The 85,020-nt window shown below is 44.8% G+C and carries 75 protein-coding genes, 1 pseudogene and 1 riboswitch; of the genes and pseudogenes, 22 read left to right on the forward strand and 54 right to left on the reverse strand.

All coding sequences use genetic code 11. The features are described 5' to 3' along the window. Positions 1-71: 71 nt before the first annotated feature. Positions 72-1,472 carry an ISLre2 family transposase gene (locus BMX84_RS04145; protein WP_091487483.1) on the reverse strand — a complete coding sequence of 467 codons (1,401 nt, stop codon included), beginning with the start codon at positions 1,470-1,472 and terminating at the stop codon, positions 72-74. 607 nt (positions 1,473-2,079) lie between these two features. On the opposite strand from BMX84_RS04145, the gene arcA reads away from it, so the two are divergent. From arcA to BMX84_RS04195, 10 genes and pseudogenes are all read left to right on the forward strand, one after another. Beyond that, positions 2,080-3,324: an arginine deiminase gene (arcA, locus tag BMX84_RS04150; protein WP_091487600.1), complete on the forward strand. Its 1,245-nt coding sequence runs from the start codon at positions 2,080-2,082 to the stop codon at positions 3,322-3,324. A gap of 31 nt (positions 3,325-3,355) precedes the next feature. Beyond that, on the forward strand, positions 3,356-4,369 hold the full coding sequence (gene argF / locus BMX84_RS04155) for an ornithine carbamoyltransferase (RefSeq protein ID WP_091487485.1): 1,014 nt from the start codon (positions 3,356-3,358) through the stop codon (positions 4,367-4,369). A gap of 75 nt (positions 4,370-4,444) precedes the next feature. Next, a complete protein-coding gene (gene arcC / locus BMX84_RS04160) occupies positions 4,445-5,386 on the forward strand; it encodes a carbamate kinase (RefSeq protein ID WP_091487487.1) in 942 nt (313 codons plus the stop codon). A 31-nt stretch (positions 5,387-5,417) separates the two neighbouring features. Beyond that, positions 5,418-6,926 carry a YfcC family protein gene (locus BMX84_RS04165; protein ID WP_091487489.1) on the forward strand — a complete coding sequence of 503 codons (1,509 nt, stop codon included), beginning with the start codon at positions 5,418-5,420 and terminating at the stop codon, positions 6,924-6,926. A 248-nt stretch (positions 6,927-7,174) separates the two neighbouring features. Continuing rightward, a complete protein-coding gene (locus BMX84_RS04170; protein ID WP_091487491.1) occupies positions 7,175-7,918 on the forward strand; it encodes a DeoR/GlpR family DNA-binding transcription regulator in 744 nt (247 codons plus the stop codon). Between the two features lie 2 nt (positions 7,919-7,920). Next, positions 7,921-8,844 (forward strand): 1-phosphofructokinase, encoded by a 924-nt coding sequence (gene pfkB / locus BMX84_RS04175; RefSeq protein ID WP_091487493.1) that lies wholly within the window; start codon positions 7,921-7,923, stop codon positions 8,842-8,844. Then, positions 8,845-10,743 (forward strand): PTS fructose transporter subunit IIABC, encoded by a 1,899-nt coding sequence (locus tag BMX84_RS04180; RefSeq protein ID WP_091487494.1) that lies wholly within the window; start codon positions 8,845-8,847, stop codon positions 10,741-10,743. A gap of 359 nt (positions 10,744-11,102) precedes the next feature. Beyond that, positions 11,103-11,579, forward strand: a complete 477-nt coding sequence (locus BMX84_RS04185; RefSeq protein ID WP_091487496.1) for a hypothetical protein — start codon at positions 11,103-11,105, stop codon at positions 11,577-11,579. A 183-nt stretch (positions 11,580-11,762) separates the two neighbouring features. Beyond that, positions 11,763-11,879, forward strand: a pseudogene (locus BMX84_RS04190) (DUF2200 family protein); the annotation flags it as partial. 581 nt (positions 11,880-12,460) lie between these two features. Next, on the forward strand, positions 12,461-12,811 hold the full coding sequence (locus tag BMX84_RS04195) for a DUF2200 domain-containing protein (protein ID WP_091487497.1): 351 nt from the start codon (positions 12,461-12,463) through the stop codon (positions 12,809-12,811). Between the two features lie 1,234 nt (positions 12,812-14,045). On the opposite strand, the gene BMX84_RS04200 is transcribed toward BMX84_RS04195, so the two are convergent. From BMX84_RS04200 to BMX84_RS04235, 8 genes are all read right to left on the reverse strand, one after another. Further along, entirely contained in the window at positions 14,046-14,285 is a 240-nt protein-coding gene (locus BMX84_RS04200; protein WP_091487499.1) for a hypothetical protein, read from the reverse strand. A 74-nt stretch (positions 14,286-14,359) separates the two neighbouring features. Beyond that, positions 14,360-14,464, reverse strand: a riboswitch (SAM riboswitch). Between the two features lie 181 nt (positions 14,465-14,645). Next, complete coding sequence (locus BMX84_RS04205) at positions 14,646-15,506, reverse strand: pyridoxamine kinase (protein ID WP_091487501.1); 861 nt, start codon at positions 15,504-15,506, stop codon at positions 14,646-14,648. A 37-nt stretch (positions 15,507-15,543) separates the two neighbouring features. Further along, positions 15,544-15,924 (reverse strand): Rid family detoxifying hydrolase, encoded by a 381-nt coding sequence (locus BMX84_RS04210; RefSeq protein WP_177165458.1) that lies wholly within the window; start codon positions 15,922-15,924, stop codon positions 15,544-15,546. A gap of 15 nt (positions 15,925-15,939) precedes the next feature. Next, positions 15,940-17,157 carry an acetate/propionate family kinase gene (locus BMX84_RS04215; RefSeq protein WP_091487504.1) on the reverse strand — a complete coding sequence of 406 codons (1,218 nt, stop codon included), beginning with the start codon at positions 17,155-17,157 and terminating at the stop codon, positions 15,940-15,942. A gap of 111 nt (positions 17,158-17,268) precedes the next feature. Next, the gene (locus BMX84_RS04220; protein WP_091487506.1) at positions 17,269-18,405 is read right to left on the reverse strand and encodes a hypothetical protein; all 1,137 of its coding nucleotides are present in this window, start codon (positions 18,403-18,405) and stop codon (positions 17,269-17,271) included. Between the two features lie 220 nt (positions 18,406-18,625). After that, positions 18,626-19,798, reverse strand: coding sequence for a M24 family metallopeptidase (locus tag BMX84_RS04225; RefSeq protein ID WP_091487507.1), 1,173 nt, complete (start codon positions 19,796-19,798; stop codon positions 18,626-18,628). A gap of 51 nt (positions 19,799-19,849) precedes the next feature. Next, the gene (locus BMX84_RS04230) at positions 19,850-21,052 is read right to left on the reverse strand and encodes a M20 metallopeptidase family protein (RefSeq protein WP_091487509.1); all 1,203 of its coding nucleotides are present in this window, start codon (positions 21,050-21,052) and stop codon (positions 19,850-19,852) included. A 105-nt stretch (positions 21,053-21,157) separates the two neighbouring features. Beyond that, positions 21,158-22,354: a trans-sulfuration enzyme family protein gene (locus BMX84_RS04235; RefSeq protein WP_177165459.1), complete on the reverse strand. Its 1,197-nt coding sequence runs from the start codon at positions 22,352-22,354 to the stop codon at positions 21,158-21,160. Positions 22,355-22,602: 248 nt separating this feature from the next. Here BMX84_RS04235 and BMX84_RS04240 point away from each other — a divergent pair, with 248 nt between their 5' ends. After that, positions 22,603-24,117, forward strand: coding sequence for a PucR family transcriptional regulator (locus BMX84_RS04240; protein ID WP_091487510.1), 1,515 nt, complete (start codon positions 22,603-22,605; stop codon positions 24,115-24,117). 183 nt (positions 24,118-24,300) lie between these two features. Here BMX84_RS04240 and BMX84_RS04245 read toward each other — a convergent pair whose 3' ends face one another. Continuing rightward, positions 24,301-24,525 (reverse strand): DUF6718 family protein, encoded by a 225-nt coding sequence (locus BMX84_RS04245; RefSeq protein WP_091487512.1) that lies wholly within the window; start codon positions 24,523-24,525, stop codon positions 24,301-24,303. Positions 24,526-25,296: 771 nt separating this feature from the next. Between BMX84_RS04245 and BMX84_RS04250 the strand changes: the two genes are divergently transcribed. Beyond that, positions 25,297-26,553, forward strand: a complete 1,257-nt coding sequence (locus BMX84_RS04250) for a class 1 isoprenoid biosynthesis enzyme (RefSeq protein WP_091487514.1) — start codon at positions 25,297-25,299, stop codon at positions 26,551-26,553. 61 nt (positions 26,554-26,614) lie between these two features. Here BMX84_RS04250 and BMX84_RS04255 read toward each other — a convergent pair whose 3' ends face one another. The 16 genes from BMX84_RS04255 to BMX84_RS04330 all read right to left on the reverse strand — a co-directional run bounded on the left by BMX84_RS04255 (position 26,615) and on the right by BMX84_RS04330 (position 43,327). Next, positions 26,615-28,054 carry a phospholipase D-like domain-containing protein gene (locus BMX84_RS04255; protein ID WP_091487515.1) on the reverse strand — a complete coding sequence of 480 codons (1,440 nt, stop codon included), beginning with the start codon at positions 28,052-28,054 and terminating at the stop codon, positions 26,615-26,617. A 168-nt stretch (positions 28,055-28,222) separates the two neighbouring features. After that, positions 28,223-28,558: an ArsR/SmtB family transcription factor gene (locus tag BMX84_RS04260; RefSeq protein WP_091487517.1), complete on the reverse strand. Its 336-nt coding sequence runs from the start codon at positions 28,556-28,558 to the stop codon at positions 28,223-28,225. Between the two features lie 100 nt (positions 28,559-28,658). Then, positions 28,659-28,967, reverse strand: a complete 309-nt coding sequence (locus BMX84_RS04265; RefSeq protein WP_091487519.1) for a DUF3784 domain-containing protein — start codon at positions 28,965-28,967, stop codon at positions 28,659-28,661. A gap of 200 nt (positions 28,968-29,167) precedes the next feature. Further along, positions 29,168-29,722 carry a hypothetical protein gene (locus BMX84_RS04270; RefSeq protein WP_091487521.1) on the reverse strand — a complete coding sequence of 185 codons (555 nt, stop codon included), beginning with the start codon at positions 29,720-29,722 and terminating at the stop codon, positions 29,168-29,170. Between the two features lie 28 nt (positions 29,723-29,750). Continuing rightward, the gene (locus BMX84_RS04275; RefSeq protein ID WP_091487522.1) at positions 29,751-30,599 is read right to left on the reverse strand and encodes a patatin-like phospholipase family protein; all 849 of its coding nucleotides are present in this window, start codon (positions 30,597-30,599) and stop codon (positions 29,751-29,753) included. Positions 30,600-30,768: 169 nt separating this feature from the next. Further along, positions 30,769-31,437, reverse strand: a complete 669-nt coding sequence (locus BMX84_RS04280) for a hypothetical protein (protein WP_091487524.1) — start codon at positions 31,435-31,437, stop codon at positions 30,769-30,771. Positions 31,438-31,696: 259 nt separating this feature from the next. Beyond that, entirely contained in the window at positions 31,697-33,286 is a 1,590-nt protein-coding gene (locus BMX84_RS04285; protein WP_091487526.1) for a hypothetical protein, read from the reverse strand. Between the two features lie 64 nt (positions 33,287-33,350). After that, the gene (locus tag BMX84_RS04290) at positions 33,351-33,788 is read right to left on the reverse strand and encodes a hypothetical protein (protein WP_091487528.1); all 438 of its coding nucleotides are present in this window, start codon (positions 33,786-33,788) and stop codon (positions 33,351-33,353) included. A 212-nt stretch (positions 33,789-34,000) separates the two neighbouring features. Continuing rightward, positions 34,001-34,558, reverse strand: a complete 558-nt coding sequence (locus BMX84_RS04295) for a hypothetical protein (RefSeq protein ID WP_091487529.1) — start codon at positions 34,556-34,558, stop codon at positions 34,001-34,003. Positions 34,559-34,710: 152 nt separating this feature from the next. Beyond that, positions 34,711-35,610 carry an alpha/beta hydrolase gene (locus BMX84_RS04300; RefSeq protein ID WP_091487531.1) on the reverse strand — a complete coding sequence of 300 codons (900 nt, stop codon included), beginning with the start codon at positions 35,608-35,610 and terminating at the stop codon, positions 34,711-34,713. 123 nt (positions 35,611-35,733) lie between these two features. Beyond that, positions 35,734-36,069, reverse strand: a complete 336-nt coding sequence (locus tag BMX84_RS04305; RefSeq protein WP_091487532.1) for a hypothetical protein — start codon at positions 36,067-36,069, stop codon at positions 35,734-35,736. Positions 36,070-36,255: 186 nt separating this feature from the next. Continuing rightward, on the reverse strand, positions 36,256-36,555 hold the full coding sequence (locus BMX84_RS04310) for an MTH1187 family thiamine-binding protein (protein ID WP_091487534.1): 300 nt from the start codon (positions 36,553-36,555) through the stop codon (positions 36,256-36,258). Positions 36,556-36,756: 201 nt separating this feature from the next. Continuing rightward, positions 36,757-39,648 (reverse strand): insulinase family protein, encoded by a 2,892-nt coding sequence (locus tag BMX84_RS04315; RefSeq protein WP_091487535.1) that lies wholly within the window; start codon positions 39,646-39,648, stop codon positions 36,757-36,759. A gap of 701 nt (positions 39,649-40,349) precedes the next feature. Further along, entirely contained in the window at positions 40,350-41,537 is a 1,188-nt protein-coding gene (locus tag BMX84_RS04320) for a helix-hairpin-helix domain-containing protein (protein WP_091487537.1), read from the reverse strand. 75 nt (positions 41,538-41,612) lie between these two features. Further along, positions 41,613-42,617 (reverse strand): hypothetical protein, encoded by a 1,005-nt coding sequence (locus tag BMX84_RS04325; protein WP_091487538.1) that lies wholly within the window; start codon positions 42,615-42,617, stop codon positions 41,613-41,615. Beyond that, positions 42,614-43,327: a SatD family protein gene (locus BMX84_RS04330; RefSeq protein WP_143058668.1), complete on the reverse strand. Its 714-nt coding sequence runs from the start codon at positions 43,325-43,327 to the stop codon at positions 42,614-42,616. The genes BMX84_RS04325 and BMX84_RS04330 overlap by 4 nt, the downstream gene beginning before the upstream one ends. A 758-nt stretch (positions 43,328-44,085) precedes the next feature. Here BMX84_RS04330 and BMX84_RS04335 point away from each other — a divergent pair. Further along, positions 44,086-44,979, forward strand: a complete 894-nt coding sequence (locus tag BMX84_RS04335) for an SDR family oxidoreductase (protein ID WP_091487541.1) — start codon at positions 44,086-44,088, stop codon at positions 44,977-44,979. Positions 44,980-45,516: 537 nt separating this feature from the next. Here the strand turns inward: BMX84_RS04335 and BMX84_RS04345 are convergent. The 7 genes from BMX84_RS04345 to rpsP form a co-directional block, all read right to left on the reverse strand. Next, complete coding sequence (locus tag BMX84_RS04345; RefSeq protein ID WP_177165460.1) at positions 45,517-45,939, reverse strand: OsmC family protein; 423 nt, start codon at positions 45,937-45,939, stop codon at positions 45,517-45,519. An 18-nt stretch (positions 45,940-45,957) separates the two neighbouring features. Further along, positions 45,958-46,443 carry a hypothetical protein gene (locus tag BMX84_RS04350; protein ID WP_091487546.1) on the reverse strand — a complete coding sequence of 162 codons (486 nt, stop codon included), beginning with the start codon at positions 46,441-46,443 and terminating at the stop codon, positions 45,958-45,960. Between the two features lie 625 nt (positions 46,444-47,068). Continuing rightward, positions 47,069-47,425 carry a 50S ribosomal protein L19 gene (gene rplS, locus BMX84_RS04355; RefSeq protein WP_091487548.1) on the reverse strand — a complete coding sequence of 119 codons (357 nt, stop codon included), beginning with the start codon at positions 47,423-47,425 and terminating at the stop codon, positions 47,069-47,071. A gap of 160 nt (positions 47,426-47,585) precedes the next feature. Next, a complete protein-coding gene (trmD, locus tag BMX84_RS04360; protein WP_091487550.1) occupies positions 47,586-48,335 on the reverse strand; it encodes a tRNA (guanosine(37)-N1)-methyltransferase TrmD in 750 nt (249 codons plus the stop codon). Next, a complete protein-coding gene (gene rimM, locus BMX84_RS04365) occupies positions 48,335-48,847 on the reverse strand; it encodes a ribosome maturation factor RimM (RefSeq protein ID WP_091487552.1) in 513 nt (170 codons plus the stop codon). The genes trmD and rimM overlap by 1 nt, the downstream gene beginning before the upstream one ends. An 80-nt stretch (positions 48,848-48,927) precedes the next feature. Beyond that, positions 48,928-49,173 (reverse strand): KH domain-containing protein, encoded by a 246-nt coding sequence (locus BMX84_RS04370; protein ID WP_091487554.1) that lies wholly within the window; start codon positions 49,171-49,173, stop codon positions 48,928-48,930. Between the two features lie 116 nt (positions 49,174-49,289). Then, positions 49,290-49,562: a 30S ribosomal protein S16 gene (gene rpsP, locus BMX84_RS04375; RefSeq protein ID WP_091487555.1), complete on the reverse strand. Its 273-nt coding sequence runs from the start codon at positions 49,560-49,562 to the stop codon at positions 49,290-49,292. A 294-nt stretch (positions 49,563-49,856) separates the two neighbouring features. On the opposite strand from rpsP, the gene BMX84_RS04380 reads away from it, so the two are divergent. The 3 genes from BMX84_RS04380 to BMX84_RS04390 all read left to right on the forward strand — a co-directional run bounded on the left by BMX84_RS04380 (position 49,857) and on the right by BMX84_RS04390 (position 52,117). Beyond that, positions 49,857-50,099 (forward strand): SHOCT domain-containing protein, encoded by a 243-nt coding sequence (locus BMX84_RS04380; protein WP_091487557.1) that lies wholly within the window; start codon positions 49,857-49,859, stop codon positions 50,097-50,099. Between the two features lie 116 nt (positions 50,100-50,215). Continuing rightward, positions 50,216-50,569: a hypothetical protein gene (locus BMX84_RS04385; RefSeq protein WP_091487558.1), complete on the forward strand. Its 354-nt coding sequence runs from the start codon at positions 50,216-50,218 to the stop codon at positions 50,567-50,569. 192 nt (positions 50,570-50,761) lie between these two features. Further along, positions 50,762-52,117, forward strand: coding sequence for an FAD-dependent oxidoreductase (locus tag BMX84_RS04390; RefSeq protein WP_091487560.1), 1,356 nt, complete (start codon positions 50,762-50,764; stop codon positions 52,115-52,117). A gap of 1,122 nt (positions 52,118-53,239) precedes the next feature. Here BMX84_RS04390 and ffh read toward each other — a convergent pair. From ffh to rnc, 6 genes are read right to left on the reverse strand one after another with little or no spacing between them, the layout of a single operon-like run. Next, positions 53,240-54,727: a signal recognition particle protein gene (gene ffh / locus BMX84_RS04395; RefSeq protein ID WP_091487561.1), complete on the reverse strand. Its 1,488-nt coding sequence runs from the start codon at positions 54,725-54,727 to the stop codon at positions 53,240-53,242. 7 nt (positions 54,728-54,734) lie between these two features. After that, positions 54,735-55,082 carry a putative DNA-binding protein gene (locus BMX84_RS04400; protein ID WP_091487563.1) on the reverse strand — a complete coding sequence of 116 codons (348 nt, stop codon included), beginning with the start codon at positions 55,080-55,082 and terminating at the stop codon, positions 54,735-54,737. A 46-nt stretch (positions 55,083-55,128) separates the two neighbouring features. After that, the gene (gene ftsY / locus BMX84_RS04405; protein ID WP_091487565.1) at positions 55,129-56,256 is read right to left on the reverse strand and encodes a signal recognition particle-docking protein FtsY; all 1,128 of its coding nucleotides are present in this window, start codon (positions 56,254-56,256) and stop codon (positions 55,129-55,131) included. Between the two features lie 55 nt (positions 56,257-56,311). Then, positions 56,312-57,124, reverse strand: coding sequence for a Cof-type HAD-IIB family hydrolase (locus BMX84_RS04410; protein ID WP_091487566.1), 813 nt, complete (start codon positions 57,122-57,124; stop codon positions 56,312-56,314). A gap of 18 nt (positions 57,125-57,142) precedes the next feature. Next, positions 57,143-60,703 carry a chromosome segregation protein SMC gene (gene smc, locus BMX84_RS04415; RefSeq protein ID WP_091487568.1) on the reverse strand — a complete coding sequence of 1,187 codons (3,561 nt, stop codon included), beginning with the start codon at positions 60,701-60,703 and terminating at the stop codon, positions 57,143-57,145. Positions 60,704-60,756: 53 nt separating this feature from the next. Then, a complete protein-coding gene (gene rnc / locus BMX84_RS04420; RefSeq protein WP_091487569.1) occupies positions 60,757-61,461 on the reverse strand; it encodes a ribonuclease III in 705 nt (234 codons plus the stop codon). Positions 61,462-61,851: 390 nt separating this feature from the next. On the opposite strand from rnc, the gene BMX84_RS04425 reads away from it, so the two are divergent. Further along, positions 61,852-63,774 carry a right-handed parallel beta-helix repeat-containing protein gene (locus BMX84_RS04425; protein WP_143058669.1) on the forward strand — a complete coding sequence of 641 codons (1,923 nt, stop codon included), beginning with the start codon at positions 61,852-61,854 and terminating at the stop codon, positions 63,772-63,774. A gap of 63 nt (positions 63,775-63,837) precedes the next feature. On the opposite strand, the gene BMX84_RS04430 is transcribed toward BMX84_RS04425, so the two are convergent. From BMX84_RS04430 to BMX84_RS04480, 11 genes are all read right to left on the reverse strand, one after another. Then, on the reverse strand, positions 63,838-64,257 hold the full coding sequence (locus tag BMX84_RS04430; RefSeq protein WP_091487571.1) for a hypothetical protein: 420 nt from the start codon (positions 64,255-64,257) through the stop codon (positions 63,838-63,840). Then, positions 64,254-64,628, reverse strand: a complete 375-nt coding sequence (locus BMX84_RS04435; RefSeq protein ID WP_091487572.1) for a hypothetical protein — start codon at positions 64,626-64,628, stop codon at positions 64,254-64,256. The genes BMX84_RS04430 and BMX84_RS04435 overlap by 4 nt, the downstream gene beginning before the upstream one ends. A gap of 509 nt (positions 64,629-65,137) precedes the next feature. Then, a complete protein-coding gene (locus BMX84_RS04440; protein ID WP_091487574.1) occupies positions 65,138-65,452 on the reverse strand; it encodes a hypothetical protein in 315 nt (104 codons plus the stop codon). Then, positions 65,452-65,772, reverse strand: a complete 321-nt coding sequence (locus BMX84_RS04445; RefSeq protein ID WP_177165461.1) for a type II toxin-antitoxin system Phd/YefM family antitoxin — start codon at positions 65,770-65,772, stop codon at positions 65,452-65,454. Before BMX84_RS04445 ends, BMX84_RS04440 begins: the two co-directional genes overlap by 1 nt. A 178-nt stretch (positions 65,773-65,950) precedes the next feature. Next, positions 65,951-67,897: a BglG family transcription antiterminator gene (locus BMX84_RS04450; protein WP_091487578.1), complete on the reverse strand. Its 1,947-nt coding sequence runs from the start codon at positions 67,895-67,897 to the stop codon at positions 65,951-65,953. A gap of 100 nt (positions 67,898-67,997) precedes the next feature. Then, on the reverse strand, positions 67,998-69,383 hold the full coding sequence (locus BMX84_RS04455) for a glycoside hydrolase family 1 protein (RefSeq protein ID WP_091487579.1): 1,386 nt from the start codon (positions 69,381-69,383) through the stop codon (positions 67,998-68,000). Further along, positions 69,383-69,703 (reverse strand): PTS sugar transporter subunit IIA, encoded by a 321-nt coding sequence (locus BMX84_RS04460; RefSeq protein ID WP_218142331.1) that lies wholly within the window; start codon positions 69,701-69,703, stop codon positions 69,383-69,385. The genes BMX84_RS04455 and BMX84_RS04460 overlap by 1 nt, the downstream gene beginning before the upstream one ends. A gap of 71 nt (positions 69,704-69,774) precedes the next feature. After that, complete coding sequence (gene celB, locus BMX84_RS04465; RefSeq protein WP_091487581.1) at positions 69,775-71,064, reverse strand: PTS cellobiose transporter subunit IIC; 1,290 nt, start codon at positions 71,062-71,064, stop codon at positions 69,775-69,777. Between the two features lie 11 nt (positions 71,065-71,075). Next, entirely contained in the window at positions 71,076-71,432 is a 357-nt protein-coding gene (locus BMX84_RS04470; protein WP_091487583.1) for a PTS sugar transporter subunit IIB, read from the reverse strand. A gap of 279 nt (positions 71,433-71,711) precedes the next feature. After that, positions 71,712-73,025 carry a CHAD domain-containing protein gene (locus BMX84_RS04475; RefSeq protein WP_091487585.1) on the reverse strand — a complete coding sequence of 438 codons (1,314 nt, stop codon included), beginning with the start codon at positions 73,023-73,025 and terminating at the stop codon, positions 71,712-71,714. Positions 73,026-73,184: 159 nt separating this feature from the next. After that, the gene (locus BMX84_RS04480) at positions 73,185-73,463 is read right to left on the reverse strand and encodes a DUF427 domain-containing protein (protein ID WP_091487586.1); all 279 of its coding nucleotides are present in this window, start codon (positions 73,461-73,463) and stop codon (positions 73,185-73,187) included. Positions 73,464-73,641: 178 nt separating this feature from the next. Here BMX84_RS04480 and BMX84_RS04485 point away from each other — a divergent pair, with 178 nt between their 5' ends. Beyond that, complete coding sequence (locus BMX84_RS04485; RefSeq protein ID WP_091487588.1) at positions 73,642-75,276, forward strand: alpha/beta hydrolase; 1,635 nt, start codon at positions 73,642-73,644, stop codon at positions 75,274-75,276. 117 nt (positions 75,277-75,393) lie between these two features. On the opposite strand, the gene BMX84_RS04490 is transcribed toward BMX84_RS04485, so the two are convergent. The 4 genes from BMX84_RS04490 to BMX84_RS12690 form a co-directional block, all read right to left on the reverse strand. Then, complete coding sequence (locus BMX84_RS04490; protein WP_091487589.1) at positions 75,394-75,822, reverse strand: YidH family protein; 429 nt, start codon at positions 75,820-75,822, stop codon at positions 75,394-75,396. A gap of 15 nt (positions 75,823-75,837) precedes the next feature. Then, positions 75,838-76,137, reverse strand: a complete 300-nt coding sequence (locus tag BMX84_RS04495; RefSeq protein ID WP_091487591.1) for a sulfatase-like hydrolase/transferase — start codon at positions 76,135-76,137, stop codon at positions 75,838-75,840. A 218-nt stretch (positions 76,138-76,355) separates the two neighbouring features. Continuing rightward, on the reverse strand, positions 76,356-76,865 hold the full coding sequence (locus BMX84_RS04500; RefSeq protein WP_091487592.1) for an SOUL family heme-binding protein: 510 nt from the start codon (positions 76,863-76,865) through the stop codon (positions 76,356-76,358). Between the two features lie 1,231 nt (positions 76,866-78,096). Then, the gene (locus BMX84_RS12690; protein ID WP_177165462.1) at positions 78,097-78,828 is read right to left on the reverse strand and encodes a YecA family protein; all 732 of its coding nucleotides are present in this window, start codon (positions 78,826-78,828) and stop codon (positions 78,097-78,099) included. A 363-nt stretch (positions 78,829-79,191) separates the two neighbouring features. Between BMX84_RS12690 and cas9 the strand changes: the two genes are divergently transcribed. From cas9 to BMX84_RS04525, 4 genes are all read left to right on the forward strand, one after another. Continuing rightward, positions 79,192-82,434 carry a type II CRISPR RNA-guided endonuclease Cas9 gene (gene cas9 / locus BMX84_RS04510; protein WP_177165463.1) on the forward strand — a complete coding sequence of 1,081 codons (3,243 nt, stop codon included), beginning with the start codon at positions 79,192-79,194 and terminating at the stop codon, positions 82,432-82,434. A 177-nt stretch (positions 82,435-82,611) separates the two neighbouring features. Then, positions 82,612-83,514, forward strand: a complete 903-nt coding sequence (cas1, locus tag BMX84_RS04515) for a type II CRISPR-associated endonuclease Cas1 (protein ID WP_091487597.1) — start codon at positions 82,612-82,614, stop codon at positions 83,512-83,514. A 13-nt stretch (positions 83,515-83,527) separates the two neighbouring features. Next, positions 83,528-83,827, forward strand: a complete 300-nt coding sequence (cas2, locus tag BMX84_RS04520; RefSeq protein ID WP_272980659.1) for a CRISPR-associated endonuclease Cas2 — start codon at positions 83,528-83,530, stop codon at positions 83,825-83,827. Beyond that, positions 83,824-84,759, forward strand: coding sequence for a hypothetical protein (locus BMX84_RS04525; RefSeq protein ID WP_091487599.1), 936 nt, complete (start codon positions 83,824-83,826; stop codon positions 84,757-84,759). Before cas2 ends, BMX84_RS04525 begins: the two co-directional genes overlap by 4 nt. Positions 84,760-85,020: the final 261 nt, after the last annotated feature.

The following is an 85,020-nucleotide window of genomic DNA, read 5'->3' on the forward strand; positions in this document are numbered from 1 at the left end:
GTATGCGTCAAGTTTTTCTCGGTAACCTTTAACTAGTAGAATTAAACAGAAAGTATGTTATATTAACTTTTTTAGGAAAATGCCCGGCCTAATTTTCCAATGAAGCTACTCACAGGGCCATAGTTGGATATCTTCCCAGTTTGAACAGTGCGTGTAGTTGAACGAGGCTTTTTCAAAGCCTGACGTACTGCTCCTTTAAGATCTTCACCTAACGGTTCAACGATAGAATCAACTTCTGTGGACAAAGCTTTTTTCAGAAGACTGTTTTGTTCTGCTGTTAGTAATGCTACGACATTAGCTACACCTGACTTTGTCCAACTACGTCCCTGCCTTTTCGTCCGGTAACTATACACACGATGTCCAGTTTCACAAACGCCTGTCCCATCGGACAGGGGGAGATCACGTTGTTTAAAGCTTTTGATGTATTCCCAATTTCTATACAAATATTTTTTCAGTTTTTCAATTTGATCTTTACGTATTGCTTTGCTTTCTTCTGGTATGTCTATCAATCTGCTTTCAGCTGTTGCACAAACGGATTCCACTAATGACCAGTCATGTTTTTTTACAGCCTTTATCATTAATCCTTCCATTTTTTTATCGAAAGATAAACGTTCTTTTAATTTTCGATAGACGTGGTAGGTATCTCTAAAATGTTCATGCCGATGACAATAGCCAACGATAGTGTCAAATTTATCTTTTTCATATCCACTTCCTCCATCACTGTTTGTGATGACAAGTGTCTCTTTCAAGTCATAGACTTGATTTAAGTAATGAGCAGCTTGCTTAAAAGCATCTTTACTAGAATCTAAACTTGAAAATGCCATTTTGTTTATAAGCGTATGTCTCTGCTTCTTTTTATCAATACCTTCATGTACGATGACGCGATGAATGGTCGGGGAGTCGCCTTGCCTTCCTTTGACAAGCAAACCATCACCTTCAATATATAATGCTTTTACCTTCTTTCGCTTAGTCTTAGGAAGATTTGATTTATAGTTATATTTAGACAGATAGTGTTGAACCTTTTCTCCAACCTCTTGCGTTACACGGTGAATGGTAGAATGGCTAGCTGTCACAGAACTACTTATCAGAAGAGACTTTTTGGCTTGTCTATAAGGCATATTAGCCCCCAATTGAGCCATAACCTTTTGAGTGTTGGGAGAGTAGCGCTTATACTTTTGTAAGCCTAAGGCTTCATCCAAAGCAATAAAAGATGGTTTCCCTTCTTTTCTTAGTCGTCTCCGATAGTAAGTGATCTTACCAAATACAAATTGAACAGTTCGAGGTTCAATATTGTCTACATGCCAGCCTTTATGTTTATACTGCTGGTAAAGTTCTTTATCTATTCTCTCTATGGCATGCTGCATTAACCATTCATTCCAACCTTGAAACCAAAGGTTTAAATTATTTTCTATATCAATAACAGATTCTTCGTTCTTCCAGAGTTCAACTATTTGTGATATTATATGATTCATAACGAGGCCTCTTTTCTACTGGTGTGGTAACTACTAGATTAAAGGTCTCGTTTCTTTTTGTCTAGAAAACGAAATGATATCACTAACCGAGAACTATTTTACACTAACTCATTGAAAGTTAAAAAACGCGTTTACCTGCTGAAAAGAATGTGATATATCCCTGTATCGTATTAATTGAGGTTTATAGTTATGCACGGTATGATAAAAGGAGGAGTTGAGCTATCATAAAAAGGAGGATCAAAATAATCGAGCAAATCAGTATGGTTATTTTAACGTCGATCGCGATAATTTGATAATAATGAACAAAATAAAACCATGGTTAAAATTGTGAATTTTTTAATAAATTTATTAGTATAAATTTAAAATTAATATTTTTTGTATATTATATAGAAGTATACATGAGTATTCCTGTTATGTACCATTAAATATTCATTATTTAAATTATTATGCAAAAACAGCCTTTCAGAAGAGCTGGGAAGCGTTACCATTAGGTTAACAAAGCCCTTTGTAAGTGTTATCATATGTGTATCAAAGCAAATAAGGAGGAACGAGAGTGAAGTCAACGACTGAAACAGAAAGTATATCTAACGAGACAGGAGAGAATACAATGGAAACGAACAAGAAGTCAATTCACGTCTTTTCAGAAATCGGTGAACTGCAGACTGTCCTTTTGAAACGTCCGGGCAGAGAAATTGAAAATTTGACCCCTGATATTATGGAACGCCTGCTTTTCGATGACATTCCACATTTGCCCGTCATTCAAAAAGAACATGACAAGTTCGCAGAAACATTAAGAGTAAACGGTGTAGAAGTTTTATACCTTGAAAAATTATCGGCGGAAGCCATCGATGCATCCGACACGAAAGAATCCTTTGTGGAAACGATGCTGGATGAATCCGGTATTTCTTCCAAGAATGTATATAAAGTGCTCAAGGATTATCTGCTGTCTATGGACACTCTGGAAATGGTCGAAAAAATCATGGCTGGGGTACGTAAGAACGAAGTAGAAGTAGACTCCAACCACCTGGCAGATATCAGTGACCGTCATCAGTATCCGTTTTACATGGATCCAATGCCTAACCTTTACTTTACTCGTGATCCGGGTGCCTCAATGGGCAACGGCATGACTATCAATAACATGACCTATCAGGCACGTAAGCGTGAGACCTTATTCCTTGAAACGATCATGAAACATCACCCAAGGTTCAAAGACGGCGGCACCGATATCTGGCGGGACCGCAATGTGACGACTCATATGGAAGGCGGAGATGAACTCGTCTTAAATGATAAAGTCCTGGCTATCGGTATTTCTCAGCGAACAGAAGCAAAAGCTGTTGAAGACCTGGCTATTGAATTATTTGAGAAGGGTGCTTCATTCGAAAAAGTCCTGGCTATCAAGATCCCGAATGTGCGGGCCATGATGCATCTGGACACAGTATTCACAATGATCGATCATAATAAATTTACGATTCATCCGGGCATCCTGGAATTTGACGGTTCGATCGACACCTATATCCTGGAAAAATCAGATGAAGCCGGGAAGGTCAAGATCACGCATGAAACGGATCTGGGTAAAGTGCTGAAAGATGCACTAGGCGTGGATGACATCGAACTGATTCAGTGTGGCGGCGGCGACGCGATCGCAGCACCTAGAGAACAGTGGAACGACGGATCCAATACTTTGGCAATCGCACCGGGCGTCGTAGTGACTTATGACCGCAACTATGTTTCAAATGAACTGCTGAGAGAAAAAGGGGTCAAAGTCATTGAAGTGGAGTCAAGTGAATTATCCAGAGGTCGTGGGGGTCCCCGATGCATGAGCATGCCACTGATCAGAAAAGATATAAACTAAAAAATCAGAAAAACTATTAGGAGGAAACACTATGCAAAACGTATTTCAAGGACGCAGCTTATTAAAGGAAAAAGATTTCACTAAAGAAGAATTGATGTATTTCATCGATTTTTCAGCTCATTTAAAAGATATGAAGAAAAAAGGCATCCCTCACCGTTACCTGGAAGGGAAAAACATTGCTCTTTTATTTGAAAAAGCTTCTACACGTACCCGTTCATCCTTTACCGTGGCAGCCATCGACTTGGGTGCACATCCTGAATATTTAGGCAAGAACGACATTCAAATCGGTAAAAAAGAATCGGTCGAAGATACAGCTAAGGTACTTGGCGGTATGTTTGACGGCATCGAGTTCCGTGGATTCAAACAGGAAAGCGTGGAACTTCTGGCTGAACACTCTGGCGTACCAGTCTGGAACGGTCTGACGGATGAATGGCACCCAACACAGATGATCGCGGACTATCTGACGCTGAAGGAAAACTTCGGCAAACTGGAAGGCCTGACATTAGCCTATACTGGTGACGGCCGTAACAACGTTGCCAACAGTCTATTGATCACTGGAGCCATCCTGGGTGTAAATGTGCACATCGTTTCACCTGAATCTCTCTTCCCAGATGAAGAACTCGTCGATCTGGCCAAAGAATATGCTGAGAAATCCGGCAGCCGAGTCCTGATCACTGACGATGTGAACGAAGGCGTGAAAGGTGCCGATGCTTTATACGCCGATGTTTGGGTATCCATGGGTGAAGAAGATAAATTCGAAGAACGCGTCAACCTGCTTAAACCATATCAGATCAATATGGATATGATCAACGCCACCGGCAAAGAGGATACTATCCTCCTGCACTGCCTGCCAGCTTTCCATGATACAGAAACAGAATACGGGAAAATGGTTGAAAAAGAATTTGGCGAAGTCGAAATGGAAGTCACAGACGAAGCCTTCCGAAGCAAGCATGCCCGTCAGTTCGACCAGGCTGAAAACCGCATGCATTCCATCAAAGCCATCATGGCCGCAACTTTGGGCAACTTATTTATTCCACGCGTGTAAAAAAACGAATAAACTGGCTGGTCAGTCCGGTCAGTTTATTTGACTATAATTAATCGATGAAAGAGAGTGATCATTTTGTCAAAACGAAAAATCGTTGTCGCTTTGGGCGGCAATGCTATCTTAACGAATGATTCATCCGCAAAGGCTCAGCAGAAAGCACTGGAACATACCGCTGAGTATCTCGTTCAGTTTGTTGAAAATGGGGATGCCATCGCTGTTTCACACGGAAACGGTCCTCAAGTGGGCAATCTCCTCCTGCAGCAGGAAGCCGCACACAGCGAAAAGAATCCGGCGATGCCTCTGGATACCTGTGTTGCCATGACACAGGGAAGCATCGGCTACTGGCTTCAGTCTGCCATGGCTAAAGCGCTGAAAGCCAAAGGCATAGACAAAGAAGTGGCTTCGATCGTGACGCAGGTCGTAGTATCTGAAGAGGACCCTGCTTTTAAGAGCCCTTCAAAACCTGTAGGCCCTTTCCTTTCTAAAGAGGAAGCTGAAAAACAGATGGAAGAAACCGGAGCTAAATTCATTGAAGATGCAGGCCGTGGATGGAGAAAAGTCGTTCCTTCGCCTAAACCCATCGATATAAAAGAAGTCAAAGTGATCAAGACGCTGATCGAGAACGATATCATCCCTATCACTGTTGGTGGCGGCGGTGTGCCGGTCATCAAACAGAATGATGACTATATCGGTGTAGAAGCTGTGATCGACAAAGATTTCGCCTCAGAAACCTTGGCAGTCAGCATAGAAGCTGATCTGCTGGTCATTTTGACCGGGGTCGATAATGTGATGATCAATTATCACACACCGGATGAAAAAGTATTGAACGAGGTGACCGTGGATGAAATGAAAAAATATGTCGATGAGAAGCAGTTCGCTGCCGGCAGCATGCTCCCTAAAGTGGAAGCAGCCATCAAGTTCGTTGAAGGGAATCCAAAAGGGAAAGCGATCATCACGTCGCTGGAAAACATAGAGGCAGCAATATCAGAAAGTGGTGGTACGATAATCACGCGTTAAAGAATAAAAATAATGAGTTGGAGGGTTTAACATGTCAGAGAATAAGATCAAAGATAGATTGATGTCCTTGCCATCATCGTTTACCATACTATTTATTATTATTGTTATCATGGCTATCCTTACCTGGTTCGTCCCGGCAGGCAGCTATGAAGTGAATGAAGCCGGAGAGATCATTGCCGGCACATTCGCTTATACTGAACATCAGCCTCAGGGCCTGTGGGATATCTTCATGGCTCCCGTCAAAGGGATGCTTGGGACAGACACCACACCGGGAGCGATCGAAGTGTCGCTGTTCATTCTAGTCGTCGGTGGATTTTTGGGCGTCGTTGATAAAACGGGTGCCCTAGATTCAGCTATCGCACAAGTCGTCGGTGCAAACCGCGGACGTGAAAAAATGCTCATTCCTATTTTGATGTTCATCTTCGCCTTAGGTGGAACCACATACGGGATGGCAGAAGAAACACTGGCCTTTTATCCATTGATCATTCCCGTCATGATCGCTGTCGGGTTCGATATGCTCGTTGCTGTGTCCGTGATACTCCTGGGTGCCGGTGTCGGTGTGCTTGCGTCGACAGTCAACCCGTTCGCCACTGGGGTAGCGTCGCAGGCTTTGGGTATCAGTCCGGGTAACGGGATCGTTCTCCGTCTAGTCTTCTTCGTGGTGATGTATGCCATAGCGACAGCGTATGTCTATCGTTATGCCACAAAAGTTCAGAAAGACAGAGAAAAATCGATGGTATCAGAAGACTACGAAGAAAACAAGAAGAAATTCAAGCCAAAAGATACCAATGAAAAAATGAATACCAGACAGAAAATCGTTATTTTCCTGTTTGCCTTGACCTTCATTCTGATGGTCCTTGGACTTATTCCATGGACACTGCTTAATGAAAACTGGACGATGTTTGAAAACTTCAATGCCTGGCTGATGGGTCTTCCGGTGATCGGAACAGTCCTTGGCCAGCAGATGGTGCCTCTGGGAGACTGGTATTTCGTTGAAATCACGATGCTTTTCCTTGCCATGGCCATCATCATCGGTATCGTTTATCGCGTGCCTGAAGAAGATATCGTTTCAGGCTTTGTCAATGGTGCAAAAGACCTCTTGAGTGTTGCCCTGATCGTGGCGCTTGCCCGCGGGATCCAGGTCATCATGAATGAAGGCATGATCACAGCCACCATTCTGCACTTTGGTGAAGAAACCTTATCTGGCTTGTCGCCAGTCGTCTTCTCCGTGCTGACGTATATCTTCTATATCCCATTGTCATTCCTCATCCCTTCAACGTCCGGTTTAGCTTCTGCGACGATGGGGATCATGGGACCTTTGGGGACATTCGTTGGTGTTGCCGAACATATCGTTGTCACTGCCTTCCAGTCAGCCAGTGGTATTGTCAACCTGATCACTCCGACCTCAGGTGTCGTCATGGGAGCCTTGGCGATCGCCGGTGTCGAACTGACCACCTGGTGGAAGTTCACTGCTAAACTGATCGGCATCATCTTCGTCGTGACCTGTATCCTCATGGCACTGGGTGTCCTGATTTTTTAAAACCTGGTTCATGAGTGCATCAGTAATACTGCTCAAGGTAGATTAGGGTAGTACGATGAATCACTAATTCATAAGTAATCGAATAGAACGAAAAGATCTCTGATGCGGCAGCCATGTCGTGTCGGGGGTCTTTTTTGTGGTTGAAAATAAGATGATAAATAAAAATGAACGTTTTTGAATGTTTAAGAACGATAATGATTGATTTCTAAGAGTGATTATGATAAGATTCAGTGGAAGAGGTGAAGAAAGTGCTTACAGACGAGAGGCATTCATTTATTCTCGAGCAGCTTGAACAGAAAAATACGCTGACGGTCCAGGAACTGGTCGAAAAGCTGGGGCATTCAGAATCAACGATCCGGCGTGATCTGACGACGCTGGAGGATCAGGACAAGCTCGTTCGCATACACGGCGGCGCCAGGAAAAAACGCAAACCGGTGGATGAACCGACGATGGATGAAAAAACGGTCAAATTCATGCAGGAAAAAGAAAAAGTTAGTCAGCTGGCTGCTTATCTGGTCAATGACTTTGATGTGATCTACCTGGATGCCGGAACCACGACCTATGCCATGATCCCATATCTTGAAGGAAAAAATATTACGGTCGTGACCAACGGTGTCCCGCATGCGGCTTTATTAACGGACTATAATATCGAGACTATTCTAGTGGGAGGGAAAATCAAACAGCGGACAAAAGCAGTCATCGGTTCGATTGCAGAACGGCAACTGGATGAAGTGAACTTTACCAAAGCCTTTATGGGCATGAATGGGGTCGACATCACTCAAGGCTTCACTACCCCTGATACGGAAGAGGCAGCCATCAAGAGAAAAGCGATCAGACAGTCCAATCAGTCGTATGTCCTGGTGGATGTATCAAAACTGGATGAAGTCAGCTTCTCGAAAGTGGCAGATATCGATGAATGCACGGTCATCACCAATCACCTGTCGGACAAACAGCAGCGTTTGAAAGACTATACTCGAATAATGGAGGCATAAAAATGATTTATACAGTAACATTGAATCCCTCGATCGATTACGTTATTTACCCCAACAGCCCGATCAAACTGGGTCAATTGAACCGGATCGAGAAGGATCAGAAAACTCCCGGAGGTAAGGGCATCAACGTATCCCGAATCCTTACACAACTGAATACAACGAATGTGGCGCTTGGCTTTGTTGGCGGACACATCGGCCAACTGCTGATCGAACAGCTGCATGACGAGAGTGTAAAGACAGACTTTACTCACATCGATGCCGATACACGCATCAATGTGAAAATCAAAGGCGGACAGGAAACAGAGATCAACGATGACGGGCCACTCGTGACCGAAGCGGACAGTCAGCATTTCTACACCAAGCTGGACAAACTCTCTGAAGATGATCTCGTCGTTATCGCCGGAAGTAAACCCAAAGGTCTGTCAGAGGACTACTACCAGCGTCTGATCGATCATGTGAAAAGCAAAAAAGCCGATTTCATCATCGATACGACCGGTGAAGAACTGCAGATGGCATTGGCTCAGAACCCGCTCTTAGTCAAGCCGAATATCCATGAACTGGAAGACTTGTATGGCGTGACATTGGATGGTTTAAGAGATATCGTCCCTTACGGCAAGAAAATGCTGGAAGCGGGCGCCCAATATGCCATCATCTCTCTTGGCGGAGACGGTGCGTTGTTCTTTATGGGCGATGACGTGTATTACAGTGCCCCTCCAAAAGGACAGCTAGTCAATTCGGTCGGTTCCGGAGATTCCATGATCGGCGGATTCATTGGTGAATACCAGAAAAATGGCGATCCATTGGCTGCCTTCAAGATGAGCCTGGCCTGCGGCAGTGCGACAGCGTTCAAGGAAGATCTGGCTAAAAAGGAAGACATAGATAAACTCTTACCACAAATCACAATTGAAAAATGGGAGGAAAAATAAATGAAGATAAATGATGTCCTGAAAAAAGACTTGATGATCATGGATCTGAAGGCACGAACAAAAGAATCCGCAATCGACGAGATGGTGAAACGCCTCGTGGATGAAGGAGCTGTGAGTGACTTTGATACCTTTAAAGAAGGGATCATGGCCCGTGAAGCGCAGACGTCAACAGGCTTAGGCGACGGTATCGCCATGCCTCACTCGAAAAACAAAGCGGTCAAAGAACCGGCCGTCTTGTTTGCAAAATCATCCAGCGGAGTGAATTATAACGCCTTGGACGGACAGCCGGTCGAGATCTTCTTCATGATCGCTGCACCAGAAGGCGGGAACGATTTGCATCTGGAAGTGCTGGCTTCACTATCAAGACGTCTCGTGGATGCAGATGTCGTCCAGGCTTTGAAAACAACTCAGACGCCGGAAGACGTGCAAATGATCTTTGACGAAAGCCAAGAAGAAGAAACGGTGACTGAAGCGCAGGCCCATGAAGAAGGCAAGAAATTCGTCGTCGCTGTCACCGCGTGTCCAACGGGTATCGCCCATACCTATATGGCGGAAGATTCATTGAAGAAAAAAGCAGCTGAGATGGGCGTCGAGATCCGTGTGGAAACAAACGGAACAGACGGGGCCAAGAACAAACTGACAGAAGATGAAATCAGACGAGCGGACGGTGTCATCGTCGCCGCAGACAAGAAGGTAGACATGGCTCGCTTCAACGGCAAACCTTTAGTTCAGCGTCCAGTCTCTGACGGGATCAAAAAAGCGGAAGAGCTGATCACAAAAGCCAGTACAGGCAATGCCCCTGTGTTTGATTCTGGAGAGAGCTACAGTGCAGAACGTTCATCTGAAACGGATGAAGGTGGATCTGTCTGGCAATCAGTTTATAAAGACTTGATGAACGGGATTTCTCACATGCTGCCTTTCGTCGTCGGTGGGGGTATCTTACTCGCCATATCATTCTTATTTGAATCATTATTAGGATCTGACAGTGTATTCTTTACCTCACTGAACTCTATCGGAGGGTCGGCTTTCCAGTTCCTCATTCCGATTTTAGCTGGATATATTGCCTACAGTATTGCTGACCGTCCCGGATTACTTCCTGGTATGGCAGGCGGTTTACTAGCCGTTAACAGTAATGCCGGCTTCCTGGGTGGACTGGTCGCCGGTTTCGTTGCCGGTTATGTCATGAACTGGATCAAAAAGATGCTCAGAAATGTACCGAAAACATTTGAAGGTCTTAAAGCGATCTTACTTTATCCAGTATTGGGTCTATTAGTTGTCGGTTTACTGATGTTCTTCCTGATCGGTCCATTCTTCGCTGTTATCAATAATGCGATGCTGGACTTCCTGAACAACCTGGGAACAGGGAATGCAGTCGTTTTAGGCGCAGTCCTGGGCGGTATGATGGCTGTAGACATGGGCGGTCCTGTGAACAAGGCAGCCTACGCTTTCTCGATCGGTATCTTCACAGATACAGGCGAGGGCGCACTGATGGCAGCCGTCATGGTCGGTGGTATGATCCCACCACTTGCAATCGCGATTTCTACAGTATTATTCAAGTCTAAATTTACTGACCTTGAAAGACAGTCTGGACTATCCAACTTTGTCTTAGGCGCTTCGTTCATCACTGAAGGAGCGATTCCATTCGCTGCTGCCGATCCACTGCGGGTCATCGGCTCATCTATCTTAGGTGCGGCCATCGGTGGCGGACTGACTCAATTATGGAACGTTTCTATCCCGGCACCACACGGCGGTTTGTTCGTTGTCGGTATCGGAGAGAATCCACTGCTGTTCATTGTGGCGTTACTCATCGGTTCCGTTATTACAGCAGTCGTTATGGGCTTATGGAAACCTCGCGTTGAAGATACAAAGAAAAACGTTACAGCAAGTGATATGAACTAAGGATTGTAGTGGAAAAGGGCTTCTCTTTGGAGAAGTCCTTTTTTATTTATAGAATATGAACAAATGTTCGTGACGGCGATTTTGGGCACTGAGTCAGCACGAAGGTTAGGGAAGAGGCGTAAACAAACGTTGTTAGAAGTGGATGTATGGTAAAATGAAGGAGTATTATGAGTAAGGATCAGTAGTTTTATATAAGGAAATTGACTGAAATGTATTAAAAGCATATAATAAATATATGTTTAATCTGTTGGAGGTATTGGGGAATAGTCATAGACGTTCTGTTAGCCAACCATATATAGGAGGCAAAAATCATTAAAAACTTAGGAAGATATCTAATCATATCTGCATTAGCTGCAACATTGACTGCCTGTTCTTTGAATGATCCGGATTTTGAAACCTATACAGAAGGATCCCTTAGAATTGCCGTGATTGGGGAAGAACCGGATGTCGTTGAAGAACACGTCAAGTTCGAGGAGATCACATTTGACGATCTTGCTGAAGATGAAATCGACTCCTACAATGCCGTTTTTATCATGGAAGATAAACTGATAGAGGCTTCAAGTGAACAGCATGCGGAAACATATTTAAATAGTGAGATCCCAGTTTTCTTTACATCTGCGCAAAGCACGATTCCCTTCACAGAAAAAGATTTAGAGTACAGCAGGGAATCATGGGGGTGGGAAGAAGGAGTTAGTTACATATCGGGACTTTATCGGACAGAGGATAAAAATCTGTTAACGAGAATAGGGTTCGGCTTATATAACGAAGAAATGTCTGAAGAAACGCTCCAGGCAACTTTCTCACTCGTCTTCACTAAAATCTCCGAACTGCAATAACCTGACTGTGAAGGCCTAACTTCAGAAGTGTTTAAATTATCGGATTGGAGTAGGCTTTCAGTCATCCCTTTAATATTATGACTTTTTCTGTGATCAGATAAAGTGGGTGAAGGAGACTGATTTGAAATTATTACACTACGGTGCTATCCCTAAATACAATCTTTTTCGAAAAGAGACTAAAGAGTCATCTGTGGTATTCGTGTCGAAGAATTTCAAGAGCCGATCATACTGGCGAGCCGGCAACTGGACAAACTGATCGATGAACTGGCTAAAGAAAAAGCTATAGAGAAAATACTATGAGGGTAATAAGAAGGTTAAAGCAAGCAAAACAAACTGTAATTGTTAAGCTTTGTGCTGCTTGCTTTATTATCTTGTTCAAGCGACGTATTTGGCTTATGGTGAATGAAATGTCTGCTGCAATAAGAATAGCAGCAAACAGGAGATCATGCAGCATACGGACATTGCTGTTTTTCTAATAAGAAAAGTGTCCACTCGTGGTCAAGGTGCACAGCGAGCACGACATTCTAGGGATAAAAGTGTTCACTCGTGGTTATGAGGCTCAGTAAGTACGACATTTTCGGGATAAAAGTGTCCACTGGTGGTTATGAGGCACAGTGAGCGCGACATTCCAGAGATAAAAGTGTTCACTGGGGAGGAATGAACCATCTGAGTGAGACATCTGGACTCTGTAATAGAGAGACAGACGTATACCTTAGCTATCAGTGACTTGGTCATTTTGGCTCAATAGTGACACAGTGACGACTGTTCAGGCTGAGTATAAGTCATACATACCAGTTTAAAAAATAGCGACGGTCCAAAAGTACAATCAAGTCCAGGATCACTAAAACAGCAATGATTTAAGAGGAAAGGAGATAAAATTAATGGCTAAACACAGAATATTCACCATGAGTTTTGCGAAAGTCTATCCAAACTATGTTCAAAAAGCTGAGAAAAAAGATAAAACAAAGGCTCAAGTGGATGAACTCATTCGCTGGTTGACAGGATATTCACAAGATGGTTTGGAAGAACAGCTGGAAAAAGAGAATGATTTTGAGACATTTTTTGCTGAAGCGCCGCACATGAATCCTGCACGCAAGTCAATAAAAGGTGTTATTTGCGGTATTCGTGTAGAAGAGATAGAAGATCCGCTGATGCAGGAAATTCGTTATTTAGACAAATTGATCGACGAACTGGCAAGAGGTAAAAAGTTCGAAAATATTAAACGAGACTAGAAGTATGATTTGTTAAGGGCTAGATAAGGAAGATCATCCGCGGATGATCTTTTTCTAATTATAGTTTTTAAGGTTTAATTTATTAATAGGTTGATCAGAGAGAATAAAGTGCAAATCGTAATTATTACGATTTAAAGGTGAAAAAATATAAACAGAAGAATCGTGGCTGTAATGTGATTAAATGACAGTAAGGTTTACTAATAAGCTTTAAAATGAATAATAAAGAACGTGTGGTTGATCAGTCGAGGAAAAGTTTAAGACGTGTATATAAGGTGAAATCAAAAAAATACAGCTAATCCCAGCGAGCAGCAAATAACTGATCATTTAGAAAAATACGGATCAGCGCAGATATTCAGGACGATTCTAAGAAACGATGATGGCTAATCATACGTGGATCGAACTGAAATCAGCTTGTAAAGCTTGCTGAAATGATGGAATTGAATCCGAAGTCATGCAAAGCGAGACAAACGCGACAGATGGAAATTATTACGATAGAAAATTATAAAAATAAAATTAGCAGTTTGAAATGATACGATAGACAGAAAAAACTAAAGCATACATAATTTTTAAATAAAACAGCTGTAAATCAGGTTGAATTGAAATCAATTCAGAACGGAATCAAGAGAGACTTGAATTTGATCTATATTGATCCTGAGAGAGGCTTGTCTCATATAATCTACTTGGTATAATATATATTATGTAAACCAAAACAAAGAAAATGAAACCAGCGATCAAGATACGTTATTTCTTGATTAAATCCCCTATTTTTTGCTTTATTTCCCTTAAACTTTCTTCACTTGGAATTGATCGCGTATTTATTACTGATTTATCTGTTTTTATCGTGATCAAGTCTGTCCGGCAGAGATTTAATTTTCCAGACGGTCTTGAATCTTAGACGACTTGAAAACATTTTGAGCTGTGCTGCTCGCTCATCTTATCAACTGATTCAACGTAGTCTTTAGTTGTCGTGGTTTCTAACTTTTTTTCCAGATAATTCGCTATACTATATTTTTCTCGAACATCACCGTAAACTGATTATTCTTCAAGCATTGATCTTTTTGACCACAATTAAATAATCTGAGCAATCGCGACTAATTATATCAGTCGATCAATCATCAGCTAAGAAAAAACCGTCTCAGCGACGATCAGCTATAAACTGAGTCGTTGAGACGGTTTGACGTGCATTCTAAGCCGTTTTCAGCCAGACTGGCTGACACCTAGACCTTAACAGCCATTACAGCACGCCGTATAATGCTTCTTCGATGTTTTCCAGACGTTTCAGTGCGTCACTGTAGTCATCTAAGGAACACTGCATGATTTCACTGAGTTCGTCCCGCAATTTTTCAACTTTAGAGACGCGTCTGTAAACAGCAAAAACGGATACCGGAAATCGACGGTCGATTTTTGACTTTAAAAGCGTCTCGCGTCGGTCTAAAGCATAGCGTACATGATTGATGCGTTCATCTAAACACATGATACCAACTCCTTTTCTGAATGTTAACCACAAAAAAAGCACCACTTGAAATAAAGTCGTGCCGAAAGGCGTTGGACTTATCTTCCAAGATTTCTCTTGTTGGATTTAGCACAGTGCCGCATGCGGTCTGCTGCTGAAGCTTCACAGGGCCAATTCCCTCCGCTTACTCTAGATAAGGTGTTTATGTGATTAGCTTAAAGATACTCTAAAAACATTGATTTGTCAACGTTTATGACTTGTGAGCCGCTCCGAGATAAAGAAAAAAAGAGAGTCTCCTCTTCTCCCCCCTCCTCCCTCTCCTCTTCCAGCTCAAGAGACGCTTTTGAACGGAAGACTGCAGGGTAAAGCTGTCTGCATGATTTAAAGGCTTTTGCGTATCTCATCGATCTCGTTCGCAAATTCTGGAATGACCAGCTCGAAATAAATGCCGAGATTTTGATCGCGCTCGACGGTCGTGCTGTGACGCAGTGATTTTTCAATGTAGTCAGAACTTTTTATCACTGCTTCTTTGACTGAATAACCCAATAAGTAATACGCCGTGATGAAGCTGACTGAAATGTCACCGACCCCTTTGAACCACACGTCTTCTTTCCCGTGCATGTGGTAGACGGGCTTGCTGTTTTCTGTATAAATGTAGTAGCCGGTCTCTTCCTCGCGTTTGTCTTTGTTTTGATAGACACTCGTCAAGACGACGTTCTTAGCTCCCAGGTCACAAAGTTTTTGAGCGATTTTCGGGTAATCTTCTGGCCCAAGGTCTTCTGAATACGGGTAATCGGTGATCAGGCAGGCTTCGGTCAAATTCGGGACGATGATGTCCGCGTACTTGACGAGTTTGCGGAATTTCTCTGGAAAATCTTCGCTGAAACCAGCGTACAGCTTGCCGAAATCAGCCATGATCGGGTCGATGATGACCGGCATGTCACGCTCCAGTGAATCGAGGTAATCGATCACGGTCGTTATCTGTCTGCTGTCGGCAAAGTAACCGGTGAGCGCCCCTTTGAACTGGATATCCAGATCTTTCCAGTGAGCCAGGATCGCGTCAAACGACTCATTTAAATAGTGCTTGACGATGCCTGGATAGCCTAAGGTATGGGTCGACAGCAGCAAAGTCGGCAGCAGCGCGACTTCAAACTGTGCCGCTTCCAGTATAGGCAGATTGGACATGCCGGCCACTTTAGCGACGCCCGGCAGATCGTTGATCACTAACACTTGTTCACTCATTTTTTCATCTCCTGTTCCTCGAATATTTCGTTTGTAGCTAGTTGGTTAAGGCAATGACTTCGATTTCTATTTTGGCACCGATCGGAAGCGCTCCGACTTCGAAGGCTGTTCTTGACGGATACTGGCCTTCTTCAAAAAATCCAGCATAGACAGCGTTGAAGGCTTTGAAATCACTGATATCATCGAGAAGTACTGTGGTCTTGATGATGTTGTTCATGCCGCTGTTGTTTTCTTCCAAAATGGCTTTGATGTTTTTAAGCGCCTGCTCAGTCTGGCTTTCGATCGTTTCGTCAACAAGTGACCCAGTACTTGGATCCATTCCGAGCTGGCCGGAGGTATAGATCATGTCTTTCACGCGAGTAGCGATCGAGTAAGCACCGATCGCTTTTGGTCCCTTTTCAGCAGATAATCTTTTCATGATAAAAAACTCCTTTTAGTTAGATATTTTTGTACGTGCGCCCAGGCGTTCGACCTGGCGGGCAATTTCGATTTCTTCATTTGTCGGTACATTCAGTACGGTAATACGTGAATCTTCAGTGGAAATGACGGCTTCTTTTCGCGTATCGTTTTGAACCGTGTCGATCGTCATGCCGAACCAGGACAGGCCGCTGATGATCATGTCGCGGATGTTCGGTGCATTCTCACCGATGCCTGCGGTAAAGACGATGGCGTCTGCCCCGTTCATCTCAGCAATGTAGCTGCCGATATACTTTTGAACACGGTTGACGAAGATCTCCAGAGCCAGTTTGGCCCGGACGTTCCCGGAAGCGGCAGCTGTTTCAACGTCGCGCATGTCGCTGGAGATGCCTGACAGGCCTAAGAGACCGGATTTATTGTTCAGGATCTTGATCATGTCATCGACCTCAGTGAGATCCAGTTTCTCCATCAAGTACGGCAGGATCGACGGATCGACGTCTCCCGAACGCGTTCCCATGGTCAGGCCGGCAAGCGGTGTGAAGCCCATTGATGTATCGACCGAACGTCCGCCGTCGACTGCAGCGATGGATGCCCCGTTCCCCAAGTGACAGGTGACGATCTTCAAGTCTTCGATCGGTCTGTCAAGGAGCTCTGCTGCGCGTTTCGCAACAAAACTGTGACTCGTTCCGTGGAAACCGTATTTGCGCACGCCGTACTTTTCATAGTACTCGTAAGGAATGCTGTAAAGGTAGTTCTCTGAAGGCAGCGTGGCATGGAAGGACGTATCGAAGACGGCGACCATGAGTGTGTCCGGCAGCATGTCCTTGAAGCTTTTGATCACTTTAGCCTGCGGCGGGTTATGCAAAGGTGCTAGATAGCCGAGTGAATCGATCTGATGAACGACGTCGTCCGTGATCACGACGGAATCCGGGAACAGTTCGCCGCCTGAAGCGACTCGATGCCCTACCCCCTTGATCTCGCTGCTGTCTTTAACGACTGACAGGATGTAAAACAGCTTGAACAAGAGATCGACAGCTTCTTCATGATTAGCGATGTCTTTCGTCTGCTTGAAGGTCTTCTCTTCCCCGTCAGACAGGTAGTCGATGGAAATGATCGACTCGCTCAGACCGATCCGTTCGATCAGACCCTTGGCGATGACTTTTTCTTCTGGCATAAGAAACAGCTGAAATTTCAGGCTGGAACTGCCTGCATTGACCGATAGTATTTTTTTCATTTTTATGATCTCCTTATGGACTGATCTTTGAATAAGAATAAGCCAGAGAGAAAAGATAAACGTTCATTCCTCTTCTGGCTTAAACCTATTTATCTGATCTATGTGTTTGCCTTAGGCTTTCTTAACGACTTTGACGGCTTTCGCTGATTTTTTTTTGGAAGTGACCAACACATACAGTCTGTAGACGATAGCGACGGCATAAACGCCTAAGCCGATGCGTCCTGAGACAGACATCAGTACGTTGATGATTTGAGCGTAAGATCCGAGGAAGCTGATCCCGAAAGCAAGCAGGATGATGGCGATCCCGATCATTTTGTACCTTGTTGTTCCGCGTTCCGCGAAGTAATCAGCTGCGATCAAAGCGATCGGTGCAGTCGTCGTATAAGATGCTGCGACGATCATTGCGACTAAAGCGACAGCCAGTCGTGGTGTATGTGCCATAGCGACACTCACGTTTGGAGCAGCTGCGCCGATGACTAAGCTGATGTTGGCGACTTGAGACGTGATCATCAAACCTGTAAGCAGTGCGAGGATGATGAATGCAGCGGCCAGCCAGGTCACTGTCTCTTTGTTAGAGGCATCTGGGTCGACGGTGTAGGTGCTGACAAAATAAGGAACAAGGAATAAGATCAGATACGAGTGATGCAGAACGGTCGATACGAGCCATGAATCACTGGTTCTAAAGACCTCATCGTTTGCCAGGATGAATTCTGACCCGCCCGCGATACCGTCTGCTGGATCGATCAGGCTGATAACGAATACCAGAACCATAGCGATCAGAATGAATGGTGCGATCTTACTAATGATATCGATCATTTTCTTGAAGCCGACCAATACCGACATGATCAAAAGCAGGACAAGTCCAACGGAGCCGACAATATAAGGCAGACCATAGAACTGATTCACGATCGATCCGGTCCCCGATATGAGCTGGAGCAAAGTGAAAAAGACGAAGGCTGCGGTGTAATAGTAAACGGCTGTCCCGACATACTTCCCTAAGAACCAGATGAAGACATCTTTAGGTTCTGACAGTTTGTGTTTTTTAGCAACGAAGATGACGGCAAAGGCCAGCGCTGCGATCGAGATCTGGTTAAGTATCACGCCCAAGATCCCCATGACACCGTGTGTGCCGTATGACTGGAAGAACTCCTGTCCTGTCCCTGTTGAAGCACCGATATAATAGGCGATCATTGCACCCGTCATGCCGAAAACGAAGGACGGTCGTACACTTCTTTTTTTGTTTTCCATAGCTTGATTCCCCTTAACTTTCGTTTGGTTTGACGTTCTCTTAACAAACAAGCACGATCATCGACACCTCTCGCAGGATCTGCCTCCAAAGTATTCAAGGATTAAAAGCACGCCCACCGCAGGATGATGTGACCGCTATGGGCGTTTTTGCTTTTAATGTCAGGCAGCTGCTGAGAACGGTCTTAACAGCTGATTTAAAACGTTAGGTGTGTGTCAAGGATCAAACAGTGAACAGTTTACGTGGGAAGTTGGCCAGTGTTTCGTAGCCGTCTTCAGTGATAACGACCGACTCACTGATCGATACGCCGAAGTTGTCCAAGTACATGCCTGGGATACAGTGGAAGGTCATACCAGGTTCAAAGACCGTTTTGTCTCCCGGACGCAGGCTAGCAGTATGCTCGCCCCAGTCAGGCGGGAAGTTGAGTCCCATAGAATAGCCGATACGTGATTCTTTGTGGAAGCCGTGTTTCTTCAGCACTTTGTTCCAGGCTGCTTCGACCATTTCAGCTGTATTGCCAGGCTTGAACTGCTCCAAGGCAGCGTTCAGTCCTTCGATCGTGATTTCAGCAATACGCTTCACTTCTTCACTTGGTTCGCCGATCGCGATCGTACGGGCAAGTGGTGAGTGATAACGCTGGTGTGCGCCTGCGATCTCGACCGCTACGACAGTGTTTTCTGGATATTTCTTGTCCGACCAGGTCAAGTGCGGTGCGCCGGCTGTTTCGCCTTCTGGAAGCATCGGCACGATCGCTGTATAGTCGCCGCCGAACTCTTCTGTACCTTTGATCTGTGCGTTGTAGATAGCCGCAACGACGTCGTTTTCACGCACACCGGCAGCCATGGTGTCGATCGTTGCCTGCATGGCTTTTTCTACGATCTTGCCGGCACGTTTCATCAGCTTGATTTCTGCTGGTGATTTGACGATGCGGACCCAGTTGACGATCAGGTCGCCGTTTTTGAAGTTGGCATCCGGCAGGCCTTTTTGCAGCTGAGCGTAAGCTTTGGCTGTGAAGTAGTAGTTATCCATTTCAACGCCGATGTTTTTCTTGTCCAAGCCCAGTTCTTTCACGACTTTAGCGACATAGTCCATTGGGTGTTTCGTCAGACTCTGGACATGATCGTCACTGTAAGCACGGACATGCGCTTCGTCTAAGTAAGTGGTTTTCACAACGCCGCTGAAAGCATCCATGTATCGTCCGATGAAGTAAGGCATTTCTTCGTTCACATCGACCAGAACCATCTGATGGACGTAGAATGACCAGGCATTGTGGCCGGTCAGGTAACACATGTTTGCCGGATCTGAAACGAGCAGGACGTCGATATCTTTCTCTTTCATGCTCTTTTTCACTTTGTCTAAACGGGTCATGAATTCTTCTCTTGGAAACATTGTCATTGTATTGCACTCCTTTTAAATCGTATTTTTTTTATAGTTTAAGGCTGTAGATTATTTCAGGAACTCCAGGGCTGAATGGACATGGAATTTCACGCCGGTGATCAGCGTATCTTCATCGATGTCAAAGTTTGGTGCATGATGCGGATATGTGGTCCCTTTGCTTTCGTCACCCGTACCGATAAAGACGAAGGCTCCAGGCACGTTGTTGCGGTTGATGAATTCAGAGAAGTCTTCCCCGGCCAGACAGAAGTAAGGCTGGATCTGATCCGCTGTCGTGAAGTTCGGCAGCACACGCTCTTTCAAGAAGGCGACACTTTCTTCATCGTTGATGACTGAATAGCTGCTTGGCACGATCTCGATGTCGTAGTCGATATCATGAGCGGCGCAGATCCCGTCGATCAGACGTCTGAATCGTTTGCGTGGATGTTGAGGTGTATCATCGTCACCGTCGTACAGGTAACGCAGCGTGCCTTCCATCGTGACCGTATTGGCTAAGGCGTTGTAAGAACCATCAGAAACAACTTTGCCGAATGCGATGACCGTTGGATCAAGAACCGAGATCTCACGTGTCTGCAGGGTCTGTGCCGACGTGATGATGTTTGCTGCACACGGTACCGGATCTTTGGCTTCGTGAGGAGCTGACGTGTGTCCGCCGCGACCTTTCAAGATCAGCTTGAAGATGAACATTTCTGCCATGACGGGTCCTGACTGGATACCGATCTTGCCACTCTCGACTTGAGACCAGAGATGGACACCGAAGGCAGCGTCGACTTTAGGGTTTTCCAAGACTCCCTCTTCGACCATGAACTTGGCCCCTTCTTCTTCTTCATTTGGCTGGAAGACGAGCTTGACGTTGCCTGTCAGTTCACTTTGGTGATTCTTCAAGACTTTGGCTGCGATCATCAGCATAGACGTATGGCCGTCGTGACCACAGGCATGCATCACACCGGGGTTTTCAGATTTGAAGGGTAAGTTTGTCTCTTCAGTTACTGGAAGCGCATCCATATCGCCGCGCAGTAAAATCGTTTTGCCGGGTTTTGGTCCTTCGATCAAGCCGACGACACCGGTATTGAACATGCGCTGAGTCGGGATGCCTAAATCGTTCAGGTATTTCTCGACGATTTCAGAGGTGCGGAACTCTTTCGTCCCCAGTTCTGGATGACGGTGAAAGTCACGACGCAATTCGATCAGTTCATCATGGTGAGACTGGATCTCTTCTTCTAAAACAGTTAAATCCAAGACATTTTGAGCCATTGATAAATTCCTCCTGTCATATCCTTTAACTGGCGCCTGCCTGCATGACGTAAGTCTTTGCGTCACACAGGATCCAGGCAGCAGCTTTTATTTTTTTAGATTGTATTAGATAAGGGCTAGTGACTGTTCCAGGTCTTCGATCAAGTCTTCCACATCTTCGATACCGACTGAGATTCTGATCTGTCCGTCGTAGATGCTTGATGCTTCTCTTTCTTCAGGTGACATGTCGAAGTGACTCATAGATGGTGAGTGCTGGATCAGTGAGTCAACGTTGCCTAGACTTGTTGCCAAGCTGAAGACTTTCATGTTGTTCATGACAGTACGGACAGAATCCATGCCGCCGTCCAGGTCGAAACTCATCAAGCCGCCGAAGCCGCCGTGCATTTGCTTCTTGGCGATCTCGTGTGTCGGGTGGCTTTCAAGGCCTGGGTAGTAAACGTTCGTAATTTTTGGATGTTTCTCAAGATATTCGGCGACCTTCATGGCATTCTGACACGTGCGTTCCATGCGGATACCCAGCGTCTTCATGCCTTGAGTGACCTGCCATGCACCGAATGGGTCGATGACGGAGCCTAGTGTCTGAAGATATGGCATGCGGCAGCGGTCGATGCGTTTCTTGTCGCCAACAATCACACCGGCAGTAACAGAACCGTGACCAGCCAGGAATTTCGTAGCTGAGTGAACCACCAGGTGGGCACCAAGTGTAAGCGGGTTCTGCAGATAAGGTGAAGCGAAGGTTGAGTCAACGATCAGTGTCATGCCTTCATGTTCTTCTACGATGTCAGCGACATCTCTAATGTCTGTGATCTTAAGCGTTGGGTTCGCAGGTGTTTCCACGTAAACGACTTTCGTGTTTTCCTTGATCGCGTCTTTGATGTTCTGCGGATCTGTTGTATCGACACGTGTGATCTCGATCCCGTAGTTGTTCAAGACCTGTGCGAACAAGGTGTAGCTGCAGCCGTAGATAACGTCGCCGATAACTGCGTGGTCGCCGGCTTTAAGTGAGCTCATGACTGCGATGGAGATCGCGCCCATGCCTGAAGCGACCGCAAGTCCAGCTTCGCCTTTTTCAAGGACAGCCATTCTCTTTTCCAGTTCGTCAGCGTTCGGTCCGCCAAAGCGTGTGTAGACATACCCTTCGTCAACGTTCTGGTTCAAGTGGACGGCGCTATCAAAATCCTTCAGTATGTATGTGGATGTTTGATAGATCGGGCTCACGTGAGTCATGGCTGATGGCTTGTAGCTTCCTTCTACCACCGCGTGTTTTTGTGCTGAATGTAACAAGTCTGTATTCATTCCCATTTTCTATTCCTCCATTTTCGTATTTTTTAATTTGTAGTGATGGTTTATCAATTTGTCGAAATCGATAGGTCAGTATTGTTTCCGCTTACATCTTTTGATGAAAAAATTTGATTCGTTCATTATCATCTGCTTTCTTTTCTCTTTGTTTCTTTGATTAACCTTATGATATACTAACGGTAACGCTTCATCAACGTACAATAGTGAAGGAATTATCAATCGGTTTGTACTACACATTGTAGGAGGAAAAAATGTTAACTCTTAAAGATATCATGGATATGGACATCCTGAAAGACGCCACGGTAATCAATGAACCAGAAGATTTTTCAGAAGTAAAGGTTGATTATATCTCTGTCCAGGAACCTCCTGTAGAAGGCTTTGTACGTGAGAACGAGATCGTTATCTCGACAGCGGCCGCCCTGGACGATACGGCTGAACTGACCCGATTCATACAAGATGTCTATCAGGCAAAGGCTGCTGCCCTCATCTTCTCTTTCAAACCCGGTTCACAGAAAGAACTCAACCAGGACGTCATCGACTTGGCGAACGCGCACCAGCTTCCGCTTATAGAGATTCCCTGGAACGTGCGTTTTTCGGATGTCATCGAGGCTGTGACAAAGGAACTGAAAGCAAAGGACTTACATAACGAATCCACATGCATCAAGCTGCAGGAAAAACTGCTTCAGCTCTATTTTATGGATGAATCGCTGGAACATGTGGCCGAACGTGTTGCCGTCACGACCGGTCATTCCATCAAAATTACGGATAAGCACAAAAATGAAAAAGGCCGCTACATCTTTGACGATGCAGAAGCCTTTCATGAAATAGAAATAAAAGTAAACAACACATTGTATGGTTATTTATATATTGCTGAATCTCCCCATACGGATGAAGAACCAGTCGACATCGATCTTCTGAATCATTATATCAATGTGCCCCTGTCCCTCTGGTTCGAAAAAGAGGAAGTCATCAATATAACAGGCTTGAAACTTAAAAATGATTATGTCTGGAAACTGGCTATCGAAAAAGACACGACACCGGAGATAGTGAATCAAGGTGTTCAACTTGGTTTCAATATGGATGCCCTCTACTTCTGTGTGCTTCTGAAGATCCATTCGCATAGGCATGCGGCTGACCATTACCATTCCACGATGATCACGAAGATCGAGAAAAAAATAATCGTTCTATTGCAGAAGAAAAACATTCAAGCCATGATCAGTTTCAAGAACGACAGATTTATTCTGTTCCTGGAAAATCAGCCGGAGCTGGATACAACGGCTCTACTTGATGAGATCGAACAAGTCCTTTCAGAAATGGACCCCTCATTCAGATATCACTGGGGCATTGCGGAACGCACGTCAGAAAAAAATGCATTCCCGGAACAATACAGGAAAGCGAAAATCGCACTGGAACAAGCATTGGACTTGAATATTTCACGTCTGGACTTCAGGCAAAGCCGTATCACCAGCCTGATCAACCAGATGACACCACGCCATAAAGTGCGCGAACAAGCCTATGCCCTTTTGGATGTGATCATACAGAATGACCGCTATAACGAAAATGGCATGGACCTCATCCAGACAGTGATCGTGTATATCAAAACGAATTTGAATACCAGTGAATCGTCACGTGAATTAAGTATCCACAGGCAGTCCCTGCTTTACCGGTTAGCTAAATTTGAAGAACTGACTACCTTGTCTCTGAATAACGCTGATGATTTATTCCTGCTTCAGTATTATCTGAGGCTCCTGGGCAAGTTTCAGTGAACGCCGATTTTTAAAGAGTCACTCGTATATAGTTAAATAAACGAGTGCACAGGTATATAAAGAAAAACACGATGATCCTATACTCCTGTGTGGCGGAATAGGATCATCGTGTTTTAACTGACAAGGATCAGCTTTTGCTTTTTCTACAGAAGTGCTTACATATACTGGCGCGTCAGTATTCGTTTACTTCAGGACTTTTTTGATCGATTCGATAAACAATTCAAAATGTCCCACATTGAATACGGGCAAAAATTCTTTTTTATTGCATATCTCGGAAGTGATGAAGATATCAATATCGCGATTCAAGTATTCCTGTTCCAGGTCGCTGATCAGTTGTATGTCAGCTGAATCATATGTATAAGCAACGGACCCGTTTCTTCCGTGTTTTTTGGCTATAACATAGGCCATAATTCAGTTTCCTTTCTCTATGTAGATAATGATATATACTATTTCTTTAGTTAGTTAAGGTCTATACATGTTAACAACGTACAAAAGATGTCAACATTTGTATTTTACGCTATTCTGTTTGGTTAATCCATACACTTATAAACAAAATGATGAATAAAATCAGTTTGAAGCACGTTTATGGATCTCTACCCTTCTCGATATGAAAACTATCTGAGGAAAAAGTTCTGTATTTCAAAGACTCAGTGTTCAGTTGGCTTTTTAGTTAAGGAAATAGACGTCTATTTCCGGAAGTCACTGGCTTGTTGTCCGATGAGTATGGGCTATACGCTTGTATAACAGGAACTCGAGTGTGAGTGTATTGGTGAGATGCGGTTATAGAGGCGTATAACTGGAACTGACGCTTGATCTTCTTGCTGAGTATCGGTTATAACGATGTATATCATTAACTGACGCGTGGGCGTCTTACTGAGTTGCGGCTATAGGGGTATATAATAGGAACTGGCGCATGACAGTCTTGCCGAGTTCCGATAATAGAGACGTATAACCTGAACTGGAGCGCGATTGCCCCACCGAGATACGGATATGAAGACACATAACGGTAATTCAAAACGTATTCCTCTTCTGAGTTCCGGTTTCATGGACCATAAAGATATTAGAGTGCTAGTTCTCGTGTCGAGATCCGTTAACTTCTATGCTACAGTCGCTTTCTATACTATTTATCCAAACTTAGCGTTATAATTAGACTAAACCTGGCACAAGGAGGTCCTTATCTTGATCGATGCACTCCATCTACATACAAACAATACCATTCCCATAGACGAACTGATGGCTTCGGCTGTGGGTGAATACACTAAAGAAAGACCCTTCCCTGCCGACAGATTCAAAACGGTTCCTTTATGGAAAAAGCTCTGGAATGAGCGGCGTCTTAAGAAGCTGATCAATAAGCTTTTGGATGACATCGAACCGTATCTTCCTGAAATAAAGGAGCATAGGGATGCTCCTTCAGAATTGTCTGCTTCAACATTGAATGCATTGAAGGTTCTCGTTACAGGGACCATGCACGCGATCGATGCGGAACATCTTTTGTTCGAGCGTCCCTTCCTGACTCACTTTATCGATCAGGGTTATCTGGATGTCGCTGAAGCCTTTATCTTTAAAGCCAGCAAAGAAGATGGCCAGTTAAGTCACGAGGAAGTGTTTCAGGCTCTTCGTAATGTCTGGATCATGAACAGCCTTCAGTTATGCTGGAATCTTCCTCTTGAACTGACGCCGCCGATATATGCCTACAGCATGCTTTATCCTTATACCGATAATTTACTGGATAATCCCATGATCAGTCCCGAGACTAAAGACGACTTCAACCAGCGTCTGGGCAAAGCACTGGCCGGTGAGCGTCTTTCATCTAACGATAAAGCGGAACAAAGGATCTTCACGTTAGTCGAACACATCAGCACACATTTTCCGCCGACCCGCTTTCCCCTCGTGACTGAAAGTATCCAGCTTATTCATGAAGGACAAGTTAAAAGTCTACTTCAAAGCAATGGGATGTCTTTAGACCAAGAGGAAATAAGGACGATCAGTTTTTTTAAAGGAGGTACCTCAGTTCTGGCTGATGCCTATTTGGTCAAAGGAACACTCACGAGCGATGAGATGGCTTTTGCCTTTCACTATGGGGCTTTCCTCCAGCTGCTGGATGACCTGCAGGATAAAGAAACGGATGAAGAAGTGGGAAGTCAGACTCTCTTCAGTTCGAAAAAGGATAAGGCAGCAGTTGATCAGGAAATCCGACGGTTGATCACGTATATCTTTACTGTAAATAAGAGAGAGCCAGAGGAGTCTGTTCCTTTCTCTCGTATGAAAGATGTGATCAGTCAGTGTACTCTTTTGATGGTGATGGAAGCGGTCGGAAAAAGTCCGGGGAGCGTGACACAGTCCCTCTATAAAGAACTGGAGACTTTTTCACATGTCCGTTTGACGTTTTATAAAGAACTGGAAAATAGACTGAGTGAAATTTTTAAGAATGAATAGACAAAAACGGACAGGAAGAGAAGCTCTTCCTGTCCGTTTTAAAGTTTTTCAGATCATCAGATTACAGTAGACTCTCCAGTGGGTGGAAAATAATATAAGCCAATCCCAAAATGAATTTTTTATACCAGGGTGTCGGAACGTTCTCTGCCGTATCCTCAACAAGTTGTTCGGCGTAGTCGTTGTACGGGACACTGTTTCGGGCGATATCTTTAAGACTCTCTTCCAGTGCCGTTGACAGTTCCGGGCTGTCTATAACAACCAGATTTTCCTGACTTAAGAACGAACTGCGCGGGTCAAAGTTAAAGGACCCCACTAAACTCAAACGGCGGTCGAACATATAGGCTTTCGCGTGAATGTAGCCTTTCCCCTGAAAATGATAAAATTGCGTGGTGTCATTACTCAATTCTCTTAAATACTTACGCTGACCGGCGATGGCTGGGAAGTTAGTCGACACAGCCATCGAGTTAGTGATGAAGAAAATCTTGGCACTCGTATGCTCCAAGGAGATGTATTCTCTCATCTCTTCACTTGGCACGACATACGGGCTTTGGAAGATTACACTGTTTTCAGCTTCATCAAACAGTCTTCCAAGTGTTGCCAAGATATGCGGATCTTTTTTCCAGCGCTGGATTCCATTTGTGACCAGACTCACCTTGCGAGTCGGGTACATGTGCTCTTCCCACTCGATCGTTCTCCCGGCACCGTACTGATTGTTTTCCTCTGCTTCTTTAACGGTGGATACCAGTTTTTCATAGGTCTCATTTGCGAGCTGCTTATATCTCTCCATGATATGACTCGGCCTAACACTTGTATAGGGATGGAACCACATGGATTCAAAGTATTCAGTATATTGCTTCACGACGCTTTCGTCGTAGCGATCGGGGTCTTTATTGATGATCACCACATCGCGGTCATAAACCGCTTCTTCATTATCTTTGACAAAGAACGCATCTTCCAGATTGACGCCCCCGGTCAAGACATAACATTCATCGATGATCATATACTTGTCATGCATCCGGTTTTGCCATGTCCAGGGACGCAGCCAGTCAAACTCTTCATAAAACGCCAGATTGACATTCGGATGAGCCATCAGTGCCCAGTATTTGCCATTACTGATCCCAAACAGGTTATGCCCTTTGCCATCAAACAGGATATAGACTTCAACCCCTCTGTCTGCGGCTTTCAACAGTTTACCGTAGAACAAATCACTGGCGGCACCGTCTTCGATGGAAAAGTTGGCAAATTTTATTGTTTTCTTTGCGGACTCAATCAGGTTCAGGTGCAGTGTCAGCAGGATATCCTGGGTATCAAAAAATGCGGCCTTGTCTGGACCCTCGTCTTCATTCTCACCATAATAATCCGGCAAACCCTTTTCTTCCAGTTCTTCTCTGCTTTTCGGTTTCTTATAGTGAAGCAGGACATTAGAAGTGAAAAAAGCATACCCTAAATAAGCACCGAGACCGATCAACCCACCTTTAGCTATCTTTTTTAACATGTTCATCAACCCTCTCCGGTCCTTTCAAAGTGTTCATTAGTAACTTTAGTATAACATTTATTATTGTAACGATAAAAAATAGTGATTCTACTTGAGAGATGAAAAAACAGGAGCTGTACGCCCTCTATGTTAGAGTGATCGTCCAGCTCCTGTTTCTTTAAAGTGATTAGATATTTACCCAGCACATGACTTACACGTTTTGTCGTCAGTCGTCGTGTCCCTGCATACACAGTCCTCTGTATGTGTGAGATAATGCTCTGTCTGTTTAAGAAACTGGCTGGCTGTGTCCTGGCTGATCGAATAGTGGTTCCATGTCCCCTCTTTTCGGACAGTGACCAGACCAGCTTGCGTCAAAGCTTTGATATGATGCGAGAGTGTCGGCTGAGTAAAGTCGAAGTGCTCCAGTATATCGCAGGCACACATCGAACCGCAGGACAGCATATCAAGGATTTTGACACGTTTCGGATCGGATAAGGCCTTGGCTATTTGTGCGTAATTTTCATAAGTCATTCGTCTCGTCTCCATTCAAAGTTTACTTCATCGCTGATAGGCTTTAAGAGTCCAAATCAGCTGATTTTTTCATAACTTCTTTTTCACCCGTATCGGTGATTTACTTTTCATCCTCATCGTCTTTTTGTGCATAATACATAACGATCATCGTCCATACGATGAAAACGGCAGTGACCGGAGTTGGAGGGACGCTAATGCCCTGAAATTCCAGGAACGCCAGTAAAAAGAAAATACCTCCCGTGATATATCCATAATACCCCAAAATCTTTCGATAGCTTTCAGTATTTTTATTGTTCTTTTTCTCTTTAGGTTTCGTATTATAATAAGCGATCAGTATGTTCCATTTCAGAACATGGACAGCAAAGCCGATCGCCAGTAACGCGATACCCATGAATAAGTATGTCAGCATGGTTTTTCCTTCTTTCTCTTGAAAATAAGTTGTAGTCAGATTTATTAGATTTCTTCTATTCGAGTTTGCTTGATATATTAGACCATTCAATAAGATTTACTGAAGACTCATAAAAGGAACAGTGTATTTAAAATTACTCGTCCAAACTTACTTGGTAATCAAAGGGTTCAGTTGTTAAAGGATGACCTAAAAAAATTGGTTTACTCCGAAAAATCCATCTGCGGACGCCATTTTCCGTCAGAGGCCTTCTTCAGAAAATCATAGGTCTGGAAGGCACTCTTATTTGCTCCAAAGACGTCGGGGCCTTTTTCTTTGCTGATGGCTCCTAATTCAAATAATATCCAGGTCATGTACTTCTCAGCCCATTCTGGGTCACTGACCTGATACAGGCGTGCCAGAGCGATGGCATCTTTGTCTTCAAAGATGTCTTCAAGCGTTCTGCCTCTGTCTGTTTCACTTTTAATGTGGGCACTCAGCATATCAAAGAATAGTTCCTGATGCTCGAGTGTCGCCGGTCCTCTCCGTGTGGTTACTTTGAAGACAGCTAAAAGTTCGATGACATCTTTATAGTCCGGGAGTTTGTACCGTGTCAGGAGCTCCTTGCTGTTCGTGCGCACTTCTTCCATGGCATCAAGGAAAATTTCGAATTTCTCTAAGTTGGCTGGATACACGACCCCGGTTTCATTCAAATCTGGATCAAAATAGAGGTATTCTCGAGCCCAGGGTCTTTCATCTAATATTTCTATTAATGTCATCCCGCTTCCTTTTCCTCTCATAAAGTTTCTAGTGGTCATTCTCTAAGTAGCATTTTAGCTCTTGTATGCGTGTTGTGGCATCTTTGACTCCCAGGTCATACATGGACTGCAGTTTATCCGGATCGCGCTCCAGCCGCTTGATCGGGACAGTCATAGACGGTCGGATGACGAACGTTTTTCCTTGTTTCTCATCTTCAATGATTTTTTCGATCGTCGCGTTGTAATTTTTATATCTGTTTTTCAGTGCTTCTTTGAAAGCCGGATACTTTTTGTACCAGCGGTCGATGATAAAGTCATTGGGCTTCGTCTTTCTGTAATCGAGTGGCCGTGTCAAAATGACAATGTTTTTCTCATAACCCAAAGCCTCTGCTTTTTCCAGCGGGATACTGTCACTGACACCGCCGTCCAGATACTTCGTTCCTTTGTGCTCGATGGGTCTGGAGACAAAGGGCATGGATCCGGATGCACGTAAAGCCTCCATCTGTTTGAAGGGTTCCGTTATATGGATATATTCAGGGTGACCCGTTTCCATATTGGTAACTGTGGCATAGAAAGCGATCCCCGATCGTTTGAAAGCAGCTTCATCAAAGACATCCAGTGAAAATGGGACCGTATAGTAAGCAAACTCTTTATTCACCATATCGCCTGTTTTCAGCCAGCTTCTCATGCTGATGTAGCGCTTGTCTCTTATGTACGTTTTATTGTAGCGTAGGGCTCGGCCTTTCTGTCTGGACGCAAAGTTGATGCCAAAGAGCGCGCCTGCAGATACCGTCAGCATCCCGTCGATGTGGATCTCTTCATCCAATAACGTGTCCAGCACACCTGCCGTATAGAGACCACGCATCCCTCCGCCTTCTAAAACCATTCCTGTACTCATGTTCTCACCTTTTCGTTGATCATTTTATTAACTTATAATTTACTATACTATTTAACGATACGTACCTCTAACTATATCATTTTCAGGCATTTTATTGAAGGGACCGAATATATAATTAAAATTTATTTGAAAATAGAAAACGGAGAGCCACAAGGACTCTCCGTTAACTTTATTCACTTAGAGAAAAGAATATCCCTGTACCAAACACATCATCTAGTACTAAAAGACTCTCGTCTTCTACAGGCATATACATCGTTATTCGTCCTTCTGTCTCGCCGCCAGGAAAGAGATCGACATATCCGTATTCATTACCATTAAGTGAAGCATAATCATCCTGTGTGACTTCACTACCAGAAGAATCTATTATGGAAAACCATGGGGATACGGAATATGGAACATCCTCGTCTCCCTCATGAAGCATACCTTTAATTGTGATAATTGCCCATTCCATCCCCTCTGGTGCAGGTTCGTTGAACTGGTTTTCCTCCTGCAGAATCGTGAATGCCTCCTCGCCTCTGATCACATCGGTAATCGTCATTTCATATACAGCTTCGTATTCGGTTTCAAAATCATCGCCATAATATGTTTCTGTATATACCACCGATTGACCTAAAGGGATTGGGTTGGATCTTTTTCCGACATTATCGGCTGACTCGGTATCTTCTTCTTCAACGACTTCTTCGGCATCAACTTCCTCAGTATCAATAGCAGATTCTGTATCTTCTGCAACGTCTTCGACCACTTCATCAACAGGGGAACTATCTTGTGTTTCTCTGCTTGAACAAGCACCCATCAGTAGAGAAACGCTAGACAACATCAACACTTTTTTCCAATTCATTTTTTTCCTCCTCTAAATCATTTGTATATATATTAACACTTTACAAGCAATAAAACTAGAGTTTTTGTAAGGGTTTTCGAGTTATTTTAATCGTTATGTCTTCAACTTAAGGCCTAAATGGTTTGTTTTAATGATTGAGCCACTACCATAGTATTTCCAGGCATTCAAAGAACGCTCTTTTCCTGTCGTTTCAAAACGTTCTAAAGAAAAACCCCTCATACGACTTCTTTTTCAAGGAGTCATACAAAGGGTCAGACGTTTAATCTAATATGATCATTTTAAATTCGTTGTCTGCGTTGGCTTCTCCTTCGATGACTTGACCTTCTTCTACGAAAGGCAAGGCATCGTGTAAGGTGATGTCGGCTTTATAGATACTGCCGTCGATCATGAAGTAGTAGATGGTGTTGCCGGAAACGACAGCTTGGGAGATGTTCTCCACTTGGCCGCTGACTTCGCTTAGGTTTTCATCGACTACCTCGACGATATCTTCTTCAGCATCCTCTGAATCAGTGAGTGTTTCGCCGTTCAGCTGAGTGATCAAACCGTCCACGGTTTCGCTGGTGATGACTTTCTGATAATCCTGTGCATCGACCAGGGCATATGAACGAACTAGTCCGGAATCATCTTTCAGTGATGAAATGTAATACGGGCGTTCGTTTAGGCTGATCAGCAGCGGGAAGGTCGATTCAAAACGCATCTGCTGAAGTGACCCCTCGGCAGAATCCATGGCTGAAAATTCATCCGCCGATGTGACGGGATAAAACTCGGCTGCTTTGGTACGCATATTGACCAGATAGAAACCGATATTCGAAGCATCGTTATTAACTGAGGTCACACCTGTGTAAAGATAGACATCATCATTCATCGGGATATAGTTATACCCTTCTGTTGTTTGCGTGACGCCGCGCTTGCCAAAGAGTGCATTAAAGAAGCCGCCGCTGTACTGACCTCTATAGTTCAGCTGCTGTAGGATCAGATTGGATGAATATACACGGTCGACCCAGGTCGGCATCGTATCCAGGGTATACTCTTCTGTTTCGCCTGTCACGGCATCCAAGACGATCAGACCGGTCGGTTCGAGCTGCTTGAACCAGAAAATATTCTCATATGTCGTTGCGATGTAATGCGGGTGTCCTTCATTATCGACTTCGAAAGACGGATCTTCAAAGAGTTTGGTCGGGTGTTTGAAGCGCAAGTGACGTTTCACATTGCGGTTCAAATATTCTGAATCCGAATACTTGATGTTCTCTTCCAGGTCTTCCACTTCGACTTCTCCCGTCACCATATCGACTTTCAGGTAATTTGGGATCCCTTCACTTCGGTTATTGAGCCAGCGGATGAAACTTGCGTACTGCAGCGGTGTTACCCGGTAAGGATCGTTATCGATATTGATTTGTGTGTAGGTATCAGCCGGAACAAATTGGGAAACCAGTTCACTGATCGAACCGATGCGTCGGTCGCCCAGGCGCTGAGCCGTGTCTTTATCCATCAAGGGGATAGATGATTCGTCCATGGCCGGGAAATCGTCCTGGAAGCTCTTCTCTTCCACTTCGATCAGGTTCGCATAGTCCGTGGCACGGAACATGACGCCGTTCACCAAGTTACCGACCGCAATGACGATAACAGCCAGGATCGGTAAGGCCAACGCGCCATACTTCATCTTTTTCTGATAGAAAAACTGACCGTCTATGGACAACTCGATTCCGATGACTGCCACAGTAAACAGCAGGATGTAAAATCTAAACTCCTGCGAGTGGATATTGAGCGCTGGTGTATATATGTAAAATACAACTAACGTAAGGATAAATAGAGTGAGATATAAAGCTAAACGTTTCTTGGTTGTTTTCATAAAACCTTCCTTTTTCTGTATCGTTCATCCACTAATGGATAAACAAGTGATTTCTGGGTAGCGTTCAGTTGCTGGCAAAGCGTTTCAAGGTGAGGACGAGCTGGATGATGTAGAGATATAACGGGATGACGGCTGCATAGATACCGATGTTGAACAGTTTTACCGGTGTCCACTCCATCCATTCAAGTGCGATGCGCCCCGCTACTCCCAGCAGATGCAGCAGAGTGACGATCTTCAGTACTTTTAGTGGCTGATTCTTGTAGAGTCCATACAGGATGACGCCGAAAATAAAATAAAAGACGGCATATCTCAAGATCATCGAAAAATCGATAAAGTCGAAGGGCACCATGAACATCCCAAAGAGCCCAACATAGATAAATGTGGCGAGTCTAAACTGTTTTCTATACGTATCGATAGCAGTGAATAATTTATCCACTTCTTCTTTATCACTTAAAAACAAAGTGACGCCACCCGCGACCAGGGCGAAATAAAACAGTCCCATTTTGTCCTCTTCCTTGCCATGCAGAACGAAACACTACCTTACCTAAGTATAAACGTCTTTTGACATTAATCAATATGTGATTTAAATATAAAAAACGCCCTCCAGATCCGGCTGAGATGATCAGCCGTGATCAGAAAGACGTTCTGTCACTAGCGATATGAAAATAATTTTCGCTGCATTCCTTTTATATGTTATCACTAATCAAAGGATACTTAAGCTTTCTCGATCTCGCCCACGCCGATTGGAAGGGTCGTATGCGGACCATACTCTTTTACGGTGCCTTCAACTGTATCTGGGAGGTCCAGAGACTCTGGTACGCCATGAATGATAATCGTTCGGGAATCTAACTGCAGATCTTCTGAGCCGAATTTCTCTATAAATTTGGCTTTCAATGGAACTATAGGCACCTCAAACTCATAATTCCAGTTCCCGTCTGCATCAGAATTTGGATAATTATCATGTGGCACATTGATATCTTGAGGGGCGTTGTCAAACGGGACCATGGTCTGGCCCGCTACTTTATAGACTTCGGGCAAGTCAATAAACCCGTCACCATTTAAATCAGCCTCTTTTCCAGGCACGCGCCCCTTCTTCCCATCTAAGAACCCATGGAAGTGGCTCCAATGCATCATGTTTGGTGGCGTCCCCTTAGCTTCGATTTTGATTTTCAAGGTATCGTCTTCTTCAATAAGTTCTGCCTTGCCCGTAACGGACGTACCGATCGCCTCTGCGTTCACCGGTTTAATGTCTGCAACGTATCTTTTTGCCATACTGAACATCCTCCTTATATGATTGATCCCTTTTAAAACCTTACTAGATTCAGTTTAACACGCTTCTTTAGTAAGTTCAGGCTTTAACACTTGTGATAGCTATAGGTGTCTCGAGGATGATTTGTTTGTCAATAAGCTAACATCGATGCCGCCTATTTAATATGCTTGATCAGAAAATCTCTGATGATTCCAACGACTTCATCGGTATAAAAGATGCTTCCGCCGTGATCGGCTTCGTCCACGCAGAAAAACTCTGCTTTTAAGTCATATTCAAGGCAGACTTCATAGAGCAGGACGCTTTGCTCGAAAGGAACCACGGTGTCTTTATTGCCGTGGAGGATCAAAAGCGGAATAGTCGGTTTGTTTTTCTCCAAGTAATACTGGACGGACGCCTGCTTGACGTGTGCGTCATCGTTCCCTCTGATGAATTCTGTGAGCAGCAGGTTCGGCGGGCTCGTCGGCTTGGCGTGATCCGTCGCGGATGGCTGATTCACAATGGCCTCAAAATCAGTGACGCCGTATATATCGATACAGGCCTTGATATCTGGAAGCGGTTCGGTCGAGTTGTCCAGCATGTCTGTCTGCCAGGTCGCCCATGTCATTACGGCGGTGTGTCCGCCGCTCGAGTCGCCGGATAGGAAGAGATTTTCCATATCGAGCTGAAGTTCATCGGCGTGCGCATTCAGATAACGGACAGCCGTTTTAGCGTCATGGATATGACTCGGGAAACTGGCATCAGGTATTGGCAGATACTCCACCACCGCCAACACGAACCCGCGCTTAACGATCGGCATGAGGTCTGTGATAATGTTATTCAGATCCTGCTGGAACCAGCCAGACCCTTGGATATGTACTAGGATTGGATAAGGCCCCTCGAGTTCGTAGCCTTCCGGATAGACCAGTCGGATACGCAGGTTCCGGCCGTTTTTGCGCTGGTAAATATGGTCTTCGGGTAATATGCGCGCCCGGATATTTTGCTTGTCGCCTTGGACTGTCTGCATTCCTTCTGGGTGAGCGTTCGATTTTGGCATATTTTCGTAACTGTCGATCATGTGTAACCGTCTCCATTCTGTTAGTTAGTTTATGTACGTTTTTATAAAAGCCTCAGTGAATCAGGCTCTTATAAAAACGAGTATGTAATTAGTCCAGTTATTGCTTCTATTCGATCGGGTTAATCAGTTCAGCCAGTCCCATAAGAATCCGTCTTCCATCTGTATAAGCTGGCCGGCAATACCAAAGACTCGGATGGTGAACGACTCGCTGTTTTCATCATAAAAAACTTTTTCCTCGCTCGCAAAGAGACCCGTATTCCTGTAGTGACTGAACATCTCCTGGATCTGTTTCCCGTCTTTTTTGAATAAGCCAAAGACGATCGCTTCGTTCGAGTCATCTTTTTGCGTGATGCCCTGTTCACTGGCCAGCCAGTCATAGATATCGTCCTTATCCGGCTGGGTCAGGAACAAGATAGAACAGAGAAGCAGCAGGACAATCACCGCGCGTTTTTTTTTCATGTCATCCCTCCTGAATGGCTATATTCTTTAGTATATCTTTATTCATTATATGGATTAATGAAGGCATTTTCAATGCGTACTCGACTAAATGAGAAAAATGGCGAATGGCGAACAGATGTTTCTGTGCAAAAAATGGTGTCCGCTCCTATAGTCTGGAGCGGACACCTTTTTGAGTTCTCTATTGGTTTATTGACCAAGCATATCTTCGATCTCCTGGACTTTTTCTTCCATGGCGTTCTCACGTCCAGGACGAATATCGCCTTTCAGAACGACTTCCGTGCGGATCCCTTCATCAGCCAGGACCATCACAGCGTCTTTGACCACTTTCATTACCTCATCCCAGGGGCCTTCTATTTCTGTAAACATCGAGGTCGTTTTATTGGGCAGGCCGGAGTCTCTGATGATCTTGATCGACTTCGACACATGCGGGGCAAGAGCTTCCTCTGTTCCAATGGGCACGATAGAAACTGCAACAAGTGTATTCATGTTTTATCCCTCCTCCTTAGTTATAGTCATAGTGATAAACTATTTCTTCCTCAGTGATCTATATGCTCAGTATACAGCGTGGCTTTTTGTAGATGCAAAGGATAGCTATTGAGAGTAAAAACCAGACCAGTAGCGTGTGATGGCTGCTAGTCTGATCCTGATTTTATTCTGATTTGGTCCTGATCGATCGGATCGATCGGATCAGTAAAGGTCGTACACTTTGTCGAACAGCTCTTTTTCGTTTTCGATCTGCGCCTTGTTGCCGATGACCACCACAGAGCCTGAGTCGATAACTGTTCTGAAGTCGTCATGCAGGGCTGACAGTTTGTCTGAATCGGTCGCCAATATCTCTTCTTTCAGCTGAACGATATCCTCTTTTTTGATGTTGCGCTGCAGTCGGTTGAAAGCAGTGAGTCCTTTGCTGTGGGCAGATTTTGGCTGCTCCAGTGGACTGAGCGATCCGATGATATATTTCAGCAGCTCGGATTCAGGAAGCTCGAGACCTTTGACAAAGTCCGGGATGCCTTTATAGACGTCCAGTGTCTTACCGATATTTGGATCGCGGTAAGACCCCAGCGCCACACTGCCGTTACGGGTATGACGGTAAAGGGAGCCGTATGCCCCGCCTTTGACACGGATGGCATTCCACAAGTAATCGAAGCGGAATGCGGTCGACAGGACTTGTGATGTACCAGAATAGTCAAGCGTCCCTTTGGCGTCACTTCCGAGACCCACGTAGTTCACATCCTGTGCGGTCACGTAAGCTTCGTTTTGCTTGGGACCAGGCTGATACATGACTTTGTCTCCCAGTGGTTCATTCGGCAAGGAAGAAAAGGCTGTTTTCAGCGCTTCTTTGACTGTGTTTTTGCGTTCCGCTTCGCCGGTATATAAGACATTCAAGCGGCGCTTGTTCATCAGCTTAGTCAGTAACTGAGTCAGGCTGTCTGTCAGTTCAGTGGCATCTGTTTTCAATTCGTCGCGCACGGCTTTGAGATAATTGAACTGGTCGATACCGCTGATCAGTTCGCTCAGTTTGGCCGTCGGTTTCACTTGGCTCAAGGCCCGGTTCGCAACGATCCCGTGTGAACTGAAGTTGATCTTGTTTTCAAAGTTAGAGATCAGACGCTGGGTGATTTTTAAAAGTTCGGCTTTGTTGTCGAACTGGGTATGCAGTGATATCTCTTTCATCAGACCGATAAGATCATCTAATGAAGCTGCCAGGGCTTTTCCGCTGACTTTGAAGAACGGCTTGATGTTGCCTTCGATATCTTCATAAACAGATACACTGCCATAAATGCCACCTGTGTGCGTATCTATTTCCGTCTGCAGGGCTGCTTCGTCATAGTTGTCCGTCGCCAGTTTGCCTAGGAGATTGCTGAAGTAGCCTAAGAGTGCATACTCATTCGCTTCGAAGTCTTCGATGTTGAAGTACAGGTCGATATAATCGATGCCTGACGTGAACTGATCCGCGTGATAAAAACTGGTGTCTTCGCCGAACACTTCGTCATCAATAGGGTAGTCCTGCTCGTCTGTGGTCAAGTCTTCACGTTTCAGCGTCGGGATCTTCGCCAGATCTTCCGCTTTATCCGGTGTTTCCTGACGTTCGATCAGGGCCAGTGTCTCTTTGATGATCGTCTGACGTTCGTCTTCAGTGATGTTTGCCTTGTATTCTTGCAGCTGTTTCAAAGTTTCGGCTTCCTGCTTGTCACTCTTGCCGGGTTCGGCTTTCAATATGACTTGCGTGAAGACGGCGTTATCGATCAATTTGCGCTGGATCAGCTCTTCAAAGTAACCCTCGTCCGCTTTTTTAGCCAGTTGTTCAAGGAAATGGTTGAACTGCAGGTTCACGAACGGATCCTTGTCGTACAGCCAGGTGTTCAGTGTCTGGATGGCGTAGATGACCCCGCGCGGGTTGTCTTCTGATATCGCCGCTTCGCGTGTCTGGAAGGTGATCTTGTTCAGTGCCGCCTGGATCAGGTCTTTACTGATGCCGTTCTTAACTAAAGCCGTCAGTGTTTCTTGAACGACTTCTTTGAACTTAGGCATCTTGTCGGCGCTGGAATACTTCGCCATGATCAGGAAAGCGGTCGGATAACCGATGTCAGAAACGTCACTGTTGATATCTCCGCCGATCTCTGCGTCAAGGAGGGCCTTTTTAAGCGGTGACTGGTTGTTGCCGAACAGGATCTCGTCCAGGACTTCCAGACCAAAGATATCCAGCGTTTCATCCGGTAAAGCGCCATGCCAGCCGAGCGCCAGGTAGTCTTTCCCGGTAGGATCGTCGCCTGCTGTGATGGAATACGTATCCGTATAGACCGCTTCTTTCGGCTCTGACGGTTCGATGGACAAGTCCACCGCTTCGTCCTGTCTGCCCATGCCAGTAAAGTACTCTTCCAGTCGGTCGAATACGTCTGTGATGTTCATGTCACCATAGACGATCGTCAGAGAGTTGCTTGGGTGATAGTACATCTGGTGGAAGGCAATGAATTCTTCCTGAGTCAGTGTCGGGATCGCTTTAGGATCGCCGCCTGAGTTCTTGCTGTAAGTGGTGTTGGGATACAGCTGACTCGACACGTGGTCATAGACCTGACGTTCCGGTGAAGCCGCAGCCCCTTTCATCTCATTGTAAACGACGCCTTTATAAATCAGGTCATCTTCTTCATTTTCCAGATGATAGTGCCAGCCTTCCTGGGCAAGGATCTGCTTATCTTGATAAAGTTTTGGCTGGAAGACCGCATCTAAATAAACCCCGACCAGATGACCGAAGTCTTTTTCATTAGTGGATGCGACCGGGTAAATGGTCTTGTCCGAGAAGGTCATCGCGTTGACAAAGGTGTTGAGTGACCCTTTGATCAGTTCCACGAACGGTTCTTTGGAAGGGTATTTTTTTGAGCCGTTCAGGACGGAATGCTCGAGGATATGGGCAATACCGTTATCGTTGTACGGCGGAGTTCTGAAGCCAATCGTAAAGGATTTATTGGTATCATCGTTGGCCAGATATAAAACCTGTGCCCCCGTTTCTTCATGTTCATATAAATGACCCTCAGAATGGATATCTGGAAGGGTTTGTGATTCTATTTTTTTAAAGACCATAAGTATCTCCTTCATGTTCTCATTATTTTTTCATATACGACCATTGTACATGATTTCAGCCCTCTTTGACTAGAGGAAGAGATTGAAAGCTTTCAATCTCTCTCCTTTTCAGCTTTTGATAAGGAAAGAAACGAGGCCTGCGCCTCGTTTCAGCATCATCGCATAGGGATTTTGTTCGTTTAATCTCGTTGTTTGTGTTTCTGAGAAAAGATTTGGTGGAGAAGTGTCGGCTCAGTCTTCGGGTTATGCGTGGGTGAACACTTTTATTGGCGTAATGTCTTAGTCGCCTGACGTATGACGCATGAGTGAACAGTTTTTCCATGTAAACTGTTCACCCATGTAGCTGAGAAATCATGAGCGAGCACTTTTGTTGGCAAAATGTATCACCCACGTCATGACTGTTCATGAGTGAACATTTTCTCGCCCTAAATGTCGCGCTCATCAAAGCACTCGGCCGCGACTGAACACTTTCGTACTTAAAATGTATCACCCACGCTTTTAATTCTTCATGAGTGAACATTTATCCTTCCAAAATGTCGCACTCACTGAATCGCTGATCCACAAGTGAACACTTTCGAGTTTTAAATGTCGTACTCATGACAACTAACCCTTACGACTGAACACTTCTCTACAAAATTGTTCAACCCGCTCCACACTAGAGGCGCGGGTTGTTCCTTCTTGGCTTTTTAAAATGCAGTAACCTATTTTCTGAACGCCACACCATTGGCTTTCAGTTCTTTGATGGTTACTGGTCCGATGCCTTGAAGTCCAAGCACTTGTTTTTCAGTCTTATCTGCAAAGTCTTCAAACGTGCGAAGTCCAGCATGATGCAGGATACGAACGCGGTCGATTCTCATCCCCCTCAACGGATTGGATGGCTCGTCTCTTAGCGAATGAAAGAATTCTTGAAGCTTTAGATTTGCAGAGGGATCGATTTCTCCGTAAAAAGGCTGATGATCAGTTTTGACGATCTGATCTTTTGGAAGCAGCTTAAACGTCTCCTTCTTCAGCCATTCAAAAAGATACTCATTTTCAATAATGACATAGAGCACATCTCTTAAGGCGATGAGCAGGCTTTGATAGGAAAACGGCTGATATGAAGGGGCTTGAGTGATCTCGTCGTCATATAAGTCTTCGATCGGCCACATGTCATCTGCCAGTACCATCCCGATACTTGGATTGACTTTGACTAGTTTTTCCAAAAGAATCTTGGCTACGTCCCGTCGATCTGTCAGGACGGCAAGGATAAGGATGTGAAGCAGCAACTGATCGTCTTCATCCGCCCCTTCTGCTTTTTGATAGAACCGCCAGGCACTTTTCCAGTCGAATTTGCGGACGTAAAGGGCCATGATTTTATAGCGTGTCCCGAGTGCATCCGACTCATCTATTTTATAAAGCTCTAGAAGATGTTCGAGTGCATGATCGATCATCCCCATTTCCATAAGAAGAAAGGCCAGCTTACCTTTCAACCGTAAATAAGGGCGTTCTTCCACGTTTCTATAGCCGATTCTGTCAGTCGTTTTATGCCAGTTTTTGCGGGCTCTTTTTTCTAGAAATTTATACTGTTCGATAAGAGAGATAAGATCTGTATCCATATCCGTATCGATCAGCATACTTTGAGCATCCCAGTTTTCTGGCCAGATGCTGGTGGCTTCTTTGAGTAGCTTCCTCTTTTTACTGAAAGAAGTGGCAGACTGTGCTTCATCCAGCTTATCCATCGAGCGTGTCACATCTGTTTCTGACTGAGCGAAATCTCCCCCAGTCTCTATTTCTTCGTTATACATACGAGTAAAGAAATCAATAGCTTCCATAGGTGAATCGAACTCATCACCGTGTTCGTTCAGGAATTGCTGGACCATTCTTTGAAAGTGTTCCATACCGTTTGCCATTTGTTCAGCTCCTTAAGTTTATTAGGTTTATTATAGTAGAAAAGTTTCAGATCTTTCAAATTTTTCATGACTTAATCAGACAAGCATCAAGACGAGCAAGGCGTAACACGCAAAGGTGATCAAAACGCTCAGCATGGTCCCGATGACGAAGTATTCTGAAAAGTACGGGTCTTCGGCGATCAGTTTGTAGCGGGCAAAGGCTTTGATGGACAGGATCGCGACCACTGACAAGAGACTGCCGAAGAAAAACGACAGCAGAATCAGCAGGCGTTCAAGGTTCCCGATCATCGCACCGGCTCCTTTGAAACCTGAATCCTGTTCCGTCTGTGAAGCCAGCACCGCGTCTTTTTTCGGGTCATACTTGGAACTGACCGCCCGAATCACTAAGTTCGTCGGCTTCATCAAAAGCAAAAGGACCAGGCTTAATGAAATCAGCACCCGGTACGGCTCTTGTGTGATCAGCAGGCTGACCGGCAGCGGTGCGTACTGAAGCAGGGTCAGTCCTCGCAGCAGGATCTGCAGCAGGATCAGTGTCACAGCACTCAACACGATGTATGTACTCGCATGCTTGAGCAGTCTGTTCCAGGGGTAGTGGCTGCCGGATTCTTTCCTGTTCAGTGCATAAAGACTGACCATAAAAATAAGGAGGAAGACTATCCCGATCCCCACTAGAATCCATGGATCATCACTCACAGTCACTAATTCATTCAATATGAAAATCCAGAGCAGGTAGAGCATCTGCTGGATAACGAACTGGACGATGGACCTGTTTTTTACATAAAATAGGTGCAGCGCGTGTTCACTGCTCAAGTTACTCGTGAAAAAGAAGTTCAGCGGGTTTTTGATTTTATTTTCGAATAAGATATACCCAAAAAGTAAACCCGAAACGATCACGAGCCACTTCAAAGTGAAACCGTCGCTGCCGTCATGCAGACCGTAAAGGATCACACTGGTAAAAAGCAGGCCCCAGACGAAGTGAAGCGATTGAGACACGGCGTATTTTTCTTTTGGATCCCCCGTACGTGTGGGCTGAAAGTAAAAGTAACTCACGACATGGGCGATCAGCGTTTCAATGATCATTTAGCCGCTCTCCCCTCTTCGATCTTTTCGGCCAGCAGCTGGCGTGACTGGATGTACTGTTTGATCTGGGTCGAGATGATGCGCTTGCTGACGGTCTGGGCACTGAAGGATTTCCCAAGGCCTTGTTTCAATGCATCGGTGACCTGCTGATTGCTGACATTCCCGTAGCCCCCGGCCTTCAACACATAATAGACCGTCTCTTTCTGCGTGGCGGTCCACTGGTTACGGATGACACTCTGAAGCCTTACGATACTGTTATAGAAGAGGTCATCCGGGTGTTCTGTCCTGATTTTTTCATTGAGCAGACCGTAGTCGTTATCTTCATGGACGGATTCGATGGCTTCCCTCGCATGCCAGTATGCCGGACCGTCTGCGCCGATACTCACTTCTTTATCCTTGATCGGAGTGATGAGCTCCCCTATCCCGATCCCCCATCGGAGCGATATCTCTTCATCCAGCTGCGCTATAGTCATGAGCTGGAGTTCCAGTGTGATGCGGTCAATAAGTAAAAAGGCCGTTTCCATCTCGCTGACGATGCACTGGAATTCATCTCCTAAAGTGATGGTCAGTTTCGACTCGATCTGTTCTGAAAATTCCTCGTTCATTTTATCGAGTATATCTGACAGGATCTGCTGGGTCTGTGCCCGTTCTTTCATCTTCTTTGACGCAATGATGTCGGCGATCAAAGCGATTTTTGACTGATTTTCCACTGTGTTCTCCCCTTCCACTATTCACTTCTTAAATATAAACCATATATAGTTGATTTTCAAGTTTCAACCATTTTTAGTTTATTGAGTAGTTGAAAACTGAGCTAGCGACTATATATCAAGCGCTTATTTGGATAACAACTTTCCCGCCTCCTAGAATAGGACGTACCCACGTAGAGTGTAGCTTGACTACGGCTAATGATAGGCTCATTGAACGTACTCACGGGAAATATAGCTTGACTACGGCTAATGAGTGGTTCATTGAGCGTACTCACGGATAATGCAGCTTGAGCACGGCTAATGAGTGGTTCATTGAGCGTACTCACGGATAATGCAGCTTGAGCACGGCTAATGAGTGGTTCATTGAGCGTACCCACGGAGAATATAGCTTGACTACGGCTAATGAGAGGCTCATTGAGCGTACCCACGGGAAATATAGTTTGAGCACGGCTAATGATAGGCTTATTCAGCGTACTCACGGATAATGCAGTTTGAGTACTCCCATTGAGAGACTCATTGAGCGTGCTGAAATGATATATAGACTCAGTGCTGCCAATATACAGGGAAGATCGCACTCAATAATAGGATCAGGTCGATAAGGTCTAATAAGGTCTGGATTAGGCCGCTGCCTAATCCCACATCACAAATTGCTTCTATGTCTTTAACAAGTCATTTTAATAGAAATATGTAAGAGGTATTGATACACTTTAACTGTCCATTGGTTAAAATGGATATAAAATCATAAAAGGAGTCGAACGTTAATGACAGAGAGAAAATTAACTGATCCGCGTACGAAGTATTACAATGAGAAGTTTCCTGATCAAGAACAAGATACTCCCGCACTGCAGAACGAAATGGACCCGCAACCAGATTCAGGAGAAAAATCTTATAAAGGCCACAACCGTCTGGAAGGACGCAATGCCCTGATCACAGGTGGCGATTCCGGTATCGGACGTGCGGCGGCGATCGCTTATGCCCGAGAAGGCGCCAACGTGGCCATACAGTTTTATCCTGGCGAAGAAAAAGATGCCAACGATGTCAAAGAGATCATTGAAGCGGAAGGAAGAAAAGCCCTGCTTCTCCCATACGATCTGCGTGACGATCATGCCGCGACAGAAATCGTAGAGAAAACTGTGGAAGCATTCGGCCTGCTGGATATTTTAGTCCTGAATGCCGCGCAGCAGATCGCTCAGCCGGATCTGGAAAGTTTATCCATGAAACAGGTCAATGATACATTCAAAATCAACATCATCAGTATGTTTGAAACGGTGAAAGCGGCCGAAAAACATCTGGAACCGGGAAGTGCGATCATCACGACCACGTCTGTCCAGTCATTCAGTCCGAGCACGAGCCTGCTGGATTATGCGGCCACGAAAGGATCGATCAGTAACTTTACCGTTACGCTATCCGAGTACTTCGGCCCTAAAGGTATTCGTGTGAATGGCGTGGCACCTGGCCCTGTATGGACGCCGCTTCAGTTGGACAATGGCAAACTGCCTGGCGATATCCCGACTTTCGGTCAGAATACACCACTTGGACGAGCCGCTCAGCCGGTCGAACTGGCTCCCCTCTATGTTTTCTTTGCATCAGACGAAGGAAGCTATGTGAATGGACAAATCTACGGTATCACTGGTGGGAAGCCGATTGCCCTGTAATCCTTATATTAGCTAAGAATAGAAAAGAAAAGACCTTTAAGTCAATAGGATTTAAAGGTCTTTTCCTATACAGTCTTAAACCTTATATAGTTGAAAACAACGATTCAACCATAAAGTGTTTACTTTTTTTCAGGGCATAGACCTCACAGTAAACTCTATCAGTACAGACAATGTGGCGAGTACAACCATTAAGGATGTGGTGGATAATAAAAGTGTTTTGACCAGCTGTTTCTTCGATGCTTCTTGGGTCTGCCTAAAGAAGAGGCAAACAATTATTCCCATGACAGTTGACAGAATCCAGAAAATTATACCCTTTACAGTAACTAAATGTTCCCAATCAACCATCCAGAAGTAAAAAATAAGAGTATGTATAAAGATTAGTACAAAGGCTCCAGTGTTCAAGAGATGTGTTTTCAAAGTATTCCCCGGCTTTCTCTTTGTGATGCTTATAGTATAGTTGAATTATATTAAGAATGATTAAAAATTTAAAAAAAGACCCTGTGAATTCATTAGAGAATTCATAGGGTCCGGTATTATTCAGTTTTCATAAGGAACCGTTTTGAGTGTGATAGTGGATGCATTCTGTGTCAGTTTAGCAACAGGACATCGCTTGTCTGCCGACTGAACGATCGCATCGGCACGGTCGAGTTCCATCCCTTCGATCGCCGCAAAAACATAAACCTGGAAGTAATACCCCACGCCGCTGTCTTCGCGTCTGAGTTGGATCTTGGCCGTGACTTTACTTCTGTTCGTCAGGCCGCGAGCCTTTAACAGGGATTCGATTGTCGCATTCAGACAGGTGGTCAGTGCCAGACCGAACAACTCTTCCGGATTCGTTCCCGGCTTAGAGTTTACCGGACTGGAAACTGTGACGGATAACTTATCATCACCTTCGACATAAGCTGTCCCATCGACCCCATCCTCATTATGAACGGTTGCTTCAAACAAATACTCTGCCACTTGTCTCACCTTCGTTTCTTAGGATTTAACTTGAGAAACGTCGACACCGTCGATTTGTTCAAGTTGTGGTAATAAGGCTCTTAAAATACGTCCGCCGTATACAAAGACGTCCATCATAGGGCTAGCGTCTTCACCAGTGATGCCTAGGTGACGCATAACGATTTCACCGTCGCCTGAGACAACGAAACGATAGTAGCCGGAACGCATGGCATTGATTTCGTTCAAGGCTGTTGTGATTTCAGGCATTTTGTTGCGGTCTGTAACCTGACCGATCTTGTTGTATGTGATCTGATAGTTTACACGAGGCTGTTCTGAATCATGAATGATCACGCCGCATGCGACAGCTTTCTTATCTTGGATACGCAAAGCCGTCTGGAAAACGATTTGTTTCTGTTTCACTTGTTCGCCGTCTTGTGTACGGATCGGTGTTTCGATATCTTTCGTTTTGAATTGGATCTTTCTATCTTGCGCTAAGTGCTTAAAATTATCTGTAATTTTGCTCATTATATAAATCCTCCAATAATTATAGTTTCGCGTGTCTGTGTTCCACACAAAAATTATTATAACATAAAACGCTTACTAAATATAGACATCTTGAAGGATTGACTCATGGTTTTTTAATGATGCTATATTAGGGGGCTATACCGGGCTGTTTCTATTATAATTGGGTGAGCGAAGAGGGCTCTTCGCTTCCTTCTTATTAATGGCTTCTCGAATGCCAGGACCTCATCGAGATGCTATTATATTACGTGATAATAGAGATTCAGATTAAATAATAGTGTTGAGTTACCGTTATACCCTCTTATAGTAGTAGCTTACCTTCATTTTGTAAATTGACTTCTTGTTATAACCTCTTATAAAGGGAACTCGCTGTCTAGACTAGAATCGACTTCCTGTTATCACAGTTTATAATGGCAACTTAAAGGATTAGAACAAATCGAGCTACTATTATATCGGCTGATAGTGGCAACTCAAAGTCGTTATTCATTTAACTAACTGTTATACCCGTCTTTCAAATAGGGTGACTGAGAGCCCGCTCTCAGTCGTCTATCTTAGCTCTGCCGCCCTCTTTTTCCGGATAACAGAAAAACACCGGATCCTCGAAAGGTTCCGGTGTTTCAATAGCATACTATTTGTTTTTACGTACGCGTTCTGGAATACGAGCTGCTTTACCACGTAGGTTACGTAGGTAGTATAGCTTCGCACGACGTACACGACCTTGACGAGTTACAACAATTTTTGCAACACGTGGGGAATGTACTGGGAAAGTACGTTCAACGCCGACACCGCCAGAAATCTTACGGACAGTGTACATTTCGCTGATACCTTTACCACGACGGCTGATTACGACGCCTTCAAAAAGCTGAATACGTTCACGTTCACCCTCAACAATACGCGCATGAACAGTAACGTTGTCTCCTGGACGGAAGTCCGGTAAGTCAGAACGTAATTGTTCTTTTGTGATATCTTCGATCAATTGATTCATCTTTACATCTCCTCTCGCGCAACACTCATAAAGAGCACGTCCCAGCGGAATATTGCGAAAATAAGAGTGGTTGCCCACTCAATTATTAACTTTACCATACTACTAATTAGGTGTAAAGGACTTTTACTTACTTTCTCTAAAAATACTCCCGTTTACTGACTTATTCGCCGGTCTCGTCTGCTTCGTTTTGCCACTTTTCGATCAAGGATTTATCCCTGTCTGACAAGTCATAAGACTCCAGCATATCGGGTCGGCGTTCAAAGGTGCGTTTCAGCGATTCCTCATGACGCCAGGCTTCTATGAGCCCGTGATTGCCGTTCATCAGGACTTCCGGTACTTTCATGCCTTTGTATTCAGCCGGCCGGGTATAATGCGGGTGCTCAAGCAAACCGCTGGAATGCGAATCGGTCTGAGCAGACGATGCGTTCCCTAAAACTTCCGGAAGCAGGCGCACGGTCGCATCGATCATGACCATGGCGGCCAGTTCGCCTCCTGTGAGGACATAGTCGCCCAGAGAGACCTCATCCGTCACGAGCGAGCGGATACGCTCGTCATAGCCTTCATAATGCCCACAGAGGAAGACTAGGTGCTCTTCTTCTGAAAAGTCTTCCGCCATCGCCTGATTAAAAGGTTTGCCGGCCGGATCCATCAAGATCACGCGTTTTTTCGTTTCAGGATCACGTTCGTTGATCGAATCCATTGCTTCAAACAGAGGTTCCGGTTTTAAGAGCATCCCTGCTCCGCCACCATATGGCGTATCATCAACGACCTGGTGCTTCCCTTTACCGAACTGGCGGAAATTCACTTTATTGACTTCAACGATATCCTTTTCAATGGCTCGCTTGACGATCGAATGACCGAGCGGCCCGTCAAACATTTCCGGAAAAAGTGTCACAACATCTATTTTCATCAATCTAACCCTTCCATCACATGTACACGAACGACTTGATTTTCGATATCCACGTCAAGAATCACCGGTTCGATATAAGGAAGCAGTAAGTCTTTCTTGTTCGGTCTCTCTACGACCCAGACATCATTGGCGCCGGGCGACAGGATCTCTTTGATCTTGCCGATCTCTTCACCCGAATCATCATCGATGACGGTACTCCCGATAACTTCGTGAATGTAAAATTCATTCTCAGGCAGCTCCAAAAGCATATCTTCGCTCACGCGCAAGGTCCCGCCGACGAACTGTTCCACATCATTGACATTGCCGTATCCTTCAAAAGATAACAGGTCAAAAGTCTTATGCGTACGGTGGGACTTGACGGTCAGTGCTTCCTGCTCGCCCTTTTTACCGAACCAGATCAACGGCGCCCCTTCATAATATCGTTCTTCAGGATTGGTCGTCGTTGATAGCACGCGCACTTCCCCTTTGATCCCGTGGGTGTTGACGATTTTTCCAACATCATAATATTCCATCGTTTATCTCCCTTTTTCTCAATATCGATACAAAAAAAGGATGAACTCAAAGAGCCATCCCCGTTTTACTGTTCAATTCACTAGTCGACGATCGTCAGACGGACACGTTTAGGTCCATCGAACTGGATACTGTAAACGATGGAACGGATCGCCTTGGCAATACGCCCGCGCTTACCGATCACACGACCGACATCATCCGAATGAACAGATAACAAATATTCATGAAAGTCATCTGTGTCTTTCAAATCAAGTTTAACGTCTTCAGGATGACTTACCAATGGTTCGACAATGGTTCTGATTAACTCTCTCATCTCTGTATCAGTCATACTACCATCCTTTGCTTAAATGCTCTCTATATAGAATGAAGAAAAGACATGGAACAGTAATAATAATATTAGCGCTCCATCCTTTTCTTCTTAAGTGATTCATTTAATTCGAACGATTATTTGCTGTATTTCTCGTCGTGGAATCGTTTGATGATTCCTTTTTCTGATAATAAGTTTTTAACTGTATCAGAAGGCTTAGCGCCATCTCTCAACCATTTCATAACGAGTTCTTCGTCAACTTTAACTTCAGCTGGTTTTGATACAGGGTTGTAAGTTCCAACTTGTTCAATAATGCGTCCATCACGTGGAGCACGAGAATCAGCGACTACCAAACGGTAAAACGGATTTCTTTTTGAACCCATACGTTTCATGCGGATTTTTACTGCCATTATACTTGCACCTCCTGTTGATATGATGATAAGGCGTTCTTTTCATTTTAAAGACCCTTTTGCTTGAGTTTAGTTCTCTTTCAAACTCACAATAGCAATCTTATCATGGAATGAAATGCTCGTCAAGTGTTTTTTCTTTACAGAGTAAAATTTGTAAGGCAGATATGTATTTTGATCTGACTTTTCCAGAAGCTGGTGAAAGTGAGCACTGAATATCCAGCTTCTTTCTCCATAAAATCTCCATATTCCCACAGTATACTATAAACTGTAAAAGATTTTTAGGAGGACTATGATATGATGCATTCGATGTACGGTTTGTTTGGAGGAGGTTTCAATATGATGTTTGGAGGCCTGTTTTGGTTGGTACTCATTATCATTTTTCTGTATCTGCTATTCAGAAAGGTATCTGAAGATAATTCGCACCACCATACGCGTTCAAGAAAACAGTCAGCGTTAGATATCCTGGATGAGGAATACGCTAAAGGAAACCTGTCAGAAGAAGAGTATATGAGAAAAAAGAATAACTTAAGACAATAACCGGTCGAAAAAAGACTGAAAAGGCTGAAAGTTCCCCCTTCCCTTTTCAGTCTTTTTTAGCTTGAGAGAAAGGGATTCGTGCTATAGTAAAGGTGAAAGTAAAAGGAGTGAGCAGGATGTATGAAGATCAGGACTTTATCATGCGCCAGATCAAAGGCTATGCGAAAGGCCTTGGGGTGCTTTTGGATATCTCTTCCTTAAAAGAATTGCTGAAGCTGGAGTTTTCGGTGGAAGAAGATTTGACGGACAGAGAGATCGAATCCATTATTTACACTGCCCGAGTGGAAAATTATATCAACCGGCGCCTGCTGTCTGAGGAGGAACTCGAAAAAATGCTGGGTCTGCCTCCAGAACAGCTGGACAGATTGACCACCACCACTGAAACGGCATCCGAAGATGAACTGGACAAACTTAAAAAACTGATTGAAGATGAACAGTACTGGCTGAATCAGGACACGAGTGACCAGTAACCAGATTGTGTTGCCACTGTTCCCCCGATCCAATGATCTTGTCGGGAATAGACATATATTTCAGTGTCAACCCCATCGCTGCGCCCTAAAATATAATCACAGGCATATCATTTCTATTCTCTGGGATTGTTTGATAAACTAATATAGGTATGTGAACCGTACATATTCAAACTATATTAGGAGGAATTTACAATGAAATTTATCGTTGTAGGAACATCTCACGCAGGCTATGAAGCAACTGAAACACTCTTACAGGAAAATCCGGATGCAGAAGTGCATCTTTATGAACGCGGGTCTACTGCCTCATTCTTGTCTTGCGGAATCCAAAGCTATTTAGAAGGCATTAGTAAAAATGCTGACCAGCTTCATTACGCAACAGAACATTCTTTTAAAGAACAAGGCGTCATCGTTCACATGAACAGTGATGTTGTCGGTATCGACGCAGCCAATAAAACGATCACAGTGAAGTCTGAAGACGGCGAATCTGAAGAGTCTTATGACAAGCTATTCCTCTCTCCTGGGGCCAAACCACTGGAATTACCGGTTCCTGGAACAGATCTTGAGAATGCGTTCTACGTTCGTGGACGAAACTGGGCAGAAAAAATCAAGGACCGTATGGCAGAATCCAAAAAAGCCGTTGTTGTAGGTGCAGGATATATTGGTATCGAAGTTGTTGAAGCCTTTGCCAAAGCCGGTATCGAAGTAACTGTCATCGATGCACTCGATCGCATCCTGAAAACATATCTGGACAAAGAATTTACTGATATTCTTGAAGATGAGATGCGCGACCAGGGAATCACTGTCCGTACAGATGAAATGGTCAAAGAAATCGTTGAAGAAGATGGTAAAGTCAAAAAAGTCATTACCAACAAAGGTGAATATGAAGCAGACACGGTTATCCTTTCTGCCGGTGTTCGTCCAAATACCAAGTGGCTGGACGGCATTATCGAACTGGATAAAGACGGGACAGTCGTTGTGGACGAATATATGGAAACATCTGAAAAAGACATCTTCGCAGCAGGCGACGCTACTAAGATCCCATTCGCTCCAACACACGGCGGTAAACTTATCGCTTTAGCCTCAAACGCCCGTCGTCAGGCAGTCGTTGCAGCTAAAAACATGAGTGATAAAAAAATGAAAATGCCTGAAGTGACCGGGACATCTGGTCTCTCTCTCTTCTCACATAAGTTTGCTTCAACAGGTGTCAAAGACATCGACAGTGACACAGTAGAAGCTGAAGTAACAAGTAAATTTGTAGAAGAAAAATTACGTCCTTCATTCATGGGAGACGATGAAAAAGTTCTCATGAAAGTGCATTATGAGAAAGACAGTCACCGTATCGTTGGCGCACAATTGATGTCGACCTATGATATTACGCCTGCGATCAATACACTTTCTGTAGTGATCACAGCAGGATGGACATTGGAGCAGTTAGCCTTTGCCGACTTCTTCTTCCAACCTGAATTCAACCGTCCATGGAACTTCCTTAACGTCCTTGCCCACCAGGCATTGGAAGAACCATACGGCAGTGACAACATGTTATTCTAAAAAGTGTGAGTTTAAAGCCCCGTACTATCCTGTTGACGCAGGATGGTCCGGGGCTTTTCTTCTTTTCTTTTGAGACGCATTCAATACGCCTGTTTCAAAAACATACTGTCCTTACCCCTGTTTCCTCCTCCATCGGCTCAGATACCTCTTCTCTGCCTGGTTGTAAAATGTATCAGGCGGGCGTATTCAGAAAAAAGGTTGAGCGATACCCGTGAGGTGCCGATTCGTCAAACTCTTGAAGATTAAAAATCGAGTAATGTAAATAAGTTGTTTATTAGCAGTACTCACGCATCTTTCGTTTTGAGCAAACCTAATGAGGTGATCATTAGGCGTACCCAAAAAAAATTGGTGGTGAGTACACCGATTGAGGCAATCATTAAACGTACCCGGGAGGAATTACTGGCGAGTACGTCCATTGTGGCGCTTATTGGACGTACTCACAGTGATGTAAGCTTGAGCACGCTGAATGACCCTGTTATTCAACGCACTCACAAGAAAAATAATTGGAGCAAACCTAATGTGCTTCATATAAGACGTACTCAGAAGAATATATTGATAAGTAAACCCTTTGTGGCGTTCATTCAGCGTGCTCGCGGAGTCATGAGATTGAGTACGCTCAATGAGTCGTTCATTAAACGTACCCGGGAGGAATTACTGGCGATTACGTCCATTGTGGCGCTTATTGGACGTACTCACGATGAAATATGCTTGAGCACGCTGAATGACCCTGTTATTCAACGCACTCACAACAAAAATAATTGGAGCAAACCTAATGTGCTTCATATAAGACGTACTCAGAAGAATATATTGATGAGTAAACTCTTTGTGGCGTTCATTCAACGTGCTCGCGGAGTCACGAGATTGAGTACGCTCAATGAGTCGGTCATTAAACGTACCCGGGAGGAATTACTGGCGATTACGTCCATTGTGGCGCTTATTAGACGTACTCAAAAGAAAATCTGTTTGAGTAAACCTAATCATGGGAGCATAAAATGCACTCATGAAGAACCCAGTCTGACCAGGTCTAATAAGGTCTGGATTAGGCCGCGGCCTAATCCCACCTATCTAAAAGATCTTAGTACACAGAAAAAGCAGGCGGACTGGCCGCCTGCTTCCCTTCTATTATCTCTTGCGTTTGACGATTTTTTTCTTCTTTTTCTTCTTTTTGCTGCCGGAGTTGCCTCCACCGCCAAGACCGCCGAGCAGGTCGCCCATGCCACCCATATTGCCCATGCCGCCCTTCTTACCAAGCTTACCTTTGCCTCCGCCCATTTTACCGAGCATTTTTTCCATACCGCCCATTTTACCGTTGGACATTTTGCCCATCATCTCTTTGGACTGTTTGAACTGCTTGATCAGGCGGTTGACTTCCGCGATGTCACGGGCTGACCCTTTAGCGATACGGCGTCTACGTTTCTGTGACAGGAGATCCGGGTTTTCACGTTCTTCTTTGGTCATGGACATCACGATGGCTTTCATGTGCGCCATGTCTTTGGGATCGACTTCGAAATTATCCATGCCTGGCAGATTGTTCATACCGGGGATCATCTTGATGATGTCTTCCAGCGGTCCCATGTTCTGCATCTGGTCCATCTGCTCGATGAAGTCGTTGAAGTCATAGCGGTTCTCACGCATCTTCGCGGCCATTTCTTCGGCGCGTTCTTCATCGACTTCCTGCTGAGCCCGTTCGATCAGGGTAAGGATGTCGCCCATCCCCAAGATTCGGTTGGCCATACGGTCCGGATAGAACGGTTCTAAAGCGTCAAGCTTCTCTCCGGTACCGGTGAATTTGATCGGTTTGTTGGTCACGGAACGAATAGACAGTGCCGCACCCCCACGTGTGTCTCCGTCCAGTTTGGTCAGGATGACACTGGTGATGTTCAGGTGTTCATTAAAGGAATCCGCCACATTGACGGCGTCCTGACCGGTCATCGCATCAACGACCAGGAAGATCTCATGCGGATTGACGGCCGCTTTCACGTCTTCCAGTTCGTCCATCAATTTTTCGTCGATATGCAGACGACCGGCCGTATCGATGATCACGACGTCACGGTTGTCCGCGATCGCTTCTTCAAGACCACGCTTGGCGATCTCGACCGGGCTGACCTGGTCGCCCATGCTGAACACTGGGATATCCAAGTCACGTCCCACAGTCTGGAGCTGGTCGATCGCAGCCGGACGGTAAATATCCGCCGCCACCATCATCGGTTTTTTCTTCTCGTACTTGCGGAGATAGTTGGCCAGTTTACCAGCGGTGGTCGTTTTACCGGCACCCTGCAGACCTGTCATCATGTAAACCGTTGGACCTTGTCCAGGTTCAGCGAAGATGATCTTCTCCTGTTCGCCACCCATCAGTTCTGTGAGTTCGTCGTTAACGATCTTGACGACCTGCTGTCCGCCGTTCAGACTGCCGAGAACTTCTTCTCCGAGTGATTTTTCACGAACGGTTTTAACAAAATTTCTTACCACTTTATAATTGACGTCGGCTTCAAGTAAAGCGAGCCTGACTTCGCGCATCACATCTTTGACATCGGCTTCGGTTACTTTCCCTTTTTTACGCAGTCCGGAAAAGGCATCCTGCAGACGTCCGGTTAATCCTTCAAAAGGCATACGTGCTTCATTCCTCTCTCATGGTTTCTAAACTGATTGCCTGAATATAGTCAAACAGCTGAGAATCCTCATTATAATTTTCTTTCACATAGTCACTTAAATCTTCTACAGCTTTTTGCTTTTTCTCAAAGTCCTCTACGAGGTGCAGTTTCTTTTCATAATCCGTCAGAATCGTTTCTGAGCGCTTGATGTTGTCGTACACCGCTTGACGGCTCACAGAAAAGGCATCGGCGATCTCACCCAGTGAGTAATCATCGCCGTAGTAAAGCTGCATATATTCCTGCTGTTTCTTGGTGAGCAGCGGACGGTAGAACGAGAACAACCGGTTCATGCGTAACGTTTTTTCCAGTTCCATTGATTCTTCGTCTCCTTTATCCCTGCCCAAGCATCAATAAAAGCCTTTAGGCAGTCTGTTCGATCAGTTCCTTGAATAAACCGTAAGCGAATTTCTCCGTGTCGAATGGGTGTAAGTCGTTCATCGTTTCACCCAAGCCGACGAATTTCACTGGCACACCGAGTTCTTTCCCAATCGCCAGAACGATCCCACCTTTGGCCGTACCGTCCATTTTCGTCAAAACGATACCGGTGACATCGGTGGTCTCTTTAAAAATCTTGGCCTGGTTCAAGGCGTTCTGTCCGGTCGTCGCATCTAGAACTAAAAGTGTTTCATGCGGCGCGTCCGGGATCTCTCTTGAAATGACGCGTTTCATTTTTTCCAGTTCGTTCATCAGGTTCTTCTTGTTCTGAAGACGTCCGGCTGTATCAATGAGAAGGATATCCGCGCCAGAATTTCTGGCCGTTTCGATCCCGTCATACACAACAGCCGCAGGATCGCCGCCCTGTTTGGTCGACACCACTTCAGCACCCACGCGGTCTCCCCAGACATGCAGCTGTTCGATCGCTCCGGCACGGAAAGTGTCTCCGGCAGCCATCACGACCTTCTGGCCTTTTTCGATATACTGATGCGCCATCTTGGCGATCGTGGTCGTTTTACCGACACCGTTGACTCCGACGAACAGCACGACCGTCAAGCCGTCTTTGTTTTCATTGAAAAAGTGGTGGTCCGGGTTGGTTTCGCCGTACATGTCCACCATCGTCTGGACGATCACGCGCTCCGCGTCTTTCATGCTGCGCACATTCTGCACTTTTGATTCATAGCGCAGCGTATCGGCGATATGCATGGTCGCTTCAAAGCCGACGTCCGACTCGATCAGAAGATCTTCCAGTTCTTCGAAGAACTCTTCATCTTCATAACGGAAGTTGGCTAACAGTTCATTCAGGCGACGGGTGAAGCTCACACGGGATTTTTTCAGTCCTTTTTCATACTGTTCCGTTTCCCGGCGGTCATTGTCCGGCTCAAGCGTGGTATCTTTGGCCGTGGACTGTTCACTGATCTCAGTGACTTTCTCGACTTTTTCGTCCTCAGAGACCTCACTGACCTTTTCCTCTTCCTTGACTTCCGGCTGTTTCGGTTCTTCTTTCTTATCCGCACCAGTAAAAGCTGATTTGATCTTGTCAAATAATCCCATAGTGGATTCACTCTTTCTATAGCTTATTTATCTTAAAGTGTTTGTCTTAATAAAATCAGTTTAACACATATTTCTCGATAGCATAACCGACACCGTGCTCATCATTCGTTTTCGTGATGATCTGTGCGGCATCTTTGACGAGCGGTATCGCGTTTTCCATCGCCACGCCGGTACCGGCACGCTGGACCATGGCCAGGTCGTTTTCCTGGTCCCCGATGGCCATCATATCGGCCACATCGATGCCTAAGATTTCAGAAAGAAGGTCGAGGCCTTTTCCTTTATCGATCGATTTCGGCATGAATTCCAGCAGCTGCGGACGTGATTTGATCAAGTTGTAACGCTCACGGTAAATATCCGGGATCTCTTTGATCTTTTCGTCGAGCTCTTCCTGATGCCAGCAGTAGACGATCTTATTGATCGGAAACTCTTCCGGCAGGTTCGTCATATCGATCGGCTCAAACGGCAGGGCATTCATGACTTTCGGATACTGTGACGGTTTCCCTTCAGGATAAGGCGGCGCGTGAACGGTATCCAAGTCGATAAAGTTGCACGGCAGTCCCAGATCCTGACTGAGCTTGTAGATATCCAGGGAGTCTTCTTTAGGAAAAGTGATCTGACGGACGGATTCACCGGTTTGTGTCCACTGGACTAAACCGCCGTTATACGTCAGAGCAATATCTCCTGCTTCTGTGAGCCCACAGTCTTCCAGGATATGCAGCATGGCTTTCAACGGACGTCCGGTAACTAAAACGACTTTCACACCTTGCTCTTTCGCCTTTCTGATCGCGTCTTTGTTTTTTTCTGATACTTCATGGTCACTGTTAAGTAGTGTGCCATCCAGATCGATGGCAACGAGTTTGATAGACATAAAATCCTCCAAAGTTTGTTATTGGGTCACTGTATCTTCGATATCCTGCAGGTGCACGGAAACGAGTCGTGACACGCCTTTTTCGCGCATGGTCACCCCATAGAGCGAATCGGCTTCTTCCATCGTGCCTTTTCTGTGCGTGATCACGATGAACTGGGTATCGGACGCAAATTCATGCAGATAACGTCCGAAACGGGTGACGTTGGCTTCATCTAAGGCCGCTTCCGCTTCATCCAGGATACAAAATGGGATCGGTTTGACCTGGATAATGGCAAAGAGCAGCGACAAGGCTGTCAGTGCACGTTCACCGCCGGACAACAGACTCAGTGACTGCAGTCTTTTTCCGGGTGGCTGGGCAATGATATCGATCCCTGAGTGCAGGAGATCATCCGGATCGGTCAGACGCAGTTCCGCTTTCCCGCCCCCGAACATGCGTGGGAAGACGAGTGCGAACTGTTCTTTCACTTGACTGAAGGTCTCGTAAAAGCGGCGTTCCACTTCTGAATCCATCTGATCCATCGTATCATATAATTTCTCTTTCGCTTCTAAAAGATCCTGCTGTTGAGCAGCCAAGAAGTCATGGCGTTCGGCCACGCGTTCATACTCTTCGATGGCCCCCAAGTTGACAGGACCCAGTTCTTCGATTCCGCGTTTCAAAAGTTTCACACGTTTTTGAGTCGCTTCGGCATCGATCTCAGCCGGCTGAATGCTTTTGGCTTCTTCATAGCTTGTTGTGTATTCTTCTGACAGATACTCAAGCAGATGATCCATCGAGACATCCAGACGGGACTGGGCGATCTCCAGCTGATTCTTGTTTTCTGTGAGTTCAGTTTTATATTGGATCGCATAGGACACAGATTCATCCAGCTGACTGACCGTTTCGTCAAGCTGACTATGCGACTCTTTCAAGTCGCTTTCCTGAGCTTTCAGTTTAACGGCTTCTTTCTGCAAGGTTCCCAGCTTCTCGCCCAAGTCTTCTTTCGACTCCAGCTCCACGCCTTCTTCCAGCTGGGTGAGTTCTGCTTTGATGTTCTCAATCGACTGGTCGACGTCGCTGATCTGTGCTTCCATACTTTCGCGTTTGGAACGGGTGAAAGCCAGGGTTTCACGCTCAGCATTCCACTGCTCGCTCAACTCTTCGCGTTCACTTTCCAGGCGGTCTTTCTGGACCTGCTTGTCTTCTTTTTCATTGGTCAGCTGGTCCAGTTCCTGCTTGAGGTGTTCCAGATCAGCTTCCGCACGGACACGTTTTTCCTTGACCTCTTTCAAGTCCGTTTCGACTTGGGTCTCTTCTTTTTTTGCTTCCTGCTGTTCATAGCGCAGACCTTTACATTCGCGTTCCAGACGGTTCACGGTTTCTGTCAGACTTTCGACCACTTGTTCCAGCTGGCGTTCTTCCAGGCGTTTATCTTCGCCGGAGGTCCGCAGCTCTTCCAGGTCTTTCGTCAGAGACTCGATCGTGTCTCTGTCCGACTGGTTTTCGTCTTCACGCAGTTTGATGGTTTTTTTCAGCTCATCGATCTCGATGCGCAGGGCTTTCTGTTCTTTCTTCTGAGAGAACAGATGGGCATTAGAGGAACGCTTGCCTCCGCCCCCGGTCATCGAACCGCCGGCATTCATCACGTCGCCGTCCAGACTGACGATCCGGACAGAATAGCGCAAAGCTTTCGCGATGGCGTTCGCTGACTGGAGATCTCTGGCTACGATCGTTTGACCGAGCAGGTTCTCCATGACATTTCTGACTTTGTCGTCAAAGTTGATCAGGTCACTCGCGATACCGATAAAGCCGTCCACGTCTTGTGCCTGCTGTCGCATTTGTGGTGAAACAAAACGTTTTTTTATGGTGGTCAAAGGCAGGAAAGTCGCCCGGCCGGCCTTTTTGTTTTTCAAATAAGAGATCGCATCGCGTCCGGCTTTTTCGTCTTCCACGATGACGAACTGACTGGCTGCGCCTAAAACCACATCGATGGCTTCGGTCACGTCTGTCGGCACATCCATCATGTCTGCGACCGTCCCGACGATCCCTTCCAGCCTGTCTTTGCCGCGCATGACGGCTTTGACTCCGGCGAAGTAGCCGGCATAATTCTCCTGCATTTCCTTGAGACTGGCTTGTTTGGCCTGAGCCCGCTGCAGCTGCTGGTTCAACTGGTTCAGTCGACTAGCTTTCTGCTTGAAGGACCCTTGCGTGTCGTCCATCAAGGCTTTTTTAGACGTATACGTTTCTAGAAGCTCGTCGATTTCTGTTTTGATCGCTTTGAGAGTCGCTTCTTTTTCTGTGTGAGAGGTTTTGGCCTCAGTCAGCTTCTCTGACACGTCATTGAGTGACTTTTTGTGCTTTTCAGCATTGATTGTCGCCTGCTGACGCTCGCGTTCCAGATACATCTCTTCGTTTTTCAGAGACGTCTTGTTCTGCATCGCATCGATATACTCGCCGCGCAGCTCCTCGATGGCTTCTTCCTTGTTCCCCATCAGACGGGCCAGACGCTCGTCGTACTTCTTGACTTCATCTTTCAGTTTTTTTACATGTTCAGCCTGTTCCTGATAAGTGGCCTCAAGCTTTTCGTAGTCGTTGTTCAAAGTAGCCAGACGAGTTTCTTCTTTTTTCAGACTGGCCTGTTTTTCAGACAGGAAAGCATCCTGATGCCGCTCTTTTTCTTCGACCAGACGCAGCTGAGCTTCTGTCCGTTCGATCTGCTGCACAGATGTGATGGTCTGCGCCTGCAGTTTTTCACGTTTGTCCTCGATGGCATGAAGTTCGGTGCGCTTCTCTTTCAGTTCCGCTGACTCACGGTCGATCTTTGCCTGGACGCGTCTAAGATCCTCGTTCAGTGCTTCGATCTTGGTTTTATTTTCTTTCTGTTCCTTTGCATACTGATCGATCTTGAGTACCGACAGGGCGATGTCCAGATCCGTGAGTTCTTCTTTCTGTGACACAAAGGACTGGGCGATGTCTTTCTGTTTCTTCAAGGGTTCCAGCTGGTCGTTCAGTTCATACAGGATGTCCTGAACCCGGTCCAGATTGTCCTGGGTCTCAAAGAGCTTGCGCTCCGCTTTCTCTTTCTGAAGTTTGTACTTGAACACGCCGGCAGCTTCTTCAAAAATGGCTCGGCGGTCTTCCGCTTTACTGTTGAAGACTGCTTCGACCTGCCCCTGACTGATGATGGAAAAGGATTCTTTCCCAAGTCCCGAATCCATGAAGAGATCCACGACATCTTTCAGCCGGCAGCTTTCTTTATTGATGAAGTAGTCGCTGTCTCCGTTCCGGTTGATCCGGCGGCCGATGCTCACTTCTTCAAAGTCGATCGGTAAAAAACTGTCCGAGTTATCCAGGATCAGGGTGACTTCAGCGATATTGATGGCTTTTCTTGAATCGGTCCCTGAAAAAATAATGTCATGCATGCGTCCGCCTCGTAAGGTCTTGGCCGACTGTTCACCCATGACCCAGCGGATCGCTTCGATGATATTCGATTTTCCGCTGCCGTTGGGTCCCACAACTGCTGTGATGCCGTCGGTAAAGTCGATGACGGTCTTGTCGGCAAAGGATTTGAACCCTTTGATTTCTAATCGTTTTAATTGCACGTTTAAAGTCTCTCCTCTCTAGCATTTAAAGACTCTTGAAACAGGTTTAAACACTAGGACTGATTCGCGTCTTCCAGGCTCTCCAGGGCATGCTTGGCCGCATTCTGTTCCGCCGCCTTTTTGGATCGGCCGGCACCACGACCGTATGAATCTCCTTCAACAAACACCTCGACCACAAACTCGCGCTGGTGATCAGGTCCGCGTTTATCAACGACCTTATACTGGATCGTCACGACGCCGTTCTGCTGAAGCAGTTCCTGTAGAGCAGTTTTGTGATCCATCCCATGAGAGAAAGCACCGGAATCGATTTTCGGGAACAAGATCTGTTTCAACACCTCAAGCACAACGTCCATTCCCTGGTCAACAAAGACCGACCCGATAAAGGCTTCGAACACATCACACAAAAGTGACGGACGGTTCCTCCCGTTCATCTGTTCTTCCCCTTTGCCTAAGCGGACAAATTCATGCAGCTGATACTCTTTGGCCAATTTGGCTAAGCTTTCTGCACGGACGATCGACGCACGTTTGCGTGTCAGCTGTCCTTCAGGCTGTGTCGGATATTTGTGGTAAAGGTAATCGGAGACGGTGAGTTCTAAAACGGCATCGCCGAGAAACTCCAGTCGTTCCAGATTCTTGATATTCTGTTCACGATGATCATTCGCATAGGATGAATGGGTAAACGCTTCGACTAAGACAGACTCGTCATCGAACGTCACACCAAACGTTTTTTCAACATGGTTCACTAACTTTTTCGTCATATAACTTCCCTCCCTTACAAAAAAATTCTATACCCTGTTAATTATACTTGATTTCATGGGAAAAATAAACAAGGGACTGCAAGGAAAGCCGGTTCTGTTCGGTTTTTTGCGATGTTTTCGGCTTTTTTCGGTCGCGTATCCTGAAATGAACGATCAGCTGGCTGTTTATGCGTCCGATTTCGCTTTTATTATGCCTGCTGGCGCCCCTCTGTTCGCTTCGATAAGGACCAGACTGATCATTTCATAATGGTCATATGCGCTAGCCAGCGCGTATGGTCTTCTATATAAAATCGAAATCACTAAAATTGTCTATTCAAAGACAAGCCGGGTGTCTGTTATCTCTTTTTTGGAAGCGTTATAATAGGAGTTAAAGATAAGGAGGAATTTAATTTGGTAACTGAATATCACGTAGCAAAAAATGGTTCAGATCAAGCTGAAGGCACGAAACAGGCGCCTTTCTTGACCATCAATAAAGCGGCAGCTGTCGCCATGGCCGGCGATACGGTCATCGTTCATGAAGGGGTCTATAGAGAACTCGTCGACCCACAGAATCCCGGCTTGAGCAACTGGAGACGCATCACGTATAAAGCGGCTGACGGAGAAAAAGTTGTGATCAAAGGTTCTGAACAGATCGATTCCTGGGAAAAAGTAGAAGGATCCGTCTGGCAGGTCGTTATTCCAAACGCCTTCTTCGGCAACTACAACCCGTATAAAGAAGAAATCTACGGCGACTGGGTCGTTTATAACCCAAACCGTCACCTGGGTGAAGTCTACGTCAACGGCAAGTCCTTCTATGAAGCGGAATCCCTGGACGAAGTGAAAAAACCTGAAGTCAAAACAGAAGCCACAGAATTCTGGCAAGGCATAACGATCCCGGCTCATGATCCGGAAGGACAGAAATACGTCTGGCACGCTGAAGTTGATGACATGAACACCACGATCTATACCAACTTCCAGGACTTTGATCCGAATGAAGAACTGACAGAGATCAACGTACGTAAAGCCTGCTTCTTCCCTGAAAAAACCGGGATGGACTATATCACTGTTCAAGGGTTTGAGATGGCTCAAGCCGCAACACCTTGGACGCCCCCTACTGCTGACCAGCCCGGACTTATCGGACCGCACTGGAGTAAAGGCTGGATCATCGAGAACAACGATATCCACGATGCCAAGTGTTCCGGTATCAGTATGGGTAAAGAAGCATCGACCGGCGACAACTTCTCAAGCAAGCGCCGAGACAAGCCTGGCTATCACTATCAGATCGAATCGGTCTTTTCTGCCAAGAAAGTGGGCTGGAGCAAGGAAAAAATCGGTTCGCACATCATCCGTAACAATAAGATCCATGACTGTGGCCAGAACGGTGTGGTCGGCCACTTGGGCTGTATTTTCAGTGAAGTGTCGGGCAACCACATCTACAATATCGCCGTCAAGCGTCAGTTCTACGGACACGAGATCGCCGGGATCAAACTGCACGCGGCCATCGATACACAGATAGAAGATAACCGTATCCACGACTGTACCTTGGGCATCTGGCTCGACTGGCAGCTGCAAGGGACTCGTGTGACACGTAACCTGTTCTACCGCAACAGCCGTGACTTGTTCGTCGAAGTCAGCAGCGGGCCGTTCATCGTCGACCATAACATTTTGACAGCGGACTACGCGATCGACAACCATGCCCAGGGCGGTGCTTTCGTCAACAATATCGTCCGCGGCCATATGGAACACCGCAAGATGCTCGACCGGTCGACGCCTTACCACGTGGCGCACAGCACAGACATCAAAGGCTTCTCCCCTGTTTACGGCGGAGACGACCGCTGGTACAACAACATCTTCATCGGCGACGAAGGTATCGAAGGTGTCGGCACCGATCACTACAAGGGCTACACGACGTCGCTTGAAGAATACATCGGCAGCGTGCATAACGACAAAGGCAGTGACCACGGCGCCTACAACGTTGTCGAACAGCCTGTTTACATCAATCAGAATGCTTACCTGAACGGGGCAAATCCTTTTGACCGTGAAGAAGACAATCTGGTCACGGCTCACGATCCAGAGATCAAGATCGTTGAAGACGGCGACGAAGTATATCTCGAGCTGAACATGTCTGAAGATTTTGAAGACCTATTAGGCGACGTTCACTCCACACACACTTTGGAGCGCGTCAGACTCACCGACGTCGATTTTGAAAACCCAGACGGCAGCGAAGTCGTTTTGAACGCCGATTTGCTCGGTAACATTAAAGAAGGTCGTTCTGTACTCGGCCCCTTAAAAGAACTGAAGAGCGGCAAGAACCGCATCAAAGTCTGGGACTGACCCTAGTGATGAATAAAAAAAGTGTAAGGCGACTGTATAAATCAGTTGCCTTACACTTTTTTCTCATTCTTTTGCCTCTTCGATCGCTTTCTCTAAGTCACTTTGATAACCGTGAACCGTTTCAGGCAGATCACTGCGCCGTTTGGAAATGGAATACGACTCATCCTTATTGACATAAAAGATGACTGTTCCTTCGTTTCCCCGTATATCCGACCATTCCAGTGTTCCCCTCGTACCTATAACAGCAACCTCCTCGATGACAAGTTCGTTGTCATTAATCTCTTCTAGCGGATCATTGGGTTTCCTTTTGTGGGATGCGATCCAACGGTCTTCTACAGCAGACCGTTCTTCTTCGCGTGCATCGAGCCGGTCATTTGAAATGTCCAAACGCGCTGACATGAATGAGACGACCGCAAAGCCGATCAGGACCAGTGCCGAAAGAGACACCGCACCGACTCCGATATACATATAGAACTTCTTCATTCCTTCACTACCTCTTTACTCATTGTTTCTGAAATTTCATTCATCACATGATGATACTCATGGATATCATCGCCTGAACGGCCGAAAAACTGAAAGGATGTCCCGTTTCTGATGTAGAGAACTTTCCCCTTTTCGCCGCTTTCAGTATCTGGCCATACAACGACACCGCGTTCATTGTCCAGAACATTATAGGCATCGATATACTCTGACTGCTCTTCTACCGGCTCAACTGACGCTTCTTCTTCCGCCTGTTTCGGCTCATTCATCAGCAAACTGATCACTACGCCAAGCATGAATAAGGCGATCGCCGCTAAAATGAATGAAAAGAGGAGCGCTGCCGACTTGCCTGCATAAGTAAAAAACTTCTTCATACGTCCTCCCCTTCCCGACCGCTCACAGTCGCCAGACTTCCAACTGCTTTTTATGTATATACATAGATGATAAGAGACCTATGAATAAAAGTCAAGAAAACACGTGTTTTTATATAGTGGGTTGGTCCTGCAGGTGTTCTTTGTTAACATGAAAATGAATCTGCAACACGGAAGGTGATTCGTATCATTGAACAGATTGTTGGTGTAATATTGATTCTACCCATTTTTTTTTGCTGCTCGGGATGTTGATACAAACAATATATACTCTTATAGTCATTCTAGTATATGCACTGAGATTTGCAGTTGAGACACTTTACTATCTCTTCATTTGGTTCATCTATCTTATCCATTTCATCTTAGACATTATCGGAGTCGCACTAGATATTATTCATGATCAATTACAAAAACTTCTCAGCAAATTGAATGATGAGGAAACATAAAATCGGGCAGAAGAAACTTATAGAACAGGGTTGCGTCACTGTGATAAGTAACGCAGCCCTGTTCTTATTTTAAGATCGCTTTTGTCTTCTTTTTTCAGCAGTGAAAAAAACTTTCTCGTCTTCCCTTTTTCCGATCGACACGAGTTCAATGATTTCTACTTTACCGTCTTTAGTCGGTTTAAAGATAAGCCGAATACCCAGTTTATTGTTTTTGAGTTCCTTAAATCCTGCTAATTTGGCATAATATGTGTTACCCAGGTCTTTACCGATTTCTGAGCCTCTAAGACTAAGACGATCTACAGCTATATCTACCCATTGTTTTAAAGAACCGTCCAACTTTTTGTATTCTTTTTTCGCTTCTCTCCAAAAATAGACGTCCGCCATCAGTCGAAGAGAACCTCATCTGTCATAGCACCAAAAGGATTTCTGTCTTTTTTCGATTCCAGGACTTCCCTAGCAGGAATCAGTTTCCCGGGCCCCTCATTGACACGGGCGTTCAACTGAGCATAGAAAAGACGATTTTCTAACTCTTCATTTTTTTTAACTAGATCTTCATAGACATTTACACTGATGATGACTGCCTCGGGTTTGTTATGATTGAATACAAAAGTAGGCTCTCCTGTTTCATTTGCTTCACTGACGATTTTTGAGAATTCTCTTTTCACTTCTGTTACTGATCTTGTCTTCACATCAAGTGTTTTCATTTTCTGCACCTCTTTCTCGTATATCTTCTTGCAACTATTATACTTCATTAAAACACTTAATTCAAATCATAAAAAAGAACTTATTTAAGTGCCTTTTTAAAAGCTCAGTCAAATATCTCATTTCTTGTTTTTAAATAAAAAAAGACCAGGCTGCTGCACCTGGTCTCGATCAGTTCTATTACTGTTCCATACGCAAAATGGTCTGTATAAACGCATGATACGTCTTGCTTTTGATCAGTTTCTGGATCAGCTGTTCATCATTGACGATGCGGCTCAAAATCCTGTACATCTCCTGCAGGTCTTCCTGACTGTTCTTCTCTACATTTAAGAGGCAGACGAACTGCACTTTTCGGTCGGCCCACTCGATGGGTTTTTCTAAAGTACAGACGGTCAAAAACGTCTTGGAGGTCTGCGGTGAGATCGGATGAGGAACCGCGATCATGTTGCCGTAAGCGGTCGGCGCAATTTTTTCCCGTTCATAGATCAGCTGGGTGTAATCTTCCGCAAGATCGTCGACTGATTTGGCGTAGTCGGCCAGGAATTCAATAACGTCTTTTTTTGAAGTGAGTTTCTGATTCAAGAAGACATTGGCTTCCGGGAAATAGTCGGTGATGCTCTTTTCTTCAAAGGACACATACTGCTCGATCCGCGCTAAATCTTTCTGACCCAGTATCGCGTTCACTTCGATCACCGGGATCGGCAGGTCTTCTTTGACCGGGACCGAACTGATGATGAAGTCCGTTTCTTCAAAAGGGATATCTTTGATCTTGTAATACTCTGTCGTGCCCAGAACGTGGATCTGCGAACGGAAAGCGGCTTCGATGCGGTACTTGATCAGCTGGGCACTGCCGACGCCTGACGCACAGACGATATAGCACTGCTTCGGCCGGTTCGCTGCTTTCTTGCGTTCGATCGCGGCCCCGATGTGTAAAGCCAGATAGGCCACCTCGTTCTCGTCGATCGATACGTTAAGCTGCTCGTTTAGGGCCATGGCGGCAATGATCCCTGCTTCAAAGGCCAGCGGATAATTATTCTTGATATCCTCCAGCATCGGATTCCGGATCGTCATGCCGAATGTGTAGCGATTGATGGCCGGCTTGAGATGCAGCCCCAGTCCGATGATCAGTTCCCTGTCATTCTGGATACCTAAAGAGAAGCGCTCTTCGACGGCATTCAGCATTTTTAAAGTGAGTGCATGAATGCCTTCGTCCATCACGGTTTCGATCTCCTGATTGATCGACCGGTCTTCACTGACCAGCTTGGTTCCTAAGAGATGAATGGCAATGTAAATTACTTCGATCTTCGGAAACGACACATCCAGTGCTTTCTCCACTTGTTTCACGATATTGTGAGCCACGGTATACTCTTTCTTCGTCTTGATGCTCTCGATATCCTGGTCGATCAAGGCGATATGATGCCCTTCTGTGATCCGTTTGTAAGCGATGATAATATGAACGAACAGATTATTAATGGCAATGTCTGATAAGGTCACTTGATTGATGCGGAGCTGTTCCAGAAGGAGTTCCCAGACATTGTCCAATTCTTCCTGACTAAGGTCGGCGACTGTCGTCAGCTGATCCAGCCACATGAGATCTGGGGTAAGTCGTTCGCGGTCAAAGAGATATTCCGACATGGCGAAGCGGCGGTTCAGTTCGCTCCCTGAAAGCTTAAGTCCATAACCGGGCCGGCTGACTAAGGCCAGTGAGTACGTGTTCAGACGCTGTTTCACTTCTTTCAGATCGACTTGAAGTGTGGATTTGCTGACATGGATCTCGTCGGCCAGATCATCGAGCTTGATAGAATCTTCAGAAAGCAGAAAACGCCGGATGACATAAGCCAGACGGTTGTCTGGTGTCGTCGGGACCGTCGCCTGCTGCTCTGCGTCCTGAGTCAGGTTATTGAGATAAGCGCGAAACAGTTTCGGTTCATCGATGCTCAGTTCATACCCGACGCCTCTTTTAGAAATGATCGCGGCACCATAGTCATTCAGCTCGTCATTGATCACTTTGATATCGTCTCTGATCGTCCGGGAACTGACATCCAGCCGGTTCGCCAGCTGTTTTCCAGTCAACGGGTGGTTGGATCCCATCAGTTCTCTCAATATGGCTTCTATTCGATCGTCCATCGTATCCTCCTTCCTCTAAAACCTAGCTGTTTTTCATGCACAAAAGCGCAGCAATCGTTATCGCTACGCTAAAGCACTTTTCTCTCATCTATCTTAAACGTTAATCGTTGAATCCGTTCTGTTTTGAAACTTCAGCGATCCACTCGGCACTTTTCTTGGCCGTCCGTTCGCCGGTCTCCAGGTCCACGGAGAAGAAACCGTATCGGTTCTTATAGGCATTCATCCATGACCAGTTATCCATAAAGGTCCATAAGTGGTAGCCTTTCACGTTACAGCCTTCTTCCGCTGCTTTATGGAGCCATTTCAGATGCTCTTTGATAAAGTCGATGCGGTAATCATCTTCGATACGTCCATCTTTAATAAAGCGTTCTTCGTTCTGCACGCCCATGCCGTTCTCGGAGATAAAGGAGTCGATGTTGCCGTAATTTTCTTTCAAGTTGATCATGATATCGTAGATGCCTTTTTCATAGATCTCCCAGCCGCGGTACACATTCATCTTGCGGCCCGGCATCTCATAGTTGTCGAAGAACCAGTCCGGCATGAAGGGTGCATACGGATTCGGCAGATGCTCTTTCGCTTTCACACGTCTCGGCTGATAATAGTTTACCCCTAGTATATCAATGATATTGTTTTTAAGTAAATCCTTATCGTCAACTTTTGTTTCAGGCAGCTGTCCATGCTCTTCTAAAAGCTCGATCAGATCGTCCGGATACTCGCCTAAAACTGCCGGGTCCAGGAAACTGCGGTTGAAGAACAGATCACAGATATGTGCGGCCTTGAGATCGGCCGGGTTCTGACTGCGCGGATAAGACGGGGTCAGGTTCAATACGATACCGATCTTGCCGTCCTGTGCCTCATGATAGAGTTTCACTGCACGGGCATGAGCGATCATCGTATTATAAGCGACTTGAATGGCGCGTCTGGCGTCCACCACATTAGGATAATGGAAGTCGTACAGATAACCCCCTTCTACAGGCACGATCGGTTCATTGAAGGTGAACCAGGTCTTGACCCGGTCGCCGAACAGATCAAACGCTATTTTTGCATAATCAGCATACGCCTCGATGACCTCTCTGTTTTCCCAGCCGCCGATGTCCTGAAGTTCGATCGGCATGTCAAAGTGGTACAAGTTGACGAAGGGTTCGATGCCCTGATTCAACAGCTCGTCGATCACCTCGTTATAGAAACGGACGGCGTCATCGTTCACGTCACCTTTGCCTCCGGGGATCAGCCGTGCCCAGGAGATCGACAGGCGGAAACTGTTATGGCCGATCGCTTTCATGTTTGTGATGTCTTCTTTATAGCGGTGATAAAAGTCAGACGTCTGGTCTGGACCGACACCTTCAAAGAAACGGTTCGGTGCTTCCTTGTACCATCGATCCCAGATCGTTGCGCCGGAGATACCGTTCGTGCTGCCTTCTGTCTGTGTGGCGGAAGCGGCACTGCCCCACCAGAAGTCTTTCGGGAATTGGTAATCTAAAGTCATTAACGGACCTCCTGTCTCAGTCTGTGCAGTTCGATGATTTCAACGGCCATGTCTCTTAACGTCATCGCCGTCATCAGGTGGTCCTGTGAGTGGACTAAAATAACATTCACGCCTGCACCGTTTCCTTTAGCTTCTTCCTGCAGAAGTTCGGTCTGGACGCCGTGAGCCTTGCTTAACTCTTCACCGGCTTCTTTGATTTTCTGATCCGCTTCTTCAAAATTACCATCTTTCGCTTCCTGGATGGCTTCCATCGCACTGGACTTGCCGTTTCCTGCGTATAATATAATCTCAAAAGCGATCTCGTTCATTCTATCGTTCATAAATATCCCCCTTTGATGTTTTAAAAGAAAGGCGAATCCCCTATGCCGGGATTCGTCTTCTTAAATGTTTATTAGTTTGTTGCTTGAGCACTCAGTTCTTCACCATAGTATTGCTTATCCAGCAGTTTGACGAATGGCAGCCAGATGACAAAGACGATACTCATACTGATCAGCTGCATGACAGATCCCATGATGTTGTTCCCGGTCGCCAGATACCCGCTGAGTAGTGGTGGCGTGGTCCATGGTACGATGACCCCGGCCGGTTTTGGAGCAAAGCCAGTTGACATCAGGAAGTAAGTCACAGCCGCAACCACAACTGGGGCTAACAGCCAAGGAATAAGAACTAGTGGATTCATGATGATCGGTAATCCGAAGATGACAGGTTCATTAACGTTGAATAGTCCCGGAGGTCCACCCAATTTACCCAATTCACGCATCTGTCTGCTTTTCGCTGCGACAAAGATAGCGATGATAACAGCTAAGGTCATCCCAGATCCGCCGATACCTACGATAAAGGTGTCGATAAACTGTTTTGTGACGATGTGCGGCAGTTCTTCACCGGCTTGGAATGCAGCCAGGTTTTCATCGTTCAGTGAATACCAGATCGGGTCAAACACAGAGTTGATGATGATTTGACCGTGCAGGCCGAAGAACCAGAAGACTTGGATCAGCAAGACGGCTACTAGAGTTGCAGGAAGTCCGCTGCCTAAAGCTGTTAATGGCTGCTGGATGATTGTATAGATAAAGTTCTGTACGGTTTCAAACGGTGTGAAAGTGAAGACCAGACGAATGACTAAGAAAATCGTCAAAGTCAGCGTGATCGGGATCAAAGCGCTGAATGAACGCGATACCGCACTTGGGACCCCTTCAGGCATTTTGATCGTCAGATTTTTTCTCACAAAGAAGTGATACAGTTCAGCCGAAATAAAAGCAGTAAAGATTCCTAAGAACATCCCTTGTGCACCAAGCGAGGCAGTCGGGATAACACCGCCGACGCCTTCAACGACTTGGGGTGTCAGGATCAGGAAAGAAGCCAAGGCTACGACACCACCGTAAATGGCTTCGCCTCCGCGGCCTTCGACCATTTTGTAGCCGATACCGATCATGACGAACAAGCCCATGATACTCAATGTCGCTGCGGAAGCAGGACCTAAGGCATTCTGATACGCCGCATACCCTTCTTCGCTGAGCACTCGATCTAAAAATGGCAGGTTCGCAATAACGACGAAGATGGATCCGAAGATAATGAGCGGCAAGGCTACCATGAAACCATTACGCAAAGCCGTTAAGTATCTGTTGTTGTTCAGTTTGTCAGCAACGGGCATCAGTACATTTTCAAGCACTTCCATAAATTTATCCATGTGATACCCTCCTATTTATTGTTTTCGATCAGTTCTAATGCAGTGTCCAGGACAGCTTTGCCGTTCACACGACCATAGTCGACCGGATTGATGACATCCAGTGGAATACCGGCTTCTTCTGCATTGACAGACAGTTTTTTCTTCATGAAGCGCATTTGCGGTCCGATCAGCAGGACATCTGCTTTCTTCATATCTTCAGCAGCTTTGTCTTGAGCCACTGCCCAGATCTCTGCATCCAATCCGCGTTCGTTTGCTTCCGCTTCCATTTTCTGGACCAGTAAGCTTGTTGACATACCTGATGAACAGGCCAATAAAATTTTAACCATGATATTCTCCTTTTCTTGTTCGTTTTTTGACTCTATAAACATCTTAGTATAACAACGCTTACATCACCACACGTAGAATTTCCGTTGACTAACGGAAAAAGAATAGAGGCAGTTAAAGCAGCTGCAAACTTTTTTTACATTTTAGAACGACAGAACACCCTGTTTGCTCCACCAGAGGCATTCATCGACAAATGAACACCACCGCATTATGTAGGGTTACATTTTAACGTATAAAAAGCATCAGAGATTGTGCCGATCACAGCCTCTGATGCTTTCTGCTTCATTTTCATTTATTTAAATAGATGTCTTCCGCTTCTCCTATCATGACTCATTCAAATCGGGTTCGTCATCTATCACGTTTTCGCGCTGACTCAGCTGCCGGTCTGCGAGCGTAGTGAACGCCTCTTCAAGCTTAGGATCATCCACTTTCTCGGCATAATCTTTGAGCCATTCGCTGTTGACATACAGATCACCGATCTCGCCCAGCTCGTCTTTGATGGTCTTCAGCTTTTTCTTCGCCTTTTTCGCTTTCTTTTTGGGCAGGAGATCTTTGTAGCCTTTCACAGCATATCGCAGTTTTTTCGCTTTCTTCCTGACATCATGAGCGGCTTCATGGTCCGAGTGGTCGGCTTTCTCAAAAGCTTTGTACACCTTTTTCTTTCTGGATTTGAAGCGGTCTTTCAAATAAGCCTCAATATCGCCGTCGTCTGTTTTGTCCAGATCGAAAGAGAGCTGCCTGATCCCCTCTTTTGTATCGGCAAGCATGTCTTCGAACGCGGCCGTCATGCCCTTGGTCAGACGCGAACGCATCCACTTGCGCCGTTCGTTATGCAAGTAACGGAACACTTCAAAATAATCGTCGACCAGCTCCGGTTCCTTTAGGGCCCGCTCGCCGCAGGAGTCGATCAGGACATCCCCTTCGCGCAGCGGCTCCAACCGGTGATACGAATCTTTGATCTGGTCATTCATTTCCTTGTACGTCTCTTTACCGATCAGCGGTTTCACGAAATGCAGCAGGGAGCGCAGTTTTCGCATGTCTACCCGGAAGCGATGGGTCCGCTCCGGTGAATAAGGGTTATTCTGGAAATGATGGTAGGACTCTTCCATCGCTTCTGCCCGCTCTAAAAGGATCTTTCTGATCGGTGCGACTGTTTCATCAAGTTTTTTTTTACTCTTCGGGTCACTTTCCCAAAGGAGTTTACCTTGAGTCCGGTCATCGTTCAAACGGATCAGAGCTGCTCCGCCTTTTTTGAATGAATACGGTCTGCTGGTCAAGAGGCCGACCCAGTCGCCCTGGATAGGCTTATGCCCGACACACACGACCCGGGTATCCTCATCCAGCGCCTTGACTTCATTTCTGAAAGCAGTGTAGTCACCGCTTTCTAAAAACTCTTTCTCATCCGCAGCTGGCCATCCCATCTGTTCTATCAAGATTGAGGCCGTCTGTTTGGCCCGTGTTAAGGGACTTGTCCATACTAAAACGTTCCGTTCGGTCTCTATATTTTTCTTGACGGACGAGATGAAAGCGTCAAACGCCTCCTTGCCTTCTTCAGTCAGCTGACGCTTGCTGTCGTCTACATCCGCTGAGCGGTCTTCGGCTATTCCATGACGGATCATAAGTAGCTCTATTGACATATCGATCTCTCCTTTAGTCGATGCCTGTTCAAGTTGATACTTCTCCCTTTAGTATACCAAAAGTGGCCAAAGAGTTGAGTAATAAGCATTTTCTATCAAAAAAGCGGCTCCGCCCATCGATCAGAAGACCACATGAGCAGAGCCGTTTCATTTATGCATTTATTCTTTAACGAATTTCTTGTCGAAACAGATATGTCCCGTGATGTGTCTGGCCTTTTCTTTGGGATCTTCATACGACCAGGCGCCGTTATCTATCTGTTCATCATCCACGATAATATGGTAATACGTCGCTTCGCCCTTCCATGGACACGTGTACTCTTTGTCGCTTTCTGTGAGACATTCCATTTTCACATCTTCTCTTGGGAAGTAATGATTGTTCTCTACCACTTCTGTGTTGTCACTTTCTGCAAGGACGGTATTTTTATAGACAGCTTTCATCTTGACTCCTCCTCTTTTCATTTCTCCTACTCTAGTATACGCCAAGAGGCCGCTTCATGAAAAGTATGAGCGCTTGACGAAGGCCCACTGAACGTTGAGGTCCGAATGATTGCAACTGGCGCTGTGACCAACTACAATTAAAGTGACAGTAAAAATCCGCAAACGATGGAGGAAGCTCATGAACCGTTTTTTAAAGTCATTAGTCGTAATGAACAGTGTATCCCTTGTTTTAAGTCTCTTTTATGTCTTATTCCCCGGAGAAAGTGCCTTCTGGAACGCCTATGGGCTACTGGTGATCCTGACCCTGACCGGGAATATAGCCGCCAGTATAATCAAGCCCGATCAGAAGAAATGGTCTGCCTTGTACCTGGTCTTGTCTAGTGCCGGCATGATCGGCATCATGGTTTTAACGACGCTTGCCTCTCTGGACCCCGCCGACACAGCATCCAGAAGTCTGGTGGCGATCGTCCTCTTCTTATCGCTCTTTGTAGTCGGCACCCTGCTGGCCGGGATCTCGTTCCTACATACAAAGCGGCGAGAACACACACGCCGCACACTTTCACGACAGACAGAAATAACACCAATTAAAGTCGTGCGCATCACGCTGCGTGTTCTGTTGGGGTTCGTCTTACTGGTCGGCGTCTTTCTGGCCGTTACGATGGTCACGAGCGTCAGTGTCGGTGTGATCGAAGCCGCCGTCTCCCCGTACAGTCTGTTTTTCAGTTTAATCTTTTTAAGTACGGCCGGGCTTTTTCTCAAGGTCTCGCCTTTTGACTGGCGGTCGTTAAAAGGGATGAGCGTGTTGCTTATCGGTACCACCCTGTACGTGGTCTTTGCCCTCCCCTTCTTCTCTATCCCTGCCATGCTGGAGGAAGCGGAAGAAAATTATACAGCGGCGTTTGGAGACGACTGGCAGGACGATGACGAAACGGTCCCCGCCTTCAAAGAACTGCCTGTGTCGCTGCCCGCCTTCTTCTTCGGCACTCCTTCAGGCAACTATGAGCTGGAAGAAGATGTGCAGTATTATCAAGGTGACAGCGGCGTGGATGAAGGCCTAGACCTGTGCTTTGATGTCTACACACCCACAGAAAACGCAGCCGATCTGCCGGGACAAGGCTCGGTGCTGATCCGGATCCATGGCGGCGGCTGGAACTCTGGCGATAAGGGACCTGAGAACTTTTCCCAGGTCAACAAATACTTTGCCGAACAAGGCTATGTGGTGTTCGACGTCCAGTATGGCTTGAATGCGGCGAGACAGTTCTCTGGCCTGCTGTCTGCTCCCGATGATGTCACCGGGGACTTTTCCGTCAAAGACATGGTACGCCATCTGGGTCTGTTCACGACGTATCTGGCCGATCATCATGAACGGTATGACGCAGACATCGATTCTGTCTTCGTTTCAGGCGGATCGGCCGGCGGACACCTGGCGAACGCGCTGGCACTGGGAGCCTCCAGCGGCCAGTACACCGAACTAATCGACACACGGATCACGGTAAAAGGCATCATTCCCTTCTACCCGGCCAACGATCTGGCAAGCTTCCCAGGTGTGGGTGATGCAGAGGAACTGATCGACCCGGCTCTCTTGGTTGAGGAAGACAGTCCACCGGCCTTGGTCTATCAGGGAGACCTTGATACCCTCGTTGAGCCACAGGTGACACGTGATTTCAAAGAGGCGTATGTAGAAGCGAATAACAGTGACATCGCGATCATCTGGCTGCCGTATGGGTCGCATGCCAGTGACCTCTATTTCACCGGCGTCTACAACCAGACCTTCCTGTATTACATGGAACGGTTTATGTATCAACACCGATGAGCTGGTCCCAAAAACTGACACGCTGGATCTTTTTAAATAAAAAAGGCATGCCACACGAGACTTACTGCTCGTTTGTGGCATGCCTTTTCATTCTTTAAAATCTCTAATGCACATTGTTCAATTAAATAACAGCAGAACGAACCCGGCCGCGAAAACGATCAACAGAACGACCGAGATGATCGTGACCGTCGTCAGATTCAAGGTCGACGGGTAATTTCTTTCTGTCGTATCAGAGAAGTAACCTTTCAGATAATCATAAACGGCTTTATAGCCGATCCAGGCATAGATGAAAGAAAACATCCCTAGAAATATCAGGCACCCGCCTAGGATCAGTCCCACTGTGGCATTCTCGGTGTCCCGCAAAGCCGTGCCCAGCGTCCAGCCTGCCCCGGCGAGTGTAAAACCTATACGGATCCAGGCCGCATAGGTCCGTTCGGCGGCTAAAAGGGTGCGGCTCTCGGCCATCGCATTCCTCATTTCAGCCAGATCGGTACGAAGTTCAGCCAGTTCATTTTTGGATTGCTTTTTGTTTGCCGGTTCACTCATAACGGTCCTTCCTTTCTAGGTATCTTTTACACAGCGGAAGCCCAGGTTGCTTGTTGACAGATTGGATTCCGAATCGCCCGTCACCACATAACTTTTCAGCCGCGACCGGCAGTTGTACCGGCCCGTCAGCAGGCCATACCGCGACGGCGTGCATAAAGACGACGTGGCATGCGAATCTCTGAACTGCATTCCCGCCTCTGCCAGACGGTCGATATTTTTGGTGTGTATTTTTGAACTCGGATTGAAACTGGATACGTCACCGTACCCCAGATCATCTGCGAAAATCAGTACGATATTTGGTTTCCTGCTGCTCATAAACGTATTCCGTTAGTCACACTACTATGGTAGCAGATTAAAATATTTCTAGCATACTAAACGCACGGGATTACTTAGGGTCATCTTTCTCAGATAGATCAACAGCATCTTTTTTGATTAAGGACAAAGAAAACACGTGTACCAAGAGAGGATATGTCCGCTCTTTGATACACGTGTTTAGTAAAAGCTAGGATGTTGTATTTTCTTAGCGACTATGCTCACTTGTACTGGACCCGGACCCAAACCTCATTTCGTCTAAATGGCGGGAGCGTGAACGGACCACTGTAAGAGGCCACCATAAAGGCCGACTGCTTTTCGAGTCCTTTGTCGGTGATCCATTTGTCCAGCTTTTCTTTCATGCTGATTTCTTTGGTGCGGCTTCTTTTGCCTGAAAATTGGATGACCGCAAACACGCCTTCATCGAATTGCTCTACTTTTAGATTCGAATCAGTCGGCTCGGGCACCTGTCCCCAGTACTTCTCCGGTACAACGAACGCCATTTTCCTGTTCTCGTCGGTCTCTTCCTGAATCACCGGTACGGTCATTGAAATCTTTTCATTGTCCTTGTTTTCACTGGAGATGTACTTGAACAAGGTCCGAAAGCCTCGGTCGACATCGGGGTCTGCTCGGTTATCGTATTCCACAATATAGAATTGGCCATACTTTCGCAGTTCAAAGCTGTCCTCTTTCTCCAGTACCTCATAATCAGGCGTCTCATACTTTCCCATCGTCTCACTCCGTTCCCTAAACGTTGATAATCTTACTGACAGTATATCACTTTAGACACAAAACCCCTTCATGATCGATTTAGGACTGAAGGATTTATGATTTGGACTCAGTCTTTGTTTACAAAAGGACGGAACAGACTTGAGTAGCGTGAATATGCCTACTCAAAGGGAGAAGTATTTTTTAAAATGCACTTATTTTATATCGGTCGAAGAGGAAAATATATAATCACTTGTAAATATATTTCTGAACAATGCTTTAAAATATTTTTATTTTTTCAAACGCATCAAGGTATTTATGTAAATAGAAAGGCGGATCATACTTCATAAAAATGAAGTAAATCTACATCGTATAATATTTACTTACAAAAGGATTGACTAATCAAGCAGCAATTCATTTTCAAAGTAGAACTCTTTTTTTGGTGAAGTACTTAATATCTATTGATTAATTCATTCGAGAAAATTAATACGCTGGATAATCAACATTTATTTTAAGTTAATTAACCAAAAAAGTTTAGAGTACTCAATATAAGATAAGTTAAAACTAGCAATCCAACTATCCCAAGAAAAATACCAAAAGCAATCCAAAATTGTTTTTTAACTTTTTTTCTTCATCATTTTTTACCATTCAATCACTCTTTCATTATTTATTGTAATTTTATTGAAAAATGTAACATTGTTTAATATATATATTACATATACTCACTTAATTCAATAACGTATAAACCGTAAACAAAAGCAGGGATAAAGCAGTAATTAAAGTTATACTTCCTTTAGCTTTTCGTCCTTCTTTGAAGTCCTGTGGCGTTATTGCTAAAAGTGACAAGATTAGAAATAAAGTTATGAGCGGGAACAAGGTATAATTTCCGGAAATTAATATGTATACAGAAACGAGTATACTGATAATAAGTGATATTCTTTGCAGTATTCTATACACTATAAACACATCCATTCATTTTAACTTAGTATACCATAATCTGTATATATCTTTCTGTTTAATTTATAAGTGTAAAGAAGATCATTATTGAGTTTTGAGTAAACACATTATTAGAAAATTTCTCCATGTGCCACAACTATCCTCTTATTGTGTCTTTAACTCTTTGCGCTTTAAGTCGGTGAGGATCATATTCAAATAATGGAAGGATTTCCCGTTCTGCGAGGTTTTAATTTTTGAAAGCAAAAAACCTCGACTGCATATTTGTCAGTCGAGGCATTACTATTTGTTTAGCTACTATTATCGGGCTTTCTTTTGCTGGTCTTTATTTATACAGCATTTTTTATATTTTTTGCCGCTGCCGCAATGACAAGGATCGTTGCGTCCGAGTTTCTTCGTTTGAGACGTTCCGCTAACTTTGGATGAGTGTGACGAAAGATTATACCCTTGTTCTTTCAGCTCTTTATTCGTGTGGCCATTGTTGTCCCAAAGTCTCACGTTATTTTGAAGCGCCTTGATCATACGACTGACTGTTTCCTTTTGTTTTCTACCTTTAAACGTGACACCCCTATCAGTGAACACGTTCATCAGTGCTTTGAAACGAGTATTCACTTCGATCATTCCTTGGACATCTTCACAGACAGCTGTTGCGCGGAAGCTATCGCCGTCTACTAGATTTTCTAAGACATAATCATATAAAGTGGTATACGCCGCGTTCTGTTCAAAATAAAAATCATCGACATACTTGAGCAGCTCGTTTTTCTCTGGGATATATCTTGGCTTCCCTGCCTGCTTCTCCAGCATCGCAGCCAACCCATCAAACGTGAGAATAGTATCGTGGGCAAAATGCTCATCCTCTAAATAAACAAAAGCCTTTTCGATTGCTTGTCTGTTTTCCAGAAAGTTCGTTTCCACATCTTCCAGTGTCACCTGTTCTTCATTCTGATCATTATAAATATCAGCAACGACCTCTTTAGGTACCACGCCGTAAAGGTGAGCTGATGCGACTATATATTGAGATAGCAGATTCATCTTTAGTCCTCCATAAAACATTTAACACCATTGTATCATGATTCAAATTGGATGAGTAATATACTTAGTATGAAAGCAGAGCAAAATATATTTGTTACCATAATTCTTGAAGTAACATCCACCTAGTTCTTTTTTACATTCTTGCTATGATTGAAAATGATATAAGCGAGAATGTAAAAAAACTCATTTATTGTTACAGATTCTATATTTTTGTACGTTCTTCACCTGGTTAATTATTCTTTATAAATCAATAGGATATTCACTTAGTGCAAAAATGAGTAGAATTTAAAAATCCAGAGAAATTGAATCCCTTTTCATGTTACAATGGTATAAATATATACAATGAGATTGGGAGGAAATATAATGGCAAATAGAGTTTTAGGATTGGATATTGGTGTGTCGAGCGTCGGCTGGGGAATTATCGATAAAGATACGAATGAGGTTATCGATGCAGGCGTTCGGTTGTTCGAAGAAGCGACACGCAATGCGAATGAAGAAAGACGTAGTTTTAGAGGAGCTCGTCGCTTAAAAAGACGTCGTAAACATCGCCTTGAACGTGCAGAAGACTTTTTGCAATCAAACGGTTTTCCTGTAGACAGTATCGGTTCTATTGACCCCTATCGTGCTCGCTATGTTGGTTTAAAAGAGGAACTGTCAAAAAAAGAGCTGGCTGCTGCTCTTTATCATTTGATCAAACGACGTGGGACAACCATTGATACACCCGCAGAAGATGATAAAACTTCCGGCAATGAATTATCTACTAAAGAACAACTGAAACGTAATGCGAAAAAGTTGGAAGATAAACATGTCGTAGAAATTCAGTATGAAAAATTGGTGAACAATGAGGTCGTTCGTGACCATACGAATCGTTTCAAGACAAGTGACTATATCAATGAAGCAAAAGCCTTGCTTGAAACTCAAAGTAAATACCATGCTGAAATTGATGCATCTTTTATCGAAGGGATTATCGAACTCATTAACAACCGCAGACAATATTATGATGGTCCAGGATCTGAAAAATCTCCTACCCCTTATGGTCAGTGGTACTATGATGAAGAAGGCATCTTACAGTATGAAACGATGATCAATAAAATGCGCGGAAAAGGTACTTATTTTACAGATGAATTGCGGATACCTAAAAAAGCCTATACGGCAGAACTCTTTAATGTCTTAAACGACTTAAATAACCTCCACTTTCCTCGGGATGAGACCCTAGATAGTTTAACCACTGAAGAAAAAGAAACGCTTATAAAAACCCATATAGATAAAGGAAGTAAAATAACACTGAAAAAAATCGCTAAACTTGTGGGTATCTCTGATGAACTGGATATCAAAGGCGCCCGATTGAACTTAAAGACAAATAAACCGATATTTTCAGAGTTTACTGGCCTGAAAAAACTAAAAAAAGATTTGGAAGGTATCGATGTTCCAGAGGGATTCTTTGAAAATAGAGAAGTTTTGGATAAAATCGCTGAAATACTGACGGCTGAAAAAAGCATCGCTCGCCGTGAAGAACAGCTGGGTCAGTTATTCGAACAAGCATATAGTAGTCCCTTGAGCGATGTAGTTGCAGGCCTAGTCAATGACACATCGTTCAAGGAATACCACGCACTGTCTAAAAAAGCTATGGATCTTATCTTGCCTGAACTGTGGGAGACCAATAAAAATCAGATGCAGCTCTTTACAGAACATGGACTTGGGAAAAGTCGACTGGAACAGCTACAGAAAGAATCAAAAATCCAGTTTGATGATGAAGCTATCTTAAGTACAGTCGCTCGTCGCGCCCACCGGGAAGCCATCAAAGTAACAAACGCAGTCAGAGAAAAACATGGGGAACTTTCTCATGTCGTTGTCGAAATGGCACGCGAAAAGAACAGTGACGAAGCAAAGAAATCCTATAACGATTATCAGAAAAAAATTGGTGCGTTTGAAAAGAAAATGGCCAAACTGCTTGACGTCAAAGAATTAAAAGACTTGAAACTGAACGGAAAACAGATGCTGGCTTTGAAACTGATGGATAGCCAGGATTATAAATGTATCTATACAGGTAAGCAAATTTTACCTCATGATATTGTAAACCAAGAGTATCAGTTTGAAATCGATCACATCATCCCTCTTTCCTACTCTTTTGATGACAGCCAGCAAAATAAAGTCTTATGCTATCGTCAAGAGAACCAGGATAAAGGTCAACTGACCCCTTTCCAGTATTTTCAAAGCGGCAAGGCGAAGCGGACATTTAATGAGTTTAAAGCCGAATGTACCAATTTGTTCAACTCTAAAAAGATATCAAAACGCAAGTTAAATTATCTGCTCGAACAGCGTGACGTGCAGCACGATCCAGAAATCCAAAAGAACTTCATCAACCGCAACCTTGTTGATACGCGTTATGCCATGCGTAGTTTGTCATCAAACTTAAGAACATTCTACATGAATAACGACATTGACACGAAAGTCTTATCTATCAGAGGAAGTTTTACCTCTGCACTCAGACGTCGTGCTCGCCTCCATAAAGATAGAGATGAAAGCCATGCCCATCATGCTATCGATGCACTGATCGTATCAGCTATCGGTACTACACCGATACTGAAACAGTTTAAAGCAGTCGACTTTAACCGTGAAGGTATTGCGGTCAATACAGAAACAGGTGAGATCATCAGTGAAGAAGAAATCTTTGCCTCCCCTACCTTGAAGTTCATTCATTGGTTGAGGAATATGGAAAGCGAGATCAAGTATTCTCATAAAGTCGACCGAAAACCCAACCGAACCATGACAAACCAAACTCTCTATTCTACTCGAGAAAAAGATGGTGACAAGTATGTTGTTGGAAAAGTAAAAAATATCTATGAACTGGATAAAAAAGGATTCGACTCACTTAAGAAAAAAATTGACAAAGATCCAGATAGTTTCCTGATGGCCCAGCATGATCCCAAGACATGGGAACTCGTTTTAAAAGTCATGGATGAACATAGTCACGCGGACAATCCTTTCCAAGATTTTAAAAAGCAGCATGGTCATATAAAAAAAGACGGAAAGGTTCCAGTTAAAGGACTAAAATATCTCGATAATAAAATAGGCATCCATGTCGATATCTCTCATAAATTTCCAGAATCCAAACGTGATGTTGTTCTCCTTAGTCGTAAAAGCATCCGTATCGATGTGTATCAGAACGATGAAGGGAAATATAAGTATTTGGGCGTCCCTTATAACTGGTTTACAAAAGAAGGCGATCATTACGTTCTAGATAAAGAAAAATATTATGGTAAAGAAGGATTGGCAGCCCCTTACAAACAAATAGATGATTCCTATACATTCCAGTATAGTTTTTATAAAAATGATCGGATTTCGTATGACAAGTATGAGAAAATGGAAAATCCAGAAACCGGAGAAAAAGAAAAAGTAATGGTACATCATGATAAGATCTTTAGAGGAGACACAAATCCAAGACAAAACCAAATTGAGATTGATGACATAGCCTTCAAGTTTAATGGAAGACAATTCATCACCCTTGGTAAACTAATAAATTTAGAAAAGTATAACATCGATATACTAGGAAATGAATATCTTATTGAAAAAGAAGAACTTCAGGATAAAATTCCGGCAATTTAAAATAAAGGGTTTACATGTATATCTTGGCTTGGTATAATATAGTTGTCCTCGACGGAGGACTCCGTTATACCAAAGGTTGAGAGAACCTACCAAAAAAAGGCTTTATGCCGAGATCACAGATCAGCCCCTTCATTGGGGCTTTTTTGGTATCCAAATCCATGAAATGAGGTGTTCCAAATGAGCTGGCGCGTCGTGTATATCGAAAAGTCTGATCGGCTGAAATTGTATCTGGATAATTTAAAAGTTGTCAGAGAAGAATCCGAAGTCCTCATCCCCTTATCCGATATACATACCATCATCGTTGATAATCAGCAAACCGTTGTCACTGCAAGACTTATTAATAAACTTTCCAAATATCATATCCTGCTCGTTTTTTGTGATGAAAAACATCTTCCAAACACCTACGTCTTGTCTCCCCACAGCCATCATCAGTCATCCAAGATGCTGAAAAAGCAAATAGGTTGGTCCCCTGCTGTCAAAGAAATCATGTGGAAACAAATCATACAAATAAAGATTTATAATCAGGCCTCCGTACTTCACCATTTAAAGCGGAGTGAACCTGTGATTCATCAGCTGTATGATCTTGCGGAAACGGTTCAGCAAGCTGACCAGTCTAACCGTGAAGGTCATGCGGCTAAACTGTACTTTAAGGAACTCTTTGGTTCCTCCTTCATACGTGAACGCAGCAGTCTAGACGGCATCAACTCGGGACTGAATTACGGCTATATCGTCATGCGCTCAACTGTTGCGCGTAGTTTGATAGCTTCAGGGCTTCATCCTGGCCTTGGCATCGGTCACGACAATCAGTATAATGCCTTTAATTTAGCTGATGATTTGATCGAACCGTTCAGACCAATTGTTGACCTATGGGTAGCTGTTTTGATGAGTGAAAAGGATTATCTTGACATAAAAACCAAACAAAAACTCGTGTATTTGATCAGCAACAATAAAATTATGATTGGCAATCAGAAGCAAACGATTTTAAACGCAATATCTCTTCTCATTCAAAGCTTTATAAAAAGCATGGATGAAGAAAATCCCGATTTACTGGTGTATCCAGCTAATGGGATCGCCATATAGATTTATGCGTCTCATGCTATTTTTTGATTTGCCAATGAATACACGAAGCGAAAGACGAACGTATGCGAGATTTAGAAAGTATTTGATAAAAAATGGCTTTACCATGGTTCAATTTTCAGTTTATTCAAAGATCTTTCCTAACCGCAGTTCTTTAGATACGTATATGATGACATTAAGACAGAATCTGCCAAAACATGGTTCGATACGGGCAATGGCTGTTACTGAGAAGCAGTATAATAAAATGTACCTACTCGTAGGCGACCAGACATTGACTGAACAGACGCTGACAGATAATACGATGGTGATCTTATGAAAGAGTGGCGAATTAACGATCCAAAAGGTACCACATTATTAATGAGTCAGATAACTCTTCTAAAAGGTGCTATTTTTGAATGGCAGGAAGTTATAGAACGGATTAGACTAACGTTTGAATTAAAAAAATATGATCTTTTTGAAAGTGAAGAAAAAATATATGTCGATGATTATTATTTAAGTATCTTGTCAAATTCTGATGACTATTATTCTTCAAATTTAAAGGACTCTAAAGACTCCTTAATGGCCTTGTTTATAGCTTACTTAGAACTGTCCCCTTTCTACAAAAATCTTGTTGAAAGCTGGGAAGAATTACAGGAAGAAGTCGAACTTTTGAGCCAAGAACTCGGTTATTCTGCCGAAGTTCGATTAGATGATTATAAAAAGAATATTATCGAGGATCATTTAAAATGGAAAAGTAGCAAGGGAAATGCTTTGGAGGAAATGCTGCAGCAGATTAAGTTGACGAAAAAGTCTAAACCGGATAAAAGACATATTTTTATCCTAATATCTCCTGAAAAAATCTTAAACGATAAAGAGTTGGTAAAACTGAATGATCAACTACAGCAATCACCAGGTTATTTTATTGTTGTAAGTGGTTTTTCGTTTTCAGGCTCTCAGAATATTTTATACAATGATCAGATAATTAATCAGGAATCTGTAACAAGCTATAAAGACACAATAAGCACCCTATTACCTTTTGTATTCAGTGAAAACAAATTTGAGAACTCTCTAAAGTGGTATATTAACTCTGTGGATAAAAGTAATGGAAACATCATAAAATTATCTCTATCGTCTGTGGATAACTTGGAAGAGTTAATTTATGTTTTTATAATGATATACGTAACTCAACTCCCGTTTACTGTTGACTACACGGGCATTCCTGAAGGTTACAAAAAGTACATTGAATCAGTAATTGAATCTGAGGTATAATGAAATTGGCATTTTGGTACTCTCTCATCCTTTGGTATAACGGAACTGTATCCGATAATGGTAGTACGCTTAATTATTTTGGTACTCTCTCATCCTTTGGTATAACGGAACTTGACACTGAACTAGACCAGGAGCTCAGGTATTTTGGTACTCTCTCATCCTTTGGTATAACGGAACTTGAAAAAGTGAATAGTCTGCTGATAGATTATTTTGGTACTCTCTCATCCTTTGGTATAACGGAACTACAGAACCATATCCATT

It is taken from the genome of Alkalibacterium putridalgicola (assembly GCF_900109825.1).
In the GTDB taxonomy this organism is placed as follows: domain Bacteria; phylum Bacillota; class Bacilli; order Lactobacillales; family Carnobacteriaceae_A; genus Alkalibacterium; species Alkalibacterium putridalgicola.

Bases quoted from the DNA above. Each gene is read 5' to 3' on its own strand.
- rpsP (WP_091487555.1), bottom strand. From the start codon at position 49,562: ATGGCAGTAAAAATCCGCATGAAACGTATGGGTTCAAAAAGAAATCCG.
- cas2 (WP_272980659.1), top strand. From the start codon at position 83,528: ATGCTATTTTTTGATTTGCCAATGAATACACGAAGCGAAAGACGAACG.
- BMX84_RS04500 (WP_091487592.1), bottom strand. From the start codon at position 76,865: ATGGGAAAGTATGAGACGCCTGATTATGAGGTACTGGAGAAAGAGGAC.
- BMX84_RS04400 (WP_091487563.1), bottom strand. From the start codon at position 55,082: ATGGAACTGGAAAAAACGTTACGCATGAACCGGTTGTTCTCGTTCTAC.
- BMX84_RS04490 (WP_091487589.1), bottom strand. From the start codon at position 75,822: ATGAGTGAACCGGCAAACAAAAAGCAATCCAAAAATGAACTGGCTGAA.
- BMX84_RS04305 (WP_091487532.1), bottom strand. From the start codon at position 36,069: ATGAAAAAAAAACGCGCGGTGATTGTCCTGCTGCTTCTCTGTTCTATC.
- BMX84_RS04430 (WP_091487571.1), bottom strand. From the start codon at position 64,257: ATGAAGAAGTTCTATATGTATATCGGAGTCGGTGCGGTGTCTCTTTCG.
- rimM (WP_091487552.1), bottom strand. From the start codon at position 48,847: ATGGAATATTATGATGTTGGAAAAATCGTCAACACCCACGGGATCAAA.
- BMX84_RS04240 (WP_091487510.1), top strand. From the start codon at position 22,603: ATGTTAACTCTTAAAGATATCATGGATATGGACATCCTGAAAGACGCC.
- BMX84_RS04165 (WP_091487489.1), top strand. From the start codon at position 5,418: ATGTCAGAGAATAAGATCAAAGATAGATTGATGTCCTTGCCATCATCG.
- BMX84_RS04230 (WP_091487509.1), bottom strand. From the start codon at position 21,052: ATGGCTCAAAATGTCTTGGATTTAACTGTTTTAGAAGAAGAGATCCAG.
- BMX84_RS04470 (WP_091487583.1), bottom strand. From the start codon at position 71,432: ATGTTTATAGAGTCAAAAAACGAACAAGAAAAGGAGAATATCATGGTT.
- BMX84_RS04385 (WP_091487558.1), top strand. From the start codon at position 50,216: ATGTATGAAGATCAGGACTTTATCATGCGCCAGATCAAAGGCTATGCG.
- BMX84_RS04450 (WP_091487578.1), bottom strand. From the start codon at position 67,897: ATGGACGATCGAATAGAAGCCATATTGAGAGAACTGATGGGATCCAAC.
- BMX84_RS04325 (WP_091487538.1), bottom strand. From the start codon at position 42,617: ATGATCATTGAAACGCTGATCGCCCATGTCGTGAGTTACTTTTACTTT.
- BMX84_RS04220 (WP_091487506.1), bottom strand. From the start codon at position 18,405: ATGGAAAACAAAAAAAGAAGTGTACGACCGTCCTTCGTTTTCGGCATG.
- BMX84_RS04525 (WP_091487599.1), top strand. From the start codon at position 83,824: ATGAAAGAGTGGCGAATTAACGATCCAAAAGGTACCACATTATTAATG.
- BMX84_RS04285 (WP_091487526.1), bottom strand. From the start codon at position 33,286: ATGAAAACAACCAAGAAACGTTTAGCTTTATATCTCACTCTATTTATC.
- BMX84_RS04435 (WP_091487572.1), bottom strand. From the start codon at position 64,628: ATGAAGAAGTTTTTTACTTATGCAGGCAAGTCGGCAGCGCTCCTCTTT.
- BMX84_RS04455 (WP_091487579.1), bottom strand. From the start codon at position 69,383: ATGACTTTAGATTACCAATTCCCGAAAGACTTCTGGTGGGGCAGTGCC.
- BMX84_RS04280 (WP_091487524.1), bottom strand. From the start codon at position 31,437: ATGAATTGGAAAAAAGTGTTGATGTTGTCTAGCGTTTCTCTACTGATG.
- argF (WP_091487485.1), top strand. From the start codon at position 3,356: ATGCAAAACGTATTTCAAGGACGCAGCTTATTAAAGGAAAAAGATTTC.
- BMX84_RS04300 (WP_091487531.1), bottom strand. From the start codon at position 35,610: ATGATCGACAGTTACGAAAATATGCCAAAATCGAACGCTCACCCAGAA.
- BMX84_RS04440 (WP_091487574.1), bottom strand. From the start codon at position 65,452: ATGGCGGACGTCTATTTTTGGAGAGAAGCGAAAAAAGAATACAAAAAG.
- rplS (WP_091487548.1), bottom strand. From the start codon at position 47,425: ATGAATCAATTGATCGAAGATATCACAAAAGAACAATTACGTTCTGAC.
- cas9 (WP_177165463.1), top strand. From the start codon at position 79,192: ATGGCAAATAGAGTTTTAGGATTGGATATTGGTGTGTCGAGCGTCGGC.
- BMX84_RS04445 (WP_177165461.1), bottom strand. From the start codon at position 65,772: ATGAAAACACTTGATGTGAAGACAAGATCAGTAACAGAAGTGAAAAGA.
- BMX84_RS04485 (WP_091487588.1), top strand. From the start codon at position 73,642: ATGAACCGTTTTTTAAAGTCATTAGTCGTAATGAACAGTGTATCCCTT.
- arcA (WP_091487600.1), top strand. From the start codon at position 2,080: ATGGAAACGAACAAGAAGTCAATTCACGTCTTTTCAGAAATCGGTGAA.
- BMX84_RS04350 (WP_091487546.1), bottom strand. From the start codon at position 46,443: ATGAGCAAAATTACAGATAATTTTAAGCACTTAGCGCAAGATAGAAAG.
- celB (WP_091487581.1), bottom strand. From the start codon at position 71,064: ATGGATAAATTTATGGAAGTGCTTGAAAATGTACTGATGCCCGTTGCT.
- BMX84_RS04295 (WP_091487529.1), bottom strand. From the start codon at position 34,558: ATGGCAAAAAGATACGTTGCAGACATTAAACCGGTGAACGCAGAGGCG.
- BMX84_RS04335 (WP_091487541.1), top strand. From the start codon at position 44,086: ATGACAGAGAGAAAATTAACTGATCCGCGTACGAAGTATTACAATGAG.
- BMX84_RS04215 (WP_091487504.1), bottom strand. From the start codon at position 17,157: ATGAAAAAAATACTATCGGTCAATGCAGGCAGTTCCAGCCTGAAATTT.
- BMX84_RS04195 (WP_091487497.1), top strand. From the start codon at position 12,461: ATGGCTAAACACAGAATATTCACCATGAGTTTTGCGAAAGTCTATCCA.
- BMX84_RS04495 (WP_091487591.1), bottom strand. From the start codon at position 76,137: ATGAGCAGCAGGAAACCAAATATCGTACTGATTTTCGCAGATGATCTG.
- BMX84_RS04480 (WP_091487586.1), bottom strand. From the start codon at position 73,463: ATGAAAGCTGTCTATAAAAATACCGTCCTTGCAGAAAGTGACAACACA.
- rnc (WP_091487569.1), bottom strand. From the start codon at position 61,461: ATGACGAAAAAGTTAGTGAACCATGTTGAAAAAACGTTTGGTGTGACG.
- BMX84_RS04205 (WP_091487501.1), bottom strand. From the start codon at position 15,506: ATGAGTGAACAAGTGTTAGTGATCAACGATCTGCCGGGCGTCGCTAAA.
- BMX84_RS04380 (WP_091487557.1), top strand. From the start codon at position 49,857: ATGATGCATTCGATGTACGGTTTGTTTGGAGGAGGTTTCAATATGATG.
- BMX84_RS04210 (WP_177165458.1), bottom strand. From the start codon at position 15,924: ATGAAAAGATTATCTGCTGAAAAGGGACCAAAAGCGATCGGTGCTTAC.
- BMX84_RS04270 (WP_091487521.1), bottom strand. From the start codon at position 29,722: ATGACATTAATAGAAATATTAGATGAAAGACCCTGGGCTCGAGAATAC.
- cas1 (WP_091487597.1), top strand. From the start codon at position 82,612: ATGAGCTGGCGCGTCGTGTATATCGAAAAGTCTGATCGGCTGAAATTG.
- BMX84_RS04265 (WP_091487519.1), bottom strand. From the start codon at position 28,967: ATGCTGACATACTTATTCATGGGTATCGCGTTACTGGCGATCGGCTTT.
- BMX84_RS04275 (WP_091487522.1), bottom strand. From the start codon at position 30,599: ATGAGTACAGGAATGGTTTTAGAAGGCGGAGGGATGCGTGGTCTCTAT.
- BMX84_RS04460 (WP_218142331.1), bottom strand. From the start codon at position 69,703: ATGAACGATAGAATGAACGAGATCGCTTTTGAGATTATATTATACGCA.
- ftsY (WP_091487565.1), bottom strand. From the start codon at position 56,256: ATGGGATTATTTGACAAGATCAAATCAGCTTTTACTGGTGCGGATAAG.
- BMX84_RS04260 (WP_091487517.1), bottom strand. From the start codon at position 28,558: ATGACTTATGAAAATTACGCACAAATAGCCAAGGCCTTATCCGATCCG.
- BMX84_RS04370 (WP_091487554.1), bottom strand. From the start codon at position 49,173: ATGACTGATACAGAGATGAGAGAGTTAATCAGAACCATTGTCGAACCA.
- BMX84_RS04315 (WP_091487535.1), bottom strand. From the start codon at position 39,648: ATGGTCTTTAAAAAAATAGAATCACAAACCCTTCCAGATATCCATTCT.
- ffh (WP_091487561.1), bottom strand. From the start codon at position 54,727: ATGCCTTTTGAAGGATTAACCGGACGTCTGCAGGATGCCTTTTCCGGA.
- BMX84_RS04200 (WP_091487499.1), bottom strand. From the start codon at position 14,285: ATGTGTTTAGATGAACGCATCAATCATGTACGCTATGCTTTAGACCGA.
- BMX84_RS12690 (WP_177165462.1), bottom strand. From the start codon at position 78,828: ATGAATCTGCTATCTCAATATATAGTCGCATCAGCTCACCTTTACGGC.
- BMX84_RS04390 (WP_091487560.1), top strand. From the start codon at position 50,762: ATGAAATTTATCGTTGTAGGAACATCTCACGCAGGCTATGAAGCAACT.
- BMX84_RS04245 (WP_091487512.1), bottom strand. From the start codon at position 24,525: ATGGCCTATGTTATAGCCAAAAAACACGGAAGAAACGGGTCCGTTGCT.
- BMX84_RS04310 (WP_091487534.1), bottom strand. From the start codon at position 36,555: ATGAATACACTTGTTGCAGTTTCTATCGTGCCCATTGGAACAGAGGAA.
- BMX84_RS04290 (WP_091487528.1), bottom strand. From the start codon at position 33,788: ATGGGACTGTTTTATTTCGCCCTGGTCGCGGGTGGCGTCACTTTGTTT.
- BMX84_RS04225 (WP_091487507.1), bottom strand. From the start codon at position 19,798: ATGACAATGTTTCCAAGAGAAGAATTCATGACCCGTTTAGACAAAGTG.
- BMX84_RS04475 (WP_091487585.1), bottom strand. From the start codon at position 73,025: ATGTCAATAGAGCTACTTATGATCCGTCATGGAATAGCCGAAGACCGC.
- BMX84_RS04180 (WP_091487494.1), top strand. From the start codon at position 8,845: ATGAAGATAAATGATGTCCTGAAAAAAGACTTGATGATCATGGATCTG.
- BMX84_RS04235 (WP_177165459.1), bottom strand. From the start codon at position 22,354: ATGGGAATGAATACAGACTTGTTACATTCAGCACAAAAACACGCGGTG.
- BMX84_RS04320 (WP_091487537.1), bottom strand. From the start codon at position 41,537: ATGGCAAACGGTATGGAACACTTTCAAAGAATGGTCCAGCAATTCCTG.
- BMX84_RS04255 (WP_091487515.1), bottom strand. From the start codon at position 28,054: ATGAACATGTTAAAAAAGATAGCTAAAGGTGGGTTGATCGGTCTCGGT.
- BMX84_RS04410 (WP_091487566.1), bottom strand. From the start codon at position 57,124: ATGTCTATCAAACTCGTTGCCATCGATCTGGATGGCACACTACTTAAC.
- trmD (WP_091487550.1), bottom strand. From the start codon at position 48,335: ATGAAAATAGATGTTGTGACACTTTTTCCGGAAATGTTTGACGGGCCG.
- BMX84_RS04145 (WP_091487483.1), bottom strand. From the start codon at position 1,472: ATGAATCATATAATATCACAAATAGTTGAACTCTGGAAGAACGAAGAA.
- pfkB (WP_091487493.1), top strand. From the start codon at position 7,921: ATGATTTATACAGTAACATTGAATCCCTCGATCGATTACGTTATTTAC.